This is a genomic window from Duganella sp. GW821-FHT01E12, assembly GCF_059422325.1.
Genome location: NZ_JBWKWR010000001.1, coordinates 844,362 through 957,715, shown reverse-complemented (window position 1 = coordinate 957,715; position 113,354 = coordinate 844,362). Strand labels below are relative to the sequence as shown.

At 64.9% G+C, this 113,354-nt stretch carries 105 protein-coding genes and 1 pseudogene (2 of these 106 cut by a window edge); 22 read left to right on the top strand and 84 right to left on the bottom strand.

The window, feature by feature from the left end; translation table 11 throughout:
- A protein-coding gene (locus AC07WS_RS04120; RefSeq protein WP_494727812.1) for a penicillin-binding protein 1A crosses the window boundary here: on the top strand, window positions 1–2,258 show its 3' portion. Its footprint begins 103 nt before the window's first position; only the last 2,258 of its 2,361 coding nucleotides appear in the window; its start codon lies beyond the left edge, outside the window; its stop codon occupies window positions 2,256–2,258.
- Between the two features lie 22 nt (window positions 2,259–2,280).
- Here AC07WS_RS04120 and AC07WS_RS04115 read toward each other — a convergent pair whose 3' ends face one another.
- Window positions 2,281–4,359: an acyltransferase family protein gene (locus AC07WS_RS04115; RefSeq protein ID WP_494727811.1), complete on the bottom strand. Its 2,079-nt coding sequence runs from the start codon at window positions 4,357–4,359 to the stop codon at window positions 2,281–2,283.
- Window positions 4,360–4,434: 75 nt separating this feature from the next.
- On the bottom strand, window positions 4,435–4,764 hold the full coding sequence (gene cyaY, locus AC07WS_RS04110) for an iron donor protein CyaY (protein ID WP_494727810.1): 330 nt from the start codon (window positions 4,762–4,764) through the stop codon (window positions 4,435–4,437).
- Between the two features lie 39 nt (window positions 4,765–4,803).
- On the opposite strand from cyaY, the gene lptM reads away from it, so the two are divergent.
- Together lptM and lysA are read left to right on the top strand one after the other, a co-directional pair.
- Window positions 4,804–4,986 carry an LPS translocon maturation chaperone LptM gene (lptM, locus tag AC07WS_RS04105; RefSeq protein WP_494727809.1) on the top strand — a complete coding sequence of 61 codons (183 nt, stop codon included), beginning with the start codon at window positions 4,804–4,806 and terminating at the stop codon, window positions 4,984–4,986.
- Window positions 4,987–4,991: 5 nt separating this feature from the next.
- Entirely contained in the window at window positions 4,992–6,269 is a 1,278-nt protein-coding gene (gene lysA, locus AC07WS_RS04100; protein ID WP_494727808.1) for a diaminopimelate decarboxylase, read from the top strand.
- 51 nt (window positions 6,270–6,320) lie between these two features.
- On the opposite strand, the gene AC07WS_RS04095 is transcribed toward lysA, so the two are convergent.
- The 6 genes from AC07WS_RS04095 to AC07WS_RS04070 all read right to left on the bottom strand — a co-directional run bounded on the left by AC07WS_RS04095 (window position 6,321) and on the right by AC07WS_RS04070 (window position 13,104).
- Window positions 6,321–7,271: an Rpn family recombination-promoting nuclease/putative transposase gene (locus tag AC07WS_RS04095; RefSeq protein ID WP_494727807.1), complete on the bottom strand. Its 951-nt coding sequence runs from the start codon at window positions 7,269–7,271 to the stop codon at window positions 6,321–6,323.
- A 54-nt stretch (window positions 7,272–7,325) separates the two neighbouring features.
- On the bottom strand, window positions 7,326–7,952 hold the full coding sequence (gene msrQ, locus AC07WS_RS04090; protein ID WP_494727806.1) for a protein-methionine-sulfoxide reductase heme-binding subunit MsrQ: 627 nt from the start codon (window positions 7,950–7,952) through the stop codon (window positions 7,326–7,328).
- Between the two features lie 4 nt (window positions 7,953–7,956).
- Window positions 7,957–8,934 (bottom strand): protein-methionine-sulfoxide reductase catalytic subunit MsrP, encoded by a 978-nt coding sequence (gene msrP, locus AC07WS_RS04085; protein WP_494727805.1) that lies wholly within the window; start codon window positions 8,932–8,934, stop codon window positions 7,957–7,959.
- A 92-nt stretch (window positions 8,935–9,026) separates the two neighbouring features.
- Window positions 9,027–10,181 (bottom strand): c-type cytochrome biogenesis protein CcsB, encoded by a 1,155-nt coding sequence (gene ccsB / locus AC07WS_RS04080; RefSeq protein ID WP_494727804.1) that lies wholly within the window; start codon window positions 10,179–10,181, stop codon window positions 9,027–9,029.
- A gap of 25 nt (window positions 10,182–10,206) precedes the next feature.
- A complete protein-coding gene (locus AC07WS_RS04075; RefSeq protein WP_494727803.1) occupies window positions 10,207–12,300 on the bottom strand; it encodes a cytochrome c biogenesis protein ResB in 2,094 nt (697 codons plus the stop codon).
- A 123-nt stretch (window positions 12,301–12,423) separates the two neighbouring features.
- Window positions 12,424–13,104 (bottom strand): c-type cytochrome, encoded by a 681-nt coding sequence (locus AC07WS_RS04070; RefSeq protein WP_494727802.1) that lies wholly within the window; start codon window positions 13,102–13,104, stop codon window positions 12,424–12,426.
- Window positions 13,105–13,240: 136 nt separating this feature from the next.
- Here AC07WS_RS04070 and yihA point away from each other — a divergent pair, with 136 nt between their 5' ends.
- Together yihA and hemB are read left to right on the top strand one after the other, a co-directional pair.
- Window positions 13,241–13,969: a ribosome biogenesis GTP-binding protein YihA/YsxC gene (yihA, locus tag AC07WS_RS04065; protein WP_494727801.1), complete on the top strand. Its 729-nt coding sequence runs from the start codon at window positions 13,241–13,243 to the stop codon at window positions 13,967–13,969.
- Window positions 13,970–13,995: 26 nt separating this feature from the next.
- A complete protein-coding gene (gene hemB / locus AC07WS_RS04060; RefSeq protein ID WP_494727800.1) occupies window positions 13,996–15,012 on the top strand; it encodes a porphobilinogen synthase in 1,017 nt (338 codons plus the stop codon).
- A gap of 99 nt (window positions 15,013–15,111) precedes the next feature.
- Here the strand turns inward: hemB and AC07WS_RS04055 are convergent, their stop codons facing one another.
- The 12 genes from AC07WS_RS04055 to AC07WS_RS04000 all read right to left on the bottom strand — a co-directional run bounded on the left by AC07WS_RS04055 (window position 15,112) and on the right by AC07WS_RS04000 (window position 34,455).
- Window positions 15,112–16,344 carry an ABC transporter permease gene (locus tag AC07WS_RS04055; protein WP_494727799.1) on the bottom strand — a complete coding sequence of 411 codons (1,233 nt, stop codon included), beginning with the start codon at window positions 16,342–16,344 and terminating at the stop codon, window positions 15,112–15,114.
- The gene (locus AC07WS_RS04050) at window positions 16,341–17,543 is read right to left on the bottom strand and encodes an efflux RND transporter periplasmic adaptor subunit (protein WP_494727798.1); all 1,203 of its coding nucleotides are present in this window, start codon (window positions 17,541–17,543) and stop codon (window positions 16,341–16,343) included. The genes AC07WS_RS04055 and AC07WS_RS04050 overlap by 4 nt, the downstream gene beginning before the upstream one ends.
- Complete coding sequence (locus AC07WS_RS04045) at window positions 17,540–19,543, bottom strand: HlyD family secretion protein (RefSeq protein ID WP_494727797.1); 2,004 nt, start codon at window positions 19,541–19,543, stop codon at window positions 17,540–17,542. Before AC07WS_RS04045 ends, AC07WS_RS04050 begins: the two co-directional genes overlap by 4 nt.
- On the bottom strand, window positions 19,540–20,211 hold the full coding sequence (locus AC07WS_RS04040; RefSeq protein WP_494727796.1) for an ABC transporter ATP-binding protein: 672 nt from the start codon (window positions 20,209–20,211) through the stop codon (window positions 19,540–19,542). The genes AC07WS_RS04045 and AC07WS_RS04040 overlap by 4 nt, the downstream gene beginning before the upstream one ends.
- A 75-nt stretch (window positions 20,212–20,286) precedes the next feature.
- The gene (locus AC07WS_RS04035; RefSeq protein ID WP_494727795.1) at window positions 20,287–23,871 is read right to left on the bottom strand and encodes a M1 family aminopeptidase; all 3,585 of its coding nucleotides are present in this window, start codon (window positions 23,869–23,871) and stop codon (window positions 20,287–20,289) included.
- Between the two features lie 10 nt (window positions 23,872–23,881).
- Window positions 23,882–24,772: an ABC transporter ATP-binding protein gene (locus AC07WS_RS04030; protein WP_494727794.1), complete on the bottom strand. Its 891-nt coding sequence runs from the start codon at window positions 24,770–24,772 to the stop codon at window positions 23,882–23,884.
- Window positions 24,773–24,902: 130 nt separating this feature from the next.
- Window positions 24,903–25,745 carry a hypothetical protein gene (locus tag AC07WS_RS04025; protein WP_494727793.1) on the bottom strand — a complete coding sequence of 281 codons (843 nt, stop codon included), beginning with the start codon at window positions 25,743–25,745 and terminating at the stop codon, window positions 24,903–24,905.
- A gap of 242 nt (window positions 25,746–25,987) precedes the next feature.
- Window positions 25,988–27,907 (bottom strand): FAD/NAD(P)-binding protein, encoded by a 1,920-nt coding sequence (locus tag AC07WS_RS04020; RefSeq protein ID WP_494727792.1) that lies wholly within the window; start codon window positions 27,905–27,907, stop codon window positions 25,988–25,990.
- A gap of 71 nt (window positions 27,908–27,978) precedes the next feature.
- Window positions 27,979–31,125, bottom strand: a complete 3,147-nt coding sequence (locus AC07WS_RS04015; RefSeq protein ID WP_494727791.1) for an efflux RND transporter permease subunit — start codon at window positions 31,123–31,125, stop codon at window positions 27,979–27,981.
- 3 nt (window positions 31,126–31,128) lie between these two features.
- A complete protein-coding gene (locus AC07WS_RS04010) occupies window positions 31,129–32,271 on the bottom strand; it encodes an efflux RND transporter periplasmic adaptor subunit (protein ID WP_494727790.1) in 1,143 nt (380 codons plus the stop codon).
- 100 nt (window positions 32,272–32,371) lie between these two features.
- Window positions 32,372–33,730 carry an ATP-binding protein gene (locus tag AC07WS_RS04005; RefSeq protein WP_494727789.1) on the bottom strand — a complete coding sequence of 453 codons (1,359 nt, stop codon included), beginning with the start codon at window positions 33,728–33,730 and terminating at the stop codon, window positions 32,372–32,374.
- Window positions 33,727–34,455 (bottom strand): response regulator, encoded by a 729-nt coding sequence (locus AC07WS_RS04000; RefSeq protein ID WP_494727788.1) that lies wholly within the window; start codon window positions 34,453–34,455, stop codon window positions 33,727–33,729. Before AC07WS_RS04000 ends, AC07WS_RS04005 begins: the two co-directional genes overlap by 4 nt.
- Window positions 34,456–34,652: 197 nt before the next feature.
- Here AC07WS_RS04000 and AC07WS_RS03995 point away from each other — a divergent pair, with 197 nt between their 5' ends.
- Complete coding sequence (locus AC07WS_RS03995) at window positions 34,653–35,150, top strand: Spy/CpxP family protein refolding chaperone (protein WP_494727787.1); 498 nt, start codon at window positions 34,653–34,655, stop codon at window positions 35,148–35,150.
- 5 nt (window positions 35,151–35,155) lie between these two features.
- Here AC07WS_RS03995 and dsbD read toward each other — a convergent pair whose 3' ends face one another.
- The 29 genes from dsbD to rplC all read right to left on the bottom strand — a co-directional run bounded on the left by dsbD (window position 35,156) and on the right by rplC (window position 51,394).
- Window positions 35,156–37,117, bottom strand: a complete 1,962-nt coding sequence (dsbD, locus tag AC07WS_RS03990) for a protein-disulfide reductase DsbD (protein ID WP_494727786.1) — start codon at window positions 37,115–37,117, stop codon at window positions 35,156–35,158.
- A 137-nt stretch (window positions 37,118–37,254) separates the two neighbouring features.
- Complete coding sequence (gene rplQ / locus AC07WS_RS03985) at window positions 37,255–37,653, bottom strand: 50S ribosomal protein L17 (protein WP_008444345.1); 399 nt, start codon at window positions 37,651–37,653, stop codon at window positions 37,255–37,257.
- Between the two features lie 176 nt (window positions 37,654–37,829).
- Window positions 37,830–38,807: a DNA-directed RNA polymerase subunit alpha gene (locus AC07WS_RS03980; RefSeq protein WP_008444343.1), complete on the bottom strand. Its 978-nt coding sequence runs from the start codon at window positions 38,805–38,807 to the stop codon at window positions 37,830–37,832.
- Window positions 38,808–38,918: 111 nt separating this feature from the next.
- Complete coding sequence (gene rpsD, locus AC07WS_RS03975; protein WP_117014455.1) at window positions 38,919–39,542, bottom strand: 30S ribosomal protein S4; 624 nt, start codon at window positions 39,540–39,542, stop codon at window positions 38,919–38,921.
- A 223-nt stretch (window positions 39,543–39,765) separates the two neighbouring features.
- Window positions 39,766–40,170 (bottom strand): 30S ribosomal protein S11, encoded by a 405-nt coding sequence (gene rpsK / locus AC07WS_RS03970; RefSeq protein ID WP_008444339.1) that lies wholly within the window; start codon window positions 40,168–40,170, stop codon window positions 39,766–39,768.
- Window positions 40,171–40,184: 14 nt separating this feature from the next.
- The gene (gene rpsM, locus AC07WS_RS03965) at window positions 40,185–40,550 is read right to left on the bottom strand and encodes a 30S ribosomal protein S13 (RefSeq protein ID WP_019923475.1); all 366 of its coding nucleotides are present in this window, start codon (window positions 40,548–40,550) and stop codon (window positions 40,185–40,187) included.
- A gap of 27 nt (window positions 40,551–40,577) precedes the next feature.
- On the bottom strand, window positions 40,578–40,691 hold the full coding sequence (rpmJ, locus tag AC07WS_RS03960) for a 50S ribosomal protein L36 (protein WP_005663407.1): 114 nt from the start codon (window positions 40,689–40,691) through the stop codon (window positions 40,578–40,580).
- 33 nt (window positions 40,692–40,724) lie between these two features.
- Complete coding sequence (gene infA, locus AC07WS_RS03955; protein ID WP_005663428.1) at window positions 40,725–40,943, bottom strand: translation initiation factor IF-1; 219 nt, start codon at window positions 40,941–40,943, stop codon at window positions 40,725–40,727.
- An 18-nt stretch (window positions 40,944–40,961) separates the two neighbouring features.
- Window positions 40,962–42,296: a preprotein translocase subunit SecY gene (gene secY / locus AC07WS_RS03950; protein WP_494727785.1), complete on the bottom strand. Its 1,335-nt coding sequence runs from the start codon at window positions 42,294–42,296 to the stop codon at window positions 40,962–40,964.
- A 32-nt stretch (window positions 42,297–42,328) separates the two neighbouring features.
- Window positions 42,329–42,760, bottom strand: coding sequence for a 50S ribosomal protein L15 (rplO, locus tag AC07WS_RS03945; RefSeq protein ID WP_008444334.1), 432 nt, complete (start codon window positions 42,758–42,760; stop codon window positions 42,329–42,331).
- A 27-nt stretch (window positions 42,761–42,787) separates the two neighbouring features.
- A complete protein-coding gene (rpmD, locus tag AC07WS_RS03940; protein ID WP_090325890.1) occupies window positions 42,788–42,970 on the bottom strand; it encodes a 50S ribosomal protein L30 in 183 nt (60 codons plus the stop codon).
- A gap of 10 nt (window positions 42,971–42,980) precedes the next feature.
- Window positions 42,981–43,499, bottom strand: a complete 519-nt coding sequence (rpsE, locus tag AC07WS_RS03935; protein ID WP_008444331.1) for a 30S ribosomal protein S5 — start codon at window positions 43,497–43,499, stop codon at window positions 42,981–42,983.
- Window positions 43,500–43,508: 9 nt separating this feature from the next.
- Window positions 43,509–43,871 (bottom strand): 50S ribosomal protein L18, encoded by a 363-nt coding sequence (gene rplR / locus AC07WS_RS03930; protein ID WP_090325886.1) that lies wholly within the window; start codon window positions 43,869–43,871, stop codon window positions 43,509–43,511.
- 13 nt (window positions 43,872–43,884) lie between these two features.
- Window positions 43,885–44,418: a 50S ribosomal protein L6 gene (gene rplF / locus AC07WS_RS03925; protein ID WP_494727784.1), complete on the bottom strand. Its 534-nt coding sequence runs from the start codon at window positions 44,416–44,418 to the stop codon at window positions 43,885–43,887.
- Between the two features lie 10 nt (window positions 44,419–44,428).
- A complete protein-coding gene (gene rpsH / locus AC07WS_RS03920) occupies window positions 44,429–44,824 on the bottom strand; it encodes a 30S ribosomal protein S8 (protein WP_008444325.1) in 396 nt (131 codons plus the stop codon).
- Between the two features lie 14 nt (window positions 44,825–44,838).
- On the bottom strand, window positions 44,839–45,144 hold the full coding sequence (rpsN, locus tag AC07WS_RS03915) for a 30S ribosomal protein S14 (protein ID WP_008444324.1): 306 nt from the start codon (window positions 45,142–45,144) through the stop codon (window positions 44,839–44,841).
- A 7-nt stretch (window positions 45,145–45,151) separates the two neighbouring features.
- Entirely contained in the window at window positions 45,152–45,691 is a 540-nt protein-coding gene (gene rplE / locus AC07WS_RS03910) for a 50S ribosomal protein L5 (protein ID WP_008444321.1), read from the bottom strand.
- Window positions 45,692–45,697: 6 nt separating this feature from the next.
- Window positions 45,698–46,012 (bottom strand): 50S ribosomal protein L24, encoded by a 315-nt coding sequence (gene rplX, locus AC07WS_RS03905; protein ID WP_008444319.1) that lies wholly within the window; start codon window positions 46,010–46,012, stop codon window positions 45,698–45,700.
- A 9-nt stretch (window positions 46,013–46,021) separates the two neighbouring features.
- Complete coding sequence (gene rplN, locus AC07WS_RS03900) at window positions 46,022–46,390, bottom strand: 50S ribosomal protein L14 (protein WP_008444317.1); 369 nt, start codon at window positions 46,388–46,390, stop codon at window positions 46,022–46,024.
- Window positions 46,391–46,654: 264 nt separating this feature from the next.
- Window positions 46,655–46,924, bottom strand: a complete 270-nt coding sequence (rpsQ, locus tag AC07WS_RS03895) for a 30S ribosomal protein S17 (protein WP_008444314.1) — start codon at window positions 46,922–46,924, stop codon at window positions 46,655–46,657.
- On the bottom strand, window positions 46,921–47,112 hold the full coding sequence (gene rpmC / locus AC07WS_RS03890; protein ID WP_019923486.1) for a 50S ribosomal protein L29: 192 nt from the start codon (window positions 47,110–47,112) through the stop codon (window positions 46,921–46,923). The genes rpsQ and rpmC overlap by 4 nt, the downstream gene beginning before the upstream one ends.
- Window positions 47,113–47,124: 12 nt before the next feature.
- Window positions 47,125–47,544, bottom strand: coding sequence for a 50S ribosomal protein L16 (gene rplP, locus AC07WS_RS03885; RefSeq protein ID WP_008444302.1), 420 nt, complete (start codon window positions 47,542–47,544; stop codon window positions 47,125–47,127).
- Between the two features lie 2 nt (window positions 47,545–47,546).
- Window positions 47,547–48,350: a 30S ribosomal protein S3 gene (gene rpsC, locus AC07WS_RS03880; protein WP_008444300.1), complete on the bottom strand. Its 804-nt coding sequence runs from the start codon at window positions 48,348–48,350 to the stop codon at window positions 47,547–47,549.
- A 10-nt stretch (window positions 48,351–48,360) separates the two neighbouring features.
- A complete protein-coding gene (gene rplV, locus AC07WS_RS03875; protein ID WP_176362469.1) occupies window positions 48,361–48,693 on the bottom strand; it encodes a 50S ribosomal protein L22 in 333 nt (110 codons plus the stop codon).
- Window positions 48,690–48,965, bottom strand: coding sequence for a 30S ribosomal protein S19 (gene rpsS, locus AC07WS_RS03870; RefSeq protein ID WP_008444295.1), 276 nt, complete (start codon window positions 48,963–48,965; stop codon window positions 48,690–48,692). The genes rplV and rpsS overlap by 4 nt, the downstream gene beginning before the upstream one ends.
- Before the next feature lie 10 nt (window positions 48,966–48,975).
- Entirely contained in the window at window positions 48,976–49,803 is an 828-nt protein-coding gene (gene rplB, locus AC07WS_RS03865) for a 50S ribosomal protein L2 (RefSeq protein ID WP_008444293.1), read from the bottom strand.
- Complete coding sequence (gene rplW / locus AC07WS_RS03860) at window positions 49,803–50,117, bottom strand: 50S ribosomal protein L23 (RefSeq protein WP_090325850.1); 315 nt, start codon at window positions 50,115–50,117, stop codon at window positions 49,803–49,805. The genes rplB and rplW overlap by 1 nt, the downstream gene beginning before the upstream one ends.
- Window positions 50,114–50,734 carry a 50S ribosomal protein L4 gene (rplD, locus tag AC07WS_RS03855; protein ID WP_117014458.1) on the bottom strand — a complete coding sequence of 207 codons (621 nt, stop codon included), beginning with the start codon at window positions 50,732–50,734 and terminating at the stop codon, window positions 50,114–50,116. Before rplD ends, rplW begins: the two co-directional genes overlap by 4 nt.
- A 3-nt stretch (window positions 50,735–50,737) precedes the next feature.
- Window positions 50,738–51,394 (bottom strand): 50S ribosomal protein L3, encoded by a 657-nt coding sequence (gene rplC, locus AC07WS_RS03850; protein ID WP_020704370.1) that lies wholly within the window; start codon window positions 51,392–51,394, stop codon window positions 50,738–50,740.
- 313 nt (window positions 51,395–51,707) lie between these two features.
- On the opposite strand from rplC, the gene AC07WS_RS03845 reads away from it, so the two are divergent.
- Both AC07WS_RS03845 and AC07WS_RS03840 read left to right on the top strand, forming a co-directional pair.
- Entirely contained in the window at window positions 51,708–52,433 is a 726-nt protein-coding gene (locus tag AC07WS_RS03845) for a PEP-CTERM sorting domain-containing protein (protein ID WP_494727783.1), read from the top strand.
- A gap of 24 nt (window positions 52,434–52,457) precedes the next feature.
- On the top strand, window positions 52,458–53,243 hold the full coding sequence (locus AC07WS_RS03840) for a PEP-CTERM sorting domain-containing protein (protein ID WP_494727782.1): 786 nt from the start codon (window positions 52,458–52,460) through the stop codon (window positions 53,241–53,243).
- A gap of 152 nt (window positions 53,244–53,395) precedes the next feature.
- Here the strand turns inward: AC07WS_RS03840 and AC07WS_RS03835 are convergent.
- From AC07WS_RS03835 to rpsL, 7 genes and pseudogenes are all read right to left on the bottom strand, one after another.
- Window positions 53,396–54,232: pseudogene (locus AC07WS_RS03835) on the bottom strand (DUF817 domain-containing protein); the annotation flags it as partial.
- A gap of 123 nt (window positions 54,233–54,355) precedes the next feature.
- The gene (locus AC07WS_RS03830; protein ID WP_494727781.1) at window positions 54,356–57,145 is read right to left on the bottom strand and encodes a TonB-dependent receptor plug domain-containing protein; all 2,790 of its coding nucleotides are present in this window, start codon (window positions 57,143–57,145) and stop codon (window positions 54,356–54,358) included.
- A 347-nt stretch (window positions 57,146–57,492) separates the two neighbouring features.
- A complete protein-coding gene (rpsJ, locus tag AC07WS_RS03825; protein WP_117014469.1) occupies window positions 57,493–57,810 on the bottom strand; it encodes a 30S ribosomal protein S10 in 318 nt (105 codons plus the stop codon).
- Window positions 57,811–57,936: 126 nt separating this feature from the next.
- Complete coding sequence (gene tuf, locus AC07WS_RS03820; RefSeq protein WP_117012690.1) at window positions 57,937–59,127, bottom strand: elongation factor Tu; 1,191 nt, start codon at window positions 59,125–59,127, stop codon at window positions 57,937–57,939.
- Between the two features lie 69 nt (window positions 59,128–59,196).
- Window positions 59,197–61,302, bottom strand: coding sequence for an elongation factor G (gene fusA, locus AC07WS_RS03815; protein WP_161099789.1), 2,106 nt, complete (start codon window positions 61,300–61,302; stop codon window positions 59,197–59,199).
- Between the two features lie 114 nt (window positions 61,303–61,416).
- On the bottom strand, window positions 61,417–61,887 hold the full coding sequence (gene rpsG, locus AC07WS_RS03810; RefSeq protein ID WP_008444271.1) for a 30S ribosomal protein S7: 471 nt from the start codon (window positions 61,885–61,887) through the stop codon (window positions 61,417–61,419).
- A gap of 148 nt (window positions 61,888–62,035) precedes the next feature.
- Window positions 62,036–62,419 (bottom strand): 30S ribosomal protein S12, encoded by a 384-nt coding sequence (gene rpsL / locus AC07WS_RS03805; RefSeq protein WP_008444270.1) that lies wholly within the window; start codon window positions 62,417–62,419, stop codon window positions 62,036–62,038.
- A gap of 291 nt (window positions 62,420–62,710) precedes the next feature.
- Here rpsL and AC07WS_RS03800 point away from each other — a divergent pair, with 291 nt between their 5' ends.
- Together AC07WS_RS03800 and AC07WS_RS03795 are read left to right on the top strand one after the other, a co-directional pair.
- Window positions 62,711–64,696 (top strand): phosphoethanolamine transferase, encoded by a 1,986-nt coding sequence (locus AC07WS_RS03800; protein ID WP_494727780.1) that lies wholly within the window; start codon window positions 62,711–62,713, stop codon window positions 64,694–64,696.
- 148 nt (window positions 64,697–64,844) lie between these two features.
- On the top strand, window positions 64,845–66,965 hold the full coding sequence (locus AC07WS_RS03795; protein ID WP_494727779.1) for a response regulator: 2,121 nt from the start codon (window positions 64,845–64,847) through the stop codon (window positions 66,963–66,965).
- On the opposite strand, the gene AC07WS_RS03790 is transcribed toward AC07WS_RS03795, so the two are convergent.
- From AC07WS_RS03790 to AC07WS_RS03755, 8 genes are all read right to left on the bottom strand, one after another.
- On the bottom strand, window positions 66,962–67,426 hold the full coding sequence (locus tag AC07WS_RS03790; RefSeq protein ID WP_494727778.1) for a DUF2269 family protein: 465 nt from the start codon (window positions 67,424–67,426) through the stop codon (window positions 66,962–66,964). The genes AC07WS_RS03795 and AC07WS_RS03790 overlap by 4 nt on opposite strands.
- Window positions 67,426–68,691 carry an SDR family oxidoreductase gene (locus tag AC07WS_RS03785; protein ID WP_494727777.1) on the bottom strand — a complete coding sequence of 422 codons (1,266 nt, stop codon included), beginning with the start codon at window positions 68,689–68,691 and terminating at the stop codon, window positions 67,426–67,428. The genes AC07WS_RS03790 and AC07WS_RS03785 overlap by 1 nt, the downstream gene beginning before the upstream one ends.
- A 14-nt stretch (window positions 68,692–68,705) precedes the next feature.
- Window positions 68,706–70,154 carry a TIGR01777 family oxidoreductase gene (locus tag AC07WS_RS03780; protein ID WP_494727776.1) on the bottom strand — a complete coding sequence of 483 codons (1,449 nt, stop codon included), beginning with the start codon at window positions 70,152–70,154 and terminating at the stop codon, window positions 68,706–68,708.
- Window positions 70,151–70,771: a DUF4166 domain-containing protein gene (locus AC07WS_RS03775; protein WP_494727775.1), complete on the bottom strand. Its 621-nt coding sequence runs from the start codon at window positions 70,769–70,771 to the stop codon at window positions 70,151–70,153. The genes AC07WS_RS03780 and AC07WS_RS03775 overlap by 4 nt, the downstream gene beginning before the upstream one ends.
- Window positions 70,772–70,827: 56 nt before the next feature.
- Window positions 70,828–71,355, bottom strand: coding sequence for a GbsR/MarR family transcriptional regulator (locus AC07WS_RS03770; RefSeq protein WP_494727774.1), 528 nt, complete (start codon window positions 71,353–71,355; stop codon window positions 70,828–70,830).
- 106 nt (window positions 71,356–71,461) lie between these two features.
- Window positions 71,462–71,902 carry a DUF4214 domain-containing protein gene (locus tag AC07WS_RS03765; RefSeq protein WP_494727773.1) on the bottom strand — a complete coding sequence of 147 codons (441 nt, stop codon included), beginning with the start codon at window positions 71,900–71,902 and terminating at the stop codon, window positions 71,462–71,464.
- 93 nt (window positions 71,903–71,995) lie between these two features.
- Window positions 71,996–72,436: a DUF4214 domain-containing protein gene (locus tag AC07WS_RS03760; RefSeq protein ID WP_494727772.1), complete on the bottom strand. Its 441-nt coding sequence runs from the start codon at window positions 72,434–72,436 to the stop codon at window positions 71,996–71,998.
- Window positions 72,437–72,556: 120 nt separating this feature from the next.
- Entirely contained in the window at window positions 72,557–74,140 is a 1,584-nt protein-coding gene (locus AC07WS_RS03755) for a MutS-related protein (RefSeq protein WP_494727771.1), read from the bottom strand.
- Window positions 74,141–74,333: 193 nt separating this feature from the next.
- Between AC07WS_RS03755 and AC07WS_RS03750 the strand changes: the two genes are divergently transcribed.
- The 9 genes from AC07WS_RS03750 (at window position 74,334) to AC07WS_RS03710 (ending at window position 85,896) form a co-directional block, all read left to right on the top strand.
- Complete coding sequence (locus AC07WS_RS03750) at window positions 74,334–75,608, top strand: efflux RND transporter periplasmic adaptor subunit (protein WP_494727770.1); 1,275 nt, start codon at window positions 74,334–74,336, stop codon at window positions 75,606–75,608.
- A gap of 20 nt (window positions 75,609–75,628) precedes the next feature.
- On the top strand, window positions 75,629–76,363 hold the full coding sequence (locus AC07WS_RS03745) for an ABC transporter ATP-binding protein (RefSeq protein ID WP_494727769.1): 735 nt from the start codon (window positions 75,629–75,631) through the stop codon (window positions 76,361–76,363).
- 10 nt (window positions 76,364–76,373) lie between these two features.
- A complete protein-coding gene (locus AC07WS_RS03740) occupies window positions 76,374–77,690 on the top strand; it encodes an ABC transporter permease (RefSeq protein WP_494728046.1) in 1,317 nt (438 codons plus the stop codon).
- A gap of 12 nt (window positions 77,691–77,702) precedes the next feature.
- The gene (locus tag AC07WS_RS03735) at window positions 77,703–78,938 is read left to right on the top strand and encodes an ABC transporter permease (protein ID WP_494727768.1); all 1,236 of its coding nucleotides are present in this window, start codon (window positions 77,703–77,705) and stop codon (window positions 78,936–78,938) included.
- Between the two features lie 47 nt (window positions 78,939–78,985).
- Window positions 78,986–80,335, top strand: a complete 1,350-nt coding sequence (locus tag AC07WS_RS03730; RefSeq protein WP_494727767.1) for a sigma-54-dependent transcriptional regulator — start codon at window positions 78,986–78,988, stop codon at window positions 80,333–80,335.
- 20 nt (window positions 80,336–80,355) lie between these two features.
- Window positions 80,356–81,687 carry a sensor histidine kinase gene (locus AC07WS_RS03725; protein ID WP_494727766.1) on the top strand — a complete coding sequence of 444 codons (1,332 nt, stop codon included), beginning with the start codon at window positions 80,356–80,358 and terminating at the stop codon, window positions 81,685–81,687.
- A 214-nt stretch (window positions 81,688–81,901) separates the two neighbouring features.
- Window positions 81,902–82,405 carry an FxDxF family PEP-CTERM protein gene (locus AC07WS_RS03720; protein WP_494727765.1) on the top strand — a complete coding sequence of 168 codons (504 nt, stop codon included), beginning with the start codon at window positions 81,902–81,904 and terminating at the stop codon, window positions 82,403–82,405.
- 67 nt (window positions 82,406–82,472) lie between these two features.
- The gene (locus AC07WS_RS03715) at window positions 82,473–83,246 is read left to right on the top strand and encodes a spermine/spermidine synthase domain-containing protein (protein WP_494727764.1); all 774 of its coding nucleotides are present in this window, start codon (window positions 82,473–82,475) and stop codon (window positions 83,244–83,246) included.
- A gap of 217 nt (window positions 83,247–83,463) precedes the next feature.
- Window positions 83,464–85,896, top strand: coding sequence for a TonB-dependent receptor plug domain-containing protein (locus AC07WS_RS03710; protein ID WP_494727763.1), 2,433 nt, complete (start codon window positions 83,464–83,466; stop codon window positions 85,894–85,896).
- Here AC07WS_RS03710 and pdxR read toward each other — a convergent pair.
- A complete protein-coding gene (gene pdxR, locus AC07WS_RS03705; RefSeq protein ID WP_494727762.1) occupies window positions 85,893–87,380 on the bottom strand; it encodes a MocR-like pyridoxine biosynthesis transcription factor PdxR in 1,488 nt (495 codons plus the stop codon). The two genes, AC07WS_RS03710 and pdxR, sit on opposite strands and share 4 nt — an antisense overlap.
- A gap of 81 nt (window positions 87,381–87,461) precedes the next feature.
- On the opposite strand from pdxR, the gene AC07WS_RS03700 reads away from it, so the two are divergent.
- Both AC07WS_RS03700 and AC07WS_RS03695 read left to right on the top strand, forming a co-directional pair.
- Window positions 87,462–88,127: a pyridoxamine 5'-phosphate oxidase family protein gene (locus AC07WS_RS03700; protein ID WP_494727761.1), complete on the top strand. Its 666-nt coding sequence runs from the start codon at window positions 87,462–87,464 to the stop codon at window positions 88,125–88,127.
- Between the two features lie 67 nt (window positions 88,128–88,194).
- Window positions 88,195–89,217: an alpha/beta hydrolase gene (locus AC07WS_RS03695; protein ID WP_494727760.1), complete on the top strand. Its 1,023-nt coding sequence runs from the start codon at window positions 88,195–88,197 to the stop codon at window positions 89,215–89,217.
- A 13-nt stretch (window positions 89,218–89,230) separates the two neighbouring features.
- On the opposite strand, the gene AC07WS_RS03690 is transcribed toward AC07WS_RS03695, so the two are convergent.
- From AC07WS_RS03690 to AC07WS_RS03645, 10 genes are read right to left on the bottom strand one after another with little or no spacing between them, the layout of a single operon-like run.
- Complete coding sequence (locus AC07WS_RS03690; RefSeq protein WP_494727759.1) at window positions 89,231–90,883, bottom strand: hypothetical protein; 1,653 nt, start codon at window positions 90,881–90,883, stop codon at window positions 89,231–89,233.
- Window positions 90,880–92,916 (bottom strand): hypothetical protein, encoded by a 2,037-nt coding sequence (locus AC07WS_RS03685; protein WP_494727758.1) that lies wholly within the window; start codon window positions 92,914–92,916, stop codon window positions 90,880–90,882. The genes AC07WS_RS03690 and AC07WS_RS03685 overlap by 4 nt, the downstream gene beginning before the upstream one ends.
- Window positions 92,900–94,036 carry a BatA domain-containing protein gene (locus AC07WS_RS03680; RefSeq protein WP_494727757.1) on the bottom strand — a complete coding sequence of 379 codons (1,137 nt, stop codon included), beginning with the start codon at window positions 94,034–94,036 and terminating at the stop codon, window positions 92,900–92,902. Before AC07WS_RS03680 ends, AC07WS_RS03685 begins: the two co-directional genes overlap by 17 nt.
- Entirely contained in the window at window positions 94,033–94,968 is a 936-nt protein-coding gene (locus AC07WS_RS03675) for a DUF58 domain-containing protein (RefSeq protein ID WP_494727756.1), read from the bottom strand. The genes AC07WS_RS03680 and AC07WS_RS03675 overlap by 4 nt, the downstream gene beginning before the upstream one ends.
- A gap of 6 nt (window positions 94,969–94,974) precedes the next feature.
- On the bottom strand, window positions 94,975–95,973 hold the full coding sequence (locus tag AC07WS_RS03670; protein ID WP_494727755.1) for an AAA family ATPase: 999 nt from the start codon (window positions 95,971–95,973) through the stop codon (window positions 94,975–94,977).
- Between the two features lie 2 nt (window positions 95,974–95,975).
- Complete coding sequence (locus AC07WS_RS03665; protein ID WP_161099398.1) at window positions 95,976–96,596, bottom strand: DUF4159 domain-containing protein; 621 nt, start codon at window positions 96,594–96,596, stop codon at window positions 95,976–95,978.
- 9 nt (window positions 96,597–96,605) lie between these two features.
- Window positions 96,606–97,943, bottom strand: coding sequence for a TldD/PmbA family protein (locus AC07WS_RS03660; protein ID WP_494727754.1), 1,338 nt, complete (start codon window positions 97,941–97,943; stop codon window positions 96,606–96,608).
- 3 nt (window positions 97,944–97,946) lie between these two features.
- The gene (locus AC07WS_RS03655) at window positions 97,947–99,584 is read right to left on the bottom strand and encodes a TldD/PmbA family protein (protein WP_494727753.1); all 1,638 of its coding nucleotides are present in this window, start codon (window positions 99,582–99,584) and stop codon (window positions 97,947–97,949) included.
- 54 nt (window positions 99,585–99,638) lie between these two features.
- Window positions 99,639–100,976: a TldD/PmbA family protein gene (locus AC07WS_RS03650; RefSeq protein ID WP_494727752.1), complete on the bottom strand. Its 1,338-nt coding sequence runs from the start codon at window positions 100,974–100,976 to the stop codon at window positions 99,639–99,641.
- 17 nt (window positions 100,977–100,993) lie between these two features.
- On the bottom strand, window positions 100,994–102,631 hold the full coding sequence (locus AC07WS_RS03645) for a TldD/PmbA family protein (protein WP_494727751.1): 1,638 nt from the start codon (window positions 102,629–102,631) through the stop codon (window positions 100,994–100,996).
- Window positions 102,632–103,109: 478 nt separating this feature from the next.
- Between AC07WS_RS03645 and AC07WS_RS03640 the strand changes: the two genes are divergently transcribed.
- On the top strand, window positions 103,110–103,925 hold the full coding sequence (locus tag AC07WS_RS03640) for a class I SAM-dependent methyltransferase (protein WP_494727750.1): 816 nt from the start codon (window positions 103,110–103,112) through the stop codon (window positions 103,923–103,925).
- A gap of 1 nt (window position 103,926) precedes the next feature.
- Here AC07WS_RS03640 and AC07WS_RS03635 read toward each other — a convergent pair whose 3' ends face one another.
- From AC07WS_RS03635 to AC07WS_RS03595, 9 genes are all read right to left on the bottom strand, one after another.
- Window positions 103,927–105,414 (bottom strand): methyl-accepting chemotaxis protein, encoded by a 1,488-nt coding sequence (locus tag AC07WS_RS03635; protein ID WP_494727749.1) that lies wholly within the window; start codon window positions 105,412–105,414, stop codon window positions 103,927–103,929.
- A 118-nt stretch (window positions 105,415–105,532) separates the two neighbouring features.
- On the bottom strand, window positions 105,533–106,060 hold the full coding sequence (locus AC07WS_RS03630; protein WP_494727748.1) for a chemotaxis protein CheW: 528 nt from the start codon (window positions 106,058–106,060) through the stop codon (window positions 105,533–105,535).
- An 11-nt stretch (window positions 106,061–106,071) separates the two neighbouring features.
- Window positions 106,072–107,772 carry a methyl-accepting chemotaxis protein gene (locus AC07WS_RS03625; protein ID WP_494727747.1) on the bottom strand — a complete coding sequence of 567 codons (1,701 nt, stop codon included), beginning with the start codon at window positions 107,770–107,772 and terminating at the stop codon, window positions 106,072–106,074.
- 40 nt (window positions 107,773–107,812) lie between these two features.
- Window positions 107,813–109,081, bottom strand: coding sequence for an EAL domain-containing response regulator (locus AC07WS_RS03620; protein WP_494727746.1), 1,269 nt, complete (start codon window positions 109,079–109,081; stop codon window positions 107,813–107,815).
- A 17-nt stretch (window positions 109,082–109,098) separates the two neighbouring features.
- The gene (locus tag AC07WS_RS03615) at window positions 109,099–110,172 is read right to left on the bottom strand and encodes a protein-glutamate methylesterase/protein-glutamine glutaminase (protein WP_494727745.1); all 1,074 of its coding nucleotides are present in this window, start codon (window positions 110,170–110,172) and stop codon (window positions 109,099–109,101) included.
- On the bottom strand, window positions 110,169–110,702 hold the full coding sequence (locus tag AC07WS_RS03610; RefSeq protein WP_494727744.1) for a chemotaxis protein CheD: 534 nt from the start codon (window positions 110,700–110,702) through the stop codon (window positions 110,169–110,171). The genes AC07WS_RS03615 and AC07WS_RS03610 overlap by 4 nt, the downstream gene beginning before the upstream one ends.
- Entirely contained in the window at window positions 110,699–111,505 is an 807-nt protein-coding gene (locus tag AC07WS_RS03605) for a CheR family methyltransferase (RefSeq protein ID WP_494727743.1), read from the bottom strand. The genes AC07WS_RS03610 and AC07WS_RS03605 overlap by 4 nt, the downstream gene beginning before the upstream one ends.
- A gap of 13 nt (window positions 111,506–111,518) precedes the next feature.
- A complete protein-coding gene (locus AC07WS_RS03600) occupies window positions 111,519–112,082 on the bottom strand; it encodes a chemotaxis protein CheW (protein WP_494727742.1) in 564 nt (187 codons plus the stop codon).
- 16 nt (window positions 112,083–112,098) lie between these two features.
- Window positions 112,099–113,354, bottom strand: the 3' portion of a protein-coding gene (locus tag AC07WS_RS03595; protein ID WP_494727741.1) for a chemotaxis protein CheA. It continues 928 nt past the right edge of the window; only the last 1,256 of its 2,184 coding nucleotides appear in the window; its start codon lies off the right edge, out of view; it ends in the stop codon at window positions 112,099–112,101.

Genomic DNA, 113,354 nt, shown 5'->3' with positions numbered 1-113,354 from the left:
TGTCCGTGGTCGGCCTCGGGCTGGTGGGCCTGCTGCTGGTGGTGTTCGGCCTGGCGATGGCCTACCCCAACCTGCCCGAGCTCGACACGCTGACCGACTACCGTCCGAAGATGCCGCTGCGTATCTTCTCGGCCGACAACGTGCTGATCGGCGAGTTCGGCGAGGAGCGCCGCAACCTGGTGCGCATCAAGGACATCCCCGACGTGATGAAGAAGGCCGTGCTGGCCATCGAGGACGACCGCTTCTACGAGCACGGCGGCGTCGACTACACCGGCATCCTGCGCGCGGCCGTGCACAACGCCACCGGCGGCGCCAAGCAGGGCGCGTCCACCATCACCCAGCAGGTGGCGCGCAACTTCTTCCTGTCGAGCGAACAGACGCTCAAGCGCAAGGCCTACGAGGTGCTGCTGGCCTGGAAGATCGAGAAAAACCTCAGCAAGGACCAGATCCTCGAGGTGTATATGAACCAGATCTACCTGGGCCAGCGCGCCTATGGTTTCTCGTCGGCCGCACAAATCTATTTCGGCAAGAACCTGAAAGACATTAGCGTGGCCGAGGCGGCCATGCTGGCCGGCCTGCCGAAGGCGCCGTCCGCCTACAACCCGGTGGTCAATCCCAAGCGCGCGCGCACCCGCCAGCAGTACATCCTGCAGCGCATGCACGAGCTCGGCTACATCACCGACAAGCAGTTCGAGGAGGCCAAGGCCGAGCCGCTGAAGGTCAAGACCGACAGCAGCGAGTTCGGCGTGCACGCCGAGTACGTGGCCGAGATGGCGCGCCAGCTGGTGTACGAGCAGTTCAAGGAGGACACCTACACGCGCGGCCTGAACGTGTTCACCACCATCACCAAGGCCGACCAGGACGCCGCCTACCTGGCGCTGCGCAAGGGCGTGATGGACTACGAGAAGCGCCACGCCTATCGCGGCCCGGAAGCCTACATCGACATCCCGCAGAACAAGGAGGAGGCGGACGACGCCATCGAGACCGAGCTGGCCGACCATCCGGACAGCGACGACATCGTGGCCGCCATGGTGCTGGCCGCCACGCCGCAGCTGATCACCGCCGTCACCGCCACCGGCGAGGAAATCAAGATCAGCGGGCCGGGGCTGGAGATGGGCCGCTCGTGGCTGTCCGACAAGGCCGCGCCGAACAAGCGCATCCGCCGCGGCGCGGTGATCCGCGTCATGCAGGAGGGTAAGGACTGGCAAGTGACGCAGCTGCCGGAAATCGAATCGGCGTTTGTCGCGGCCGACACCCACGACGGCGCCATCAAGGCCATGGTGGGCGGCTTCGACTACAACCGCAGCAAGTTCAACCACGTGACCCAGGCCTGGCGCCAGCCGGGCTCGTCGTTCAAGCCCTTCATCTACTCGGCCTCGCTCGAGCGCGGGCTGTCGCCGGCCACCATCATCAACGACGCGCCGATCTCGTTCGACGCCGGCCAGACCGGCGGCCAGGCCTGGGAGCCGAAGAACTACGACGGCAAGTACGAAGGCCCGATGACCATGCGGCGCGGCCTGACCAAGTCCAAGAACATGATCTCGATCCGCATCCTGCACAAGATCGGCGCCAAGTACGGCCAGGAGTACACCACCCGCTTCGGCTTCGACGCCGACAAGAACCCGCCCTACCTGACGCTGGCGCTGGGCGCGGGCAACGTCACGCCGCTGCAGATGGCCGGCGCCTACGCGGTGTTCGCCAACGGCGGCTACAAGGTCAGCCCCTACCTGATCTCCAAGGTGACCGACGCCGACGGCAAGATCCTGTCGCAGGCCAATCCGGACAAGGCCGGCGACGAGAAGAACCGCGTCATCGACGAGCGCAACGCCTTCCTGATGGACAGCATGCTGAAGGACGTGGTGCGCTTCGGCACGGCGACCAAGGCGCTGGTGCTCAAGCGGCCCGACCTGTCGGGCAAGACCGGCACCACCAACGATTCGATCGACGCCTGGTTCGCCGGCTACCAGCCGCACCTGGTGGGCATCGCCTGGATCGGCTACGACCAGCCCAAGAACCTGGGCAACCGCGAAACCGGCGGCGGCCTGGCGCTGCCGATCTGGATCGGCTACATGCAGAAGGCGCTGAAGAATATCCCGATCGAGGAAAGGGCGGTGCCGGAAGGCGTGATGCTGGTGGGCGACGAGTACTACTATGCGGAGAATCCGCCGGGCACCGGCGTGCACAATATCGACGGCGCCTCGCACGGCACGCCGGCGGAAGAGAAAGCCAAGGACGCCGTCAAGAACGAACTGTTCTGACGACGGCGCCCGGCCGGCGGCATCAGGGCTTGATGTCGCCGGTGATCACCTTGGCCAGCAGCTGCTTGCCGAGCAGGTCGGAGGCCTGCGGCATCAGGTGGCCGTAGTCGTAGCTGGTGATGCCGGTCATCGGATCATCGCCCAGATAGGTCATGCAGCCGTCCTGGTTGCAGAAGAAATCCATCAGATTGACGAACACCGCGTGCTCGCTCTGCGGGAAGCCGGCCTGCAGCGCCGCGTTCTTCGCCATCAGCTCGCGGTCGATGCCGTGGAAGGTGCGGCGCGGCTTGGTCAGCCACAGGTCGGTCATCATCAGCTTGGGCAGGTTTTCGGTCCAGTGCGGATCGGGGCCGGTGAACACCACCTTGGGCACGCCCATGGCCTGCAGGCGGTCGGCGATCCGCTTCATGCCCTCCAGCGTGTGGCCGAGGTTTTGCGCCACCACCACCACGTCGGGATGGGTGTCGGCGATGGTCTTGAGCGCGAACCAGCTGTTCTGCGTGCACTGGTCGACGCCCGAGGGCTCGGTCGCGTCCAGGGTCGGCACGCAGCCGGAGCTGGCCACCTGCAGCACCTGCCAGTCGGCCGGCAGGTTGTTGCGGATGCCGAAGGACAGCTGCTCGGCGTGCGAATCGCCCCACAGCAGCACCGCCTTGGGCTTGGACGGATCGCGCCGGTAGCAGCGCTCGTCGATGGCCGGACGCGGCACCGAATCGATGCGGCCGGCGCGGTACTTGGCGATGTCGAAGAATTCGCATTCGACGTGGTACTTGTCGGGGATGCCGACGCGGAAGAAGAAACGCCACTCGGCCGGGTTGTTTTCAAAATACGCGGCATACGCCTGGCGGTCCTTCATGCGGAAGCCCAGGCCGTCGCGCTGATAGGTCTTGTAGCCGACGCCGGCCACGGCCAGCATCAGCACCACCAGCACCACGGTCTTGACGCGCTGGCGCCCGCCGGCGCGGATCGGCCGCTCCAGCAGGCGATAGCTGAGCCAGGCCAGCGCGATGGCGGCCGCCACGGCGCCGGCGCGCAGCGCGGCCGACGGCGCGGCACGCTCGACCATGCGGGCAAACACCAGCAGCGGCCAGTGCCACAAGTACAGCGGGAAGCTGATCAGGCCGAACCACACCAGCACGCGGCTGCCCAGCACCACGCGGTTGAACCAGGCGCGGCTGCCGGCGGCGATGATCATGGCCGCGCCCAGCGTCGGCAGCAGCGCCCACCAGCCGGGGAAGGCGCGCTCCTGCGTGATGCGCAGCAGGCCAACCAGGATCAGGCCGGCACCCAGCAGCGACTGCACGTCGCGCCAGACGGTGCCGTCGCGCGGCTGCGCTTGGGCATAGATCACTTTGCCCAGCCAGCCGTCCAGCGCCGGCTGCCAGCGGCCCAGCAAGGTGTGGCCGCGCAGGGTCAGCGCCGCCAGCGCCGAGCCGGTCAGCATCTGCCAGAAGCGCGTCTGCGGCGAGTAGAAGGCGCGCACGGCGTCGCCATGCACGGCGGCCACGTTCAGGCCGAAGGAAAGCAGGCCCAGCACGATGGAGGCGGTGAGCAGGTTGAAGCCGCGCCGCGCCGCGAACCACAGCAGCGCCGGCCAGACGATGTAAAACTGCTCCTCCACGCCGAGCGACCACAGGTGCAACAGCGGCTTGGTGTGGGCGGCGTTGTCGAAATAGCCGCTTTCGCCCCACAGCACGTAGTTGGCGACGAAACCGGCGCCGCCGGCCATGTGCTTGCCCAGCTGCTTGTATTCGTCGGCCAGCAGCACGAACCAGCCGGCCACGAAGCAGGCCGCCAGCACCAGCAGCAGCACCGGGAAAATGCGGCGCACGCGGCGGCCGTAGAAGTCGGCAAAGCTGAAGCTGCCACGCTCGAGGTTGCTGATGATGATGGTGCTGATCAGGAAGCCGGAGATGACAAAAAAGATGTCGACGCCGATGAAACCGCCCTTGAGCGCATCGGGGAAGGCGTGGAAGATGACCACGCACAGCACGGCGACGGCGCGCAGGCCGTCAATGTCCGGGCGGTACTTGGGGTGGACCGGCGCGCCGCCGTGCAACGCGGCGGCCTCGTGGTGGACTTGCTTTTGAAAGTGATTCATTAACAGTGGGCAGAATGGACTGGATAGCAATTTTACTATAGCCCTGCCGCACCACCGTCCTGCGGGCGCCGCCGGTCAGCCCAGCACGACCGGGCTGCCGCCCTGCGCGCTGACCATCTCGGACAGCGAGTAGAACAGCTCGGAACCGTCGCGGGTGTTGAGCCACTTGCCGTCCTTCTGCTTGTAATGATAGCCGCCCGAACGGGAGGCCACCCACAGCTCCTGCATCGCTGCCTGGCTGTTTACGATGATCTTGGAACCATTGTCGATAAACTCGATTTCCAGCACGTTGCCGCTGCGGCTGCACTCGACGTCGACCATGTCCTCGTCGTTCAGACGGTCCAACGCGGCCTCGATGGCGCTAAGGGTGGCTTCTGCCTGCGCCAGGAATTCTGATTCGCCCATGCTACACTCCAGTATCTATAGTCAATCCGTGATTTTATCGTGAAGTCCACATTCCGTTTATTTATCGGCACCGTTTGCGGCACAACCGCCCTGTGCCTGACCGTCTTGTTGAGCGGCTGCGGCCAACCCGGCCCGTTGTACCTGCCCAAGGCTCCACCGGCCAAGCCTGCCAAGAGCACTGAAGCTGCCCCGGTTCCATCCACTCCAGTACCTCAACAATAATCCTTATGTCGCAATTTTCCTATGTAAATGGCGTGCTGCACGCCGAGGGCGCCTCGCTGGCCGCCATCGCCGCGCAGTTCGGCACCCCGACCTATGTGTACTCGAAGGCGCAGCTGCTGGCCAATTTCGCCTCCTACGCCGACGCCTGCGCCGGCCGCGACGCGCTGGTCTGCTACGCCATGAAGGCCAACTCCAACCTGGCCATCCTGGACCTGCTGGCGCGCCAGGGGGCCGGTTTCGACATCGTCTCCGGCGGCGAGCTGCTGCGCGTGCTGGCGGCCGGCGGCGATCCGCGCAAGGTGATCTTCTCCGGCGTCGGCAAGAGCGTCGACGAAATGCGCCTGGCGCTGTCGCACGACATCCTGTGTTTCAACGTCGAATCGATCCCCGAGCTGCACCGCCTCAACGAAGTGGCCGGCGCCATGGGCAAGACCGCGCGCGTGTCGCTGCGCGTGAACCCCAACGTGGACGCCAAGACCCATCCCTACATCGCGACCGGCCTGAAGGCCAACAAGTTCGGCGTGGCCTTCGACGACGCGCTGGACACCTACCGCGCCGCGGCCAAGCTGCCGCACCTGGAAGTGGCCGGCATCGACTGCCACATCGGCTCGCAGCTGCTGGACGACGCGCCGCTGCTGGAGGCGCTGGACCGCCTGATCGAGCTGATCGACAAGCTGGGCGACGAAGGCATCGTGCTGCACCATCTGGACATCGGCGGCGGCATCGGCATCAACTACGGCGAGGCGGGCGAGGCGCCGCCGGTGCCGGTGGGCGACTACCTGGGCCGCCTGTTCGCCCGCGTCGACGCCTGGCGCGCGGCGCGCTACGACGGCAAGCCGATCAAGGTGATCTTCGAGCCGGGCCGCTCGATCGTCGGCGACACCGGCGTGCTGCTGACCAAGGTGGAATTCATCAAGCACGGCGAGGAAAAGAATTTCTGCGTGGTCGATGCGGCCATGAACGACATGGCGCGTCCGGCGCTGTACCACGCGTGGATGGACATGCAGCCTGTGGTACAGGGCAAGGCTGGCGCGCTGGCCTACGACGTGGTGGGGCCGATCTGCGAATCGGGCGACTGGCTGGCGCGCGACCGCGAACTGGCGGTGGAAGCGGGCGACCTGCTGGTGATGCACAGCGCGGGCGCGTATGGCATGACGATGGCGTCGAACTACAACACGCGTGGCCGGGCGGCGGAGATCATCGTCGACGGCGAGGTGTGCCATGTGGTGCGCCAGCGCGAGAATCCGGCCGACCTGTACGCGCTGGAATCGCTGATCAAGTAAGCCGGTCAGCCAGCAAACCAAAGCCGCCCGCCTCGCCGCCGGCGGCTTTTTTCATGCGGGCTGAGGGTCGGCAAAGATATCCTGAATGCTATGGGCATCAAAAATACGATCAAACCAACGATCCAGGTCGTCTATTTCGGCCCATTCAATGCGCTTATTCAGTTTTCGCGGCAGCGTGCCAAACCGCTTAACAAGCAGCTTTTTCAAGCACTCGCGCTGCACATAGAGTTCAGCCTCATAACGCCATGCATCCGCAAAACTCTTGATTTCAGGAACAGCCATAGCCCGCCCCTCCATGACGATGCGATCAAATTCGATAATACGCTCACGCGCAAGGCCCTGCAAACGACGCGCGGCCCAGCGGCTTAACAGCGGCAAAATTTGCGGGCTCGACTTAAATTCCGACAGACCTGACCACCGCTCGATTTCTTCGATAACATCCGCTCCAGTTTGCATGCGCTCAACGCGGAATGCCATGGCGGCAAAATTCTTGATGGCCGCCAGAGCGACATCGGGCAATCGCGATTGGTCTATCAGCAGATATCGCTGAAATGCTTGCAGCGGCTGAAGATCGGACGGCACCGCAACAATCAACTCTGCCAAACTCAGGTTGGCTCGCCAAGGTTTGGCGCCGTTGTACAGCACCAAGGGAAACACTGGAGGCAGTCTTCCCGGTTGAGGCAACTCGTGGCGCTTGATCAGGTCTTGATAAAGCAAGCCGATATAGACCTGCATGCGCAGCGCCATCCAGTGATCGGAGCGGGATTGGAATTCGAGCAGCAGGTAAATGTAAATCCACTCGCCGGCCAGGCGCACACGCCAAACCATGTCGCTGTGGCGGTGGTGACCGCCGTCGCTGACGTAGCTGCCGTTGACGCGCTCGAAGCTGTCGAGGTCCAGCTGCCGCACCCACTCGCCCGGCACGAAGCCCAGCAGCAGGTCGCGCACCATCTCTGGATACGCGAACAGTTGCTTGTATGCGGTATCGTCCTCGCTGGCCATCGGCCCAGTGTAGCGAGGCGCAGCGCGCCGCTGTTGGGCGCGCTCAAAGGGGCGCTAGCGTGCCGCCGCGGCCGACAGCGCCTTGCCGCGCGCCCAGTACACCCGCATCAGCAGCAGCGCCCCGAGGATCAGGCCGAAGATGATGGGCTGCGTGAAATTGTGCTTGCCCGCCTTCATCCACCAGAAGTGCAGGATGGCCAGCGGCGCGATCACATAGATCAGCCGGTGCAGCCACTGCCAGCGCTTGCTGCCCAGCCGTTTCACCATGCCGTTGGTGCTGGTCGCGGCAAGCGGTATCAGCAGCACGAAGGCGATGAAGCCCACCGTGATGAACGGCCGCTTCAGCACGTCCTTCCACATCTCCTGCACGTCGAAGAAATGGTCGAACCACAGGAAGGTCATGAAGTGCAGCAGACCGTAGAAGAACATGTACAGCCCCATCATGCGGCGCAGCTTGATCAGCCAGTTCCATTTGCTCAGCTTGCGCAGCGGCGTCACCGCCAGCGTGAAGCACAGAAAGTACAGGGTCCAGTCGCCGGTGCCGCGCGTGATGAATTCCAGCGGCTCGACCAGTTGCCCGGTCACCGTCAGATACACCATGCGCGCCAGGGGCACCAGCGCCAGCACGAAAAGCGCAGCCTTGATCAGCCCGGTCTGCCGGGCGGTGGGATTGAACGCCATACGCTTAGAAGAACTTCTTCAGGTCCATGCCCGCGTACAGCGGCGCGACGTCGGCATAGCCGTTGAACATCAGCGTCTTGCGCTTGCGGGCCAGGAAGCCGTCCTCGCCGATGCGGCGCTCGGACGCCTGCGACCAGCGCGGATGGTCCACGTCCGGATTGACGTTCGAATAGAAACCGTACTCGTTCGGCGCCGACAGATTCCACGACGTGCGCGGCTGCTCCTTGAGGAAGCGGATCTTGACGATGGACTTGGCCGACTTGAAGCCGTACTTCCATGGCAGCGCCATGCGCACCGGCGCGCCGTTCTGGTTGGCCAGCGTTTCGCCGTACATGCCCAGCGTCAGCAAGGCCAGCGGATGGTTGGCCTCGTCGATGCGCAAGCCTTCGGTGTACGGCCATTGCAGCACGCGGCTGCCTACGCCCGGCATCTGCTTCTTGTCGGCCAGCGAGACGAACTCCACATACTTGGCGTTGCCGGTCGGCTCGACCTTCTTGATGATCTCGGAGAACGAATAGCCGATCCACGGAATGACCATCGACCAACCCTCGACGCAGCGCAGGCGGTAGACGCGCTCCTCCAGCGGCGCCAGCTTGAGCAGCGCGTCGATGTCCAAGGTCATCGGCTTGTTCACCTCGCCCTCGATGGACACCGTCCACGGACGGGTCTTGAGCGTGCCGGCGTACATGGCCGGTTCGCTCTTGTCGGTGCCGAATTCGTAGAAGTTGTTGTAGCTGGTGGCGTCCTTGTACGGCGTGTGCTTGTCGAGCGCCGAATAGGAGGGATTGAGCTTGGCCGCCAGCTTGGGATTGACGCCTTGCGCGAATGCTTCGCGGTTGGCCATCTCCAGCAGCGCGGCGCCGCCGAGCGCGCCGGTGGCGATCTGCTTCATGAAGCTGCGGCGCGATTCGTACACCTCGCGCGGCGTGATTTCTGATGAAAACGGCAACTCGATGCCGTTGGGGCTACGCTTGATCAGCATGCTGACTCCAAAGATTGTGCAAGGTTGAGACTTGGTCGCGGCTATAGCCTGAACCTTACACCAATCTGGGCCAGCAAAAGTTCACATCGCGTTTACAACTTGCCGTAGGAGTGCAGGCCGGACAGGAACATGTTCACGCCCAGGAAGGCGAAGGTGGTCACCAGCAGGCCCACCAGCGCCCACCAGGCCGCCGGACGGCCGCGCAGGCCCGTCATCAGGCGCATGTGCAGCCAGGCCGCGTAGTTGAGCCAGACGATCAGCGCCCAGGTTTCCTTCGGATCCCACGACCAGTAGCCGCCCCACGCCTCGGCCGCCCACAGCGCGCCGAGGATGGTGGCGATGGTGAAGAAGGCGAAGCCGGCCGAGATGGCCTTGTACATGACGTCGTCCAGCACCTCCTCCGACGGCAGGCGGTCCACCAGCCGGCCCGAGGTCTTCAGCAGATAGGCCGCCGCCACCATCGCGGCCAGCGCGAAATTGCCGTAGCCGATGAAGTTGGCCGGCACGTGGATCTTCATCCACCAGCTTTGCAGCGCCGGCAGCAGCGGCTGGATGTCGGCGGCGTCGCGCGAGGTGGTGTACCAGAACAGGAAGCCGATCGCGGCAGTGATGACCAGCGTGACGAAGGCGCCCAGCTGGCGGGTGGCGTAGCGCTGCTCGAAGTACAGGTAGAACATCGCGGTGATCAGCGAAAACAGGATAAACACTTCATACAGATTCGACACCGGAATGTGGCCGACGTCGGCGCCGATCAGGTAGGACTCGTACCAGCGCACCATCATGCCGGTCAGGCCCAGCACCACGGCGGCCCAGCACAGTTTGGAGCCGATGCTGAAGGCCGATTCGGAACGGGCCGCCGAGCCGATCACGTAGAACAAGGTCGACAGGCAGAACATCACGCTCATCCACAGGATCGCGGACTGGCTCGACAGCATCATGCGCAGCCAGAATTTCTTGGTGCCGTTGTCGAGCTCGCCGGCGTACATGGCGATCGCGCCCAGCGCCAGCAGGGCCACCAGCGGCATCAGCCAGCGCGCCGGCTTCCAGTGCCAGCCCAGCGCGGCGAACGCCGGCGCGGCGGCCAGCAGGATGCCCTTCTCGTAGACGTCCATGTAGTGACCGTAGCGGTTCAGGCCGAACAGCGAGCCCGCCAGCAGCGCCAGCGCGAACACCCAGTCGAACGCGGTCAGGCGCTTGAAGTAGCCGGGCGCCTGGGTATAGGTTTGGGTCGATTGCGTCAGTTCCATCATTTCTCTCCGTGGCCGCTACAGCTTACGCCGATTGCGGCAGCTTTTCTTTCAAAGTTTCAAACTCGCGTTCGAAGTCCAGCGTCTTGCGCTGGGTGCTCATGGCCATCAGCGCCTCGGCGCCGGCGCCGTCGTCCTTGATCCACACCCACAGGCGGCGTTCGCGGATATAAAACATCGAGAATACACCCAGCACCAGGAATACGCAGCCCAGGTAGACCACCTTCTTGCCCGGCGAGCGCGTGACCTGGAACACCGAGGCCTGGATCTGTGTGAAGTCGTCCAGCTGCAGGTAGACCGGCGCGCCGTAGAAGTAGGCGTCCGACAGGGCGTTGGTGGACAGTTGCAGGAAGCGGGCGTGGGCCTCGTCGGCGCTGACCGGCTCCAGGCCGTCCTTGGCGCGGGCGGCCTGCCACAGGTCCCACAGGCTGCCGTTGAGGATCTTCATGAACACGTCGGCGGCCTTTTCCTGCTCGGCGGCCGGGATCTTCTCCAGGAAGCGCGAGATGGCGACGAAGCCGGCCGCCTTGTCGTTGCCGGCGAAGATGGTCAGGCTCTTCTCGGCCGAGGCTTGCAACTGGCCGCGCAGCGCGTCGCCGTTGGGCGACTGCGGCGTGGCGCGCTCGGCGTAGCGCTTGGCGGCGGCGGCGCGCAGGGCCGGGTCGCTGAGGGCGGCGCGCAGGCGCATCCATTCGGTCACGCTGTGGGCGTCGTCGGCGGGAATGCGCAGGAAGCTGAACGGGTCCGACGGGTTGACGCGCATGCCGGCCAGGAAGACGGTCGCGCCGTCCACCGTCACCGGTTGCATATAGTTCTGGTATTCGCGCGCCTGGCCGGTCTTGTCGCGCAGCTTGTAGGTCACGCTGGGGCCGACGTTCTTCAAGTCCTTGTTGTGGGCGTTGCGGCCGGCCGAGCCGGTGTGCTTGTCGAGGCTGTTGGCGAACTGCTCCTCCAGGCTCTTGCCCTTGGTGACGGCGCGCGCGTCCTGCGAGGCGGCCAGGTTCTCGACGTTGAACGGACGGAAGCCCGACCATTCGACGGTGTAGGCGTCGCCCATGGCGGTGCTGCCGCCGACCTCGCCGGCGATGTCGAACTTGGCGGTGCTGCCGCCCACCATCGGGTAGCCGCTCAGCTTGAGCTTGCTGCCGCCGTCGTCAAAGCTGGACTGGTAGATCGCCAGGCCCTTGTACAGCAGCGGCTTATTGACCTCGATGACGGCCTTGACCACCTCGCCGCTGGCGTGGTCGCGCACCTCGACCTCGCTGGCGAACAGCTTGGGCATGCCGGTGGTGTAAAAATCAATATTGAATTTTTTCAGCTTGATGGTGAACGGCAGGTCCTGGATCAGCACGCCGTCGGGACGGGTGATGATGGCGCTGTCGCTGGTCGAGCCTTCCGGGATCATGGTGTTGCCGCGGAAGGTGGGATTGCCCAGGCCCAGGCGGCTCTGCGCCGGCACCGCCGAGATCAAGCCGCTGCCGTTGAACGGTACTTTGCCGAGGAACCATTCCTGCAGGCGGATCGGCACGTCCGAATCGAGCAGGCCGCCGATGCAGATGACCACGATGGCGGTGTGCGCGAAGATGTAGCCGAACTTGTTGGCCGCGCCCTGCTTGGCCGCCACCAGCGTGCCGTTGTCCTTGTCGACCAGCTTGACCTTGTAGCCGGTGTCGGCCAGGCGGGCGGCGGTCTGCTGCGCCAGCGCGGCGCGCGCCAGCGACGAGCGCCACTGCATCTTGTGGTGGAAATTCAGCAGCGAATTCTCGCGCACGTTCTCGCGCCAGCTGCGCATGTCCTTGAGCATCTTGGGCGCGTTGCGGATGATGCACAGCGAGGTCGACGTCACCAGCGTGGTCATCAGCAGCAGGAACCACCAGGCCGAGTACACGGTGTACAGGCCCAGCTTGCCGAACACCTCGAACCAGAACGGCCCGAACTGGTTGATGTAGTTGTTGGTGGCCTCGCCCTGCTTCATCACGGTGCCGACGATGGCGGCGATGGCGATCATCGCCAGCAGCGCGATGGCGAAGCGCATGGAGGAAATCAGTTCGACCAGTTCGCCGACGAGGGGGCGGCGGGTCTTCAGTTCGATGCCGGTGGTGCTGGGGCTGCTGCTCATGCTGGAACGATCTCAAAAAAATATGCTGGGGGCAGCATAACAACAAAAAGGGCAGCCCGCTTACGCTGCCGCCCTCTATGCACTATCAGTTGCACCGCAACCCAAGGGCGCGGCCAGCTGTTCTTATTTCAAGCCGGCGACGTAATCGGCCACGGCTTTCATTTCCTCATCCGACATGCGCTTGGCGATGGTGGTCATCTGCGCGCTGTTCTTGCGGCCGTTGGCCTTGAACAGGCCCAGCTGGGCCACCGTGTAGTCCTGGTGCTGGCCGGCGATGCGTGGATATTGCACCGGGATGCCGGCGCCGGTGGCGCCATGGCAGCTTGCGCAGGCCGGGACGTTTTTCTCGGCGATGCCGCCGCGATAAATCTTCTTGCCCATCTCAACCGTTTCCTTGTTCTTCGCGGCACCCGGCTTTTGCGCCTGGGTGGCCAGCCAGGCCGAGATGTTGTGCTTTTCCTCGTCGGTCAGCATCTTGGCGAAGCCGGTCATGACCGGTTGATTCCGCTCATCGCCGGAAAAGTTCACCAACTGCTTGTAAATGTAGCCTTCGTGCTGGCCGGCCAGTTTGGGATTGACGGTGATGGTGGAGTTGCCGCCCGCGCCGTGGCAGGAGACGCAGGCCGGCAGGCCGCGCGCGGTGTCGCCGTTTTCAAACAGGGTGCCGCCTTTGGCCGCATCGACTTTGGGCGCTGCCGCTTCGGCGTGGGCCGGTTTTTTTTCTTCGGCGGCGGATGCGGTGCCGGCAACGGCCAGCAGGGCTACCAACAGGGATTTTACAAACGGTGAAAACGCACGATTCATTCAAGCACCCTCAAAAAAGTTTGTCGAACGTATGCCGCAGGCTAGTAGCTATCGGCTATGGCAACACTTCGTAACCACTCATTGTACAATAGCTTTCCAGCATATTTGCTCCCTTTTGTTGCATTTCCCCCATCTCATGTCCAAACTCTGGCAAGCCCGCTTCTTTACGACCGTCAACCAATTGCGCGATCTGCCCGACACCACGGTGCCGGAAATCGCCTTTGCAGGTCGCTCCAACGCCGGCAAATCGACCGCCATCAACATCCTGTGCAACCAGAAAGGGCTGGCGTTCGCGTCCAAGACCCCTGGCCGCACCCAGCACATCAACTACTTCTCGATCGGCGGCGCCCACGTGGCGCAGCACCGCAAGGACCCGACCATCGTCGACGAGATCGAATGCCTGCTGGTCGACCTGCCGGGCTACGGCTACGCGGAGGTGTCCGGCTCGGCCAAGCTGCACTGGCAGCGCCTGCTGGGCGACTATGTCCAGCGCCGCGAGCAACTGGCGGCCTTGATCTTGATCATGGATTCGCGCCGCCCGTTCACCGAGCTGGACATCCAGATGCTGGAATGGTTCGCCCCGACCGGCAAGCCGATCCATTGCATCCTTACCAAGGTTGACAAATTGAACCGCAACGAATCCGTCAACGTGCTGCGCCAGGCCAAGGCCAAGCTCGACAGCTACGTCGACGAAGACGGCGAAGGTTTCCCCTTCACCGTGCAACTGTTCTCCGCGCTCAAGCGCATCGGCATCGAAGAAGCCAACGACAAGATCCTGGAACTGGCCGGCGTCACCGATGACGAAGCCGCCGCCCAGGTCGATCTGATCGAAATGGAAGACGACGCCGAGCCCGACGAGCAATAACCCCACAGCATAGGAAAGTTTTAGCGATGCACAATCCACACGTTTCCGCCCAATTCCCCGCCATCCGCATGCGCCGCATGCGCCGCGACCCGTTCTCGCGCGCCCTGATGCGCGAAAACAACGTCACCGCCGCGGACTTGATCTACCCGGTGTTTATCCTGGAAGGCACGCAGCAGCGCGAGCCGGTGGCGTCGATGCCGGGCGTGGAGCGGGTGTCGGTGGACTTGCTGCTGAAGGTGGCGCAGGAATGCGTGGAGCTGGGCATTCCGGTGCTGGCGCTGTTCCCGGTGATCGACGCGTCGAAGAAGACGCCGGACGGCATCGAAGCGACCAACCCGGACGGGCTGGTGCCGCGCGCCGTGCGCACCTTGAAGCAAGCCTTCCCCGAGCTGGGCATCCTGACCGACGTCGCGCTGGACCCGTACACCAGCCACGGCCAGGACGGCCTGATCGATGAGAACGGTTATGTGATCAACGACCTGACCACCGACATGCTGGTGCGCCAGGCCCTGTGCCAGGCCGATGCGGGCGTGGACGTGGTGGCGCCATCGGACATGATGGACGGGCGCATCGGTGCGGTGCGGGCGGCGCTGGAGGCCAAGGGGCACATCCACACGCGCATCATGGCGTACTCGGCCAAGTACGCGTCGGCGTTCTACGGCCCGTTCCGCGACGCGGTCGGCTCGGCCAAGAATTTGGGCAAGAGCGACAAGAACACCTACCAGATGGACCCGGCCAACAGCGACGAGGCCCTGCGCGAAGTCGGGCTGGACCTGGCCGAAGGCGCGGACATGGTGATGGTCAAGCCTGGCATGCCGTACCTGGATATTGTGCGCAGGGTCAAGGACGAGTTCAAGGTACCGACTTTTGCGTACCAGGTCAGTGGCGAATACGCGATGATCAAGGCGGCCGCGCAAAACGGCTGGTTGGACCACGACAAGGTGATGATGGAATCGATGCTGGCCTTCAAGCGCGCCGGCGCCGACGCCGTGCTGACCTACTTCGCGCTGGACGTCGCCCGCCTGCTCAAAGCATCAAAATAACCCCTGGGGTCAAGTCTGACATTCGGACACGAGCTCTGCACTAGGCACGCGCCTACTGCAGAGCTCGTGTCCGAATGTCAGACTTGACCCCAATTTTATTTAGTCGCTGCGCAGGGCGGCGATGGGATCGAGGGCGGCGGCCTGGCGGGCAGGGAAGACGCCGAAGGCCAACCCGACGCCGACACATAGCAACACCGCTACGATCAAACTCAACGGCGACCAGGCGACCGACCAGCCGGCCAGCGCGGCGATGCTGTAGGCGGCGATCGCGCCCAGCGCCACGCCCAGCAGGGCGCCGCTGACGGCGATCACCAGCGCCTCGGCCAGGAACTGCTCGATCACGTCCCGCCGCCGCGCGCCCAGCGCCCGCTTCAAGCCCACTTCACGCCGCCGCTCCAGCACGTTGGCCAGCATGATGTTCATGATGCCGATGCCGCCCACCAGCAACGATACCGCCGCGATCGAACTCATGACGATGGTGAAGATCCGCTGCGTCTGCTGGTTCTGGCGATACAGGCCCATCGGTACGATCAGGTTGGTGTCGTCGGCGACGCCGTGGCGCTGCGTGATCAATGCCTGCAGCACGCGGGCGGCGCTGTCGGGCGCGACGCCGCCGCCCAGGCGCACGCTGATGCCGTCCACCTCGTCCTCGATGCGCTTGAAACTGAAGCGCGCGCGCCCCGTCTCCCACGCCACGAACAGGCGCTCGTCATCCAGTCCCAGCTTGACGCCTTCGAAGTCGGACTTGCTTTGCGCGCGGTCGGCCAGCACGCCGACCACTTCCAGCCACACATGGTTGAGCTTGACCCGCTGGCCGACCGCAGCGCCATCGCCGAACAGGGTGCGCGCCAGCCGCGCGCCGACCACGCATACCGGCGCCAGCGTGGCGCCATCCTGCGCCGCCAGCCAGCGGCCGCTGGCCACCTGCAGGCCGCCGTGCGCCGCGTACGACGGCGACACCGCATAGGCGCGCCCCGCCACCACCTTGTCCCCCAGCACCAGCTGGTCGACCTTGATCTCCTTTTTCAGCGCCACCGTCTGCGCGCCCGGCACCACCGACAGCGCGGCCTCGGCGTCGGCGGCGGACAGGCCCAGCGAACGCGTGCGGATTTCCTTCAGCTGCTCGGGCTCGATGGCCTTGCTTTCGATGAGCACGTTGTCCAGGCCCAGCTCGGCCACCAGCCGCAGCGCCTCGCGCTTGCTGCCCTCGCCCACCGCCAGCATGGCGACGATGGCGGCCACGCCGAAGATCATGCCCAGCAGTGTGAGCCCGGTGCGCAGCTTGCGCCGCAACAGTTCGGTCACGGCCTCCCGTATCAATGGCAGGTTCATGATTTCTCCGTGGACGACGGCGGCAGCAGCACGATGCGCGCGCCGGCCGTCAATCCGCTTTTGAGTTCGCTGCGCACCGGGCCGCGCTGGCCCAGCTCGATCTTGTGCCGCACCGGCTTGCCCTGCTCGTCCGTGTACACCGCGTAGCCCGCGCCATCCTGCACCAGCGCCAGGTTGGGCACGGTCAGCGCGGCCGGCCGTGTCACCAGCTGCACGGTGCCGCGCAGCGCCTGGCCGGGCTTGAGGCCCAGCTTGACCGCGGCGTCGTTGGGGATGGCGGCGTCGAAGTCGCTGTACTTGACGGGCGACTCGGTGGAGGTGGTGCTGGCGCTGTTGCCGACGCGGGTCACGGTCAATGTCAGCGCGGTGCCGGTGCCGGCCAGGCGCACCTGCACCGGCAGCCCGGCCTTCAGGCCGAAGGCCCGGCCCTCGGCCACGGTGAAGTGCGCCACCAGCTGGCGCAGGTCCGGCAAGGTGCCGAACTCCTGCCCGGCCGACTGGCTGGCGCCGATCTCCGGCTTGGCGCCGTCCCAGCGCGGCACCAGCAGGAACACGCCGTCGTGCGGCGCCACCAGTTCCAGCGCGTCCAGGCTGTCGCGGTTGCGCTTGGCCGTCTGCGCCACGCTGTCGCGCTGCGAGTGCAGCACCGCGTCCTGCGCGGCCGTGCGCGCCTTGGCCTGGCCGCCCTTCCAGTCCAGGTAGCCGCGCTTGGTGCTGAGGAAGCCGACGTCGGCCAGCGCGTCGAGGATGGTGTTGCGGGCGAAGATGGTCAGATCGACCTTGGCGTAGCGCTGGCTCAGGCCGAGGTCGTCCTCGACCTTGGCGCGCTCGCCGGCCAGCGTGCTGCGCTCGACGGAGGCGTTGCCCGCGTTGCCGGCTTCGGCGATGGTCTTGCGCAGCAGTTCCATCTCGGCCTGCGACAGTTCCATGCGCGCCTGCGGCGCGTCGAAGCGCGCCACCACGTCGCCCTTGCGCACGGCGCTGCCGTCGGCCACCATGTCCACCAGCACGCGGCTGCTCCATCCGCTGCCGGGCACGGTCAGCGCGGTGCTGGCGGCGGCCTTGATTTCGCCGTCCACCGTCAGCGTTTCGGCCCACGGCCGCGCGGCCAGGGTTTCGACGGCGCCGGGCGCGGTCGAGGCCTCGCCGCCGCAGCCGGCCAGCGCCAGCAGCATCAATGCCATGCAGGGTTTGTTCATTGCTTGTGTTCCTTGCCGCGCGCGTCGGCCACCAGCACCGCCTGCACGGCGGCGCCCGGTTTGAGCCCGGCGGGCGCGCCGTCAAACTGCAGTTCGAGATCGCGCACGATGGTCGATTGCGCGGTGGATTTGCCGTGGAAGGCGCGGCCCAGCGCCACCACGTGCGCGCTCAACGCCTGGTTGGCGCCCGGCACGGTCACGCGCGCCCGCTGGCCGATGCGCACGTTCGACGCCTGCGCCTCCGGCACGGTGGCGTTGATGTACAGCTGGTCCGGGTCGGCCAGCGTGGCCACCGACAAGCCCATCCACACCTGGCTGCCGACGGTGACCTTCTCGCCCGAGAAGGTGGTGCGGTACATCACCAGTCCCTTGCGCGGCGCCAGCACCGTCATCGCCGCCTGGCCCTTGGTCAGCGCGGCCAGTTGCCGCTGCAGGTCCGCCACTTCCGCCTGCAGGCCGGTGAGCTCGGCCCGGCGCGCGCGGATCTGCACGGCGCGCTGCTCCACCGCCAGCCTGGCCAGCGCCAGCTTCTCCGTGCGTTCGATGACCAGCTTGTCGTAGTCGACGCGGCGTATCAATTCCTTCGGCTGCGTGGCCTTGCGCTCGGCCTTCTCGGCGTTGCTTTGCGCCTCGGCCACGGCCAGCTCGCCGGCGCGGTCGGCCTCGGCCTGGTCGAGTTGCAGCTTTTCCAGCGCGCGCTGCTTTTCGCGCAGCTGGCCTTGCTGCTGCATCAGCTGGGTGGTCACCTCGCCCGATTCGAATTGCGCGATCGGCTGGCCGGCGTTGACCAGCGAGCCCTCGGGCGCGATGCTGGCCAGCTTGTACTGCCACACATACGGGATGGTCGGCGGCGACACCGGCAGCGCCTGGCGCGAGGCGATCTCGCCCTCGATGGCCGGCGGCTCGGCGGCGATGGCCGGCTGGTGCGCGGCGTTCGCAACTGCCCCGGCGGCGCGCGGTTCGGCGAAGACGCTCATGCCCGCCACCAGCGGCAGGCCGTGCCCTTCCGGCAGGCCGATCTTGACGCGGAAGTAGCGTCCGCTGCCCCAGCTGGCGCGCGCTTCCGGCGCGCTGGTGATCGACTTGATCGTGCCGGTCAGCGCGGCGCCGGGCAGCGCATCGAAGCGCAGGCTGAGGTCCTGGCCTTCGCTCAGGTAGGGACGGTCGGCCTCCAGCACCCAGGCCGTGACCGCCATCTGGCCGCCGCCCTGCACCACGCCGGCGGCGTTGCCCGGCCAGGCCGACGAGCCTTCCTCGAAGCGTTCGCCCTTCCACGGGCTGTAGCCGTGCACCACCACGCCGTCGCGCGCGGCGCGCACTTCGGACTGCTTGAGCTGGACGGTCTGGAAGGCCAGGTTGATCTGCATTTTCTTCACTTCCAGCTCGCCGTCCTCGCGCCGGCGCAGCACCGACTGCCGGTAGTTGTCGCGCGCTTCGAGCTTGATCGCCAGGTCGCGGGTGGCGCGGTCCAGCTCGGCCTGGTAGCGGTCGTAGTTCAGCGCGGTGATCTGTAGCTTGGGCAGCGCGGCATCCACCTTGGCCTTGGCCAGCGCGGCCTCAGCGCTGATCAGCGCTTTCTCGGTGTCGATGGCGCCCGCTTCGAGGGTGGCGGTGTCGCGCTCGACCCGGGCGATGGCGCGGTCCAGCTCGGTCTTCAGGCGGTCGATGTTGGCGGCGCCGCCGGTCTCGATGCGCAGCACCAGGTCGCCGGCCTTGACCTGCGTGCCCTCGGCCACGAAGTTGCGCAGCACCAGCGGCGACGAATTCGATGGCGGCACCACGATGGTCTGCGTGTCCAGCGCTTCGACTTCGCCGGTCAGCAGCACGGGGCGCGCGGCCGGGGTCTGCACGGCGCCGGCTTCACCCGGCGTGGCGCGGCCAGACGCGGCGCTGGTGGACGAGGCGGCGCCAGCGATGCCGTGCGATGAGACGGCGGCGGCGATGCCGGCCGCCAGCAGCGGCACGGCGCACAGCACGGCGATGGAGGAGCCCGGCTTCATGCGGCCACCTCGTCGATGCGGCCGTCGCGCAGGTGGATGGTGCGCTGGGCGCCGGCGGCGATGGCCGGATCGTGCGTGACCAGCACCAGCGTCTGGCCGCCGGCGTGCAGCTCCTTCAGCAGCGCCAGCACGTCGGCGGCGCTTTTGGAATCGAGATTGCCGGTGGGTTCGTCGGCCAGCAGCAACGCCGGGCGGTTGAGCAGCGCGCGGGCGATCGCGGCGCGTTGCAGCTGGCCGCCGGACAGCTGGCCCGGCAGGTGGCCGGTGCGCTCGCCCAGGCCGATGCGCTCCAGCAGCGCGACCGCGCGGGCGGCCGCCTCCGGATCGGCGGCGCGGGCGTAGCGCTGCGGCAGCAGCACGTTTTCCAGCACCGTCAGGCGCGGCAGCAGGTGGAAGGACTGGAACACGAAGCCGATGCGGCGGTTGCGCACCTCGGAGGCGGCGTCGTCGTCGAGGGCGCTGATCTCGTGGTCGGCCAGGCGGTAGCGGCCGCTGTCGGGACGGTCCAGCGCGCCGAGCACGTTGAGCAAGGTGGATTTGCCGGAGCCGGACGGCCCCATGATGGCGACGAACTCGCCGGGCGCGATGTGCAGGTCGATGCCGTCGAGGGCACGGATGTCGTTGCCGCCCTGGCGGTAGGTCTTGCGGATCTCGCGGAGTTCTATCATCGGGGAAGTATCTCCGCCGATGATAGTTTTGTCAATTCACTAATTTGTCTTTTAGTGTAACAATTTTTGCCACGCTTAGTCGAGCGTGACCTCCATGCGGTTGTCGCGCGAGACGCGGTCGATCATCTTGTTGTACGGGTCGACGCCGACCTCGAACGGCTGTTCCTTGACCGTGACCGTCACCACCGGATCGCTGCCCTGCAGCACGCGCTTGTCGGTGTACAGCACGCGCTCGTCGCGCTCCTTGGCGCCCTTGGCGCGCGCGAACACGGCGATCTCCACCGGCTCGTCGTAGACGCGCGGCGTCTCCTTGCCCTTGCCGTCGGCCTCCATCTTGGCCAGGTGCAGCGTCATGGTCACGTCCCACTGGCCGTCGGCGCGCTTGCGGGCCTTGGCCTCGGTCACGCGGTTGTCGTAGAAGACGATCTTCTCGAACAGGTCGGTGATCAGCGCCTGCTTGTCCTGCGGCGCCTCGGCGCGGATGTAGGACAGCAACTCGCGGCTGGTGGTGTACGGCGGCTGCTGATAGGCCTTGTCGTTCAGGAAGCGCTTGAGCGCGCGGTTGAGCGCTTCCTCGCCGATCTCGTCGCGCAGGCGGTAGAACACCAGGCTGCCCTTGCGGTAGTGGATGTACTGCTGGTTCTCCACGCGCAGCAGCGGCTGCTCCTCGACCAGCTCGCCGCCACGGTCGCGCAGGTAGTGGTCCAGCTCGAAGCGCAGGAAGCGGCGCAGCTTGTCGCGGCCGTAGGCCTTCTCCATCACCATCATCGCCGAATATTGCGCCAGCGATTCGATCAGCATGGTCGAGCCCTGCATGTTGGCGCTGACCGCCTGGTGGCCCCACCACTGGTGCGCCATCTCGTGCGCGGTGACGTAGTAGACGTAGTCGATGTCGTCCTTGTCGCGCAGGTCGGCGATGAAGCCTATCGACTCCGAATACGGGATGGTGTTGGCGAACGATTGCGCGAAGCCCTGGTAGTTCGGGAACTCCAGCACCCGCACCTGCTTGTGCTGGTAGGGCGTGAAGTTGGCCTCGAAGTAGTCGAGCGATTTCTGCGCCGAGGTGATCATGCGGTCGACGTTGTAGGCGTGCTTGCTGTCGTAGTAGATCTCGATCGGCAGGCCGTGCCACTCGCCCTTGCGCACTTCCCAGCGGGCCGACAGGTAGGCGAAGAACGGCACCATCGGCCGGTCCATCTTGTAGTGGAAGTAGCGGCGGCCGTTCTGCTCCCAGCGCTTCTGCAAATAGCCGGGGGCGATGGCGATCTGGTCGGCGCTGGTGGAGACGGTGGTCTCGAAGTTGATCCAGTCCGCCTCGTCGCTGAAGATGGCGTTGCCGCGCGCCTTCTCGTCCTCCAGCTTGGCCATGCGCACCGGCTCGCCCAGGCCGCGCTTGCGGCGTTCGTTGCGGTCGGTCAGCTCGCCCTGGTGGTTGTAGCCGAAGTGCGGGAAGAACGTGAAGTTGTCGAAGAAGGTGCCGTTCAGGTTGACCCGGTCGGCCGCGCCGCTGTTGGTGAAGCCCTGGTTGCGCACGTCGACGTGGAAGGCCAGGTCAAGCTTGGCGCCGGGCGCCAGCGGCTGCGCTAGCTTGACGATGCTGAAGCCGGCCTCCTTGTCGTCCAGCTCCACCTTGTGCGGCGGCAGGTTGTCGAAGCGCGTTTCAAGGTCGGGATTGACCTGGATGCGCAGCACGTCGAGCGGCGCGCCGGTCTTGTTCTCCATCTGGTAGCGGCCGCGGATCGCCACCCGGCGCTCGGCCGGGTAGATGTCGACGTCGGCGCTGATGTCGGTCACGCGCGGCTGCGGCAGGTCGATATAGCGGCGGTACAGCTTTTCGTAGCGGGCCTGCTTGTCCATCGCCACATCGGACGCCTCGTACTTGTTGAGCACGTTGGTGTTGTAGAAGATCCAGGCGCCGCTGCCCGCGAAGCCGGCCAGCAGCGTGGCCAGCGCGACGCCGGACGGCCCCTTCAGGCGCGCCGCCGCCAGTTGCACGCGCTGGCGCCACGGACGCGCCAGTCCGCGCACCCAGAAGGCCTGCGCCAGCACCAGCAGCGCCAGCGTGAACAAGCCCCAGTAGACGCCGAACCACGACCAGCCCTTGAGGAAGTGGCCGTAGCCGTTCATGTCCGAATAGCGCAGGCCGGGCAGCGAGGCGAAGTTGTACAGGTTGTGGTCGAAGTGCATGACGCCCAGCACGATCTGCGACACCATCAGCACGATCACCAGCAGATAGCCGAGGAACTTGTTGTTGGTCAGCACCTGCAGCACCAGCGCCATCAGGCCCATCAGCACGAAGAACGCCGATTCCAGCAGCACGCCTTTCAGGTACAGGCCCACTTCGATCGGCGTGCCGCCCTTGACCAGCTGGAAGCACGCGGCCGCCACCACGCCGGTCAGCAGGAAACCGAAGATGACGCCCATCAGCGCGATGCTCTTGGCCAGCAGCGGCGCCCAATCCGGCACCGGCATGGCGTCGCTAACGTCGGCGATTTTGGCCTGGCGTTCCTTGAAGATCAACTCGCCCGCGTAGAAGGTCAGCACGATGATCAGCATGAAGTTGAAGGTGCCGGCCAGCGTGCGCAGCATCAGCCCGGTGACCGGATACACGGTGGTGCCGAAATTGGCCCCGGCCTGGCTGCCGGCGCCGATAAAGTTAAGCACACCGAACAGCAGCATCACCAGGAAGGGCACGCTCTTGAACACGCCCACCGCGTCGAAGCGCAGGATGTGCCAGCACTGGCGCCAGCCGGTCGAGGCGCTGAAGCGCGCGACCGTGCGCGGCAGCGCCACGTTGGACGGCGTCGGCGCGGCCACCGCCGCGGCGGCCTTGGCCTTGCCGAACAGGCGGCGGCCGGTGCCGGCGCGCTGCGGCTTGAACAGCGCCAGCGTGGCGCCGAAGAACACCAGCGCCACCGCCAGCCACAGCGCGCGGTTGGCCAGCAGGAAGCCGCTGAACGGCGGCAGGCTGGCGTTCGAATCGGCGGTCGAGAAGTAGCGGGTGGCGCGGCCGAAGGCGCGCACGCCGAACGGGTCGAGCAGCACGGCGGTCCATTCGTTGTTGATGTCGCGGGTGAACACGCCGGCCACGATCCACAGCACGAAGAAGCCCAGCACGCCGACATAGACCAACATCATCGAGCGGGTGGTGGCCGCCAGCAGCATCAGCAAGGCGCCGACGAACACCAGGTTGGGAATGACGAAGAAGCCGAAACCCCACAGGTAGGCGAACAGCGGCTGCGGCCCGATGCGGGCGGTGTCGACCCACGGCATGACCGAACCGAGCAGCATGCCGGCGGCGATCAGCACGAAGATGCTCACGCAGGCCGTCAGGCCGGCCAGGAAGCGCCCGGCCAGGTACTGGTACTTGCGCATCGGCGTGGCGAACAGCATGTCGGAGATGCCGACCTCGCTGTCGCGCAGCACGGTGCCGGCGATGAAGACGGTGACGATGAAAGTGGCCACCACGGTGAACGAGCCCAGCATCTGAGCCACGACCACCGGCGCGTTGCGGTGCACATTGCCGATGGCGCCGCCGACCTGGATGGCGTCGCTGGTGGCGGCGCCGAAGGCCAGCAGGCCCAGGATCAGGCCGGTAACCCACAGCAGCGGCTGGCGCAACTGGAAGCGTAAATCGAATTTAAAGAATTCCATCAACATGGCGCGCCCCTCAGACCGTGGCGGCCGCGTTGGCGGCGGCGCCGCGCACGTGCAGGAAGTAGACGTCCTCCAGGTCCGGCTCGACCTGGATGAAGCCGTCGTCCGGCTGGCCGTCGGCGTACACATTGATCTGCGGCTTGCCGCCGACCAGGCGGGTGTGCAGCACGCTCATGCGCTGCTGGTATTCCGGCAGCGCCTCGGCGCTGACGCTGCGGCGCCAGACCTTGCCGCGCAGCGTGTCGATGGTGGCCTGCGGCTCGCCCTGCAGCCGCACCTCGCCCTTGACGATCAGCGCCATGCGCGGGCACAGGTCGGTGACGTCGGCCACGATGTGGGTCGACAGGATCACCACCACCTGCTCGCCGATCTTGGCCAGCAGGTTGAGGAAGCGGTTGCGTTCGTCGGGGTCGAGGCCGGCGGTGGGCTCATCGACGATCACCAGGCGCGGCGCGCCGAGCAGCGCCTGGGCGATGCCGAAGCGCTGGCGCATGCCGCCCGAGTAGGTGCCCAGGCCGCGCTTGCGCGCTTCCCACAGATTGGTCTGTTGCAGCAGCGCCTCGACCGCCTCCTTGCGCTCGCCGCGCGCGGTCAGGCCCTTGAGCACGGCGAAGTGGTTCAGCAGCACCTCGGCCGTGACCTTGGGGTAGACGCCGAAGTCCTGCGGCAGGTAGCCGAGCTGGCGGCGCAGTGCCTCGGGCTGGGCCAGCACGTCGAGGCCGTCGAAATGGATGGAGCCGCTATCGGGGTCCTGCAGCGTGGCGATGGTGCGCATCAGCGACGATTTGCCGGCGCCGTTGGGGCCGAGCAGGCCGAACATGCCGTTCGGGATGTCGAGCGTGACGTCGTTGATGGCCTTGACGCCGTTGGCGTAGGTCTTACTCAGCTGTTTGATCGATAGCATGGAACACATTCTCCTGATAGGGGACGGACACAGTCCGCGACAACTTTACTTTAAGGTAAAGTTGTCAAGCTATCAGGGATTTGCGACCGACTGCGGAATTCGGGGAATGAAACGTAGTTTTTTGGCAAAATCAGCGGCCGGCGCCGCGCGTGTATTCGGGGAACATTTCCTTGAGCAGGAAGGCGATCAATTCCTTCTCGTCCTCCTTGCGCGCGCTCAGCGTCACGACCTTGCCCAGGCGGCGCGAATCCCACTCGAAGTCGCCCGGCTTTTCCTTGCGGATGATCTTGACCATTTCCTTGGCCACGGCGGTTTCGATGTCCTGCTCGGCGCCCTGCTCGACGTGGATCTGCTGCAGCCAGCGGCGCTTGAAGTTGGTGTTCCAGCCGCGGAACTTGACGTCGGCGCTGTGGTAGCTCTTGTCGACCGAGAAGATGCCGCCGGTGTCGTCCTTGTCGGCGCCGCTGGTGCGGCCCTGCGCGCCGGCGATGTTGGCCTTGGCGATGCGCAGCGAACGTTCGCTGTCGCTCTCGGCCGGGGCCGGCGGCGCCGGTTGCGGGTTGTTGGCCTCGCGCGCGGCGCGGCGCTTGGCGATCATCTCGGACATGTCCTGCTCGGGCGGCGGCGTCATGGTCGCCTGCACCGGCGGCACATAGGTTTCCAGCTTGGGGCGGATAGCGGCCGGCGCGTCCTTGGAGGCGACCTGCTTGCGCGGCGGCGGCGGCTTGACGGCCTTGGCCACCTCGGTCTTCTTGGGCTCGGGCTTGGGCTTCTTGGCCGCCTTGTCCGGCAACGGCGCGATGTAGACCATCACCCCGCCCTTGGGCGGCGCGGCATGGGTGTTCTTGGGCGTGGGCGACAGGAAGTAGTACAGCACGCCCAGCAGGTGCAGCGCGATCGAGATGCCGACGCCGATGCGGTTGGACTGCGATTTGCGATCCCATGCGGCGTACCGCTCCCCGGCCTCAGGCAAACGCTGGCCGCACGTTTCGCAATATTCGGAATTTGCAGAAAGTATATGGGAATCGTGATGCAAAATAGCAAACCTTGAATGGAACGACGTCGACAAAATGCGGCCATAGTGCCAGAGTCCCGCATTTTTGGGAACCGCTGTGCAAGGCCATGATAACGCGCCGGACGGCGGCGCGTGCGCTCCAGGGAATTTAACAGGAATAGCTTACAAGTTCCGCGTCTTGACGGGTGTTACCGTATGTATCAAGGGTCTTGCAAAGTGACGTGCGGCAACACCGTGGAGGAGGATGCGGCGATGGTCTGGCGGGTGCCGGGCTGGGCGGCGGCGTCCATGCGGGCCAGCATGGCGTGCACGCAGCGGTCGGCGTCCAGCACCTGGCGCGAGCGCATCTGCGGCCTTGGCAGGGCGTGCGTGTAGTAGTGCGCGCCCTCGACCAGATAGCCCAGCGCCCACAGGTCGCGCGACGGCTGGCCGAAGTCGTCGCGCGGCTGGCCGGCGCTGTCGATGTCGAGCCCGCCGGGGTGGTAGGCGCCGTTGTAATACGGCCGCACCAGCCCCCGCTTCAGCACATTACGGATGAGTAAGGAATCGTCGAGTTCGGGCAAAAAGGCGTCCAGGCGGGCGATCACCAGCACATCGGCCTGGTGTTGGACCACCTTTTCGCCGAAGGTGGTGCTCAGCACGTAGCGCGCGTTCTGCCCGTCGAGCCCGATGGTGCAGCCGGGTCCGGCGGCGATGTCGATCACGCCCGCGTCCAGCAGCGCCAGCAGCTCCTGGTTGCGCCGCAGCGGCGGCCCGAAGGCGATGCGGTTGATGGCCGGGTGGTAGACGTCGAGGAAGCGGCGGTGCGAGGCCGGCGTCAGGCCGCCGTGCTCGACCGCCGCCTGCAGGGTGGCGCGGGCGTCGCGCAGCACGTCGGTGGCGGCCTTGACGGCGCTGCCGACGTTGCCCAGCCTGGCCTCGGCCAGGTCGTCGCGCAGCCAGCCGCAGAAGAACTGGCGGAACTCGTCCAGCGAGCCGAACTCGCGTCCGTGCAGCGGGAACAGCAGCTGGTCGATCAGCGCGCTGTCTTCCGCCGTCAGCAGGTATTTGGCGGGATCGATGGCGGCGCCGTCCGGCGCTGCCGTGGCCAGCGTGCTGCGGTAGACCCACCCCATCTCGCGCTTGAGCAAGGGCAGCAGTTCGCGTTCGAAGTCCAGCTGGCGGCTGCCGCGCGCGGCCAGCGCCAGGCGGCGCAGCGCGTCCACCGCGTCCGGCGTGAAGTAGTGCGGCTGGTGGCGGCCGTCCAGCCCCTTCTGGTTGACGCCGCGCGCGGCGGCCGGCAGGCAGTTGCGCGAGCACAGCGTCAGGCGCGGCTCGGCGCCCGAGGGTTGGTAGCGCAGGCCGTCCTCGCCCTGCACGAAGGCGCCGCCCCGCCCCACCGTCAGCTCGGCGATGATGTCGTGCGCGCTCAGGCCCAGGCCCTGGATGGCGACCCGGGTGCCGGCGCCGATGCCGTCGAGCTGGGTCAGCGGATAGGCGTGGCGCACGAAGGCCAGCCGGCTGTTGTGGCGCGCGTGCTCCTGCGCGAAGCCGGCCAGCTTCGCGTCCAGCTCGCTGGGCTGGTTGCGGCCGTGGCCGGTGGTCAGCACGACGAAGTCGCTGTGCACCAGGTAGCCGGTTTCCAGCTCGACGGTGTGGCGGCCGTCGGCCTGGCGCCACAGGTCGGTGGCGCGCAGGCGGTGGTGGCTCAGGCGCACGCTGGACGGCAGCGCGGCGGCGATCTGGCGGTAGGCCCAGGCCAGGTATTCGCCCAGCAGGCTGCGCGGCAGGTAGTCGGCCTCGGTGATCTCGGCGCCGCCGTGCTCGCCCAGCAGGTAGTAGCGCTCGCCGACGCGGCGGTAGCCGGCCTGGCGCGCCCACGCGGTCAGCGAGGGCGTGGCGCACACCGGCGCGTGCTGCACCGCGCTGGGGGCGGGAAACAGCGTGACCTGGCTGGCGATGGTGTTGATCAGCAGATGCTGCGGCTGGCGCGTGCTGTGCACGCCGGGGCCGCAATCGCCGGGCTCGATCAGGTTGATGTCGAGCGGCAGCTGGCGGCTGACGGCGGCCGCTGCCAGGCGTTCAAAAGCGCTGAGCCCGCGCGGGCCCATGCCGACGATGGTGACACTGTAGCGTTTCATCTTCAACCGTCCTTTATCGTGGTCAACTTGCCCATGATAAAGAGACGGTCTTCAGATCAACTTGTCACCGCTCAATGCTTGACGGTGTTCACGGCCTTCAGTGGCACGGCGTGCACACCTTGGGCGGCCGGCGCATCGCCGGCGACCAGTTCGGCGTCGCTCATCGGGCCGGTGCCGCTGTACTTGTCGAGGAACAGGTAGATGACCGGCGTGATGTACAGCGTGATCACCTGCGAGAAGATCAGGCCGCCCACCACGGCCAGGCCCAGCGGCTGGCGCAGCTCGGCGCCGGCGCCCAGGCCCAGCGCGATCGGCAAGGCGCCCATCAGCGCGGCCATGGTGGTCATCATGATCGGGCGGAAGCGCAGCACGCAGGCTTCGCGGATCGCCTCGGCCGGCGTGCGGCCCTCGTTGCGCTGCACGTGCAGCGCGAAGTCGATCATCATGATGGCGTTCTTCTTGACGATACCGATCAGCATCAGGATGCCGATGATGGCGATCATCGTCAGGTCCAGGTTGAACAGGCGCAGGGTCAGCAAGGCGCCCACGGCGGCCGACGGCAGGCCGGCCAGGATGGTCAGCGGGTGGATGTAGCTCTCGTACAGCACGCCCAGCAGCACGTAGATCACGCCCAGCGCGGCGATGATCAGGATCAGCTGGCTGCCCTGCGAACTCTGGAACACGGCCGCGTCGCCGCCGTAGTTGGTGATGATGGACGGCGGCAGGTGCATGTCGGCCCCCATCTGGTCGATCTTGGCGGTGGCCTTGCCCAGCGGGACGTCCGGCGCCAGGTTGAACGACAGCGTGATCGCCTGCAGCTGGCCCTGGTGGTTGACGGCGGTCGGGCCGATGGTGCGCTCGACCGTGGCAAAGCTGGACAGCTGCACCAGGTTGCCGCTCTTGTTGCGCACCGAGATGCGGGTCAGCGCGTCGTCGAACTGGCGGTCGGCGGTGGCCGCCTCCAGGATCACGTAGTAGCTGGCGGCCGGCGAGTAGATGGTCGACACTTGCCGCTCGCCGAAGGCCAGGTAGAGCGCGGTGCGGACGTCGCCGATGGCCACGCCGAGGTTGTTGGCCTTGTCGCGGTCGATCTTCAGCGAGGCCTGCAAGCCCTTGTTCTGCGAATCGCTGGTGACGTCGCGGAAGTCGGGATCGGCGCGCAGCTTGTCGAGGTATTTCTGCGCCCAGTCGTTGAGCGCGCCGGGGCTGACCGATTGCAGCGTGTACTGGTAGCGGCTCTTGGACTGGCGCCCGCCCAACTGCAGGTTCTGCACCGGGCTCAGGTAGACGGAGATGCCGGCCACGGACTTGGTGGCCTTGCGCAGGCTGTCTAGCACCTGCGGCATCTTCTGGCGCTGGTCGCGCGGCTTGAGCACCAGGAACATGCGGCCGCTGTTGCCGCCGCCGACAAACGAGGTCACGTCCTGCACATTGGGGTCGGCCTTGATGACGGCCGCCACGCGCTCCTGCAAGTCCATCAGCGAGGACGAGGAGATGTCCTCCGAGGCCTCGGTGTTGACGCGGATCTGGCCCAGGTCCTCCTCGGGGAAGAAGCCTTTCGGGATGGTCACGTACAGCACCGCCGTCAGCGCGAAGGTGCCGACCGCTGCCAGCAGCACGATGTAGCGGTGGTGCAGCGCGATGTCGAGCGTGCGGACATAGCCGTTGCGCAGCGCGGTGAAGCCGGTCTCGAACCAGCGGCCGATGAAGCCGCCCTTGTCGTGCTCGGGATCGATGGCGTCGGCCGGCAGCAGGCGGCTGGCCAGCATCGGCACCAGCATCAGCGACACCGCCGCCGACACCAGCACCGACAGCGCCACCACCACGGCGAATTCATGGAACATCAGCCCGATCACGCCGGGCATGAAGAAGATCGGGATGAACACGGCCACCAGCGAGACCGAGATCGAGACGATGGTGAAGCCCATCTCCTTGGCGCCCACCAGCGAGGCCTGCAGCGGCTTCTTGCCGAGCTCGATGTGGCGCACGATGTTCTCCAGCACCACGATGGCGTCGTCCACCACCAGGCCGACCGCCAGCGTGATGCCGAGCAGGGAGACGTTGTCGAGGCTGTAGCCGAAGGCGTACAACAAGGCCAGCGCGCCCAGCAGCGAGATCGGCATCGTGATGGCCGGGATGAAGGTGGCGGCCGCGCGGCGCAGGAACAGGAAGATCACCAGCACCACCAGGAAGATGGTCAGCAGCAGGGTCAGATTGACGTCGTGGATGGCTTCGCGGATCGACACCGAGCGGTCGTTGACCAGGTTGATGTTGATCGACGCCGGCAGCTGGTTCTTGAAGCGCGGCAGCAGCCGGCGCACGCCGTCGACCACCTGCACGGTGTTGGCGTCCGGCTGGCGCTGCACCAGCAGCACGATGGAGCGCTCGCCGTTGTAGCTGCCGGCGGTCTTGACCGACTGGAAGCTGTCCTCGACGGTCGCCACGTCCTTCAGGCGCACCGGCTGGCCGTTGCGCTGGGCGACGATGAGCTCGGCGAATTCGGACGCCTTCATCAGCTGGGCGTTGCCCTGGATGGTCAGCGTCTGGCTCGGGCCGTCGAGGATGCCCAGCGGCGTGTTGGCGTTGGCCGACTTGATCGCCTGCTGCAATTCATCGAGCGTCAGGTTGCGGGCGTTCATCAGCTCGGACTTGGCGCGCACGCGCACGGCGAAACGCTTCTGGCCGTTGACGCTGACCTGGGCCACGCCGGGCAGGGTCGACAGGCTGGGGGCGATCAGGTTCTCGGCGTAGTCGTTCAGCTCGGCCAGCGTCAGCGACGGCGAGTTCATCGTCATGAACAGCACCGGCGCGTCGGCCGGGTTGACCTTGCGGTAGGACGGCAGGTCGGTCATCTCGATCGGCAACTGGCGCTGGGCGCGCAGCAGCGCCGCCTGCACGTCCACCGCCGCCTCGTTGACGTTGACGCTGGGGTCGAACTCCAGGGTCAGCGAGGAATTGCCCAGCGTGTTGGTGGAGGTGATCAGCGACAGGCCGGCGATGGTGGAGAACTGCTTCTCCAGCGGCAGCGCGACGGACGAGGCCATTGTGTCCGGCGCGGCGCCCGGCAGGTCGGCCGAGACGTTGATGACCGGCGTGTTGTAGCTCGGCAGCGCGGCCACCGGAATGTAGAAGTACGACAGCACGCCGGCCAGGATCAGGGTCAGCGACAGCAGCACCACCATCACCGGCCGGCGGATGCACAACTCGGAGAGGTTCATCGCTCAGCCTTTCTGCTTGGTCGTGTCGGCGGGCTTGTCGGCGCCGGCGACGCGCACCTTGCCGCCCGGCCGCAGGTTCTGCTTGCCGTCGACGATGACCTGCTCGCTGCCGCTCAGGCCGGACACGGCGGCGTTCTCGCCGAACGAATACAGGCGCTTGATGTTGACCACCTTGGCGGCGTGCTCGGCGTCGACCGCGTAGATGAAGGTGCCGCGCGTGTTGCTGATGATGGCGTTCTGCGGGATCACCATCGCGTCCTTCAACACCTGCGAGACCAGTTTGGTGTTGACGTACTGGCCCGGCCACAGTTTGGTGTCCTTGTTGTCGAACTGGGCCTTCACGCGGATCACGCCGGCGACCGGGTCGACCGTGTTGTCGATGAAGCTGAGCGCGCCGCTGATCTCCTGGCCGCCGCCCTGCACCACCGTGACCGGTACCGCGCCCTCACGCTGCGCCTGCAGCAGGCCGGACAGCGCCGACTCCGGCAGCGTGAAGGAGACGTTGATCGGATCGAGCTGGGTGACGGTGGTGAGCGACGTGGCCAGCTGCACCAGGCTGCCCGGATAGACGTTGATGGCGCCGACGCGGCCGTTCATCGGCGAGCGGATCGCGGTGTAGCTGGCGTCCACGCCCACCGAGCGGGCGGCGGCGACGTCGGCCTGCAGCAGCGCGCGCGCCGAGTCGACCTGGCTCTTCAGGGTGTCGACCGCGCCCTGGGCGATGAAGCTCTTGGCCAGCAGTTCCTGGGCGCGCTTGTACTGGCGCTCGTAGTCGGCCAGCGCGGCCTGGTCGCGCGCGACCTGGGCCTGCGCCTTGTCGAGGTTGGCGCGCTCGCTGCGGTCGTCCAGCGTGAACATCAGCTCGCCCGATTTGACGAACTGCCCTTCCTTGATGTGCACCTTGGCGATGGTGCTGGTGGTTTGCGGATGCAGGTCCACCGTGCTGATCGGCGTGACGGTGCCGTTGGCCTGCAGCACCACGGGCACATCCTGGCGCACCGGCGCGATCACGCTGACGGTGGTCGGGCCCTGCTGGCCCTGGCCCTGCCCTTTCGGCGCGTCAGCCGTTTGATGCGTCGCGTACCAGACGCCACCGCCGACCACGGCAATGGCGCCGACCAGAAAAGCTAAGGAAGATTTTTTCATTATTTTTTAAACTAGGTTTACTGTCGAAAAACATTGCCGCCGTGCATAAGGCGGAATATTGTCGCACAGTATTTACTGGAAAAACCGCGCCTTGCGGCGATCAGGCGCCGGCGTAGTATTCCGGCACGATCAGCGTCACCTCCAGGCCACCCTCGGCGTGGTTGGCCAGCATGACGTTGGCGCCGTGTTGTTCGGCGATGTTGCGGGCGATGGTCAGCCCCAGGCCGGTGCCGCCGGACTCGCGCGAGCGCGAGGTTTCGATGCGGTAGAACGGTTCGAACACGCGCGCCATCTGGTCCTGGTCGATGCCGGGGCCGCCGTCGCGGATGCGGATGCGCGCCGCGCCCACCATGCGTTCGACGCTGACGTTGGCGTAGTGGCCGTACTTGACGGCGTTGTCGATCAGGTTGACCAGGCAGCGGCGTATCGCCAGCGGCCGGCCCATCAGCGCCATCGCCGCGCGCCCGCGCAGTTCGACCTGCTGGCCGCCGTCGGTGGCGTCGCTGCAGACGCTGTCGAGCAGCGCGTCCAGGTCGAGCGCCTGCATGGTCTCGGTGGTGTCCATGCTGCGCGCCAGGTCCAGGCCTTCCTTGACCATCTGCTGCATGGCCGACAGGTCGTCGATCAGGCGCTGCTGCAGCTCCTGGTCGCTGACTTTTTCCAGCCGCAGGCGCAGGCGGGTCAGCGGCGTCTGCAGGTCGTGGGTGATGGCGGCCAGCATCTGCGTGCGCTGCATGATGTGCTGGCGGATGCGCGCCTGCATGGCGTTGAAGGCGGCGCTGGCCTGGCGGATCTCGACCGCGCCGCTCAGCGCGACCGGCGCGTGGTTGATGTCGTTGCCCAGGTCCTTGGCGGCCTGCGCCAGCCGCTTGAGCGGACGCACCGTCATGCGCGTGACCAGGTAGGCCAGCGCGGCGATGCAGAACAGGAAGGGCAGGATGGCCAGCAGTTCGCTATGGCCGGACGGCGGCGGCGCGCGCGGCGGCAGCACCGACAGCTTGAGCACCTGGCCGTCGTGCAGGCGCACGTTCATGGTCTCGCAGGTGCCGCGCCATTGGCTGGGCGCGAAGATGTTGCTGCTCTTGCGCGGCAGGTCGCACGCGGCCGGGTGCTCGGCCAGCGGGGCCAGCTTGTAGCCGTCGCCCAGGCGCTGCTGCAAGGTGGCGGAGAATTCGGACGGCGGCAAGGCGGCGGCGGCCCATGGCGCATCGGTGGCCTGCAGCTTGACGGTGCCGCGGGTGGCCATGCGCAGGTAGGTCGGGCGCGAGGCCTCGGGCAGCACGTCGGCGGTGGTGATCAATTGTTCGGCGCGCTCGAGCGCGTGGAAGTCGCGGTAGCGCTCCAGCGCGCGCACGCGCTCGCCCACCGCCAGCCACTGGGTCAGCGCCGCCGAGGCGACAATGCCGAGCAGCAGGATCAGGAACACGCGCCCTGTCATCGAGCCGAAAAAAGCTTTCACGCCTGCGGCTCCACGGTGACGGTGCCGGCCAGCACGTAGCCGCCGTTGCGCACGGTCTTGATGATTTGCGGCAGGCGCGCGTCCTCGCCCAGCTTCTGGCGCAGGCGGCTGATCTGGATGTCGATCGAGCGGTCGAAGGGATCGGCGTCGCGGCCCTGGGTCAGGTTGAGCAGCTGGTCGCGGTTGAGCACGCGGTTCGGATGCTCGAGGAAGACCTTGAGCAGACGGAACTCGGCGCCCGACAGCATGATGACGATGCCGTCCGGGTTGAGCAGGTGGCGCGCGGTCAGGTCCAGCGTCCAGCCGGAGAAGCGCATCTGCTGCGCCTTCTCGGCGCCGCTGCCGACCGGCATGGCGTTGCTGCGCCGCAGGACGCTGCGGATGCGCGCCAGCAGCTCGCGCGGCTCGAACGGTTTGGGCAGGTAGTCGTCGGCGCCCATTTCCAGGCCGAGGATGCGGTCCAGCGGCTCGTTGCGGGCGGTGAGCATGATGACCGGCAGCGTGGAGTGGGCGCGCAGTTTGCGGCACAGGGTCAGGCCGTCGTCGCCGGGCAGGTTGAGGTCGAGCACGACCAGTTCGGGCCGGCCTTCGTCCAGCAGCTTCCACATGGCGGCGCCGTCGGCCGCGCACAGGGCGCGGTAGCCGTTCGATTCGAGGTAGTCGGCCAGCAGGGTGCGGATGTCGCGATCGTCGTCGACGATCAAGATAGTTGATGTGGGTTCCATGCGCTAATTATCCCCAGTTAGCCGGTGCGTGACCAATCACCAATTGTATCGTCTTGTATATCCCCCCAGTGGCGAAACATCTGGATACAAAATCCGCAAACTGCGAAACTTGGTGGCAACCTTGCGCTGCCACTATGGGGTCAAGCGCGCTGCCGGCGGCATCGCGATATTCAACTTTCAACAATAGAGGAACGACCATGAACGTCTTACGCAAAAGCATATTGATCGGTTTTACCGTTCTGGGCATGGCGGCCACGCAGGCGCAAGCGCAGGCCGACAACGCGGCGCCTCCGGCCGGCCGCCACGGCGCCGCCGTCAACCGCGAGCAGATGCAGGCGAAGATGGCGGAGATGTTCGCCAAGCGCCAGGCCAAGCTGCATGACCTGCTGAAGCTGACGGCGCAGCAGGAGTCGGCATGGGCCACCTATCAGGCCGCCATCGCGCCGGCCGCGACCGGCGGCATGCTGCCGGATCGCGAGGCCATCGCCAAGATGTCGGCGCCTGACCGGCTGGCCAAGATGCTCGACCTGAGCAAGCAGCGCCAGGCCAAAATGGAAGCACACCTGGCCGCGCTGACGGCCTTCTACAGCCAGCTGACGGCCGAGCAGAAAGCCATCTTCGACGACCATACGCGGGGCGGCGCGCATGGCGGCCAAGCGGGTCCGCGCGGCGGCTGGCACAGCCACCAGGGCTGAGCCGATCAGTTCAGCCGCGCCAGCGATGCGCTGAACCTGGCCGCATCCTGGAAGCCGATGACGCGGGCGCCGTCGATTTCCCTGCCCTGCTGGTCGAACAGGATGATGCCCGGCGGGCCGAACAGGCCGAAGCGCTTCAGCATGGCCTTGTCGTCGGCGTCGTTGGCGGTCACGTCCACCTGCAGCAGCAGGCTGTTGGCCAGCTTGGCGCGCACCTGCGGATCGACGAAGGTCAGCTTTTCCATTTCCTTGCAGGACACGCACCAGTCGGCATAGAAGTCCAGCATGACGGTGCGGCCGTTGGTCTGCGCCAGCAGCGTATCGAGCTGCTGCACGGTCTTGATGCGCTGGAACGGCAGCGTTTCATGCTTGCCGCGCAGGTGAGCCAGCGGCGCCAGCGGATCGCGTCCGCCGCTGGCCACGCCCACCAGCTGCATCAGGCCCAGCACGGCGGCGATGACGCCAACCGACTTGGCCATCCACTTGCCGCGGTGCGCCAGCAGGTAGACGCCGTAGCCGGTCAGCAGCACCACCCAGCCCATCATCTGCACGGCGGGCGGCAGCACCGGCGAAACCAGCCACCAGCCCATCGCCAGCATCAGCACGCCGAAGAAGCGCTTGACGGCGTCCATCCACATGCCGGCGCGCGGCAGCAAGGTACCGGCCGACACGCCGACCAGCATCAGGGGCACGCTCATGCCGACCGCCATCGCGAACAGCGCGCTGCCGCCGATGACGACGTCGCGGCTTTGGCTGATGTACAGCAGCGCGGCGGCCAGCGGCGCGGCCACGCACGGGCCGACGATCAGCGCGGAGATCGCGCCCATCACGAACACGCCGGCCAGCTTGCCGGAAGCCTGGCGGTTCGACACGGTGCTCAGTTTCGATTGCAGCGCGGCCGGCACCTGCAGCTCGTAGTAGCCGAACATCGACAGCGACAGCCCGCCCATCAGCAAGGCGAAGGCGCCCAGCACCCAGGCGTTCTGCAGCGCGGCGGCCAGGCCTGCGCCCGCCAGGCCGGCGCCCACGCCCAGCGCGGTGTAGACGATGGCCATGCCGAGCGAGTACGCCACCGACAGCAGCAGCCCGCGCCCGCGGCTGGTGTTGGCCCCTTCGCCGACGATGATGGACGACAGGATGGGCACCATCGGCAGCACGCATGGGGTGAACGACAGACCCAGGCCCAGCAGGGCGAACAGCGGCAGGATCAGCAACAGCCGGCCGGACTTGAGCGCCGCTTCAAGGCGGCCGGCATCGTCGGCCGGCGCCGCGGCGGCGGGCGGCGGATTCAGCGGCGGCAGGATGGTGGTGGCCGGCACGGGAATGGCGCGGATGGTGACGCCCGGCGTCAGCGGCGCGGGTTTGCCCTCGCCGACCGCCACGGTCGCTGCGGGGCTTGCGCTGACGGCCGGCGCAGCCGGAGCCGCTGCGGCGGCCACGGCCGCTGGCGCGTTGACGGCGGGGCTGGCGGTAGTCGCGGCAGCCGGCGCGGCAGACTTGGCGGCTGCCGGCGCGGTGGGCGCTGCGGGCAGCGGCACCGATCCGCTGCCGACCAGCGAGGCCTTGTAATCCTGGGGCGCGTAGCACAAGCCCTTGTCCGAGCAGCCCTGGCCGACGGCCATCAGCGTGAACGGTCCATCGGCCTCGACCGGCATGGTCATGGTGACGGTCTTGCGGTAGGTTTCCACGTTCTTCTGGAACGTCTCGTCGAAGTGCACGGTGCCGGCCGGGATGGACAGCGCGCCCAGCCTGGCGCCGGCGGCGCTGAACTTGAAGCGCTCGCGGTACATATAGTAGCCGTCGGCGATCTGGAAGCTGACCGACAGCGTGTGGCCGTCGACCATGCGGGCCGAGAAGCGGAAGGCGGCATCGGGCTCCAGGAAGCCGTCGTCGGCCAGCGCGGGGCGCGCCATCAACAGGGCGATCAGCGACAGCAAGGGCATGAGTAGGCGGGCAATACGCAGCATGGGTTTTCTTTCGACGAAACGAGCACCAGCATAGTACACCTGGCTTAGTTTTTGCGCCTGAGGGCCGCCTTAAGCCCGGCCATAAAAAAAGCCAGGCAGAGCCTGGCTTCTTCGTAACGCGGTGACAACTGCGAAGATTACTCTTCTGCGGTTGGTGCTGCGTCGATGTCGGTGACTTCTGGACGGTCCATCAGCTCAACGTAAGCCATAGGAGCGTTGTCGCCAACACGGAAACCCATTTTCAGGATGCGCAGGTAGCCGCCGTTGCGGTTTGCGTAGCGTGGGCCCAGTTCTGCGAACAGCTTCAGAACCATTTCACGATCGCGCAGGCGGGAGAATGCCAGACGCTTGTTAGCCAGGGTGTCGGTCTTGCCCAGGGTCAGGATAGGCTCGACTACGCGGCGCAGTTCTTTAGCTTTTGGCAGCGTGGTCTTGATGGCTTCATGACGCAGCAGGGAAACGGTCATGTTGCGCAGCATTGCCAGACGGTGGGACGAGGTACGATTCAGTTTACGGAGGCCGTGACGGTGACGCATGGTACTTCCTTTCAGGTGTTTAAATCCGAGTTCTTCGATCGCTCACGTTTGACGGCGAGCGCGGACCGGTTCTAGGGATATACGCCCGCTACGACATGTAGCGGGCGGGTACAGCAAATCAGTTGGCAACAGGGCAGAACATCGCTGCGCGATGTCCAGCACTGTCGCCCAATCTGTTATTTTTCCAGACCAGCAGGCGGCCAGTTTTCCAGCTTCATGCCCAGGGTCAGGCCGCGGGAAGCCAGCACTTCCTTGATTTCGTTCAGGGACTTGCGGCCCAGGTTCGGCGTCTTCAGCAGTTCGTTTTCCGAACGCTGGATCAGGTCGCCGATGTAGTAGATGTTTTCCGCTTTCAGGCAGTTGGCCGAACGCACGGTCAGTTCCAGGTCGTCCACTGGACGCAGCAGGATAGGATCGACCAGCGGTGCGCGCGAAGGCGCTTCGGCGGCGGCTTCGGTGCCTTCCAGGGCGGCGAACACGTTCAGTTGATCGACCAGCACGCGGGCCGATTGACGGATCGCTTCTTCCGGCGAGATGACGCCGTTGGTTTCGATGTTGATGATCAGCTTGTCCAGGTCGGTACGCTGTTCCACGCGAGCGGACTCGACGAAGTAGGAAACGCGGCGCACCGGCGAGAACGACGCATCCAGAATGATGCGGCCGATGGTCTTGTTGGTGTCTTCGGACAGGCGGCGAACGTTACCTGGCACATAGCCACGGCCTTTTTCGACTTTGATCTGCATGTCCAGCTTGCCGCCGGCGGTCAGGTGGGCGATCACGTGGTCCGGGTTGATCAGTTCCACGTCGTGTGGCAGATCGATGTCCGAAGCCAGGATGGCGCCTTCGCCTTCCTTTTTCAGGGTCAGGGTGACGGAGTCACGGTTGTGGACTTTGAAGACCACGCCCTTCAGGTTCAGCAGCAGGTCAACGACGTCTTCCTGGACGCCGTCGAGCGACGAGTATTCGTGTACAACGCCCGCGATCGTCACTTCGGTCGGCGCGTAGCCCACCATCGACGACAGCAGCACGCGGCGCAGCGCATTACCCAATGTATGGCCATAGCCGCGTTCGAACGGCTCCATCACTACTTTAGCGTGGCCGGCGCCCAGCGCCTCTACATCGATAATACGTGGCTTCAACAGACTGTTTTGCATGTAAATGTCCTTTTCAATACCCTCGGCGCGTTAGGCCGATAAGGCTGATGGCATTAGTGAAAACGCCCGCTGGTCACAGCGGGCGGGTTTTGGTGCTACTTAGACTACAGATTAACGCGAGTACAGTTCGACGATCAGCGATTCGTTGACGTCGTTGGCGATCTCGTTGCGCTCTGGCAGGGACTTGAAGGTGCCTTCCATTTTCTTGGCATCGACCGACACCCAAGCTGGCATGCCAACTTGTTCAGCCAGCGACAGCGCTTCCAGGATACGCACTTGCTTCTTCGACTTTTCGCGCACGGCGATGACGTCGCCAACCTTAACGGCGTACGAAGCGATGTTCACGACCTGGCCGTTCACGGTGAAGGCCTTGTGCGATACCAGCTGACGCGCTTCAGCGCGGGTCGAGCCGAAGCCCATGCGGTATGCAACGTTGTCCAGGCGGGTTTCCAGCAGCTTCAGCAGGGTTTCGCCGGTGTTGCCCTTGCGGCGGTCGGCTTCTGCGAAGTAGCGACGGAACTGACGTTCCAGCACGCCGTACATACGCTTGACTTTTTGCTTTTCGCGCAGCTGGTTGCCGTAGTCCGAGGTGCGGGCACCCGACTTGACGCCGTGCTGGCCTGGCTTGACGTCCAGTTTGCACTTGCTGTCCAGCGAGCGGCGTGCGCTCTTCAGGAACAGGTCAGTACCTTCACGGCGGGAGAGTTTTGCTTTAGGTCCGATATAACGTGCCACGATGCTTCCTTTTTTTAAATAATAACGCCCCAGCCACGGTGACATGGTTAGGCGCTAGTCTGATCCTCAGGGTGGGCCAGACGGTGGCTAAAATGCGAATAACCCGCCGAACTGCGTTCGACAGGCGACAACAGCCGGGCAGTATAACCGTTTCCGGTCTCCTGCTCCAGCGATTTCTGCAAGTCGGAAGGAGGCGAAGCAAGCTTCGCCGCCGACCGGACTCTTAGATACGACGACGTTTTGGAGGACGGCAGCCGTTGTGCGGAACTGGGGTAACGTCCTGGATCTCGGTGATCTTGATGCCCAGGTTGTTCAGTGCGCGCACTGCGGATTCACGACCAGGACCAGGGCCCTTGATACGCACTTCCAGGTTCTTCACGCCGCATTCGACTGCGACTTTACCAGCTGCTTCGGCCGCAACCTGCGCTGCGAACGGGGTCGATTTACGCGAACCCTTGAAGCCAGCACCACCGGAGGTCGCCCACGACAGAGCGTTGCCCTGACGGTCGGTGATGGTAATGATGGTGTTGTTGAAGGAAGCGTGAACGTGCGCGATACCTTCGGCAACGTTCTTCTTGACCTTCTTGCGTACGCGCGCTGCTGCTGCGCTGCTTTGTTGCTTAGCCATGTGATTTCCCTAGATTATTTCTTGAGCGATTGAGCGGCTTTGCGCGGGCCCTTGCGGGTACGTGCATTGGTGCGGGTGCGTTGGCCGCGGACCGGCAGGCCCTTACGGTGACGCATACCGCGGTAGCAACCCAGATCCATCAAACGCTTGATGTTCATGGACAGCTCACGACGCAGATCGCCTTCGACGATGAATTTAGCTACTTCATCGCGCAGTTTTTCCAGTTCGCTGTCGTCCAGATCTTTGACCTTTTTATCGGTCGCAATACCCGTCGCGGCGCAGATGAACTTTGCGCGTGGACGGCCTACACCGTAGATGGCCGTCAGGCCGATAACGGTGTGCTGATGATTTGGGATATTAACCCCTGCAATACGTGCCATTCGTTATTCCTCGATAAATAACGGTTATTAACCTTGACGCTGCTTGTGACGTGGTTCGACGCAGATTACGCGAACAACGCCCTTGCGCTTGATGATCTTGCAGTTGCGGCAGATCCGCTTGACTGAGGCGTTAACTTTCATTTTGCTCTCTCTTCTTGGTTCGATTATCTATAGTTACTTGGTCCGGAACACGATGCGTGCGCGGCTCAGGTCGTAAGGTGTCAGCTCTACCGTCACCTTGTCGCCAGGAAGAATGCGGATATAGTTCATCCGCATTTTACCCGAAATATGCCCGAGCACCACGTGTCCGTTTTCCAGCTTCACTCGAAATGTTGCATTCGGGAGATTCTCAAGAATCTCGCCCTGCATCTGTATGACGTCGTCTTTTGCCATTCGGTATGTTTACCGCGCTTATCGCGTCGGAATTCCGCCCTTGAAATTTGCTTTGCGCAGCAGCGATTCATATTGCTGCGACATCACGTAGTTTTGCACTTGCGCCATGAAATCCATGGTAACAACCACAATAATCAACAGAGAAGTGCCGCCGAAATAGAACGGTACTTTCCACTCGGCTTGCATGAATTCCGGCAACAAACACACCAAAGTGATGTAGATGGCGCCAGCCAGTGTCAAACGTGTCAGGATCTTGTCGATGTAGCGGGCAGTCTGCTCACCGGGACGTATCCCTGGCACAAAGGCCCCGCTCTTCTTCAAGTTGTCCGCTGTTTCCTTGCTGTTGAAGACCAGCGCTGTATAGAAGAAACAGAAAAACACGATCGCAATGGCGTACAACAGTGCGTGGATGGGCTCGCCTGGCCCCATCGATGCAGCCAAATCTTTCAGGAACCGGACCACCGGGTTGGCCGTATCGGCGCCCGCCGTAAACCAGCCCACGATCGTGGCCGGGAACAAGATAATCGACGAAGCGAAGATCGGTGGGATCACGCCGGCCATATTCAACTTCAATGGCAGGTGCGACGTTTGTCCACCGTAAATCTTGTTACCCACCTGGCGTTTCGCGTAGTTCACCAGAATCTTGCGTTGGCCACGTTCGACAAACACTACGAAGAACGTCACCGCCACAACCAGGATCATGATGATGATCGCGGACAAGGCACCGATCGAACCGTTGCTCACCGACGAGGCCAGGCCTCCCAGCGCGCCCGGCAGACCGGCGGCGATACCCGCGAAGATGATGATCGAGATGCCGTTACCGAGACCGCGCTCGGTAATCTGCTCGCCCAACCACATCACGAACATGGTTCCGGTCAACAGCGTAACGACCGTCACGAAACGGAATGCATAGCCTGGATCCAGCACCAGACCTGCTTGCGACTCCAGTGCGACTGCAATGCCCAGCGCTTGGAACGTTGCCAGCACCACCGTGAAATACCGGGTGTACTGGGTGATCTTGCGACGGCCTGCTTCGCCTTCTTTTTTGAGCGCTTCCATCTGCGGCGAGACGATCGACACCAGTTGCATGATGATCGAGGCCGAGATGTAAGGCGTGATACCCAGCGCAAAGACTGTGAAGCGCGCCAGAGCGCCACCGCTGAACATGTTCAACATGCCCAGGATGCCGCCCTCTTGCGACTTGAACAGCGAGGCCAATTGTACCGGATCGATCCCGGGAACCGGGATGTGAGCGCCGATACGATAAACCACCAATGCGCCAAGCAAGAACCAGAGCCGGCCCCAAGGGAAACCAGCTGCTGCACTTTTAGCCAATTGTGGATTAGTCGCCAATTTTCGCTCCGATCAAGCTGTTAGCGGTCAACTCAGGCTACCGAGCCGCCGGCTGCTTCGATGGCGGCTTTCGCGCCAGCGGTCACTTTCAGGCCTTTGAGGTTCACCGCTTTGGTGATCTCGCCGGACAGAATGACGCGCACGTCGCGTGCCAGCACGCTCAGTACGCCAGCTTGCTTGAGCACCAGGATGTCGACATCGCCGACGGCCAGGTTGTTCAGGTCGGACAGGCGCACTTCAGCTTTGAAGGTGGCGTTGAGCGACTTGAAACCGCGCTTAGGCAGACGGCGTTGCAGAGGCATCTGACCGCCTTCGAAACCGACTTTGTGGAAGCCGCCCGAACGCGATTTTTGACCCTTGTGACCACGGCCCGAGGTTTTACCCAGACCGGAGCCGATACCGCGGCCGACGCGACGCTTGTAGTGCTTGGCGCCATCGGCTGGTTGTATGGTATTCAGTTCCATGATTTCTCCGTGTGTAAGCCCGAGGGCTTACGCAACTACTTTAACGAGGTACGAGACTTTGTTGATCATGCCGCGCACGGACGGGGTGTCTTGCAGCTCGGAGACCGAGTTGACGCGACGCAGGCCCAGACCGCGAACGGTGGCACGGTGGTCTTCACGCGTGCCGATCAAGCCCTTGACCAATTGTACTTTGACGGTTTTAGTTGTCATAATGTCCACCTTAGCCCAGGATCTCTTCTACCGACTTGCCGCGCTTGGCAGCAATCTCAGCAGGAGTACTCATTTTTGCCAGACCATCCAGCGTGGCGCGCACCAGGTTGTAAGGGTTGCTCGAGCCGGTGGATTTCGCCACGACGTCGGTCACGCCCATTACTTCGAAGATCGCCCGCATTGCGCCGCCAGCGATGACGCCGGTACCTGGTTTCGCAGGCGACATCATCACTTTCGATGCGCCGTGACGGCCGGTAACGGTGTGCTGCAGGGTGCCGTTCTTCAGGGAGACCTTGATCAGGTTGCGGCGGGCTTCTTCCATTGCCTTCTGCACACCCACTGGGACTTCCTTCGACTTGCCCTTGCCCATGCCGATGCGGCCATCGCCGTCACCAACTACGGTCAGCGCGGCGAAACCCATGATACGACCACCCTTGACCACTTTGGTCACGCGGTTGATCGCGATCATTTTTTCGCGCATGCCGTCATCCGGCTTGTCGCTTGCCATTTTTGCTTGCATTTTTGCCATGATCGTTCCTTAGAACTTCAGACCGGCTTCGCGCGCGGCTTCTGCCAGCGCCTTCACACGGCCGTGGTAACGGAAACCGGAGCGGTCGAACGCGACTTCGGTAATCCCTGCTTTCAGTGCTTTCTCTGCGACGCGCTTGCCGACGATCGCGGCAGCAGCGGCGTTGCCGCCCTTGCCCGATTTGCCAGCCAGTTCGTTGCGCACTTCGACTTCTGCCGTGGAGGCCGATACCAGTACTTTGGCATCCGGCGAGATCAGGTTCGCGTAGATATGCAGATTGGTGCGGTGTACCGACAGGCGGTTCACTTTCTGTTGCGCGATCTTGATCCGGGTTTGGCGTCCGCGGCGCAGACGTGATTCTTTCTTGTCCATCGTCAGCCCCTAGTTACTTCTTCTTGGTTTCTTTAATCTTAACCACTTCGTCCGAATAACGGACGCCCTTGCCCTTGTAAGGCTCAGGGGAGCGGTAAGCGCGAACTTCAGCAGCCACTTGGCCCACTTGCTGACGGTCGATCCCTTTGATGATGATCTCCGTCGGCGTTGCGGTAGCGCAGGTGACGCCGGCTGGCATGGCGTGCACGACAGGGTGCGAGAAGCCCAGCGACAGATTCAGCTTGTCGCCTTGCGCTTGCGCCTTGTAACCCACACCGACCAGGTTCAGCTTTTTCTCGAAACCCTTGGTGACGCCGGTAACCATGTTGTTGACCAGGGCGCGCAGCGTGCCGGACATGGCATTGGCTTCGCGGCTGTCGTTAGCCGGTTCGAAATTCAGGGTTCCTGCATTGTTTTCCACCTTGACCAGGCCGTTCAGGGCCTGGGTCAGGACGCCCAGCGGGCCCTTGACGGTGATCGCTTGCGCGGAGATGGCGACATCAGCGCCAGCTGGCACAGCGATTGGCATTTTAGCTACACGAGACATGTCTAACTCCTTATGCGACGTAGCAAATAACTTCGCCGCCGACACCGGTAGCGCGTGCTTTGCGGTCAGTCATGACGCCTTGCGGAGTCGACACGATCGCCACACCCAAGCCATTCATCACAGTAGGGATCTCGTCTTTGCCCTTGTACACGCGCAGGCCCGGACGGGACACGCGCTCAAGGCGCTCAATGACGGGACGGCCAACATAATACTTCAAACCGATTTTCAGTTCCGCTTTGCCACCAGCTTCGGCTACGGCGAAATCTTCAATGTAACCCTCGTCCTTGAGGACGTTGGCAATCGCAATTTTAACTTTCGACGATGGCATGGCCACGGTCGTCTTTTGCACGCCTTGGGCGTTACGAATGCGGGTCAGCATATCGGCGATAGGATCGCTCATACTCATTGCATATTCTCCTATTACCAGCTTGCTTTAGTCATACCCGGGATCTCACCACGCATGGCGAATTCACGGAGCTTGATACGGCCCAGACCGAATTTACGGAAGGTGCCGCGTGGACGACCGGTGACGGCGCAGCGGTTACGCTGGCGGGTCGGAGCCGAGTTACGTGGCAGCGCTTGCAGCTTCAGGCGCGCTTCGTAACGTTCTTCTTCCGACTTCGACTGGTCATCAATGATGGCCTTCAGCGAGGCGCGCTTGGCGGCAAACTTGTTTGCCAGGTCGACGCGTTTCTGCTCACGGTTAATCAGTGCGAGTTTTGCCATGATCTTCTTAGTTCCTGAACGGGAATTTAAAGGCGGCGAGCAGAGCTTTCGCTTCGTCGTCGGTCTTGGCGGTGGTGGTGATCGAAATGTTCATACCACGCAGCGCATCGATCTTGTCGTACTCGATTTCCGGGAAGATGATCTGCTCTTTCACGCCGATGTTGTAGTTACCACGACCATCGAACGAACGGCCATTGACACCACGGAAATCGCGCACGCGCGGCAGAGCCACGGTGATGAAGCGATCCAGGAACTCGTACATGCGAGCGCCGCGCAGGGTCACCATGGTACCGATCGGGTAGCCTTCACGGATCTTGAAACCCGCGATAGCTTTGCGCGACTTGGTGGTCACTGGCTTCTGGCCGGCGATCTTGGTCAGATCGCCAACAGCGTGCTCAAGGACTTTCTTGTCCGCGATGGCCTCACCCACACCCATGTTCAGGGTGATCTTGGTCAGACGTGGAACTTCCATCACCGACTTGTAACCGAATTTCGCGGTCAGGTCGGCGACGACTTTTTCTTTATAGAATTCTTGGAGACGTGCCATGATTTCTTAAGCCTTCACTACTTCGCCGGACGATTTGAAGACGCGGACTTTTTTGCCATCCACTTCTTTGAAACCGACACGGTCTGCCTTGCCAGTCGCTGCATTGAACAATGCAACGTTGGACACGTGAATCGGCATAGTCTTATCGACGATACCACCTTGTACGCCAGTCATTGGGTTAGGCTTGGTCGCTTTTTTAGCGACGTTGACGCCTTCAACCACGACGTGCTCAGCATCGATACGCTGCTGAACGACGCCACGCTTGCCCTTGTCTTTCCCGGTCAGAACGATGACTTCGTCGTTTTTACGAATCTTATCCATTACGACTCCTTACAGGACTTCCGGTGCCAGGGACACGATCTTCATGAACTTTTCAGTGCGCAGCTCGCGCGTCACTGGTCCAAAAATACGGGTACCGATCGGTTCCAGCTTGGCGTTCAACAGAACGGCGGCATTGCCGTCGAACTTCACCAGGGAACCGTCTTGGCGGCGAACACCTTTAGCGGTGCGCACTACCACGGCGTTATAAATTTCACCTTTTTTGACACGACCACGTGGGGCAGCAACCTTAACGGTTACCTTGATCACGTCGCCGATGCCAGCATAACGGCGCTTGGAGCCGCCCAATACCTTGATGCACATGACTTCTTTGGCACCGGTATTGTCAGCCACTTCGAGCCGGCTTTCAGTTTGAATCATAGTATTCTCTTTCCCAACTTAAGCCGAAGAATCCACACAATGCGGACCCGCGGTCAGTCTTGGTCCCGCCAGAACGCTCAAGCAGAGCGCACTGTTTGGGTGCTTGACCTTCGTACTGCTACTGACCGCACGGTTCTGCGTCTGTGGCCAGACACTTTGCGGCGTTACATGAACGAAGCCCGCAAGTATTACATACAACTCGCGGGCTTGCAAGAACTAATTGAAAATCGCCCCCGGCCCGGGGACCGGAGGCGACGACTTCAATTAAACGATTTGCGCGGCTTGCACCACGCGCGTCACGGTCCATGCCTTCGTTTTGGAGATCGGACGACCTTCCACGATTTCCACCGTGTCACCGGCTTTCACCTGGTTGGTCTCGTCGTGCGCGTGATACTTGTTCGAGCGGACGATGATCTTGCCGTACAAAGGATGTTTCACGTGACGTTCGATCAGAACGGTAACGGTCTTGTCCATCTTGTCGGACACCACTTTACCGATCAGGGTGCGCTTGAGCGACTTTACTGGTTCGGTCATTTGGCTTCCTTCGTGTTCATTACCGTTTTTACACGTGCGATATCGCGACGTACCTTCTTGAGCTGCGAAGTGTTGCTCAGCTGTTGCGTAGCGATTTGCATACGCAGGCCGAACTGTGCCTTCAACAGGTCATTCAGCTCTTTTTGCAGAGCTACCTGGTCTTTGCCGCGGAGTTCAGATGCTTTCATAGTTCACTCCTGTTATTGGCCGACTTGACGGACCACGAAGGTGGTCGCCAGTGGCAGTTTGGCAGCGGCCAGGCGGAATGCTTCGCGCGCCAGTTCTTCTGCGACGCCATCCATTTCGTACAGGACTTTGCCCGGACGGATTTCAGCGACGTAGTACTCCGGATTACCTTTACCGTTACCCATACGGACTTCGGCAGGCTTGTTCGAGATCGGTTTGTCCGGGAACACGCGAATCCAGATACGGCCGCCACGTTTGATGTGACGGGTCATGGCGCGACGTGCTGCCTCGATCTGGCGTGCCGTGATACGACCACGGGCAACGGCCTTCAGACCGAACTCGCCGAACGACACCGAAGTGCCGGCGGTGTGCGAAATGCCGGTGTTACGGCCTTTCTGCTCTTTACGATACTTTCTGCGTGCTGGTTGCAGCATGATTATTCTCCTGCTTTCTCGGCCGGCTTGGCGGCAGTGCGTACACGAGCGCCTGGAGCGGCTGGCTTGGCGCCGGCGCCGGCTGGGCGCGGACGGCCAGCTGGTTTGCCGTCGTCACGACGTGGGCCACGTGGCTTCTTCTCGTCCGGTGGGGTATCGATGACTGGTGCGTCGCCGTTCGGCGCGCGGTCACCCTTGTAGACCCACACCTTGACACCGATGATGCCGTAGGTGGTCGAAGCTTCGCTGGTGCCGTAGTCGATATCGGCGCGCAGGGTGTGCAGTGGCACACGGCCTTCGCGATACCACTCTTTACGAGCGATTTCGATACCGTTCAGACGACCCGACGACATGATCTTGATGCCCAGGGCACCCAGACGCATGGCGTTTTGCATCGCACGCTTCATCGCGCGGCGGAACATGATGCGCTTTTCCAGCTGCTGGGCGATCGAATCGGCGATCAGCTGCGAGTCGATTTCCGGCTTGCGGATTTCTTCGATGTTCACGTGGACAGGCACGCCCATGATCTTGGTCAGCGCCGACTTCAGAACTTCGATGTCTTCGCCTTTCTTACCAATGACCACGCCCGGACGCGAGCTGTAGATCGTGAAGCGCGCGTTCTTGGCAGGACGCTCGATGACGATGCGGCCGACCGAAGCGTTCTTCAGCTTGGTCTTCAGGTAGGCGCGCGCCTTCAGATCTTCGTTCAGCATCGAAGCGAAGTTGCTGTTGCCAGCGTACCAACGCGATGCCCAGTTACGGGTAACCGACAGGCGGAAGCCGGTTGGGTGAATTTTTTGACCCATTTTTAGCTCCTTAGTTGCCGACGGTCACGTAGATGTGACACGATTGTTTCGAGATACGATCGCCCCGGCCTTTAGCGCGTGCAGTGAAGCGCTTCAGGATCGGGCCCTTTTCGACGTAGATCGTTTTCACGAACAGCTCGTCGATGTCGGCGCCATCATTGTGCTCGGCGTTGGCGATAGCCGACTCCAGCACTTTCTTGATGATGGTCGCGCCCTTTTTAGGGCTGAATTGCAGAATGTTGAGTGCAGCGTCAACTTTCTTGCCGCGGATCTGGTCAGCCACGAGGCGACCTTTTTGATCCGACAAGCGCACACCCTTGAGGATAGCTTTGGTTTCCATTATTTCTTCGCCTTCTTGTCAGCGGCATGGCCCTTGAACGTGCGGGTCAGCGCGAATTCACCGAGCTTGTGACCAACCATGTTCTCGGAAACGTACACAGGCACGTGCAGCTTGCCATTGTGGACGGCGATCGTCAGGCCGATGAAGTCAGGCATGATGGTCGAACGACGGGACCAGGTTTTGATTGGCTTCTTGTCTTTGGCAGCTTGCGCGGCTTCGACTTTTTTCACCAGGTGGGCGTCACAGAACGGCCCTTTTTTCAATGAACGAGTCATGTGCTACCCCTTATTTCTTGCCGCGGCGCGAGACGATCATGGAAGAAGTACGCTTGTTGCTGCGGGTCTTCTTACCCTTAGTCTGTTGGCCCCAAGGCGACACTGGATGACGACCAGCTGCAGTTTTACCTTCACCACCACCGTGCGGGTGATCGACCGGGTTCATGACCACACCGCGAACGGTAGGACGAACACCGCGCCAGCGCATCGCACCGGCCTTACCGATTTTACGCAGGCTGTGCTCGGCGTTGCCGACTTCACCCACGGTTGCACGGCACTCGATGTGCACGCGACGCACTTCGCCCGAGCGCAGACGCACTTGAGCGTAGGTGCCTTCGCGGGCCATCAGGACCACGCCGGCGCCGGCGGTACGGGCCATCTGGGCACCCTTACCTGGCAGCATTTCGACGCAGTGCATGACGGTACCGACCGGAATGTTGCGGATCGGCAGGCAGTTGCCCGACTTGATCGGCGCTTCCGAACCGTTCATCACGGTGTCGCCAACGCTCATGCCTTTGGTGGCGATGATGTACTGGCGCTCGCCGTCGGCGTAGCACAGCAGGGCGATATTCGCGGTGCGGTTAGGATCGTATTCGATACGTTCCACTTTCGCTGGAATGCCATCCTTCTGACGCTTGAAGTCGATCAGGCGATAGTGCTGCTTGTGGCCACCGCCGATGTGGCGGGTGGTGATGTGACCGTTGTTGTTACGGCCAGCGGTTTTCGATTTTTTCTCAACCAGGGCTGCGAACGGACGGCCTTTGTACAGGTCCGGGTTCACAACTTTCACCATGCCGCGACGGCCTGGGGAGGTTGGCTTCATCTTAACGAGTGCCATTATTTAGCCTCCTCGGAGAAATTGATTTCCTGGCCAGGTTTCAGGCACACGAAAGCACGCTTGGTATGGTTGCGGCGGCCGGTGTGGGCACCGGAACGCTTCTGCTTACCTTCGCGGTTGACGGTCTGCACCGATTCCACTTCCACTTTGAACAGCAGTTCAACAGCGGCCTTGATTTCTGGCTTGGTCGCGTCGGTGGTGACGCGGAACACGATCTGCTCGTTCTTTTCCGCGACCATGGTGGCCTTCTCGGAAATGACCGGAGCCACCAGCACCTTCATCAGGCGCTCTTCGCTAAATTTCAATGCGCTCATGCCAGCATCTCCTCAATCTTAGCCAGTGCAGCTTTGGTGACCAGGATCTTCTTGTAGAACACCAGGGACATTGGATCTGCGTGACGTGGTTCAACAACCAGTACGTTAGGCAGGTTGCGCGATGCCAGTTCCAGGTTTTCGTTGGCGACGTCGGTGATGATCAGAACCGAGTCAAAGCCCATGCCGGTCAGCTTTTGCGACAGCAGCTTGGTCTTTGGCGCTTCGATCGTCAGGTCTTCGATAACCGTCAGACGGTCTTCGCGGGCCAGCTGGGACAGGATCGAGCAGATACCTGCGCGATACATCTTCTTGTTCACTTTGTGGGTGAAGTTCTCGTCAGGCGAGTTCGGGAAGATGCGACCACCGCCGCGCCACAGTGGCGACGACGACATACCAGCACGAGCGCGGCCGGTGCCTTTTTGGCGCCATGGCTTCTTGGTCGTGTGGTGGACTTCTTCACGGTCTTTTTGTTTACGGTTGCCGCTGCGAGCATTGGCTTGGTAAGCAACGACGACTTGGTGGATCAGGGCTTCGTTGTAGTCACGGCCGAAAATGGTATCGGCGGCGGCAACGTTAGAGGCGGCTTGACCTTGAGCGTTCAAGAGCTTGAGTTCCATCGTTTAAGCTCCCTTCTTTGCTTTAACTTTGACAGCAGGCGACACCACAACCTGGCCGTTTTTCGCGCCTGGGATCGCGCCTTTGACCAGCAGCAGCTGACGGTCGGCGTCGATACGGGCGATTTCGAGGTTCTGCACAGTGCGGGTGACGTCACCGAGGTGACCGGTCATGCGCTTACCTGGGAACACGCGGCCTGGATCTTGCGCCATACCGATGGAACCTGGAACATTGTGCGAACGGGAGTTACCGTGGGTAGCACGGCCCGAAGCAAAGTGGTGACGCTTGATGGTACCGGCGTAGCCTTTACCGATCGTGACGCCTTGAACGTCGATCTTCTGACCGACTTCGAACAGGGAAGCGGCAACTACGTCGCCAGCTTTCAGTTCAGCAGCTTTGGCTGCGTCAACGCGGAACTCTTTCAGCAGAGTACCAGCTTCGACACCGGCTTTAGCGTGGTGACCAGCAACAGCCTTCGTTACGCGGGAAGCGCGACGTTGACCGAATGCGACCTGAACCGCGGTGTAACCATCGGTTTCAGGAGTTTTGATTTGCGCAACACGGTTGTTCGATACGTCCAACACGGTGACTGGGATCGAATCCCCGTCATCGGTGAAGATGCGCATCATACCAACCTTGCGACCGAGAAGGCCAAGGCTCATTTTTTCTCCAATTCCCACCTACGATTGGGCGGGGATATGTTGAACTACTAAAATTAGTATGGACCAATAAAAAGGCGAATCCATACCGAAGCCGGCTAGTGTAGCGCGAAAAGACCCTTGACGCAACAACTTAATACGAGGTATGTCGGGTTTGTGGGCCACTGAATTTCTCCGCCGCGACGGGCGCTTACAGCAGGCACGGCGAAGCATTGTTCAGTTGAGTATATTTTCTTTTTTATAATTCAAATATGATAACATTGCTGAGCGCTGGCATGAAAGGCGCGCCCCTCCGCTTCCCCCTAGAAAGGACACCATGCATCCCCTCTCACGCTTGACCAGGCCATTGCTGGCCAGCGCATTATTGCTGTGCTGCTTCAGCGCGTCCGCCAACAACGCCAGTGCCAGCGGCACTGCCGCATTCAGCCACTTGCAACTGGGCGTCATCGACCTCACGCCTCACGACAGCCAGGCCGCCCAGTACACCCTGACATCGACCGATACCTGGCTGGCCGGCGCCACTGTCAGCGCCAACGCCGACGGCATACTGGACGCCATCAAGGTCCAGGGTGGCCAGGCTTCCAGCGAACCGCCGGGCCAGAACGTCAGCTACGGCAGCATCTTCTATCATGTGAACCTGAGCGCGCATTCGGCGCTGACGCTGGGCGGCCATGTGCTGACTTCCGATAGCCGCTTCGGCGACCCCGATCCCGACCGCATCTACGGCACGGTCAGCGCCGACGTCTTCATCAGCCCTGCCGGCGGGCCGCCATACCCGCATTATCTGTTCGAGCAGTACAGCTCTGCGTGGGGCGGCAACACCGTGGCCAGCAAGGAGCGCGACTTTATGGTGGCGTTCGCCAATACCGGCGACGGCGCCCAGGATCTGATAGTGGAAGTGCGCGGCTACACCTACTATCAACACGCGCTGCAGGTTCCCGAGCCACACACCTATGCGCTCCTCCTGGCCGGACTGATGGCAGTGCCGCTGGTGCGCCGCCGCCAAGCCCGGCGCCAGGCCCAAGGCCAGAGCCCGACCTAATCCCCGACTGATCCAAAGGACACCATGAAAGCCATACGACTCGCCATATCCGGCGCGCTGCTGACGCTGACCGCGCTCCACGCCGCCGCAACACCCAGCGCCGCCGCCGGCGCCAGCTTCACCAATATCGCGGTTGACGTGATCGACCTCACCCCCTCCGACGGCGTCGCTGCCTGGTACCAGAGCAGCTTCATGTCTGCCAACGCTCGTGGCGGCATCTACAGCGCCACCTTCAACCAGACCAGCTGGAAATCCATCAAACAAGCGGGAGCGGTCACGGCGGCGGTCAGCCACGGCGCCGACAGCGCCTCCGCCCAAGTGGGCCTGCTGGGCGAGATGGCCGCGCAGTCCGACCTCCATAGCGACCTGGGACCGCGCGCCGAGGCCTATGCTTCTGCGGGCCAGTGGTATGTCATCACCGTCGGCGCCCACTCGATGTTCACCGTCAGCGGTCAGGCAGCTGCCTGGTCCAGCAAGTCCGCCGACGCCGACGCGCTGTTCAAAGCATCCAGCCGCGCCTCCGTCGAGCTCACTGACGACCGCTTGTGGAGCGGCTATCACCTGGACTCCGGCTTCGACGGCGCCGCCCCCGCCAACAGCAGCAGCCTGCCTTTCTGGCTCGCTTACGCCAACGTCAGCGATACCGCAATGACGGTCAATCTGAGATTTGACATCAACGGCGGCTCCACTGTCATCGACACGGCGCCGCCACTACCGGTCCCGGAACCGGCCAGCTACGCCATGCTGGGCGCTGGACTGGCATTGATCGGATTGATGGCCCGGCGTCGCCAGGCCCGGCGCCAAGGCTGAGGACCAGACCGGGATTCCGGCTGCGGCACCGCTGCAGCCCCTACCCGTCCGTCAAGCACGTGCAGTTTCACGTGGCTGCCCTCCCGCCGGCGATGGCCACTCCTGTGCCGAACCCGGAGGGTTATGCGATGCTGGCGACGGCCCTGCTGCTCGGGCACGTGGACGCTGGCCTTGATGTGCTTGAGGTGGGCGACGATGGTGAAGGTCATCACCACCAGCAGCGACCAGGAGCTCCATTTGTTCACGTGCACCGCCGACCACGCGCCCAGCTGGTTGGGATAGCGCCACACGCCCCAGAAGGTGCTGAGGTTCTCGGCCAGCCAGATGAAGAAGCCGATCAGCACGAAGGCCAGCAGCATCGGCATGCGGCGCTCGCGGTCCAGCGGCCGGAACACCACCGTGGTGCGGGCGTACAGCCCCAGCGCGCAGGCCGCCAGGTACCAGCGGTAGTCGCCGATATAATGGTGGGTGAAGAAGTTCACGTAGATCAGCACCGCGATCAGCACCGCCATCCAGCACGGCGGATGATGGCGGATGCGCAGGTCGAACAGGCGCCACGCCTGGATGATGTAGCTGCCCACCGCCGCATACATGAAGCCGGAAAACAGCGGTACGCCCCACAGCTTGGTGTAGGCGAAGTCGGGATAGCTCCACGACTGGATCGCCCCGGACACCTTGAACACTTCCAGCCCGAAGCCGACCGCGTGGAACAGGCTGACCGCCTTGAGCTCGTCCCAGGTCTCCAGCCCGGCCCACACCATCCCCAGCTGGATGGCCAGCGCCGCCACCAGCAGCAGGTCGTAGCGGGGCAAGCCCAGCACGCCGGCGCGCGGCACCAGCAGCACCGCACTGAAGAACAGCGCGACGAACAGGCAGGCCCTCGCCTCCTTCACACCGAAGTACAGGAATTCGCGCACCAGGCGCGGCCAGCCGCGCAAGCCGGGACGGGCGGAGTGGTCGAGCAGGTGGTGGTCCAGCGCAGCGAGCATGGTGATTACGGTTGAGTTTTTGGCAAGCGACTCTACCGCTGCGGCGCAGCGCTGTCCAGCCGCCACGGACGAAAAAAAACCAGGCACGGATGCCTGGTTTTTCACACTACAGGTTCTAAGCGATTAGAACGTGTAGGAAGCGCTCGCGCCGAAGGTGCGGAACAGCGGCAGCGGATTGCCCGCAACAGCGTAGCCGTCGCGATAGTTGATCGGCGAATCCTGGTTCAGCAAGTTGTTGATGAACAGGCTCAGCTTCACGTTCTTGATGCCGGTGTAAGCCAGGTTGTAGTCCACGGTGGTGGTGCTACGCACGCGGCTGCAAGCAGCCATGTTCTCCGGCGCCACCTTGTTGGCGGCGCAGTAGTCCGGCGTATCGTCGCTGTTCAGGCTGTAGCCGCCGGAGTAGTTCAGCGTAGCGCCGTGGTCGAACTGCCCCAATTTCATCGATGCACGCAGCTTGGTGCGCAGACGTGGGCCGCCGGTACCGCCGCCGGAGTCATAGTTGCCCGCCGCATTCATGCCGTAGGCGTTGTCGGCCACCAAGAAGGACTTGTAGCTCAGCGCGTAGGTGCCGTCCAGCTTCAGGCGCAGATCGCCCACGTTCGGGATCTTCACTTTACCGGACATGTCGAAGTCGAAGCCCGATGCCTTGGTCTTGCCACTGTTGACGTACGGGTTGTAGACCAGGCCCAGCTTGCCGATGCCCTGGAAGTTGGTGGTGTTGCCCGGCACGTATTTCTTGACCAGGGCCAGGAACTCGCTGTCGGCAGCGGTGTTATCCGTGCGCAGCAGCTGGCCGGCTGGCAGCGAAGCTTCGCCTTTCAGAATGTCGCCGGTGGTACGGGTGCCGATTTCGTCCTTGCGCTCGATATTGTAGTAATCGAGTGCCAGGGTCCAGTTCTTGACCGGCTCGAACACCATGCCCAGCGTGTACGAACGCGAGGTTTCAGGCTTCAGGTCGGGATTCGACTTCACGAAGCTCGGCAGCGCTGCCTTGCAATCGTTATTCAGGAAGGTGTTGGCGATCGCCTTGTCTGAAGTGGTCGCGGTCGGCGAATTCTGGACCAGATTGTTCAGCGTGGTGGCGATCGGGCAGCGACGCAGGTCGTTGACGTTGGTGGCGACCGAGCTGCGGCCAAGGCCGTTACCGGATTCGACGATATTCGGCGCGCGGAAGCCACCCGATGCCGTAGCGCGCAGCAGCAGGGTTTCGGTCGGGTTGAACTTCAGGCCGACCTTGGGCGAAACGTGCGCGTCCGAGCCGCTGTTCTTGTCGGCGCGCAGCGCGGCGCTCAGTTCCAGCTTCTTGACGACCGGGACGGTCGCTTCGGTGAAGACCGCGTAATGGCTGATGGTGTCCTTGACCTGCAGGCCGAAGACGCCAACCACATCGCCGTGCAGGACGTTGTCCGAGCTCGACATCTCATACGACTCGCGGCGCAGGTCGGTACCCACGGCCAGGCTCAGCGGACCAGCCGGCAGCTGAGCGACCGAACCGGACACGGTGGCGTCGAAGAACGAGATCTTCGATTTACCCTTGGTGGTACGAACCGGGAACATCGATTCCAGCAGCGCCGTATCGTTCTTCTGGCCAAACTTGTAGGTGTTGTTGAGGATCGCGTTGGTGTAGCCGTCCTTGCTCACCGCACGGGTGGACTTGGTAGCCGACGAGGTCATGTAACCGGCCGCCGATTTCCAGTCGAAGTCGCCGACGCTGCCGGTCAGTGCCAGCATGACGCGGGTCTGGTCGGACTCGGTGCGGTTGAAGTTGAAGCCGTCGCCGGTGTCCATCAGGCGCGCGCGCAGTTCAGTCGGCTGCGAGTTGATATTGCCGTTGTTACCGACTGGCAGTTTCGGATAGAAGTATGGACCGACCATCTTGCCGTCGATCGCGTTATACCAGACATTGGACGTGCTGGTCGCCACGCCATTGCTGACGCTCAGCGGCGCAACGATGTAGTCGTTGGTGGCACCGGCGTTGGTGATTTCGAAGTTGGCGTCGATGTTGGCGCCGATCTTGAAATGGGTGTTGCTGACCGCGGCATAACGCTTGGCATTGGTCGCCAGGCCGGAATACGGCAGCGCGTCCCATTTGCACAGTTTGTCGGTCGGGTCGATCTGGTCGGCCGGGCAGCCAGGCGCGGCGACGATCTTGGCGCTGTTGAAGAAGTAGTTGCCGGTCGGCGAGTAGGTGCTCTTGGCATCCCAGGTCGAGCGGCCGGGAGTCTGACGGTGCCAGGCAGGAACCTTGTCGCGCAGTTCGCCGAGCGTGAAGCCATCGCTCTTGTAACCTTCGAAGGTCAGGTAGGTGTTGAAGCCCTGCTTGTCGATGTCGCCGTAGCCGTAGATCGCCGAAGCGCTGCGGTTGCGGTTGTCCTGGAAGCCGTCGGCGGTGTCGTAGTTGACCGTGACTTTGCCGCCTTCGTAGTCTTTGCGCAGAATGATGTTGATCACACCGGCGACCGCGTCGGAGCCGTAGATCGCGGACGCGCCGTCCTTCAGGATCTCGATGCGTTCGATGGCTTCGGTGGCGATCGCGTCCAGGTTGGTGAAGTTTTCCTGCGCGCCGTCGGCCAGGCCGTACTGGGCGATGCGGCGGCCGTTAACCAGGATCAGCGTCGATGCCTTGCCCAGGCCGCGCATGCTGACGCCGGACGAACCGGTGGCGAAGCTGCCCGAGCTGCTCGTTGCCGAGCTGATGCTGGTGTTGGTGGCGGAGGCGGAGCGCAGCAGGCCCAGCGCGGTGTGCTCGCCGGTGCGCTCGATGTCGTCGCGGCTCATGATCTGCACCGAGCCGGCCGCTTCTAGCGTGGTCCGCTTGATGCTGGAACCGGTGATCTCGACGCGTTGGAGTTTAGGTTCGGCTTCAGCGGCTTGCTGAGCGTAGGCGTGCTGTGAGTAAGCGACGGTCAATGCGAGTGCGATCGCACTTTTTTTAAAAAGTGTGTTTTTCAAGAACTGCTCCCAGATGTGGTGTATTTAATCTGCGCGTTCGCTATCGCTCATCGGGGGTGGAGATGAACCTAGCTTTTCACGTCTGGCGTAAATTTCGCACATCATTGGTGCATGCACAAGCGATACAGAACGTTACATTACCGTTTAGTTAGTTTATTGCTGGGTTTGTTGTTTTTCGGAACAGTTGCCGCGCGAATGGTGGCATAAACGACAATGGGGCCGGGCGCGCTCGCGATTGCGAACAGGCCCGGCCCCATCATCAGCTGGCGGCGGAAAAACAGCTCCGCCGGCCGGCTTGAAAGCGATTATTGCAGCTTGATTTCGACGTCGACGCCAGCTGGCAGGTCCAGCTTCATCAGTGCGTCAACGGTCTTGTCGGTTGGGTCGACGATGTCCATCAGGCGCTGGTGGGTGCGGATTTCGAACTGGTCGCGCGAGGTCTTGTTGACGTGTGGCGAACGCAGAACGTCGAAACGCTGGATGCGGGTTGGCAGTGGGACTGGGCCCTTGACCACGGCGCCGGTGCGCTTGGCGGTGTCAACGATTTCCAGTGCGGACTGGTCGATCAGCTTGTAGTCGAAAGCCTTCAGGCGGATACGGATTTTTTGATTGGTAACGGACATGATATTTCCTCGAAAGAGCGAACTGACAACTATGTAGCGTCAGCAATATTTAAAAGAACGGTTTTCGTACAACAGGGCCGACATGGTATCACACCATGCCGGCCCTGTTTCAATCACGCTTAAAAATTAAGCGATGATCTTGGCTACAACGCCAGCACCAACGGTACGGCCGCCTTCGCGGATTGCGAAGCGCAGACCTTCTTCCATCGCGATCGGGTTGATCAGCTTGACGGTGATCGACACGTTATCGCCTGGCATAACCATTTCTTTGTCCGCTGGCAGTTCGATCGAACCGGTCACGTCAGTCGTACGGAAGTAGAACTGTGGACGATAGTTGTTGAAGAACGGGGTGTGACGACCGCCTTCGTCTTTCGACAGAACATAGATCTCGCCGGTGAAGTGGTTGTGCGGCTTGATCGAGCCTGGCTTGGCCAGAACTTGACCACGTTCCACGTCTTCACGCTTGGTGCCGCGCAGCAGCAGACCAACGTTGTCGCCAGCTTGACCCTGGTCCAGCAGCTTGCGGAACATTTCCACGCCGGTGCAGGTGGTCTTGACGGTGTCTTTGATGCCGACGATTTCGATCTCTTCGCCGACCTTGATGATGCCGCGCTCGATACGACCGGTCACCACAGTGCCGCGACCCGAGATCGAGAACACGTCTTCCACTGGCATCAGGAAGGCGCCGTCCACTGCGCGCTCTGGCGTAGGGATGTAGCTGTCCAGTGCTTCGGCCAGAGCCATGATGGCCTGCTCGCCCATTGGGCCGGTGTCGCCGTCCAGCGCCATACGGGCCGAACCTTTAACGATAGGCAGGTCGTCGCCTGGGAAGTCGTACTTCGACAGCAACTCGCGCACTTCCATTTCAACCAGTTCCAGCAGCTCTGCGTCGTCGACCAGGTCGCACTTGTTCAGGAACACGATGATGTATGGAACGCCAACCTGACGGGCCAGCAGGATGTGCTCGCGGGTCTGTGGCATTGGGCCGTCGGCTGCGGAGCAAACCAGGATCGCGCCGTCCATCTGTGCCGCGCCGGTGATCATGTTTTTGATGTAGTCGGCGTGGCCTGGGCAGTCAACGTGAGCGTAGTGACGGCCAGCGGTTTCGTACTCGACGTGTGCGGTGTTGATGGTGATGCCGCGTGCTTTTTCTTCTGGAGCAGCGTCGATCTGGTCGTAGGCTTTAGCTTCGCCGCCGAATTTCTTCGACAGAACGGTTGCGATCGCAGCGGTCAGGGTGGTCTTGCCGTGGTCGACGTGGCCGATGGTGCCGACGTTGACGTGCGGCTTGGTCCGTTCGAATTTCTCTTTTGCCATTTTATTCTTCCTTAGAACAATGTTTTAAATTTGCCGCCGGAGGATCTCCCCGGCGGCAATAGATACCAATTACTTAGCTTTAGCGGTAACGATCGCGTCGATAACGTGCTTAGGCGCTTCCGAGTAGTGCTTGAATTCCATCGTGTAGGTCGCACGGCCTTGCGTTGCGGAACGCAGGGTGGTCGAGTAACCGAACATTTCCGACAGAGGCACTTCAGCTTTGATGATCTTGCCACCGCCGCCTGGGATTTCGTCCATGCCCTGCACCATACCGCGGCGGGACGACAGGTCGCCCATCACGGTACCGGCGTAGTCTTCCGGCGTTTCCACTTCCACAGCCATCATCGGCTCCAGAATGACTGGCGACGCTTTGCGGCAGCCTTCTTTGAATGCCATCGAAGCGGCCATCTGGAACGCGTTTTCGTTCGAGTCCACGTCGTGGTACGAACCGAAGAACAGCGTGACCTTGACGTCGACCACTGGGTAGCCAGCCAGAACGCCGGTGTTCAGGGTGCCGCGCACGCCTTTTTCCACCGCAGGGATGTATTCGCGAGGAACGGTACCGCCCTTGATCGCGTCAACGAATTCGAAGCCCTTGCCTGGTTCTTGCGGTTCGATCTTCAGAACCACGTGACCGTATTGACCACGACCACCCGACTGCTTGACGAACTTGCCTTCGGATTCTTCGCAGGTCTTGCGGATCGTTTCGCGGTACGCAACCTGTGGCTTGCCGACGGTCGCTTCCACGCCAAATTCGCGCTTCATGCGGTCGACGATAATTTCCAGGTGCAGCTCGCCCATACCACCGATGATGGTCTGGCCCGACTCTTCGTCGGTCTTGACGCGGAACGAAGGATCTTCCTGAGCCAGACGGTTCAGTGCCAGACCCATTTTTTCCTGGTCAGCCTTGGTTTTTGGTTCCACAGCCTGTTGAATCACTGGCTCTGGGAAGACCATTTTTTCCAGGGTGATGATCGAGGTCGGATCGCACAGGGTTTCGCCGGTGGTCACGTCTTTCAGACCAACCGCGGCGGCGATGTCGCCGGCGCGCACTTCTTTGATCTCTTCGCGCTGGTTGGCGTGCATCTGCAGAATACGACCCAGACGCTCTTTACGGCCTTTGACCGAGTTGTACACGGTGTCGCCCGAGTTGATCATGCCGGAGTACACGCGGAAGAAGGCCAGCTGGCCAACGAACGGGTCGGTCATGATCTTGAACGCCAGCGCCGAGAATTTCTCCTCGTCGGAAGCTTTACGGGTGGCAGGCTCGTCGTGCTCGTCGGTACCCTTGACGTCGTCGATGTCCAGCGGCGATGGCAGGAACTCGATGACCGCGTCCAGCATGGCCTGTACGCCCTTGTTCTTGAAAGCGGTACCGCACATCATCGGCACGATCTCGGAAGCGATGGTGCGGTCGCGCAGCGCTTTCTTGATTTCGGCTTCGGACAGGTCGCCCTCTTCCAGGTACTTGTTCATCAGGTCTTCGTTCGCTTCAGCAGCGGCTTCAACCATCTTCTCGCGCCACTCGGCGGCCGAATCGGCCAGCTCTGCAGGGATATCGACGTAGTCGAACTTCATGCCCTGGGAAGCGTCGTCCCAGATGATGGCTTTCATCTTGACCAGGTCGATCACGCCCTTGAAGTTTTCTTCAGCGCCGATCGGGATCTGGATCAGAACCGGGTTGGCCTTCAGGCGAGCGCGCATCTGCTCGTAGACCTTGAAGAAGTTGGCGCCGGTACGGTCCATCTTGTTGACGAAGGCCAGACGTGGCACCTTGTACTTGTTGGCCTGACGCCATACGGTTTCCGACTGAGGCTGTACACCGCCCACTGCGCAGTAAACCATGCAAGCGCCATCCAGCACGCGCATCGAGCGTTCAACTTCAATGGTGAAGTCAACGTGGCCCGGGGTGTCGATGATGTTGATGTGGTGCTCAGGGAAGTTGTTAGCCATACCCTTCCAGAAGCAGGTGGTCGCTGCCGAGGTAATGGTAATGCCGCGCTCTTGTTCCTGCTCCATCCAGTCCATGGTGGCGGCGCCATCGTGAACTTCACCGATCTTGTGGTTCACGCCCGTGTAGAACAGAACGCGCTCGGTGGTGGTGGTCTTACCTGCATCGATGTGAGCGGAGATACCGATATTGCGGTAGCGCTCGATGGGGGTCTTGCGGGCCATAATTAATCCTAAATCGTTTAATGGACAAAACCGAGCGCCATTTTTGCTGACAAAAATGAGCCCGGCCTCGAACAACGGATAACAGCCAGGCCACGACGGGCCTGGCCGATTTTATTAGAAGCGGAAGTGCGAGAACGCCTTGTTCGCTTCAGCCATGCGGTGAACTTCGTCACGCTTCTTCATTGCACCGCCACGGCCTTCGGCCGCTTCCATCAGCTCACCGCCGAGGCGTTGTGGCATGGATTTTTCGCTGCGCTTGTTGGCAGCTTCACGCAGCCAGCGCATGGACAGGGCCATACGACGCACTGGGCGCACTTCGACCGGCACCTGGTAGTTTGCACCACCGACGCGACGGGATTTGACTTCAACCAGTGGCTTGGCGTTGTTGATCGCGGTAGCGAACACTTCCAGCGGGTCTTTGCCCGACTTGGCGGCGATGTGCTCGAAGGCACCGTAGATGATGTTTTCTGCGACCGATTTTTTACCGGACAGCATCAGAACGTTCACGAACTTGGCGACATCCGTGTTGCCGAATTTTGGATCCGGCAGAATCTCGCGCTTGGGTACTTCACGACGACGTGGCATATCAATTCCTTTCAATCTTCAGTTGAGGTGCGCAGATATGGGATTCGCACTCTCGCGGAGGGCCATCATAGCCATCCACTTACTCGACCACTGCGGTCGATTACATTCACTTAGTTAGCTGCCACTGAGCGAAAACTTTTAATGCAGATTACTTCTTGGCTTGCTTGGCACGCTTGGTACCGTACTTCGAGCGAGCTTGCTTACGGTCTTTAACGCCCTGGGTATCCAGTGCACCGCGAACCATGTGGTAACGCACACCTGGCAAGTCTTTTACACGACCGCCGCGCAGCAGAACAACGCTGTGCTCTTGCAGGTTGTGGCCTTCACCGCCGATGTACGAAATGACTTCGAAACCGTTGGTCAGACGCACTTTGGCCACTTTACGCAGAGCCGAGTTAGGCTTCTTAGGAGTGGTGGTGTACACACGGGTGCAAACACCGCGCTTTTGCGGGCTGTTTTCCAGCGCCGGCGATTTGCTTTTCACGGTCAGGGCGACGCGTGGATTGCGAATCAGTTGATTGATGGTTGGCATCGTTATAAACCCAACAAAATTACAACATTAATAACCCGGACAGCTGTCCGGCGACTAAAACCTCGTCCCGATCTACGGGCACAACGGAGGCGCGAATAGCCACTCGCAAGGAGCGGCCTGAAACAGCGTATACGATGTGCAGAATAAATTGAGAACTCGCGAGTATAGACGTGGTTGGGACACCAGTCAATCTATTTCGCGGCGGAATGCGGCCTCGGCAGGCATGCAAACACTAGCTGAAAGGTCGGGAAACACTTGATAATAGCAGACTGTCTCTCATTATTCTTCCCTATGCGATCTTTGCTGCGCCCCGCCCCGCTGTTTGTCCTTGCCAGTTATCTGCTGCTGTCGCTGGTGCCCTGCGTGCCGCTGCTGCTGGGACGGCAGGTGCCGGAACTGGGCCACATCCTGCTGGTCGAGCTGCTGGCCTGGGTCGCGGTGTGGGGCGTGCTGCAGCGCCCGGCCTGGTTCCACTGGCTGCTGATCCCGGCCTTCCTGGCGCTGCCCACCGAGATCTACCTGTTCATCTACTACGGCCAGGGCATCTCCACCCACCACCTGGGCATCATCGCCGAGACCAGCCCCAGGGAGGCGATGGAATTCCTCGGCCGCAAAGTGTGGCTGATGGGCGCGGTGATGCTGGCCGTGATCGCCTGGTGGATCGCGGTGCAGGTGGCCGCGCGCCGCAGCCCCATGCTGGCCTGGCGCGGCAAGTCGCGCTGGATCGCGCTGCTGATCTTGGCGGCCATCACCGCGCTGTGGCTCTACGGCTGGGAGTTCGGCGTGCGCGCCAAGCCGGCGCAGAAGGCCGTCCCCGCTGGCGCGTCCAAGCCGGCCAGCGCCGGGCCGGCCGGCTCGGCGCCGGGTTCGGCCATCGGTTCGGCGACCGGCTCGGCGCCCAGCCAGGCCGGCGTCACCGCCTCGGTTGACGCCAGCGATGCCCCGGGCAGCGACGACGCCTCCGCCGAGGAAGAGGAAGACGCCGAAGAGGACAGCTCGCCCGAGCACGCCGCCATTGCCGGCGCCGGCCGCAGCGGCTGGACGCTGGCGCAGCTGCCCTGGTGGATGCGCTCGCCGCTGGGCTTCGACGACTTCGCCTCGTCGTGGCCGTTCGGCCTGAGCGCGCGCGGCGTCGACTTTTACAAGGAGCGCGCATACCTGGCCGACCTGGGCCGGCGCAGCAGCAGCTTCACCTTCAAGGCGCACCAGCCGCAAAAGAACGACACGCCGGAAATCGTCATCATGGTGATCGGCGAATCGTCGCGCTACGACCGCTGGGGCATCAACGGCTACGCGCGCGACACCACCCCGCTGCTCAAGCAGGAAGCCAACCTGGTCACGCTGCCGGACGTGATCACGGCGGTGTCGGCCACGCGGCTGTCGGTGCCGGTGATCATCTCGCGCAAGCCTTCGATGCAGAGCCTGAAGGACGGCTTCTCGGAAAAGTCCTTCCTGACCGCCTATAAGGAAGCCGGCTTCAAGACCTGGTGGCTGTCCAACCAGATCTCGTTCGGCCAGTTCGACACGCCGGTGTCGGTGTTCGCCAAGGAGGCGGACGTAATCCAGTTCATGAACCTGGGCGGCTTCACCAACAACTCCAACTTCGACCAGATCCTGTTGGAGCCGCTGCAGCACGCCATCGCCGACCCGGCGCCGAAAAAGCTGATCGTGCTGCACACGCTGGGCAACCACTGGAACTACAGCCAGCGCTACCCGAAGGCCTTCGACAAATGGCAGCCGTCGCTGTTCGGCGTCGACAAGCCGGTCTACACCGACACCAAGATCAAGCCGCAGCTCAACAACAGCTACGACAACTCCATACTCTACACCGACTGGTTCCTGTCGCAGGTGATCCGCCAGCTGAAGGACACGCAGCAGCTGGGCGCCATGGTCTACGTGGCCGACCACGGCCAGACGCTGTACGACAACAGCTGCAACCTCGCCTTCCACGGCCACAACACGCAGTTCGAATTCCACGTGCCGGCGATGGTGTGGTACTCGGACGAATACAAGGACCGCTACCCCGAGAAGGTCAAGCAGCTGGTGCGCCACCGCAAGGCGCGGCTGGCGACGGAGAACATCTTCCACACGCTGCTGGACCTGGGCGACATCGCGTACGACGACGAGCGGCTGGAGTGGAGCTTCGTCAACAAACAGTTCAAGCAGCACAAGCGCTACGTCGACAGCTACGGCTGGAGCAACTACGACAACGCCAGCTTCAAGGGCGACTGCCGCGAGGTGATCGACAAGGGCAAGCCGCTGAAGCAGGAGAAGTGATGGGCCGGCGCCGGCCTGATCATCGCGGGCGATGAAAAAACCGGCGCGGACGTGGCGTGCCGGTTGAAATTCAAGAGCCCCCACGCGTGGTAACTCAGAATTGACCTGACAAGCGTTGTTAGATGGGTTACAGTTTTCTCCAAGGTGCATGGCCCCGGAACCAGGGAAGATATCTTGTTTGGCGCTGCTGGATGATCGACTTATGGAACAGACAGTTCAAAGTGAAGAGTTCATCAGGTTGAATTTTCCCAGGCTGGCCGCTGCGTTGGAATACATGCCGGTCGGGGTCACCATCGTCGACAGCGACTTGACCATCCGCTTTTGGAATCCCGCCTTCTGTCAATTGCAGGGGTTTCCGGTCGAGGTGATGCATCCCGGCGTCACCATGGCCGAAGTGTTCCGTTACATCGCCCTGCGCGGTGACTATGGCCCGGACGATGTCGACCAGCTGGTGGCCGCCCGGGTGGAACTGTGCCTGAAGTTCCAGCCCCACAATTTCACCCGGGCCAGGGTCGATGGCGTGGTGCTGAACATCATCGGCCGCCCCATCTTTGGCGTGGACGGCGCGATCAGCGGTTTCGTCACTATCTATCACGATGTCACCTCCGAACGGCACTACGAGGAACAGCTCGAGGCCAAGAACAAGGAACTGCAGCAGGCCAAGCAACTGGCCGAGGCGGCCAGCATGGCCAAGGGGCAGTTCCTGTCGAATATGAGCCACGAAATCCGCACGCCGCTGAACTGCGTCATCGGCATGGCCCACCTGGCGCTGAAGACCGAGCTGGACCCGCGCCAGCGCGACTACCTGGAAAAAATCCGCTTCGCCGGCGAGCACCTGCTGGGCATCGTCGACGACATCCTCGACATCTCCAAGATCGAAGCCGGCAAGATGGATATCCAGCACGTCGCCTTCTCGCTCGACCAAGTGGTGCAAACGCTGACCACGGTGGTGGCGCCGAAGGCGGCCACCCGCAACCTGGAACTGGTGTTCGACCTCGACCCCACCCTGCCGCCGGTGCTGGTGGGCGATCCGCTGCGGCTGGGGCAGGTGCTGATCAACTACGCCAACAACGCCATCAAGTTCAGCGAGCAAGGCCGGATCGAGATCCGCGTGCGCAAGATGGTCGGCGACGCCAACGATTGCCTGGTGCGTTTCGAAGTGAGCGACCAGGGCATCGGCCTGTCCAAAGCGGAAATGGCCAAGTTATTTGTCTCGTTCCAGCAAGCCGACACCTCGACCACGCGCGAATTCGGCGGCACCGGCCTCGGCTTGGCCATCTGCAAGGAACTGGCCCAGCTGATGGGCGGCGATGTCGGCGTCCACAGCCAGCCAGGGGTGGGCAGCACCTTCTGGTTCACCGCCCTGCTCGGCGTGTCGTACCAGACCGTGCCCGCGCTCATCAGCCAGATCGGCGACGCCGCCGGCGAGCTGCTGGCCAGCGCCCACACCTCGGCCCTGATGGCGACGCTGAGGGCGGCCCGCATCCTGCTAGTCGAGGACAATATCTTCAACCAGCAGATCGCCCAGGAAATGCTGGAGGAGGCCGGCGTCACGGTCAGCCTCGCCAGCAACGGCGCCGACGCGCTGGAACAGATGCGCAAGTCCGAATTCGACTGCGTTTTGATGGACTTGCAAATGCCGCTCATGGATGGGCTGGAAGCGACCCGCCTGATCCGCGCCGATCCGCAACTGACCCATATCCCGGTGTTGGCGATGACCGCCACCGCCACCACCGAAGCACGGATGCGCTGCATCGACGCCGGCATGAACGGCTTCATTTCCAAGCCGGTCCAGCCGGCCCTGATGTACCAGACCGTGGCCAACTGGCTGCCGCCGCGCGCGGCGACGGGCGAGCCGCGGCGGCCGCCGTTGCCGCAGCCGGCCTTCGCGCCCACGGCCGGCGCCGACCCGGCCGTGCTGGACTTGTCGGTGCTGGCCACGCTGCTCGGCTACGATCCGCTGAAGGTGCGCAAATTCGCCTTTAAATTCCTGCTCAGTTCGCAGGAGGGGGTGCGCGACATCGAGGCTGCGCTGGCGCGCGGCGAGGTGCAGCGGGTGCGCGAACTGGGCCACCGCATCAAATCGGCGGCGCGCAGTGTCGGCGCTTTCCGCATGGCCGACCTGTGCCAGGATCTGGAGCACCTGGCGCAGGCCGAGGCGGCCAGCGAGGTGGCGGACGCCCTCCCCATCGTCGCGCAGCTGAAAGACGTGTTGCAACAAGTGTCGCAGCAAGTCATGTTGAACACCGTCTGTGCCGCCGGCGATTAAGCCGGTTTGTGCACCATCAGCCAATAAACCACCAGCAAACCGGCGAAGGCCGGGAAGCCCAGCGCGGTCCAGATTTTCTCGTAGCGCCAGTAGCGCGCCGGCAGCGCCTCGCCGCTGTGGGCGGCGGCCAGCGCCATGTCGCGCATCCGCAATTGCAACCAGACCACCGGCAGCCAGCAGGCGCCGGCCAAAACGTACAACGCTATCGACCAGACTATCCATGTCGAGGCAAACGGGAAACCTGCCAGGTGTATCATCCACAGGCCCGACAGCGGCTGAATAATGACGGCCGGCGTGGTGAACCACCAGTCGGCTTTGGCCACCAGCCGCGTCACCACCGCCATGGCCTGCACATTGCCGCTGCGATTAACAAAAAACATGTAGAACGCCGTGCCGAAGCCGGTGCCGAACATCAGCGTGGCCGACAGGATGTGCAGCCATTTGATCGCCAGGTAGTCCATTATTTACTCACTCTCCACATCAGGAACATCAACGCCAGCAAGGGCAAGTTCTTGCTCAGCGGGCCGAACGGATGCAGCCAGAACCGCGGCAGGCAAACGCTCATGATGACGGTGTAGCCGCCGGCCAGCGCCAGCTGCGCCGCCCATAGCCAGCGGCGCGGACACAGCAACAGCAGCACGCCCATGCCCGCATCCATGGCGCTGGCCGCCAGCAGCATCGGCTCCTGCAAGCCGGCCGGCACGCCGCAGGCCGCCAGCCACGCCCGGCTGTCGGCATGCGGCCAGCCGAACCACGAGACCCATGCGGTGATCAGCCACAGCAGGGCAACCACGCACGTCAGCAGCGGCTCGGCCCACGACCACGCGGCGGCAATGCGCAGCGCCGGCCGCGTGAAGCGCACCGGATCGCGCAGCGCGCGGCCCAGCATGCCGCCAACGGGACCGGCATCCGCGGTGTTGCCGCCGTCGGCGCTCAGCTCCAGCATCCGCAGCGATTCCGGCGTCAACGCGCTCGATGGCATCCGCGCCGCCAAGCGCGCGGCCAGGCGCGCCATCGGCAGCGGCAGGTCCAGCACCAGCGACGGCGGCGCCCGCATGCCCGTGCGCAGCGCATCGAGATAGCCGGCCATCGTCATCGCGCGCGGGCCGACCGCCGCCAGCTCGCGCGGCACCGCTCCCGCCGTCGTCACCAGCTGGCATACCGCCTCCGCCAGGTCGTCAACGTGGATCGGCTGCACCTTGGCCTCGTGCGCCATCGGCAGCAGCAACGCCGGCAGCGTGGCCAGCATGCGGAACATCACGCTGCTGGCGCCCTCCTCGCCATACACCAGCGACGGCCGGACGACGGTGGCGCTGAGCGCACGCGCCAGCAGATCGGCATCCGCCGCTCCCTTGCTGCGCCAGTAGGCGGTGGCCGCGTCGGGATGGCTGCCGAGCGCCGACACCTGCACCACGCGCCGCACGCCGGCACGCTCGCAAGCCGCGAACAGCGCCACCGGCGCGGCGCGGTGCAGGCGATCGAAATCGCCGGCGTCCACTTCGCGGATGATGCCGACGCAATTAACCACCGCATCCACACCGGCCAGCAACGGCAACCAGTCGTCTTCATCGACCATGCGGCCGAAGTCCATTTCGATCCAGTCTTCGCGGCGCTCATCGGCCGGACGGCGGCGGCTGGCGCCGATCACGGTACAGCCGGCGGCGCGCAAGGCCTGCAGGACATGGCTGCCAATCAGTCCTGTCGCTCCCGGTATCAATATTTTCATGTGTGTTCCGTCGCTCATACGAGGCTGCGCAGCGCGCCTTCCAGTTGCGGATGGCGGAACGCGTAGCCGCCGGCCAGCAGCCGCGCGGGTGCGACCCGCTGGCCTTCCAGCAGCAAGTCCGCTTGTTCGCCCAGCATCAGCCGCATCGGCCAGCCCGGCGTGGGGAAGCCGTACGGGCGGCGCAGCACACCCGCCGCCACGCGGTTGAACTGCGCCTGCGTAAGGTTCTCCGGCGCGGTGAAGTTGAAGGCGCCCGACTCGCCCGAGCGGCACAGGTGGGCGATGCCGCCGATCACGTCGTCGACATGGATCCACGACAGCCATTGCGTGCCGCCACCCAGCGGCCCGCCCAGCCCCAGCTTGATCGGCAACAGCATCATCGGCAGCGCGCCCTGCGTGCCCAGCACCAGCCCGAAACGCGTGCACGCCACGCGCACGCCGTGAGCCGCCGCGCCTTGCGCCGCCTGCTCCCATTCGCGGCACAGGTCGGACATGAACATGGGCTGCGGGCCGTCGCCCTCCATCAGCACGGTGGCGTCGCCGCGCCGCTGCGTGCCGTAGTAGCCGACGGCGGAGGCCGATATCAACTGCGCCGGCTTGTGCTCGGCCGCAGCGATCCAGGCCACCAGATTATTCGTCAGCGCCACACGGCTGGCGCGCAGCGCGGCGCGGCGGGCGGCGGTCCAGCGCCAGCCCAGGATGCGCGCTCCGGCCAGGTTGATCACGACATCGATGCGGCGCGACGCCGGCAGGTTCGTCATGCTGTCCACGCAATCGACGCGGCCGTCGAACAGCCATGCGGCTTGCCGCGGCTGGCGGGTCAGCACCGTCACGCGATGGCCGTCGCGCAGCAGGGCGCGCACCAGGCGCTGGCCGATAAAGCCGGTGGCGCCGGTCACCAGGAAGCTGCGCTGCGGCGCGCCGAAACCCGGTTCCGGCGCGCCGCCGTCGCGCTGCGCCAGCTTGCCGATGGCCCGCGCGGCAAAGGCGTCGCGCACGCCGGACAAGCCCACGCCCACGCCGCACAGCGCCAGGAACACGCTCAAGCCGCCGTGCGGTTGCCAGGCCAGCGCGGTCGGCATGGCCCACCATGCGGGCGTGTTCAGCGCCAGCAGCGCGATGAAGGCGCCGCCGTTCATCGCCAGCACCGTGTGGGTGACGCGCTCGGTCGCCGGCAGCAGGCGGGTGCGGTCCTCCACCACGAAGTCCCACAAGGTCAGCACGATCTCGACCGAGAACACGGCCAGCAGCAGCGGCGCCCACGCGCCGTGAAACGCCCAGCCGGCAAGGCCGATGAACAGGGCGCTGTAGATCAGCGCGCGCACGGCGTGAATGGACAGCTCGCGCCGGGCCGAGGCGCGGCCGGGCAGCGCCTCGGTCAGCTCGTGGTGGTACAGGGTGTCGAACGCGCCGAGGCAGCCCTGGAAGGCCATCAACTGCAAGGCCAGCAGGTGGGTGTTCATGCCGCCACCTCGCGGAACACGCCGGCCTGCGTGAAGGTGGTGCCGAACAGCGCGTGCCGGATCTCGATGCGGATGTCGAACTGGTTGGCGCTGTTGTTGCGGTGGCAGAGGAAGGTCTTGCCCGGCGTGAGCACGTCCGGCAGCGGTATGCGCACGCCCAGCACTTGCCAGAAATAGCCGTCGCTTTCGAAGTGCAGGTTGCCGTCGCGGACGTCCAGCAACAGCTTCATGCCCAGGCCCATGCCGACGTATTCGAGCACTTCGCCTTTGCTGCTCTCGGCCATGAAGGAGGTGAACATGACCGGCTTGCGGCCATTGAGCCGGTAGATGCGCTGCTTGAAGATCGCCGCGCAATCGGGCTTGGAATAGACCTGGATATCGACCGGGAAATCGGCGTCGTTGTAGGGCATCAGCGCGCCCTGGATCAGCGGCATGGTCAGGTAGCCCAGCAGCCGGCCAATCCGCGAGCAGGTCAGCTCCGACAGGCTGCCGCGGTAGTTGAGCGGCTTGCCCGGCAGCGGATTCTTGTCGAAGCGTGCCTGGATGTCGGGATGCAGCCGGCGCCATTCCGGCCCCAGGATTTTCTTGAACAGTTCACCTTCGGAAGGGATCTTCATGGCACAGCCTTGTCAGTGTTTTCTGCAAAGACAGAAATATCGCGTGAAAAAAAAGGTCAGTCTCCGCCCAGCAGCCGCGCCACTTTGCCGCCCATCTTCAGGAAGCGCTGCATGGTGGCGGGCGGCAGGTGCTTGTAGTCGCCGTAGGTGGCGGTCAGCATTTCGAGGAAGTCCAGCACCTGGTCCATCTTGACCTTGGTGGCCTGCTCCAGCGCCGCATCGTTTTCAGCCTCGGCCGCGCATTCGCGCAGCACGGCCAGCGTGGGGTCGATCTCGCGCTTCTTGCGCTCCTCGACGATGACGCGGAAGATTTCCCACACGTCCTGCAGGGCGACGAAGTGGTCGCGGCGGTCGCCGGCCACATGGCTGATGCGCACCAGTCCCCAGCTCTGCAACTCCTTCAGGCTGTTGCTGACGTTGGAGCGCGCCACGCCCAGCGTGTCGGCGATCTCCTCGGCCGGCAGCGGCCGGTTGGACAGGAACAGCAGCGCGTGGATCTGCGCCACCGTGCGGTTGACGCCCCAGCGCGTGCCCATCTCCCCCCAGTGCAGGATGTATTTCTGGATGGTCGGCGCGAGTGTCATGGAATTTCCTTAATTTCTGTCATTACAGAAATCATAGGCCAAATTTTCTAAGAAATCAACTCCGTGGCCGGCTTACCTGGGCCCGGCCACGGATGACATCCTCTGCTTAGGCGAGGACGATGTGCTGCACTTCGTGGGACTGCACGCCGACCAGTTGAACCGGCAGGGCGTCCGTGACTTTTTGCATCAGGTGCTGCAGATCGGCGCCGGTGGCGGCATCGCCGATTTGCATGATCACGTCCGAGGTCGGGGTGTGCTCCACCAGGGCGCCGTAGAATTTCACGCCCCAGTTGGTCAGCTCCGCTGCGGTGGCATGGCGGTCAAACATGTTCATGAAGGCGTGGTCGACGCTGGTCGGAACACCGCTGCTCCAGGTCTGGGTGAAGGCGGCCTTGTACTCAGCCGAGTTCTCCATGCTGTGAGCGATCTGGGTAATGGTGGCGCCGTTATTGGCTATGTTGCTCCAGAACTGCAGGCCGGCTGTCTCGGCGGGACGATTAAAGAATTCAATGTACAGCTTCTCGATTTCGAAAGTCGTGGACGACATCTTATTGCTCCAAAAAGTGCGGTGGAATTTAATTCTTGAAAATCAACTCCGTGGCCGGCTTATCAGGACCCGGCCACGGATGCCAGCCTCTGCTTAGGCGAGGACGACGTGTTGTACGTCGTGGGACTGCACGCCGACCAGTTGAACCGGCAGGGCGTTGGTGACTTTTTGCATCAGGTGCTGCAGATCGGCGCCGGTGGCGGCATCGGCGATTTGCATGATCACGTCCGAGGTCGGGGTGTGATTGACCAGGGCGTCCATGAATTTGTAGCCCCAGGCATCCAGCTGTTGCATGCTGGCGTGGTGGTCAAACATGTTCATGAAAGCGTTATCGACGCTGGCATCCACCCCGTAGGACCACTGGTTCGTGAAGTGCGTTTGGTACTCGACCGAGTTTTCCATCGCATGCGCGATCTGGGTGATGGTGGCGCCGTTATTGGCCGCGTTGCTCCAGAACTGCAGCCCGCCTGCGTCAGCAGGACGATTAAAGAATTCAATGTACAGCTTTTCAATTTCAAAAGTCGTAGACGACATCGTATTGCCCTCAAAAAGTGTGGTTGAGTTTAAATGGCACTGCATACATCAGCATCTTCTCAAGATGCTAATTTTTACTTATATGCAATTCAAATATACTAACCTTACTTTTTATTTAACTCAACAAAAATGTTGCATGGGGTCATCTGCCCATAGAACGCTGGCGGCGGGCTGCCGCAGCTGCGGGCTGTGCGCCTGCGCGCTCAGCCAGTCGAACACGCGGCCGGCCTTCAGCGAGATGGCGTGGTCGAATCCGCGCGCCGCCAGCAGGGCGATGCCATTCGTATCGGCCAGCACGCCCGGCGCCACCCGCAGGCCCTCGCCCACGCGGCTGACGCACCACGGCGTCAGGCGATCCGCCAGCAGCGGCGCCAGCACCAGGTTGTGCGAGGAGACGATCACCGTGCCCTGCTGCGACAGCGTGTGCAGCACCGCCGCCGCCGCCGAGATCGATTCCAGGTGGTTGGTGCCGCGGAAGATCTCGTCGATGATGAACACGGCCGGCGCGCATTCGGCCAGCGCCAGCAGCTCGCGCGCCCGGCGCAGCTCGGCGATGTACAGGCTCTCGCCGCCCTCGAGCGCGTCCTCGCTCTGCATGCTGGAGTACACCGGCAGCTGCGGCGTGACCGCCCGCTCGGCGTAGCAGAAGCCGAAGGCGCGCGCGACGATCAGGTTCAGGCCCACCGTGCGCAGCAGCGTGCTCTTGCCGATGCCGTTCTGCCCCGAGATGAAGGCGCCCTGCCCCGCCAGCGTGAACGACAGCGGCTCGGCCCGTTCCAGCAGCGGATGCACCACCCGCTCCAGCGCGACGTCGCCGCCCTGCTGCGCCCAGCAGTGGCGCGGGGTCTGCGCCAGGTGCCGCGCCAGCGCCAGGTCGGCCTCCAGCGCCGCCACGCGCTGGAAGCTGGCGCGCAGGAACTCCAGCCGGGCGCGCACCGCGTCGCGGCTGGCGAAGTAGTGGCGCACGTTCATCAGCCACAGCCAGTCGCGGTACTCGCGCACGCCGGGCAGGTTGCCGGCCGCCGACTGGCTGAGCTGGCGATTGAGCTTGCCTGCCTGCGCGGCGTCGTCGCGCAGGCAGGCCGTCAGCGGATCGTCCAGCGCGGCCAGCAGGCTGTGGCTGCGCAGCAGCTGCTGCAGCGTGGCGCGGACGCGGTCCCATTCCTCGATCGCCTCGTGGTAGCGCACCTGCACCGCCATCAGCGCCAGCCACAGCGTCACGACCACGCCCCACAGCGCCACCACGCCGGTGGCCAGCGCCAGCACCACCGTCAGCAACAGCGCCGGCGGCAGCCACGGCAGCAGCGCCACCCAGCGCGGCGATGGCGCCGGCGCGGCGCCGAACAGGGTGGCGCTGACCTCGCGGTCGGCGCGGCGCAGGCCGGTGCAAGCCGTGTGCAGGCGCTGCCGCTGTCCGGCGTCCTGCGCCAGTGTCCGCACCCGGACGGCGGACGCCGCCCCGCCGCCGCCGTCCGCGTGCAGGCGCCGGTGCAGCTCCTGCTGGCCGAAGATGCTGGTCTCGCGCGCCAGTTGCGCGCTGTATTGCGGCAGCAGCATGTCGTCCCAGGTCTGGTCGTCCAGCACGCTGGCGTCGGCGTGGGCGGTGCGCCGGTACAGCGCGACGTCGCTGGCGACAAAGGGGTAATCGGCTACCGGCGCTTCGGCGGGCAGCAGGATGCGGCTCAGGCGGTCAAACAGGGTCATGTGGAACTCGGTTGGGGGCGACAGCGCCACACATGGTCACGCTTGCCGTTTTATCAAGCGCGGCCGGACACGGCGGACGACCGGACAGGCGGGCGGACAGCGGACGGCGTGCGACATTGTCAATCAAATCAATCACTTAACCACTGGCACGGTTTCTGCATAACGTTGCCTGTCTCTACACTTTTACACGATCATGATACGCGACACCTCCAATCAAGACGCCGTCATCGCCGCCCCCAAGGGGCAAGCCACCAAGCGCCGCCTGCTGATCGCGGTCGGCGCCGTGGCCGTGGCGGCGGCGGCCTATTCCGTGCTCCACGCGTGGCGCGGCAGCGACCACTCGGTCAATATGTCGCGCCTGCGCATCGCCGAGGTGGGCCGCGGCACGCTGATCCGCGACGCCGCCGTCAACGGCCGCATCGTCGCCGCCATCAGCCCGACGCTGTACTCGGCCTCGCCGGCCACGGTGACGCTGAAGGCGGCCGCCGGCGACACGGTCAAGAAGGGCGACATCCTGGCGGTGCTGGAATCGCCCGACCTGACCGACGCGCTCAAGCGCGAGCAGTCCAGCTATCTGCAACTGGAGGCCGAGGTGGCGCGCCAGCAGATCCTGGCCCGCAAGCAGAAGCTGCTGGCCCGGCGCGACGCCGACACCGCCGAGATCGAGCGCGTCTCCGCGCTGCGCACGCTGGAGCGCTACAACGCCGTCTCCAACGAGGGCATCATCGCCAAGATCGAATACCAGAAGGCCAAGGACGCGCTGAACTCGGCCGAGATCCGCGCCAAGCACGCCGGCCAGGCGGCCGAGCTGGAAAGCGACAACGTGGCGCTGGAACTGAAGACCAAGATCAACGAGCTGGACCGCCAACGCCTGTCGCTGGCCAACGCCCAGCGCCGCGTCGACGAGCTCACCGTGCGCGCGCCGGTGGACGGCTTCATCGGCACGCTGTCGGTGGCCAACCGCAGCGTGGTGCCGGCCAACGCGCCCTTGATGACGCTGGTCGACCTGTCGCGCCTGGAGGTCGAGCTGGAGGTGCCGGAGACCTATGTGTCCGACATCGGCCTGGGCATGAACGCCGAGGTCAACTTCGGCACCGGCACCGGCACCGCCAACGCCAAGCTGTCGGCGCTGTCGCCGGAGGTGGTCAAGAACCAGGTGCTGGCGCGGGTGCGCTTCACCGCCGCCCAGCCGGCCGGCCTGCGCCAGAACCAGCGCGTCACCGCCCGCCTGCTGATCGACGAAAAACCCAACACGCTGATGCTGCAGCGCGGCCCGTTCGTCGAGTCCGAGGGCGGCCGCTACGCTTATGTCGTCCGCGACGGCATCGCCATCCGCACCCCGATCAAGATGGGCGCCACCAGCGTCTCCGCGGTGGAAGTCCTGGGCGGTTTGAAACAGGGCGACAAGGTCGTCATCTCCGGCACCGAAACCTTCGAGAACGCCGAGCGCGTCTCGATCAATCCCTAATTTTTCTGAAGAGGCCCTCCATGCTGCGCATGCAAAACCTGAGCAAAGTCTACCGCACCCACATGATCGAAACCCACGCGCTGCGCGGCTTCGAGATCAACGTCAAGCAGGGCGAGTTCGTCACCGTGACCGGCCCCTCCGGCTCCGGCAAGACCAGCTTCCTCAACATCGCCGGCCTGCTCGAGGAGTTCACCGACGGCGAGTACATCCTCGACGGCATCAACGTCAAGGGCATGGACGACAACGCCCGCTCGCGCCTGCGCAACGAGAAGCTGGGCTTCATCTTCCAGGGCTTCAACCTGATCCCCGACCTGTCGCTGTTCGACAATGTCGATGTGCCGCTGCGCTACCGCGGCTTCAACGCGGCCGAGCGCAAGGAGCGCATCGAGGACGCGCTGTCCAAGGTCGGGCTGGCCTCGCGCATGAAGCACTATCCGGCCGAGCTGTCGGGCGGGCAACAGCAGCGGGTGGCGATCGCGCGCGCGCTGGCCGGCTCGCCCAAGCTGCTGCTGGCCGACGAGCCGACCGGCAACCTCGACACCCAGATGGCGCGCGGCGTGATGGAGCTGCTGGAGGAGATCAACGCCCAGGGCACGACCATCCTGATGGTGACCCACGACCCGGAGCTGGCGGTGCGCTCGCAGCGCAACGTCCACATCATCGACGGCCAGGTGTCGGACCTGGTGCGCAAGGCGCCGACCTTGTTCGATGCGAACTCCCACGCCAACGCCGACGGCAAAACCCATGTCGCATAAGGAGCGCCGCATGTTCCACTACTACTTCCTGCTGGGCCTGCGCAGCCTGCGCCGCAACCCGGCCCTGACCGCGCTGATGGTGCTGACCCTGGCCGTCGGCGTGGCCGCCAGCGTGGCCACGCTGACCATCCTGCACGTGATGTCGGGCGACCCGATCCCGTCCAAGAGCGACCGCCTGTTCGTGCCGCTGGTCGACAACGGCCCGGTCGAAGGCTACAAGCCGGGCGACGCGCCCGGCGACCGCCAGCTCAGCTACCGCGACGCCGTCAACCTGGTCAACAGCAAGGTCGGCGAGCGCCGCACCGCGATCTACGGCATCGCCGTGCCGGTCGAGCCGCAGCGCAAGGATGTCGGCGTGTTCACCGCGCACGGCCTGGCGCCGTACGGCGACTTCTTCAACATGTTCGAGGCGCCCTTCCTGCACGGCCAGGGCTGGAGCCCGGCCGACGACAAGGCCGGCGCCGACGTCGTCGTACTGAGCCGCAGGCTGGCGGAAAAACTGTACGGCAGCACCGACCCGGTCGGCCAGCGCATGACGCTGGCCGGCCTGCAGTACCAGATCGTCGGCGTGCTCGACGCCTGGAACGTGGTGCCGCGCTTCCACCGCATCCTCGGCAGCCCGGACGGCGCCTTCAGCGAGGAGGACGAGCTGTACATTCCGTTCACCAGCGCCATCCGCCACGAGATGCAGCGCAACGGCAGCACCACCTGCAACGAGGACGTGGCGCCCGGCTTCCAGGCCTTCATCGACTCGGAGTGCACCTGGATCCAGGGCTGGATCGAGACCCGCGGCGCCGGCGACCGCGCCGAGCTGCAGAGCTTCCTCGACAGCTACGCCATCGAGCAGCGCAAGCTGGGCCGGCTCAAGCGCAATGCCCCCAACAAGCTGTACGACGTGCGCGAGTGGCTGGACTACATGAAGGTGGTCGGCAACGACAACAAGCTGTCGGCCTGGCTGGCGTTCGGCTTCCTGGTGCTGTGCCTGGTCAACACGATAGGCCTGCTGCTGGCCAAGTTCTCGGTGCGCGCCGCCGAGGTCGGCATCCGCCGCGCGCTGGGCGCCTCGCGCCGCGAGATCTTCCACCAGTTCCTGATCGAGACCACGGTGGTCGGCCTGGTCGGCGGCGCGCTCGGTCTGGTGCTGGCCTTCGGCGCGCTGGCGCTGATCGCCATGCAGTCGAAGGCGCTGACGGTGGTGGCCCACATGGACTGGATCATGCTGGTGACCACCTTCGCGCTGGCGGTGCTGGCGGCCGTGCTGGCCGGCCTGCTGCCGACCTGGCGCGCCTGCCAGGTCACGCCGGCGCTGCAACTCAAATCTCAATAACGGAGCCGCACCATGGAAATCCGCCCCATCCTTTCCGCGCTGTTGCGCAACAAGACCGGCCCGGTGCTGGTCGCCGTCCAGGTCGCGCTGAGCCTGGCGATCCTGGCCAACGCGCTGCACATCGTGCAGGTGCGCCAGGCCGTGTCGGCCCGCACCAGCGGCCTGGAACGCGAGCAGGACGTGTTCGCCCTGCAGATCCGCCACCTGAAGAACGGCGGCCACCAGGACCAGCTGGCGGTGCAGCACCGCGAGACGGCGCTGATGCGCGCCGTGCCTGGCGTGCTGTCGGTGGCCATGGTCTCGCAGATGCCGCTGTCGCGCTCGGGCAACTACACCGGCCTGGCCCTGGACCGCAAGCAGGTCAAATCGACCGTGCAATCGACCACCTACTACGGTCCCGATTCGCTGATACAGACCTGGGGCTTGCACCTGGTCGAGGGGCGCGATTTCCTGCCGGGCGAAATCCCGGAGATCGACCAGAACACCAGCGATGAAATGCCCAAGGTGGTCATCGTCAGCCGCAAGCTGGCCGAGAAGATGTGGCCGGGCCAGGCCAGCGTGATCGGCAAGACCGTCTACTTCGGCACCGGCGAGAAGGCCAAGGACGCGCGCGTGGTCGGCGTGGTCGACCAGTTGCAGACACCCAGCGCCCAGATCGACGAAACCGGCGAGTTCTCCACGCTGGTGCCGGTGCGCCTGACCGGCGACGACGCCGACGGCTACACGCTGCGCGCCGAGCCGGGCCAGCTGGACCGCGTGATCAAGGAGGCCGAGGCGGCGCTGCGCGCCGCCTCGCCGACCCCAATCATCGTCAGGACCCGCACCATGGTCGACATGCGCACCAACCGCTACCGCGCCGACAAGGCGCTGGCCTGGATGCTGGTGACGGTCAGCGTGCTGCTGCTGCTGATCACCGCCAGCGGCATCGTCGGCATGGCCAGCCTGTGGGTCACGCAGCGGCGCAAGCAGATCGGCGTGCGGCGCGCGCTGGGGGCGCGCCGGCTCGACATCCTGCGCTACTTCGTCACCGAGAACTTCATGATCACCAGCGTCGGCGTGGCGGCCGGCGTGCTGCTGGCGCTGGGCCTGAACCAGCTGCTGGTGAGCCAGCTGGAGATGGCGCGCCTGCCGGCCGGCTACCTGGTCGCCGGCGCCGCCGTGTTCTGGGCGCTGGGCGTGATCGCCGTGTACGGCCCGGCCTGGCGTGCGGCCAGCATCTCGCCGGCCACCGCCACCCGCAGCGCCTGACGATGTTGGCCGCACCGGGCATGCCGCGACAATGTTATGCTTACGGCATGCCTACCGTATTGATCATCGACGACAACGCCGCCGTCGCCATCGCGCTTGAAGTGCTGTTCTCGCTGCACGACATCGACGCGCTGCGCGCGGCCTCCCCCGAAGCCGGCCTGGCGCTGCTGGAACAGCACAGCGTCGACCTGGTGCTGCAGGACATGAACTTCTCGGCCGACACCACCTCGGGCGAGGAGGGCACGGCGCTGTTCCGCGCCATCCGCGAGCGCCATCCCGAGCTGCCGGTGATCCTGCTGACCGCCTGGACCCACCTGGACGCGGCGGTCGACCTGGTCAAGGCCGGCGCGGCCGACTACCTGGCCAAGCCGTGGGACGACAACCGCCTGATCGCCACGGTGCACAATCTGATCGAGCTGGGCCAGGCCAAGCGGGCCCTGCAGCAGCGCCTGCAGACCGAGCTGCGCCAGCGGCGCGAGCTCGAACGCGGCTACGACCTGCGCGGCATGGTGTGGCAGGACCCGGCCACCGAGCGCGTGGTGCACCTGGCCTGCCAGGTGGCGCGCGCCGACGTCCCGGTCCTGATCTCCGGGCCGAACGGCACCGGCAAGGAGCGCATCGCCGAGATCATACAGGCCAACTCCGCCGTGCGCGACGGCCCCTTCGTGGTGTTGAATTGCGGCGCGCTGCCGGCCGAGCTGATCGAGGCCGAGCTGTTCGGCGCCGACGCCGGCGCCTACACCGGCGCGTCCAAGGCGCGCGAGGGCAAGTTCGAGGCTGCCGACGGCGGCACGCTGTTCCTCGACGAGATCGGCAACCTGCCGCTGGCCGGACAGATGAAGCTGCTGCGGGTGCTGGAGACCGGCCGCTTCGAGCGGCTCGGCTCGAACCGCGAGCGCCAGGTCAAGGTGCGCGTGGTCAGCGCCACCAACGCCGACCTGCAGGCCATGATACGGGCCGGCAGCTTCCGCGAGGACCTGTTCTACCGCCTCAACGTGATCGAGCTGCGGCTGCCGCCGCTGGCCGGGCGGCCGGCCGACATCCTGCCGCTGGCCCGGCACTTCCTCGGCGCCCACCAGCAGCTGCAGCTGCACCCGTCGGCGCAGGCCGCGCTGCTGGCCCACCCGTGGCCGGGCAATGTGCGCGAACTGAAGAACGTGATGGCGCGCGCCGGCCTGCTGGCCACGGGCGACGTCATCAAGGCCGCCGACCTGGGCCTGCCGGCGGCCGCCGCCAGCGCCCTCGCCGAGGACGGCGCGCGCGAGCCCGACCGCGACACCATCGGCCTGGCGCTGAGCCGCGCCGGCGGCGTGGTGGCGCAGGCCGCCGCCGAGCTGGGCCTGTCGCGCCAGGCGCTGTACCGCCGCATGGAGCGGCTGGGCATCGCCCGCCCCTGATGCGCGCCGCCGGCCAGGGCATGCGCCTTTCGCTGCTCACGCGCTGGACCGCGCTGGTCGGCACGCTGCTGACGGTCGGCATCCTGATCGCGCTGACGCTGACCCATTTCTTCCCCAGCCATCCGGGCCTGGTGCTGGCGGTGTGCCTGCTGTGCGTGCTGCCGATCTCCATCATCACCATCCGCGCCCAGCTGGAGTACATGCTGTCGCTGTTCCGCGCGCTGACCGGCACCGTGACCAGCTACCAGGACGGCGACTTTTCGTTCAGCCTGCACTGGCCGCAGAACGACGAGCTGAGCGACCTGGTGGCGGCCCACAACGCGCTGGGCGACGTGCTGCGCCAGCAGCGCCTGGACCTGGTGCAGCGCGAGCTGCTGCTCGACACCATGGTGCAGAACACGCCGGTGGCGATGCTGCTGGTGAGCGAGGCCGGCCCCATCGTGTACGCCAACGTGGCGGCGCGCCAGCTGCTCCACCAGGGCCGCAAGCTGGAGGGCCACCGGCTCGACGACATCCTGGCGCACGCCTCGCCGGCGCTGCTGGAGGCGCTGGCGCGCGGCGGCGACGGCCTGTTCACCACCCGCGAGGCCGGCGCCGAGGGGGACGAGGAGGAGGTCTACCACCTGGCGCGCCGCAGCTTCAACCTCAACGGCCGCAAGCACGAGCTGCTGCTGCTGCGCCAGCTGACCATGGAGCTGCGCCGGCAGGAGGTGCAGACCTGGAAAAAAGTCATCCGCGTGATCAGCCACGAACTGAACAATTCGCTCGCCCCGCTGACCTCGCTGGCCCACTCCGGCGCCGAGCTGGTGCGGCGCGGCCAGACCGAGCGCCTGCCGCAAATCCTCGCCACCATCGAGGAGCGCACCCGCCACCTGGAAAGCTTCATCCTCGGCTATGCGCGCTTCGCCAAGCTGCCGACGCCGCGGCTGGAGCTGCAGGCCTGGCCGGCCTTCCTGGCCCAGCTGGCGGCCCAGGTCGATTTCACGGTGAGCGGCACGCCGCCCGAGGAGGCGTGCGCCTTCGATCCCTCGCAGCTGGAGCAGGCGCTGCTGAACCTGCTCAAGAACGCCCACGAGTCCGGCTCGCCGGCCGCCGACGTCAGCCTGGAGGTGCGGCGCCTGCACGGCGCGGTGCGCATCGACGTGCACGACCGCGGCCCCGGCATGAGCGACACGGTGCTGACCAACGCGCTGGTGCCGTTCTACTCGACCAAACGCAGCGGCACCGGCCTGGGCTTGGCGCTGGCGCGCGAGATCGCCGAGGCGCACGGCGGCCGCATCACGCTGGCCAACCGCGACGGCGGCGGCCTGAGCGTGACCTTGATCCTGCCGGTGTCGTCAGCCAACAACTAATCCATCATTACAAATTTGAAATTGTGTTGATAATTTGCATAACAGAAATTGATTAGTAGAAATTATTTATTGTCCAGCCCGTGTGGTAGGAAAGCGCTATCGGAGCTCGCAGCACGATCAGAAAATAGCCAATTGACATCGAAAATTGCCGGGCGTACTTTGCATGGGTAGCACCGGGTTTCATGTATTTAGTCTGATATTTCGCGGGGATAATATGAAATTAAAATCAATATTGGCAGCCGGGATCATGGCCGCAGCGGCAGGAGGCGCTCTGGCCAACAACTATACGCCGGCAGTCGTTGCCATGGCGGGCGGGCCGAGCGACTGGAGCATCTCGTTCGGCACCACGCACAAGGATGGACTGGCGTTCACCGACACCTATACGTTCTCGTACTCCGGCTTGCCGGGCACGGCGCAGGGCTTCTTTGCCAACTTCGTCAACTTCTCGGCCTCGCCGCCGACCATGTTGAACTTCACCGGGGCCGATATCAACGGCAACCCGCTGACCGTCACCAACGGCTTTGTCTCGGGCAGCGCCTTCTTCGGCGTGCCGGTGAGCGGCCTGATCACGCTGACCATCAAGGGCATGGATTTCGGCACGGCCAGCTATGCCGGCACGCTGGACGTCACCTCGGCGGTGCCGGAGCCGGCCACCTACGGCATGCTGCTGGGCGGCCTCGCGCTGATGGGCCTGGTGGCGCGCCGGCGCCGATCCTGATTCCCCTCCCCTCAAAAAGACGCTGCGGCGTCTTTTTTTTATCCCGCGCGGGCTGGTAAACTATGCCATGTCCAAGATCCCCGCCTCCGCCGCCCGCTTCGACGCGCCCGGCCACCCTCCCGCCACCATCACCGAATACCAGGGCGTGCGCAGCCTGCACCTGGGCACCTCCTGGGTGCAGGGCGCCATGCGCCTGGCCAAGCCGGACAACATCGAGCTCGAATACGTGCAGATGATGATGATGTGGCTGCTCTTCAACGACCAGCCGCGCCACATCGTGCAGCTGGGCCTGGGCAGCGCCGCGCTGACCAAGTTCTGCTACCGCCGCCTGCCCGGCGCGCGCGTGACGGCGGTCGAGCTCAACCCCAACGTGATCGCCATCTGCCACGCGCAGTTCGGCCTGCCGCCCAACGACGAGCGCCTGAACGTGCTGGAAATGAACGCCATGGATTTCGTGCTCGACCCGGCCAACCACGGCAGCGTCGACATCCTGCAGGTGGACTTGTACGACGAGGAGGCGCGCGGCCCGGTGCTCGACACGCCCGAGTTCTACCAGGCCTGCTTCGACTGCCTGCGCGACGGCGGCATGATGACCACCAATGTGTTCGGCGACTTCGCCAACTACGACAAGAACCTGCAGGCGATGGAACTGGTGTTCGACGCCGTGGTCTGGCTGCCCGAGGTGCACGACGCCAACATCGTGGTGATCGCCTTCAAGCACTCGCCGGTGCTGGACTTCAGCGTGCTGTACGAGCGCGCCGGCGCCATCAAGAAGAGCCTGAACCTGCCGGCCAAGTCCTGGGTCAACGGCTTGAAGGGCTGGATGCTGGACCAGCAGTAAAGCACCATAATGATGCACCCGCGCCACAGTTTGGCGCGCTTTTGCCGTGGCCCGTCGGTCAGATTACGACAAGTTGTCAGATAACGCACGCAATATTGTCGAATGTGCAGAATTTGCAACATGATGGTGCATGCCGCGTTGCCGCTCAGTTCGCCGCCACGCTAGTATTTTTCTCGCCCGTGCTATCCGCGCGCGTCCACAACAACGAGAGAGATACATGACAAGAGCACCGCACTTCAAACGAACACTGGTCGCCAGCGCGATCCTGCTGCTGGCCGCAGGCCAGGGCAGCGCCCAAACCGCCTCCGCCGACACCGCGGCGGCCCCCGAACAAACCGTGGTTGTGCTGGGCTCGCGCTCGGTCGCCAAGACCGCGCTCGACACCTCGGCCCCGGTCGGCCTGATCAGCCTGAAGGACATGCAGACCGCCGGCCCGCTGGAGCTGGGCAAGCTGCTGCAGACGCTGGACCCGTCGTTCAACTTCTCCAGCACCTTCATCAGCGACGGCACCGACTCGATCCGCCCCGCCACGCTGCGCTCGCTCGGCCCCGACCAGGTCCTGGTGCTGGTCAACGGCAAGCGCCGCCACCAGCAGGCGCTGGTTAACGTGCAGCAGACCATCGGCCGCGGCTCGGCCGGCACCGACATCAACGCCATCCCGCTGGGCGCCATCCACCACATCGAGGTGCTGCGCGACGGCGCCGCCGCCCAGTACGGCTCGGACGCGATCGCCGGCGTGATCAACATCGTGCTCAAGTCGCAGGTCAACGAGACCCAGCTGAGCGGCAGCTACGGCACCACCTCCGAAGGCGACGGCGACCTGTACTCGGGCACCGCCAACACCGGCTTCGCGCTGGGCCAGGACGGCGGCTTCATCAACCTGACCGCCGAGGCGCGCAAGCGCGGCGAGACCAACCGCGCCGGCCCGGATTCGCTGCGCGTCAATCCGCCGCGCGTGACCCAGCACATCGGCGACAGCAACACCAAGGACGGCTACCTGTGGTGGAACGCCGGCCTGCCGATCGACAAGGCCAGCGAGTTCTACGCCTTCGGCGGCGTCTCCAAGCGCAAGAGCGATTCGTACGGCTTCTTCCGCTCGGCCGGCGACGACCGCACCATCCCGTCGATCGCGCCGAACGGCTACCTGCCGGCCATCCACACCGACATCAAGGACGCCTCGTTCGCCTTCGGCTACCGCCGCGACCTGGCCAACGACTGGAAGGCCGACGTCAGCATCAACTACGGCGCCAGCGAGCTCGGTTTCCACGAGTCGGACAGCGTCAACGTCAGCTACTGGTGGGAGAAGAAGGCCGACGGCAGCATCTACGGCGAATCGCCGCGCGACGCCAACACCGGCACGCTGAAGTTCAACCAGCTGACCTTCAACGCCGACGTCAAGGGCCCGGTCAAGGTCGGCGACGGCAGCATCTTCCTGGCCACCGGCTTCGAATACCGCGCCGACAACTACCAGATCGTCGCCGGCGACCCGGTCTCCTACCAGTACGGCCGCACCAACAACCCGGCCATCGTCATCAAGACCCCGAGCGGCGCCACGGCCGCCTCCGGCATCCAGGGCTTCCCCGGCTACACGCCGGCCACCGCGGTCGACTCGGGCCGCCACAACATCGCGCTGTTCCTGGACGCCGAACACAAGCCGGTCGACAACCTGACCCTGGCCGGCGCCGTGCGCTACGAAAAATACTCGGACTTCGGCAGCACCGTCACCGGCAAGCTGAGCGCCCGTTTCGACCCGACCAAGCAAATCGGCTTCCGCGGCAGCCTGTCGACCGGCTTCCGCGCGCCGAGCGTGCAGCAGGAGTTCTACAGCTCCGTGTCGACCAACCTGAACAACGGCGTGCTGACCGAAACCCTGACCGCGCGCCAGGGCAGCGCCGTCACCCGGGCTTTCGGCATCGCGCCGCTGAAAGAGGAGACCTCGACCAGCGGCAGCGTCGGCATGGTGCTGCGTCCGGCGAAGAACATGTCGCTGACCGCCGACCTGTACGAGATCAAGATCAAGGACCGCATCGTGTTCTCGAGCGAGATCGCACCTGAGGCCAACGGCGGCCCGATCGCCAACATCCTCAAGCCGCTGGGCGTGGGCCAGGCGCAGTTCTTCACCAACGCGGTCGACACCCGCACGCGCGGCCTGGACATCGTGGCCGAGCACACCTCGAAGTTCGCGGCGTCGACCCTGGTGCTGTCCGGCCAGCTGGGCTTCAACAAGACCGAAGTCACCAAGCGTCATTCGACGTCGTCGGTGCTGACCGGCGAGCAGCTGTTCGACAAGTCGCAGGTGACCCTGATCGAACACGGCCAGCCGCGCAAGCACCACGTGGTGGCGGCCGACTACACCGCCGGCCAGTGGAACCTGAACACCCGCGCCAACTACTACGGCGAGGTGGAAGCGGAGAACTTCAGCCCCCTGCAGAAGTGGGACGCCAAGTGGCTGGTGGACGCCTCGGTGCGCTACGCCTACACCAAGCGCACCTTCTTCAGCATCGGCGTGAACAATATGTTCAACCAGCTGCCGTCCGAGTGGACCAACGGCGGCAACTTCCCGAAACTGGGCTTCACCCGCTGCTGGGAAACCTGCCCGATCGGCGTGAACGGCCGCTCGATGTACGTGCGCGCCGACACCGCGTTCTAATGTCGTCCTGAACGGTTGGCGGCGAAGGCCGCCAGGTGCAGTATCGCCGCCAACTGTTTGACCAGTCCCTCCATTTGCTCGGCCGGCACTTGTGCGTAGCCGAGCATCAGGCCCCTCCAGCCCGACGTTCCCTGCGTGTCCTTGCCGCTCAGCGCCTCGGCCACGATGCCGTGCTCCAGCGCCTGCGCGCTGATCGCGTGGTCGTCCAGGTGCGCCTGCGTGAAGCGCAGCGCCAGGTGCATGCCGGCCGAACCGCCGTGCACCGTCGCCACCGATCCCAGATGCCGCTCCAGCGCCGCCACCAGCGCGTCGCGCCGCTGCCGGTACAGCCGCCGCATGCGGCGCAGGTGCAGCGCGAACTGGCCGCTGCGCAGGAACTCCGCCAGCGCCAGCTGCTCGGCCACACGCCCGCGCGCGGACGACTGCGCGCGCATGCGGGCGAAGTCGTCGGCCAGCCACGGCGGCACCACCACGAAGCCGATCCGCAGCGACGGGAACATGGTCTTGCTGAAGGTGCCCAGGTAGACCACCGGCGCGTCCGGCGCCAGGCCCTGCATGGCCGACAGCGGCGCGCCGTCGTGGCGGAATTCGCTGTCGTAGTCGTCCTCGATGATCAGGGCGCCGGCGTCGCGCGCGGCGGCGATCAGCGCCATGCGGCGGCGCAGACTGAGCACGCTGCCCACCGGGTACTGGTGCGACGGCGTGGTGTAGACCAGGCGCGGTGGCCGCAGCAGCCAGTCGGCGGCGGTGGGCGCGATGCCCTCGTCGTCGACCTCGATGCCGGCCACGTTCAGGCTGGCCGCGCGCGCCGCCGCCAGCGCGCCGCCGTAGCCGGGGCTCTCGATCCAGATGGTGTCGCCGACGTCGGCCAGCGCGCGCACGCACAGATCCAGGCTGCTCTGGGTGCCGTCGGTGATGAACACCTGCGCCGCCTCGCACACCACGCCGCGCGCGGCGCGCAGATGGTCGGCGATGGCTTCGCGCAGCTGCGGCTCGCCGGCCGGGTCGCCGTAGTTGAGCTGCTCCACGGTCAGCGCGCGCCATGCGCGTTCCAGCATGCGGCGCCACAGCGTCAGCGGAAAATGGTCGAGCGCCGGCACGCCGGGCACGAAGGCGCCCATCATCTCGGCCGGTCCCTGCGGCGGGCGCAGGGACCGCGCCCGCTGCGACAGGCCGGCTTGCGGCGCGGCCGCCTGCCGCTGCGCGGCGGGCTTGCGGTCGGGCGCCACGGCGGCCACCACGGTGCCGCGCCGGTCGGTGGTGACGAAGCCTTCGCTGGCCAGCTGCTCGTAGGCGTACAGCACGGTGTTGCGGGCCAGGCCCAGCTCCTCGGCCAGCGCGCGCGACGCGGCCAGCCGCGTGCCCGCCGCCAGCGTGCCGTTGCGGATCGCCGCGCGCAGGCATTCGTGCAGCATGCGCTGGCGCGGCCAGCCGCGATGGCGGTTCTGCGCGGCGTAGCCGTCGATCAGCAAGGCAAAGTCCATTCGTGGCTCCATGAAAATGATGGTTGCTGGACCTGTTTAAGGAGCCAGCCAGCCATTATATTGCGGCTTCAACCTTTTTGGATGGAGATCATGACCGAACCAGCAAGCCACGCCGCACCGAGCGAACGCACCCGCGTCCGCCGCATTCCGACCAACGCGCATTACGACACCGCGACCCTGCACGCGATCATCGACGACGCCTACCTGTGCCACATCGCCTTCGCCGACGACAAGGGTGCGCACTGCATTCCAACCGCCTGCTGGCGCGAGGGGAACCACCTGTACATCCACGGTTCCAACGGCAGCCGCATGCTCAAGCGATTGACGGAGAGCGAGACCTGCGTGACCATCACGCACCTCGACGGCCTGGTGCTGGCGCGTTCGGCGTTCAACCATTCGATGAACTACCGCTCGGCGATGGTCTACGGCCGCTTCGAGGTCGTGGCGGACGAGGGCGAGCGTCGCCGCACGATGGAAGCGTTCATGGAGAAGCTGGCGCCGGGCCGCCAGGCCGATATCCGCCCGGGGTCGGACAAGGAATACGCGGCCACCACCATCATGCGCGTCGCGCTCGACGAGGCGGCCTGCAAGATGCGCGCCGGCGGCCCGGAGGACGACGAGGAGGACATGAGCTGGCCGGTGTGGGCGGGCGTGCTGCCGTTCGAGCGCGTGGCGATGAAGCCTATCGCCGATCCAGCCTGCGGCCATGCGGCGCCGGCCTATGTGGTGGGCTGGCAGAAGTGGTAACGAAATCTGTTTGACTCTAACGTGACGTGATACTTCAGTCTTGGTGCTTTACCAGGAAAGGATCATCATGCGTAAGCTCCAACAGATTGCGAAGGCCGCCCTCGCCGGTGCGCTCGCCATGTCCATCGTCGCGCCGGCCGCCGGTGCCGGCGCTGCGTCGCTGCGCGAGCGGGACGAAGTCGTCACCGTCGCCGGCGTGGAAATCGTCTGCCGCCTCACCTTCCCGGCCGGGAAGGCACAGGGCGCGGTGCTTTTGCTGCCGGGTTCACTTTTCAGCGACGTGGACGGCAACTACCCCACCATGAACATCAAGCCGCATCTGTATGCGGACCTGGCGGCGCAACTGAGCCAGCGCGGCTTCGCGGTGCTGAGGATGGCGAAGATCGGGCCGGGCACCGGCTCGCGCACGGTGGACCCGCAGGCCGCCGCCCGCCATGCGGACTTCGCGACCCGCACCGACGTGGCGGCGGCCGGCCTGGTGTTGCTGCGCAGGGCCGCGCCGGCGCATCCCGTCATCGTGGCCGGCCACAGCGAGGGCGCGCTGGTGGCGTCCATGCTGGCCAGCGGGCCGGATGGACAGGCCATCGACGGCGTGGTGATGCTGTCCGGACCTTCCTCGCCCATCTTCGATCTGATGCGCGAACAGCTGGTGGCGATGACGCCTGCTGGAGCCGGCGCCGACATGACCATGTACGACCAGACCATCGCTGCCATCCGCGCCGGCGAGCCGCTGCCGACCGGCGCGCAAACGAATCCGCAAACGGCCATGCTGGCGTCCATGCCCACTTTCAGCGTGGCCTACCTGCGCAGCACGGATCGCGTCGATCCGGCGGCCGAGCTGGCGCGCGTGCGCCAGCCGGTGCTGATCGTCCAGGGCGGAAGGGATGCGTCGGTGTCGCCGGTGCACGCGGATCGCCTGTACGCGGCGCGCGGCGCCGCGCCGACCGAGCTGGCGCGCTTCCCCGAGCTGACCCACTTCTACAAAGTCGCGCCGCCCGGCATGCCGCCGATGCAGTCGATGGCGCTCGACACCGTCAGCGATCCGGCTGTCGCCGAGCGCATCGTGCAGTGGGCGCACCGGCTGCGGTGAGGAACGGCTTGCGTCAGCTGCGCTGCTCGCGCCACCAGAGTCCCAGCATGGAAAGCGCGAACAAGATCGCGAACGGCGCGGCCGGCAGCGGACGGCCCGGCGTATCGGCCGCTGCGCCGGCGGTGGCGCCGGCGGCGCGCGCGGCGTAAAGCGTCGTGGCTTCGCGGCGCAGCGCCTTCTGCCAGTCAGGCCAGTCGGAACGGCTGTAGACGTACTCCCTGCCCTGTTCCGGCATCCCGGCCGCCGTGAACGTCATCCAGCCGGCCTTCTGCGGCCACACGCCGGCGCATGCCGCTTCCGCCTTGTCGGCACGCGCCTGCAACTGCAGCTGCGCGGCTCCCGCTACATCCAACGCCGCGCCGGGCTTCACGCCCTGCGCGCAGATCTCGTTGCGCAAGCCGGGCAGCGGCATCGGATCGGTTATCTGCCAGCCGGCCTTCTGCACGCTGGCCAGCGCGATCTTGTCCATCGCGCCCTGCCACCACAAGGCCAGCGCTTGCGGCGCGGCGATGGCATAACGGTGCCAATCCGATACGCCTATCCACACCACGCGGCCTTGCTGCAAATCGCGCTGCCAGAGCCAGGGCTGCTTCCTGCTGTCGCGTGCGGCGACGGACCATGGCGCGGCGGCATTATCGTCGGGATTCAAGGCGGCCGGCGGCATCGCCAGCACGGCGCCGGCGATGGTGAACTGGCGCGTGTCCTCCTTCTCCGTGGTGGGCGATTGCGGATGCAGGCGCAGGCCGAACTCGCGCTGCCACATGCCGGCATCGGCGGCGTTCGCGCCCAGCACCACCAGCGGTATGCCTTGCCGGGTCTGCGCCAGCAGCGCGCCGCGCGCGGAAGGATTCATGTGTTCCACGTAGGCGGCATCGACAAACACCGCGCTCGGCGCCGTCAATGGCGCGCGCGCGGTTTCGCTGCGTGCCACGGCCTTGCCCAGCGTGACGCTCCAGTCCAGCACCGCGTTTCCGTCGGCCAGCAGCTGGTTCAGTGCGCGCGCGTCGAACGATGGTGCGTCGAAGCGGCCCTGTATCTGCAAAGGTGTCGGCTCTTTTACCTGCAATGGTATCGGACCTTGGGCGATGACCTTGCCGGCGGCGTCCAGCAGGCGCGCCTGCAACACCATGGCTTCCGTCACGGGCGGCAGCCATTGCACGCTTAGTGACGACGTGTTCACGCCGGAGAGATTGGAATCCGCCAGCACCTGCTTGTTCTCGGCCAGCAGCTGCAAGCGCCATCCCGCCTGCGCCTGTGCGCGGCGCACCGTCAATGTGAAGACGCGGCCCAGCGATATCGAACGAGGGAAGTCCAGCCAGAGCAGGTCCGCTGCGGCTGGGGTCCACTGCACGCGGCGCGCTGGCAGGTCGCGCCACTCCGCATCGCGCAGGCCGTCGCCGCTCAGGGCGATGGTGTGGGCGCGTGTGATCGCCAACAGCGATGCTTCGCTGATGCCGCCGGATGCGTCGGTCGTCACCTTCGCGATATTCTCGCCAGACTCCGGCAAACGGATGTCGGCCAATGCGACCGCCAGCGACGACGATGCCACCACCACCAGCGCGGCATTGATCCACTTGCGCTTGCGGCCATACAGCACGGCGCTGACTGCGCCGGCGATCAGCGACGCCGCAGGTACGGCGATGGCCGTCAACTCCATGTTCATCATTTCGACGGCTCCTTACCGCTCCAGGCCTGACGGAACGGCGTGTCCGTCGATGGCCGCGCTTGCAGCAGCACCGGGGCGTCCGTCAGCGTGCCGCGCAGCCATGCGCGCAATTCGCCGCGACAGGCGGCGCAGCCATCCTGCACGTCCTGCACCGCGCGTTGTGCGCTCAGTTTCTGTTCCGGGTCGGCGATGCGGGTGGCGATGGTGTCGCGCGCGGTCTTGCTCCACAGGGCCGGCAGCGCGCCGTCCTGCGACAGGGCTTGCACCAGTTCGCGCACTTCGGCCGGCACCGTGTCGCCGGCGGTGCCCTGTGCGCGCTTGTAGCTCAACACGCCGACGATGTCGCCGCTCATGCGTTTCTCTTCCTTCAGCGCCGGCGGAACGAAGGCGGTGCGGTGCAGGTAGATGCGCTCCGCTGCCTGCAATTCCTTGATCGCGTCCAGCGCCTTGTACTCGGGCGGCAGCGCGGGCTTGGGCGATATCGCCCGCAGCGACTTTTCCGCGTCCCACATGGCGGACAGTGCGCGTTTCAGTATCGCCTTGGTTTTGGGATCGAAGATGGTGGCGTTGTCCTCCTGATCGTGCGCGTGGCCGTACTCCTTCAGCACCGACATCTCGCTGCCGAAGGCCGCCTTGCCGCCGTGGTGTTCTTCGCCTTCGTGGTCGTGCTCATCGCCGAACAGGCTGGATTCTTCGCCGAGGAACTGACCGTAACGCAGGCGCAGGCTGGCCTGATCCGACGCGATGGATTCGCTGCGCGCGCGCACCGTGGCCGCCGGCATGTTGGGGTGGGCCTGCATGTCGGCCACCAGCTGTTCGGTGTCGATGATGATCTGGCGCTGGCTGCGCAGGTTTTCCGGTTTGGCCAGCGATGGCAGCGCTGTGGCATCCAGGCTTTCCGCTTCCGGCGCGGGCAGGCGCAGCGTGTAGGTCGGCGATTGGGTGGTATGCGGGTTGTCCGGCGAGTTGTCGGTGGCGCGCACGAAGAAATACAGTTCATCGCCCGGCTCCATGCCCAGCTCCGACAGCGTCCATTGTTTTTTCCAGTTGCGGATTTTCGGATCGACCGATTGCGGCAGCGGCACTTCGCGGTCGCTGAAGCGGATGTTCTCGCCGCTGCCGCGCGCCAGCGTCATATGCAGGCTGGCGCGGACGATGGCGTAATCGTCGCGGGCGTTGACGGAGATTTGCACGGCCTTCGCATCCTTGGAGAGGATGTGTATCAATTCGTTCGGCTCGACGATGGTCACTTGCGGCGCCTGGTCGGGCGTGACGCGGACGTTGTAGCGAGCGCCGTTCTTGCCGCGTGCGCGCCAGAACAGCGATTCTTCCACGCGCTTCATCGCGCAAGCTTCGGTGACGGGCAGGCTGACGCCGTCGCCCAGTTCCACCGCCGGTTGCGCGCCGCTGGGGTTGCGCACGCACCAGCGCACCTCGGAAAATTGCGGCACCTGGATGTCGCGGGCGGCGGTTTCAAATGTCTTGGCGCCGGTGTAGGCCGGCGGCGTTACGCGCAGGTAGATTTCACCGTCGACGATGGGTTTTGCGGCCTGGCTGGCTGCGGCGGGCACGCTGGCGGCGGTCTGCTTGCCGTGGTAGCCCCATGCGGCGCCTGCTGCGGCAAGGCTGAGCAGGATGGGCAGGAAGCCGATGCGCACGCGCTTGCGGGCGATGCGGCGGTAGTCTTCGTCGCCCAGCACGGAGGCGAGGCGGGCTTGCAGGCGTTGCTGCTGCAGCCTGGCGATAGGGGTGGTGGCGTCGGCGGCCAGCAAAGTGCTGCTGTCTTCCAGTGCGGGGATGGCGGCGTTCAGCCAGGAGGCCCATTCGCGCTTGATGCGCTGGCGCCAGCGGTAGATGTCGACGGCCAGCCAGACAGCCCACGGCAGCAGGGCCGCGATTACCAGCGGGCGGGCTGCATGCAGCAGGAGCAGTGCGGCGGCCAGCGGCGCCAGTGTCGCCAGCCATTGGGGGGCGCGGCGGCGCAGGATGGCGGCCCACAAGTGGCGGCGCAGGGTGTCAGCTTCGCCGTGCATGGCTCAGTATCCGTTCGAGTAAAAACAGCGCCAGCAAGGCAAGCGCGAGCCAGGCGGCGGGCTTGGCGTCGGTAATGGCGGGCAGCGCGCTGCGGGCGACGCCCAGTGTTTGCGATGGCATCGGGTAGGCCGGCGCGGGGGCTGGGCTTAGCTGCTGCCAGGCTTCGTAGAGGGCGCGCGCGGTATCGGCGTCGCGTGGAGGGAAGGCGTCGGAGGTCCACAGGCGGCCACGCGGGGAGTCGGCGTATTTCAGTGTGAGGCCGTTGATGGTCAGTGTGGAGGCGTTTGCCAGTTCGGGGAACGCGGCGCTTGGCGCAGTGAGCCACCAGTGCGGGGTGTGCCAGCCGGCGGGCGGCGCGGCTGGGGATTCCCATACGATCAGCTCTGTCGTGGCGGTTGGTTCAGCGGCGAGCGTGTAGCGATCGGCGCCATCGCCGGCGCGATCAAAGGCGGCGAACAACGAGCGCCAGGCGGCGCCCTGCTCCTGCGCGCCGGCCAGCACGATGTGGCGCCCGGCCCGCAGCGGCACAACAGGTGCGGCCGGCGCGGCGGTGGCGACGGCGGAGGTATCTGGCGCGGAGGCTGCGGCGGTGGAGGCGCCCGGCGTGACTGTGGCCATGACCGCAGGCGACAGCTTGGTGCGCAGGTCGATCTGGTGGCTGAACGGCGGCACGCGCGCAGGCATCGCCACCTGCCCGTCACGGGCAACGATCAGCAAGCGCGCGCCAGGGCGCCAATCGCGCTCGTGCTGGCGCAGCCATTGCAGGCCGTTCTGCGGCAGTTCTATGCGCTGCGCGGCGCTCATGCCGGCGGCGGCGATCTGCTGCTCTGCCCAGGCCTTGTCGGCGCCGGCGTCCAGCAGCACGGTGTCGCCGCGCCAGGGGAAGATGGTCGCGGCCAGCCAGGCGATAAGCGCCACCAACATCAGACAGCGCACCAGCAGCAACAAGCGGTCGCGCCATCTCCAGACGCGTAGCTGCTCCGGCGCGGCCGGTGGCAGGAAGCGCGCCGTCGCCAGCGGCTCCGCCTTCAAACGCTGGCGCTTCTGCCGATGCCACCACACCGGCAGCAGCAGCACCGGCAACGCCAGCCACCACAAGGGATAAGAACTCAGCATCATCTTGCGCGTGCTCCGGCCAGCTGCAACCAGCTGCGCAGCACGCCGCCCAGAGGCTGCTCGATGCGCGCCTCGTAGTGGACGATATTGTTTTGACGGCAGCTGGTCGCCACCGCGTCGAAATGCGCGCGGCTCTGCTGCCTGTAGCTTTCGCGATCGGCGTTCGTCATGCGGTGCAGGCCATCGCTCCGCTCCGGATCGCGGTAGGCCGCGCCGGCCTTGAAGCTGGCATCGACTTCCGCCTGCGTGCGCAAGGTCAGCAGCCGCACGTCATGCCGCAGCCTGCGCAGGCGCAGCAGCGCTTCGCTCAGCGGCGATGGCCAGTCGAGGAAATCGCTGGCGGCGAAAATCAGACTTGGCGCACGGGCGAAGTGCAGGTTCGCCTTCAGCACCTCGGCGCTGGGCAGGCCGCCTTCAGGCCTGGCCTTGGCCAGCTGCGCCAGCACGCGCTGCAACTGGCGCGGCCCGCGCGAGGCTTGCGTGAATTCGACCTTGCCGCCGCTGCACACCACCAGTCCGAAGGCATCGCCCTGCCGCTGCGCGATGGCCGCCACACAGGCCAGCACCGTGCGCGCGAACCACAGCTTGTCGACACCGTTGATCTCGCGGCTGGGCTCCGCCATCGACGCGCTGGCATCCAGCCACAACCAGGTGGCGACGTGGCTGTCGCGCTCCGCCTCGCGGACGAAGTAGCGGTCGGCCCGCGCCAGCAGTTTCCAGTCGACGCGGCGCCACTCGTCGCCCGGCGCATAGGCGCGGTACTCGGAGAACTCGACGCCGGCGCCGCGCTCGCGGCCCGCGTGCAGGCCGTGGCCCAGCCCCGCCAGCACGTGGCGGATCACCAGGTCCAGGTCCTTGGTCTGCGCCATCATCGCCGTCATGGCGGCGGCAGGTGAGGACGTCCCCGGCGCGGACGGTTTGAAAGTCGATTGCATCGCGGCTTAATCGGGGCGGATATGCTCGCGCAGCGCCAGCAGGATGTCGGCGATCGCCACGCCGTCCGCCTCTGCCTCGAAGTTGCGGATCACGCGATGCGCCAGCACCGGCAGCAGCATCTCGCCGATGTCCTCGCGCGTAACCGCCAGGCGGTTGTGCATCAGCGCGCGCGCCTTGGAGGCCAGCACCAGCGCCTGCCCCGCGCGCGGTCCCGCGCCCCAGCCCACATGCTTCTTCACCGCTGGCACCGTCGTCAATGCAGGCCGCGTGGCGCGCACCAAGCGCGTGGCGTAGGCCAGCAGGTGGTCGCCGATTTCGATGTCGCGCACCAGCTGCTGCAGGCGCAGAAGCGTCGCCACGTCCATCACCGGGTCCGCGTCTTTGAGGCCGGCGTGGGTGGTGGCGGAGACCATCGCGATCTCCTCTTCCTCGGTCGGATACACCACGTCGATGCGCAGCAGGAAGCGGTCCAGCTGCGCTTCCGGCAGCGGATAGGTGCCGGCCTGCTCGATTGGATTCTGCGTCGCCAGCACGAAGAAAGGCTTGGGCAGCCTGTGCGTCTGGCCGGCGAAGGTCACGCTGCGTTCCTGCATCGCCTCCAGCAGCGCCGATTGCGTCTTCGGCGGTGCGCGGTTGATCTCGTCGGCCAGCAGCACCTGCGTGAACACCGGCCCTTGCTGGAAGCGGAATTCGCGCTTGCGCGTGGCATGGTCCTCTTCCAATATCTCGGTGCCGACGATATCGGACGGCATCAGGTCCGGCGTGAACTGCACGCGATGGAAGTCCATGTCGGTCGCCTGCGACAGCGATTTGACCAGCAGCGTCTTGCCCAATCCCGGCACGCCTTCCACCAGCGCGTGGCCGCCGGCCAGCAGGCAAATGATCAGCGAATCGATCACGTTTTCCTGGCCGATGATCACACGGGACATGCTCGCCTTCAGCGCCGCCACCTTGGCGCTCAACGCGCCGATTTCATTTTCGCTCCAGGCGATTGCACTATCCAAGATCAGGCTCCCAACGCATATTGAATGATATTGACCGCGAAGCGGGTGTTGTCGACCACCAGCCAGCGCTTGTTGCGGAAGTCGTAGTCCCACTCGCAGCCGTAGTCCTTGTTACTGTACAAAAGCCGCACGCGGCCACCGACTTCCACCGCCTTCAGGTAGTCGTGCACCAGATCGTCGCCCCAGCCGTTGAGCTCCACACTGGTGTTGGGCGGGCCGTCGAAATGAAAGAAGCTCGAATACACCGGATGCGTATTCGGGATCTTGTGCAGCGCCTTCGGCCCGAAGATGCGGGCGATTTCGGCCTCGAACGATTTGGCGAACAGGCCGTCGATGTCGTGGTTGCAGTCGTCCACGAACAGGAAGCCGCCGCCTTTGATGTAGCGCTCCAGATTCTTGCGCTCGGCCGGCGTGAACTGCACCAGCTTGTGGCCGGCGAAGTAGCAAAACGGCGCCTCCAGCATCTTCGCGTCCGACAGCGCGACGATGCGCTCGACGGGATCGACCCGCAAGGTCGTGTATTCGACCAGCGAGTTAAGCACGTTGCTCGGCATGCGGATATCGACATCCCAGTCGCCCGACTCGTAGGTCAGGCGGGTGAAGTAGAAATCGTAGTTGGCCACGGCCCTGCCTTACACCGCGTCCGACAGGGAGGTGAAGTTAAAGTCGCGCACCTTCATCGGCGGGATCAGCATCTGGAACCGCACCTCGTCGCCGCCGATCACCACCGGCTTGCCCAGTTCATCGATATTGTTCAGCATCGACACCGGGCTTTCGTTGAAGCGGAAGTTCTTGATCGGATGCTTGATCTTGCCGTTCTCGATGTAGAAGGTGCCGTCGCGCGTGAGGCCCGTCAGCAGCAGCGACTGCGGATCGACCATGCGGATGTACCAGGTGCGCGTGACCAGCACGCCCTTCTTGGTCGACGCGATCAGTTCCTCGGTCGACTTGCCGCCGCCGGCCATGATCATGTTACCGTGGCGGCCCGACGCGCGCTGGCCTTGTTTCTCGGCCCAGTAGCGCGTGTAGTCGAGCGACGCCACCTTGCCGCCCTTGATCACGTCCGTACGCTCGCGCGCCAGCATCGAGGCGTCGTCCCACGCCAGCACCGGCACGTCCTTGTCCCACGGGTCGGCCCATACGTTGACCTGCTCGTCGAACAGCTTCTCACCCAGGCGGTTGCCGCCGCCCTTCTTCGACAGGAAGCTGCGGCCCTCATCGGCGCGGCGCGCGTCGAAGGCGCCGAACATGCGGCCGATGATTTCCGACGTCGCCGCCGGCTCCAGGATCACCGTGTAGCGGCCCGGCTCCAGCGCCTTGGCCTCCACCGATTTCAGCGCCTTCTCGATCGCGATCTCGGACGCTTCGCGGGCGTCGAATTTCCTGGCATCGGTGGCCGAGCGTGTGGCCCAGCCGGAACCGCGGCCGTCCTCGGTGCGGGTGGTCACGGTGAAGCCAAGATTGCTCAAGGTCTGGTAGCCGAACACGCCGTTCGAGTTGGCCACCGTTTCAAAGCCGGTGGTGTCGCTGAAGAAGCCCGCCGCCACCAGCCCCTGCTTGCGGCAGGCGTTGATGCTGACGGCCGCCACTTCGGCGCGGTACTCCGGATCGATGGCGGCGGTGGCCTCGTTGTAGGTGGCCGATGACTTGTACTCCTGCTTCTTGATCGCCGGCAGAAATTCGGGATTCTCCGGCGCCAGGCGGGCCACGTCCTCGGCGCGGCGCACGGCGCGCTCCAGCGCCTTGTCGTCGAACTCATTGATCGAGGCCGTGCCCTGGCGCTTGCCGAAGGCGACGCTGACGGTCAGCTGCGTGTTCTCGGTCAGGCCGGCGGTCGACACAGCGTTGCGCGCGTAGCGGATATTGCCATTGCGGCTGCCGCTGAGCTGCACGCGGCACTCGTCGGCCTTGGACAGCGACATCACCTTGTCGCAAATGCGTTTTGCTTCTTCCTGATTCAGCATCTTCATTGTTTATCCTATCTTGCGAGCGGTGTTGATGACGTTGATGCCGTTGAAGCGCGTGGTCGGCGACCCGTGCGACACGGCGCTGACTTGCGAAGGCTGCCCCTTCCCGTCGAAGAAGGAACCACCCATGCGCCAGTCGCGTTCATCGCACAGCGCCGAGCAGGCGGTCCAGAACTCCTGGGTGTTCGACTGGTAGGCCACGTCCTCCAGCTGGTTGGTGATTTTGCCGTTCTTGATTTCGAAATACAGCTGGCCGCCGAACTGGAAGTTGTAGCGCTGCTGGTCGATCGAGTACGAGCCGCGACCCAGGATGTAGATGCCCTTCTTGATGTCCTTGACCATCTCGTCCGGCGTGAGCGGCTTCTTGCCCGCCTCCAGCGACACGTTGGGCATGCGCTGGAACTGCACGCTGCTCCAGCTGTCCGCGTACGAGCAGCCGTGCGATGCCTTCTCGCCGATGATGGCCGCCTGGTCGCGCGTGGCCTGGTAGTTGACCAGGATGCCGTTGCGGATCAGGTCCCAGCGCTTCGACGCCACGCCTTCGTCGTCGTAGCCCACGCAGCCCAGCGAGCCTGGCGTGGTCTTGTCGGCGACGATGTTGACCAGCTCCGAGCCGTACTTGAAGTTCTTGCTCTTCCACTTGTCCAGCGTGGCGAAGCTGGTGCCGGCGTAATTGGCCTCGTAGCCCAGCACGCGATCGAGTTCGGTGGCGTGGCCAACCGATTCGTGGATGGTCAGGAACAGGTGTTCCGGCGACAGCACCAGATCGTACTTGCCCGGTTCGACGGTTTTCGCGCTCAGCTTCTCGCGGGCCTGGCGGCCGGCGGCGCGCGCGTCCTCGATCAAATCGTAGGCGCCCTTGTACAGCGTGGTGACGTTGCCGGCGGCCTTGATCTTGTTGGCTCCAGACGCGTCGAAGAATTCGTAGCCCATGCTGGCCGGCGACGACAGCCCGTCGCGCGTGCGGAAGCGGTTGGTGGCCTTGTCGACGGCGGTGGCGGTCAGCGGCGCCCACAGGCGATGGATGTCCTGGTCGATGTAGGAGCCGTCGGTGGAGGCGAAGTACTTCTGCTGGTTCACCTGGAACAGGTTGGACGACATGAAGCTGGCGCCGGCGTCCAGGCCGGCCTTGTTGGCGGCGATCAGCATCTCGGCCTTTTCCTTGACCGGCACGGTGCGCCAGTCCTTTTTGAACTGCGTGGCCCACGCCACTTCGCCCACGCCCTTGACGGGGGCCAGTACCACAGGCTCGGTTTGCAGCTTGGCGTTGGCACGCGCGATGGCGACCGCCTGGCGCGCGGCGGCGGCCACCGAGTCCGGCGTCATGACGTTGGTCGAGCAGAAGCCGTAGGCGCCGTTGGCGATCACGCGCACGCCGACGCCGGACGATTCGGTGTTGACGATGTTTTCCACGTTCAGGTCGCGCGTGGTGACGAACTGGTTCAGGTAGCGGCCGATGCGCACGTCGCAGTAGCTGGCGCCGGCCTGGGTGGCGGCGTTCATCGCGGCGTCGGCCAGCGATTTCTTGAACTGCACGGCCACGGGGTTGAGCAGCTCTTCGGCCGCGATGGCGTTGCCGAAGACCGGTATCAGCAGGCTGCCGCCTGCCGCCGCGCTAATTTTTAGAAATGAACGTCGTTCCACTTTGACTCCCTGATGTATGTAACAGGGCCGGAATCCCTTCCGGCCCCTGATGCCTTACACCGCGTCCGACAACGAGGTGAAGTTGAAGTCGCGCACCCGCATCGCTGGGATCAGCAGCTGGTACTGCGACTCGTCACCCGACAATATCTCCGGCCGGCCCAGTTCCTCGATGTTGTTCAACATCGTCACCGGGCTTTCGTTGAAGCGGAAGTTCTTGATCGGATGCTTGATCTTGCCGTTCTCGATGTAGAAGGTGCCGTCGCGCGTCAAGCCGGTCAGCAGCACCGACTGCGGATCGACCATGCGGATGTACCAGGTGCGCGTGACCAGCACGCCCTTCTTGGTGTTGGCGATCAGCTCCTCGGTCGACTTGTTGGTGCCGGCCATGATGATGTTGCCCGGCGAGCCCACGGCGCGCTTGCCCTGCTTCTTGGCCCAATAGGTCGAGTAATCGAGGTTGGCGATCTTGCCGCCCTTGATGATGTCCTGGCGCTCGCGGGCCAGCATGTTCTGGCCGTCCCACGGCAGCACCGCCACGTCCTTGTCCCACGGGTCGGCCCAGACGTTGACCTGCTCGTCGAACAGCTTCTCGCCCATGCGGTTGCCGCCGCCCTTCTTCGACAGGAAGCTACGGCCCTCGTCGGCCTGGCGCGCGTCGAAGCCGTTGAACATGTAGGCCAGCAGGTCCGAAGTGGCCGCCGGCTCCAGGATCACGGTGTAGCGGCCCGGCTCCAGCGCCTTGGCCTCCACCGATTTCAACGCCTTCTCGATCGCCACGTTGGACGCTTCGCGCGCGTCGAACTTGCTGACGTCGCCCACGCTGCGCTTGACCCAGCCCGAACCACGGCCATCCTCGGTGCGCACGGTGACGGTGAAGTCCAGCCCCGTGTCCTGCTGGTAGCCGAACACGCCGTTGGAGTTGGCGATGGTGGTGAACTGCGAGCTGTCGCTGAAGAAGCCGGCAGCCACCAGCTTGTTCTTCCTGCTGTTCTCGATACTGTAGGCCGCGACCTGCGCGCGGAATTCGGGATCGATGTCGGCGGTCTTCTGGAAGAAGGTCTGGCTGGCCTTGTATTCCTGCTTGGTCGGCGTCGGCATGAACTCCGGGTTTTCCGGCGCCAGGCGTGCCAGGTCTTCCGCGCGGCGCACCACTTTTTCCAGCGACTTGTCGTCAAACTCGTTGATGGTGGCCGTGCCCTGCTTCTTGCCGAAGGCGACCGACACGCTCAGCTGCGTGTCTTCGATCAAACCGGCGGTCGACACGGCGTTGCGGGCGTAGCGGATATTGCCCTTGCGGCTGCCGGTGATGTTCACTTCGCACTGGTCGCCCTTGGAAAAGGACAGGACCTTGTCGCTGATGCGTTTTGCTTCGTCTTGACTCAAATTCTTCATCTTGTGGTCTCCAGGGCTTAGCCGATTTTGCGTGCGGTGTTGATGACGTTGATGCCGTTGAAGCGCGCCGTACTGGCGCCGTGCGACACCACCGACACCTGCGAAGGCTGCCCTTTGCCGTCGAAGAAGGAGCCGCCCATGCGCCAGTCGCGCTCGTCGCACAAACCTGCGCAGGCGTTCCAGAACTCCTGGGTGTTCGATTGATAGGCCACGTCCTCCAGCATCTCGCCGATCTTGCCGTTCTTGATTTCGTAGAACAGCTGGCCGCCGAACTGGAAGTTGTAGCGCTGCTGGTCGATCGAGAAGGAACCGTCGCCGACGATGTAGATGCCCTTCTTGACGTCCTTGACCATCTCGTCCGGGGTCATCTTCTTCTTGCCCGCTTGCAGCGAGACGTTGGGCATGCGCTGGAACTGCACGCTGCTCCAGTTGTCCGCGTATGAGCAGCCGTGCGATTCCTTCTCGCCGATGATGTGGGCCTGGTCGCGCGTGGCCTGGTAGTTGACCAGGATGCCGTCCTTGATGAGGTCCCAGCGCTTGCACTGCACGCCCTCGTCGTCGTAGCCGACGTTGGCCAGCGAGCCCGGCGTGGTCTTGTCGGCCACGATGTTGACCAGCTCCGAACCGTACTTGAATTTCTTCGACTGCCATTTGTCCAGCGTGGCGAAGCTGGTGCCGGCGAAGTTGGCCTCGTAGCCCAGCACGCGATCGAGCTCGGTCGGGTGGCCGACCGATTCGTGGATGGTCAGCCACAGGTGTTCCGGCGACAGCACCAGGTCGTACTTGCCCGGCTCGACCGACTTGGCGGTCAGCTTCTGCTTGGCCTGCTTGCCGGCCGCGCGCGCGTCCTCGATCAGGTCGTAGGACTTGGTGTACAGCGTGGTCACGCCGCCGGCCGCCTTGATCTTGTGCTCGGGGCGCGCGTCCAGGTATTCGTAGCCCATGCCGACCGGCGCCGACAGGCCCTGGCGCGAGCGGAACTTGTTGGTCTTCTGGTCGACGGCGGTGGCGAACACCGGCATCCACAGGCGGTGCATGTCCTGGTCGATGTAGGAGCCGTCGGTGGAGGCGAAGTACTTCTGTTGGTTCACCTGGAACAGCAGCGACTGCATGAAGCTGGCGCCGCCCTCCATGCCGGCCTTGTTGGCGGCGATCAGCAGCTCGGCCTTGTCCTTGATGGCGACGGTGCGCCAGTCCTTGACGATGGGCGTGGCCCACGCCACCTCGCCCACGCCCTTGACCGGGGCCAGGATCACCGGCTCGGTCTGCAGCTTGGCGTTGGCCTTGGCGATGGCGACCGCCTGGCGCGCCGCGGCGGCCACGCCGTCAGGGGTCATGTCGTTGGTGGCGGCGAAGCCGTAGGCGCCGCCGGCGATCACGCGCACGCCGACGCCGGCCGATTCGGTGTTGACCACGTTTTCGACGTTCAGGTCGCGGGTGGTGATGAACTGGTTCAGATAGCGTCCCACCCGCACGTCGCAGTAGGAGGCGCCGGCCTGGGTCGCCGCGGTCATCGCGGTGTCGGCCAGCATTTTCTTGAATTGAAGGGCGACTGGCTTGAGCAGCTCTTCCGCCGCGATTGCGCGGCCGAAGGCGGGCAGCAGCATCGTGCCCAGGGCCAGACTACTAATATTGAGGAATGCACGTCGTTCCATCGTATCTCCAAAAACGTAACAGCAAGGATTAGATTGCGGGCCGGTCGCCCGGGGTTCTGCTTTTTATTTGCTCTTCCAGCTGGAACTACTTCGTTACCGCTCGTTGCTTCGCACTACACCTGAATATCCGCCGCCGTTTCCGCGGGTTTTGCAATATTAGCGCCGGATGAAGGAAGGAGATAGGCAAAATGTGTGCCACGGGTTCTCATGTTGCAAGTTGGTGCATTTGCCATGTTTGCCGCGCCCAGGGTGTCCGCCGGACTGTCCGTTCGGCTGTCCGCGAGTGTCCGCGAGTGTCCGGCCGCTGTCCGGTGGCGGCGCACGATCGCATGCTGCACTGCGGCAGTGCGGCGGTGGCGATCACAGCCGGACGGAGCGCCGCCCCGATTCGCTTGACCTGCCCGTCCGCGTGGCCGATGATCGCGCTGGGCGAGCGGCTGCGCATCGCCCCCCACCACGATTCCTCTGGAGACTTTGCATGAAACGAAACGTACTTGCCGTCCTCGCCGCCACCATGCTGATCGCCGGCGGCGCCCACGCCGCCGACGACGCCGCGCTCAAGGCCGCCATCGCGGCGCCGTCGCGCACGCCGGCCAATGTGGAGCGCGACGTCTACCGCCATCCGTATGAAACGCTGAGCTTTTTCGGCATCAAGCCGGGCATGACGGTGGTCGAGCTGGCGCCGGGCGGCGGCTGGTACACCGAGATCCTGGCGCCCTATCTGCGCGACCACGGCAAGCTGATCGCCGCAGGCAACGAGCTGGCCTCGCCCAACGCCAACGAGCGCAAGGCGGCCGAGCGCTTCATCGCGTACCTGAACACCAAGCCCGAGGTGTACAACAAGGTGGCGCTGGGCGTGTTCTCGCCGCCGCGCAACAAGTACGAGTTCGCGCCGGCCGGCAGCGTCGATCTGGTGCTCACCTTCCGCAACATCCACAACTGGATGGCGGGCGGGCCGGACACGCTGAAGCCGCTGTTCGCCAGCGTCTACACCAGCCTGAAGAAGGGCGGCGTGTTCGGCGTGGTGGAGCACCGACTGCCGGCCTCGAAGACGCAGGACAAGGAAGCCAGCACCGGCTACATGCATGAGCAGTATGTGATCGGCCTGGCCGAGGCGGCCGGCTTCAAGCTGGCGGCGAAGTCCGAGATCAACGCCAACGCCAAGGACAACGCCGAGCACAAGGGCGGTGTCTGGGCGCTGCCGCCGACCTACGCCAACAAGGACGAGGACCGCGCCATGTACCAGGCCATCGGCGAGAGCGACCGCATGACGCTGAAGTTCGTCAAGCCGTAGTTCAGAAGCGCGTGAACTTGGTCTCGTCCGGCGCGCCCTCGGCCACCAGGTCGAGCTTGCGGGACGGACGCGCCGGCGCCGGCTTGGCGCCCGGCTTGAGCACGGCGGTGCGCCGCGCCGCACTGCGCGGCGCGGCGGGGTTGACCGCGTACTGCTTGAACACCGCCATCAGCAGGCCGAGCTGCTCGGCCTGCGCGCTCATCTCCTCCGACGTGGCCGCCAGTTCCTCCGAGCTGGCCGCGTTGACCTGGGTGGTCTGGCTCAGCTGACTCACCGCGCTGTTAATCTGCCGCACGCCCGAGCTCTGCTCCTCCGATGCCGCCGCGATCTCCTGCACCAGCTCGGACGTCTTGCGGATGTTGGGCGCCAGCGCGTCGAACATCTGGCCGGCCTGCTCGGCCAGCTCCACGCTGTCGGCCGCCACCTTGCCGATCTCCTGCGCCGCCACCTGGCTGCGCTCGGCCAGCTTGCGCACCTCGGCCGCCACCACGGCGAAACCCTTGCCGTGCTCGTGCGCGCGCGCCGCCTCGATGGCCGCGTTCAGCGCCAGCAGGTTGGTCTGGTAGGCGATGTCGTCGATGATGCCGATCTTGCTGGCGATCTGTTTCATCGCCATCGCCGTGGCCTTGACCACCTCGCCGCCGCGCGCCGCGTCCACCGCCGCCTGCGTGGCGATGCCGTCGGTGACCTTGGCGTTCTCGGTGTTCTGCGCGATCGACGCCGTCATCTGCTCGATCGAGGCGCTGGTCTCTTCCACGCCGGCCGCCTGCTCGCTGGCCGCCTGCGACAGCGATTGCGCGGTCGAACGCACCTCCTCGGAGGCGCTGGCCAGGCTGCCCACCACCATCTGCACCTCGCGCACGATGGCCGACAGGCTGCGCGCCAGCCACACCGCCAGCACGCAGCCCAGCAGCGAGATCGCGATGTCCATGCCCAGTATCAGCCGCTTGGCCGAGTCGGTCACTTCCGTCATGGCGGCCGATTCGCCCTGGGTCTCGCTGTCGTTGACCTTGAGGAGCTTGCGGAAGGCGGTGGAGATGGCCTCGTCCGCGCCCTTGATGGCCTTGTCCATCTCCTGCGCCGACTGGCCTTTCTCGTGCATGGCCTCCAGCTGGGTCATGCTGTCGCTGTAGCTGCGGGTGGCGGCCACGATGTCGCCCAGCAGCGTCTGCTCCTCGGAGGTGAGGCTCCCGGCCGCCTTGTAGCCGGCCATGTGCTTGTCGATGTCGGCCAGGTCGGCGCGGAACTTGCTGTTGTTGTCGCCACCGCGCAGGATGTAATTCTTGAAATGGTGCACCGCCTGGCCGTGCGCGATGACGCCTTCCAGCACGGCGTTCTTGCGCGCCAGCGTCACGGTCTCGAACTCGTCCCAGCGCTGATGCAGCGTGCTGAGCTTGGCGAAGGCGATCACGCCCATCAGCACCACCAGCAGCACGATGCCGCCAACGCCGGCATGCAGCCGGGTCTCCATTTTCATCTGTTTGAACATGAGCGGTTTCTCCAGTCGGCAGGCAGGGTCACGAGCCATTGTGAACCAATCCGCCGCTGCAAATCTCACCAATATTCACATGTGGCATACTCCCCACGCGGACTGCCGGACGGGCTCGCTAGTTGGCCAGCGGCAGCGCGCCGCCCTCGGCCAGCGCGGCCAGTTCGCTGGCCGCCACCACGTGCTGCACGTTGAGCAGCAGCACGAAACGCCCGTGCACCTTGCCTATGCCCTGCAGCATCTCGGCGCGCACCTGGGCGCCGAAGCTGGGCGCCGGCTCGATCTCGGACGGCGGGATGTCGAGCACGGCATTGACGGCGTCGACCAGGATGCCGATCACGAAGGCGCCGTCCTCGCCGCTGTCGACCTCCACCACGATGATGCAGGTGCGCTTGCCGATCGGCGACGGCGCGCGCTCGAGCCGGCGCGCCAGGTCCAGCACCGGCACCGCCGTGCCGCGCAGGTTGATCACGCCGCTGATGCAGGCCGGCATCTGCGGCACCGGCGTCACGCCGGCGTATTCGAGGATCTCGCGCACCGCCAGGATGCCGATGGCGAACATGTCCTGGCCCAGCATGAAGCTGAGGAATTGCGCCGGCGTGGCGCCGGCCAGTTGCTTGGTATCCGCTACGCTCAAGGTATTCATCGCCGCCTCGCTCAGAATTTAACAAAATGCGATTCGTCCGGTTCGCTCATTTCCGCCATGCGGTGGTTGCCGCCCAGGCCGCCGCGCTGGCGCGCCGGCGGCTTGTTCGGCTGGCCGGGCTTGCCGGGCTTGCGCACCACGGCCGCGCGCACCGGCCGCGCGCCGCCGGCCAGCGTGAAGAAGGCCATGGTCTGCTGCAGCTGCTCGGCCTGGCCGCTCATCTCCTCGGCGGTGGCGGCCAGCTCCTCGGAACTGGAGGCGTTCTGCTGGGTGGTCTGGCTCAGCTGGGTGACGGCGGCGTTGATCTGGCCGACGCCGGCCGACTGCTCCTCGGACGCCGCCGTGATCTCCTGCACCAGGTTGGAGGTGCGGCGGATATTGGGCACCATCTCGCCGAGCAGGCGGCCGGCCTTCTCGGCCAGCTCCACGCTGCTGGACGCCACCTGCTCGATTTCCTGCGCCGCCACCTGGCTGCGCTCGGCCAGCTTGCGCACCTCGGCCGCCACCACCGCGAAGCCCTTGCCATGGTCGCCGGCGCGCGCCGCCTCGATGGCCGCGTTCAGCGCCAGCAGATTGGTCTGGTAGGCGATATCGTCGATGATGCTGATCTTCTTGGCGATCTGCTGCATCGCCGCCACCGTCGACTTGACCGCCTCGCCGCCCTCGGCCGCCTCCACCGCCGCCTTGCTGGCGATGCCGTCGGTGACCTTGGCGTTTTCCGTGTTCTGCGAGATCGACGCCGTCATCTGCTCGACCGAGGCGCTGGTCTCCTCGGTGCCGGCGGCCTGTTCGCTGGCCGCCTGCGACAGCGCCTGCGCGGTCGCGCTGACCTCCTCGGAGGCGCTGGCCAGCGCCTCGGCGCCGTTGTTCACCTCCTGCACCACGTGCGACAGTTTTTCTATCATGCCCTTCATCGCCGCCAGCAGGCTGGTGGTGTCGCCGTTCCTGAGCGCGACGTCGGCGCTGAGGTCGCCGTCGGCCACCTGGCGCACGATCTCGGCCGCGTAGGCGGGATCGCCGCCCAGCTGGCGCATGATGCCGTTCAGGATCAGCAGGCCGATCGCCACCAGCAGCGCCAGCGCCACGCCGCCGGTGCCGTACATCAGGTTGAGCGCGTGCGCGGACGAGGCGTCGGCCTGGCGCACCGCCGCGTCGCCGTAGCCGACGTTCAGCGCCACCAGCTTGTTCAGGCTTTCCTCGGCTTCGTGGAAGAAGGGACGGGCCTCGCCGACGGCCTTGTGCAGCGCCGCGAACAGCTCCTTGCGCTTGCCGGGGTCGGCCCGCACGATCTGCCCGGCCGCGTCGCTGATGACGGCGTCGCGCGCCTTCCAGGCATCCCACTGCTTGACGAACACCTTCCACAGCGCCTCCTCCTCGGGCTCCTGGGGCAGCGGCTCGTAGATCTTCCAGGCCTTGTCGATCTCGCTCCAGATTTCCTGCTTGCGCTTGATTTCGTGCGCGAAATTGCCGAAGTCCTCCGGGTAGGCCGCCACCGTGTCCATCGAGCGGTTGGCCGACCGTATCGCGGTCTGGCCCTCGCTCACCTGCAGCAGGCCCTGCACCGATGGCAGGCGGTTTCTGCCGACCTCGGCCAGCATGGCCGCTTCCTGCTTCAGCCCGAGGAAGGCGATGATGACCACCGCCGCCAGCGCCAACACCGCCACCGACAACAGCATGATGATCTTGGATCTGACCGTTAATGTAGACAGCATATGGACTCCCTGGTGGTAAAACTCATCAGACTACTTTCGACTACGGTTGTTCCGCCAGCGCGCGCAAGCGGCGACGTTCGTGGCGTATCCATCCCACCAATTCCTCGGCCGGCATCGGCTTGGCCAGCAAATAGCCCTGCGCCATGTTGCAGCCCAGCGCGCGCAGCAGCTTCCAGTCGGCCAGCGTCTCCACGCCCTCGGCCACGGTGGCCACGCCCAGGCTCTGGCCGAGGTCCAGCGCGCTCTTGAGCACCATGTGGCGGTTCGGCCACTGCCAGGCGCCGTTGACGAAGGCGCGGTCGATCTTCAGTTCGGTGAACGGGCAGCGGGCGAACTGCTGCATCGACGAATAGCCGATGCCGAAGTCGTCCATCGCCAGCCCGTAGCCCATCAGCCGCAAGCGTCCCATATTGGTCAGCGCCTGCGACAGCTGGCGCATCACGCTGGTCTCGGTCACCTCCCACACCAGCGCCGACGGCGGCACGCCCGACGCGCCCACCAGCGCCATCAGGCGGTCGATGAAGCCGCGCTCGGCCAGGTTGTCGGCCGACAGGTTGACCGACACCGTCAGCGGCGGCAGGCCGGCCTGCTTCCATTCCAGCAGCCGGTCCAGCACCTGGCGCACCATGCCCAGCGTGAACTCCTCCATCAGCGGCGTGCCTTCCAGCGCCTCGATGAAGCACAGCGGCGGCAGCAGGCCGCGGGTCGGATGCTGCCAGCGCGCCAGCGCTTCCAGGCCCTTCAGGTGGCCGTTCTGGATGGTCACCTTGGGCTGGAAGTGGGGCAGGAATTGCTGCCGTTCGATGGCGAGCGCCAGCTCGTCCACGCCCGGCAATTCCGGCTGCGCCTGGACCGGGCTGGCGATCGCCTTCTTGCCGGCGCGGTCGAGCAGCATGGCCAGCGCGTCCAGCTGCACCGGCTTGAGCAGGGTGCCCAGCAGGTCCAGGCAGGCGTCCTCGAAGTTCATGCTTTCGATGATCTCCAGCAGGCGCGGGTCGCGCGCACTGACCACGATCAGGTTCTGCGCCAGCTGCCGCTCGCGCAGCTGACAGGTCAGCTCGATGCCGTCCATGCCCGGCATCTCCAGGTCGGTCAGCACCAGGAACACGCCGTCGCCGCCCAGGCGCTCGAGCACCTGCAAGGCTTCGACGCCGTCGGCCGCCTCCAGCACCTCGCCGAAATCGAGCTGGCGCAGCAGGCCGACCAGGTAGCCGCGCTGCACCAGGCTGTCCTCCACCACCAGCACGCGCTGGCCGCTCCAGACATGGGCCGGCGCGGCGTGGCTGGCGGAGAGGATGGAGGTGCTCACGGTGGCCGCCTTCGGTATCAGTAGGAAAGCTGTTGCAGGATTTCGCGGTAGATCGCGTTCAGCGGCAGCGACCTCTCCACCCCGCCGCGCTTGACCGCTTCCTTGGGCATGCCGTACACCACGCAGCTGGCCTCGTCCTGGGCCACGGTGCGGGCACCGGCCTTGTGCATCTCCAGCATGCCGGCCGCGCCGTCGTCGCCCATGCCGGTCATGATCACGCCCAGCGCGTTGGCGCCGGCCGCGCGCGCGGCCGAGCGGAACAGCACGTCCACCGACGGCCGGTGGCGGTTCACCAGCGGCCCGTCCACCACCTCGACATAGTACTGGGCGCCGGTGCGGCGCAGCAGCATGTGCTTGCCGCCGGGCGCGATCAGCACCAGCCCCTGCAGCACGCGGTCGTTGTTGGCCGCCTCCTTGACCCGCACCTGGCACACGCTGTCCAGGCGCGCGGCGAAGGCGGCGGTGAACTTCTCCGGCATGTGCTGCACCACCACGATGCCGGGCGAGACCCGCGGCAGCGCCGTCAGCACCTCCTCCAGCGCCTGGGTGCCGCCGGTCGAGGTGCCGATCGCCACCACCCGCTCGGTGGTGGCGGTCATCGGCCGGTATTCGGACGGCGGCAGCACGGCGTCCGCGTTGAGTTTGGCGGTGACCGGCGGCGGCGCCGGGCGGTTGACCAGCTTGCCGACGCGGGCGCCGGCCGCCGCCCGCACCGCCGACACCAGCTCGTCGGCGGAATCATGCAGGAACTGCTTGAGGTCCAGGCGCGGCTTGGTGATGATGGCCACCGCGCCGGCCGACAGCGCCTCGACCGAGGTCTGGGCGCCCTTCTCGGTCAGCGTCGAGCAGATCACCACCGGGGTCGGCCGCTCGCTCATGATCTTGCGCAGGAAGGTGATGCCGTCCATCTTGGGCATCTCGACGTCGAGCACGATCACGTCCGGCCACTCGACCTTCATGCGCTCCATCGCCAGCAGCGGATTGGCCACCGCGTGGCCGACCTTGATGCCGGGCGCGGCGTTCAGCAGGCTGCTGAGCACCTGGCGCACCACGGCCGAATCGTCGACGATCATCACGTTAATCGCGCTCATGCCTTCTCCTTGTCCGGCCGCGCCGGGCCGCCGGCCAGCTCCGGCGGCACCTGCCGGCTCAATACCTCGCCGCTGCGGATGGTGAAGATCAGCTGCCGGTGGCCCTCGCCGAACAGGCTCTCGGACACCACCCGTATGCCCTGCTGCTGCAGCAGGCTGCGCGCGTAGTCGCCGTTCTGCAGGCCGATGTCGCGCACCTTGACGTTGCGCGGGAACATGGCGGCGCCGCCGAAGATCTTGCCCTGGCACTGGGCCAGCGGCACGCCGCGCCGCGCCATGCCGCGCAACAGCAGCTCCATGGCGTCGGCGCCGTACATGCCGGGCTTGTCGTGGCTTTTCCGGCGGCCGCTGCCCGGCAGCAGGAAGTGCGACATGGCGCCGATGCGCAGGCCCGGATGCCACAGCGTGACCGACACGCAGGACCCCAGCAGCGTGCGCACGCGGAACTGCTCGTCGCCGACGAAATAGTCGCCGGGCATCAGAAAAATATCGATGAGCTTGGAGTCGGGCATGGTCGGCGTCTCGATCATGGTTTGCGGTAGATCGAGGGCGCCACGGCGGCCAGGGTGTCGTTGATGTCGTTCAGCGTTTCCGAGTGGCCGATCAGGAAGTAGCCGCCCGGGCGCAGCAGCGTCAACAGGCGCGCCACCACCTGGCGCTTGGTCGCCAGGTTGAAGTAGATCATCACGTTGCGCAGGAAGATGACGTCGAAGCTGCCCAGCTTGGGCAGGGGTTCGTTCAGGTTCAGGTGGCGGAACTGCACCCGCTCGCGCAGCGGCCGCTCGATCAGCAGCGTGCCGGCCTCGCTGCCCTGGCCCTTGAGGCAGTAGCGCTTCAGATAGGGCAGCGGCATCTGGCTGGCGCGCTCGACCGGATAGTGGCCGCAGCGGGCGCGCTCCAGCACGCGGGTGCTGATGTCGGTGCCCAGCACTTCCCACGGTGCATCGTCCAGCACGTCGGCCAGCACCATGGCCACGCTGTAGGCCTCCTCGCCGCTGGAGCTGGCCGCGCTCCACACGCGCAGCGTGTGGCGCTTGTCGCGCGCCTGCTGCGCCAGCTCGCGCAGCAGCGCGAAGTGCTTGGGCTCGCGGAAGAAATACGTCTCGTTGGTGGTCAGCAGGTCGACCGCCACCTGCAGTTCGGCCGGCTGCACGCGGCTCTCCAGCAGGCGCAGATAGTCGCTATAGCTCTCCAGCTGGTAGTGGGCCAGGCGCTTGGCCAGCCGGCCGCTCACCAGCGCCTGCTTGCCGTTGGCCATGCAGATGCCCGCCGCCTCGTAGATGAAGCGCTGGAATTGCGAAAACTCGCGGTCGGTGATGGTGACGACTGCCATGGTGCGCGCCGTTTCAGCTGTGGTGCATGGCCACGGTGCCGCGCGCCAGCTCGACGATCTCCTCGCTCGACAGCACGCGCCCGATGTCGAGCAGGATCACGAACTTGCCGTTGACCTTGCCGATGCCGGCGATGAAGTCGGGCCGGATGCGGGTGCCGAAGGACGGCGCCGGCTCGATGTCGCCGGCGGCGATCTCCACCACCGCGTTGACCGCGTCGACCAGCATGCCCAGCACCTGCTTGCCGTCGCCGCTGTCGACCTCGACGATGACGATGCAGCTGCGCTTGCCGATCGCGCTGGGGCCGCGCTCGAAGCGCGCCGACAGGTCCATCACCGGCACCACCGCGCCGCGCAGGTTGATCACGCCGCGCACGCAGGGCGGCATCATTGGCACCGTGGCCAGCGCGCCGTATTCGATGATCTCCTTGATGTGCAGGATGCCAACCGCGTACGGGTCGTCGCCCAGCATGAAGGTCAGGAACTGGCTGGGCAGGGCGGCGCCGCTTTGCAGGGCCACGATCGCGCTGCTGCCGTAGGTGACCACGTGGTCGGCCCCGTTGTTCGCTGCTGTGTACATATCGTCCTCTCCGCGGTTAGGCTGCCAGCGCCGGCACGGCGCCCTTGCCGCTGACGGTGTGCATCAGCGCCGAGACGTCCAGGATCAGCGCCACCTCGCCGCTGCCCAGGATGGTGGAGCCGCTGATGCACTTGACTTCGCTGAACATCGGGCTGAGCGGCTTGATGACGGTCTGGAACTCGCCCAGCAGGGTGTCGACCACCAGCCCGGCGCGGTGGTTGCCCAGCTTGAGCACGACGATGCTCTCGCGCCGCGTGCAGGCGCCGTCGATGCGGAACAGCTCGCGCAGCCGCACGAAGGGCAGCACCTGGCCCCGCAGATTGCAGTAGTCCTGGCCCGGCTCGGTGGCGTACTCGATGCACTCCTCGATCATGTCGAGCGGGATCACGAACACCGAGCCGCCCACCTGCACCAGGAAGCCGTCGATGATGGCCAGGGTCAGCGGCAGGCGCACGGTGACGGTGGTGCCGGCGCCCTCGCGGCTGGAGACGTCGACGCTGCCGCGCAGCGCCGTGATGTTGCGCTTGACCACGTCCATGCCGACCCCGCGCCCGGACAGGTTGGTGATCTTTTCCGCGGTGGAGAAGCCGGCCTCGAAGATCAGGTTGTAGATCTCGCTGTCGCTGAGCTTGCGCTCGGGGTCGACCAGGCCGCGCTCGACCGCCTTGGCCAGGATCTTCTCCTTGCGCAGGCCGCCGCCGTCGTCGCTGACCTCGATGACGATGCTGCCCGACTCGTGGAAGGCGTTCAGCTTGATCATGCCCTTGGCCGGCTTGCCGGCCGCCACCCGCGCCTCGCCCGGCTCGATGCCGTGGTCCATGGCGTTGCGCACCAGGTGCATCAGCGGGTCGCCGATCTTTTCCACCACCGTCTTGTCCAGTTCGGCGTCCTCGCCGTCGACGATCAGGCCGATGTCCTTGCCCAGCTCGCGCGCGACGTCGTGCACCACGCGCTGGAAGCGGTTGAAGGTGGCGCCGATCTTGACCATGCGCAGCTCCAGCGCGGCGTCGCGCACCTCCTCCACCAGGCCCGACAGCGTGGAGGTGCATTCCTGCAGCTCGGTGTTCTGGATGTGCTGGCCGATCATGTCGGCGCGCGCGCCGGCGATGATGAGCTCGCCCACCAGGTCGATCAGGCGGTCGAGCTTGTCGGAATCGACGCGGATCGAGCGGCTCTCCTGCGCCTTCTGCTCGCTGACCTGCTTCTGCTTGGCCAGCGCGGCCTCCACCACCACCGGCGGCACGTTGCCGGCGCCCACCAGGATGCTGCCCA

What these genes read in the sequence shown, in the direction of transcription:
- AC07WS_RS03630 (WP_494727748.1), bottom strand. Translation starts at nt 106,060, where the DNA reads ATGAATACCTTGAGCGTAGCGGATACCAAGCAACTGGCCGGCGCCACG.
- rpsC (WP_008444300.1), bottom strand. Translation starts at nt 48,350, where the DNA reads ATGGGTCAAAAAATTCACCCAACCGGCTTCCGCCTGTCGGTTACCCGT.
- AC07WS_RS04030 (WP_494727794.1), bottom strand. Translation starts at nt 24,772, where the DNA reads ATGCTATCGATCAAACAGCTGAGTAAGACCTACGCCAACGGCGTCAAG.
- AC07WS_RS03685 (WP_494727758.1), bottom strand. Translation starts at nt 92,916, where the DNA reads ATGCACGGCGAAGCTGACACCCTGCGCCGCCACTTGTGGGCCGCCATC.
- AC07WS_RS03635 (WP_494727749.1), bottom strand. Translation starts at nt 105,414, where the DNA reads ATGTTCAAACAGATGAAAATGGAGACCCGGCTGCATGCCGGCGTTGGC.
- dsbD (WP_494727786.1), bottom strand. Translation starts at nt 37,117, where the DNA reads ATGCTGCGTATTGCCCGCCTACTCATGCCCTTGCTGTCGCTGATCGCC.
- AC07WS_RS04000 (WP_494727788.1), bottom strand. Translation starts at nt 34,455, where the DNA reads ATGGAACCCACATCAACTATCTTGATCGTCGACGACGATCGCGACATC.
- AC07WS_RS04035 (WP_494727795.1), bottom strand. Translation starts at nt 23,871, where the DNA reads ATGTTGATGGAATTCTTTAAATTCGATTTACGCTTCCAGTTGCGCCAG.
- AC07WS_RS04050 (WP_494727798.1), bottom strand. Translation starts at nt 17,543, where the DNA reads ATGAACAAACCCTGCATGGCATTGATGCTGCTGGCGCTGGCCGGCTGC.
- AC07WS_RS03730 (WP_494727767.1), top strand. Translation starts at nt 78,986, where the DNA reads ATGCCTACCGTATTGATCATCGACGACAACGCCGCCGTCGCCATCGCG.
- AC07WS_RS03695 (WP_494727760.1), top strand. Translation starts at nt 88,195, where the DNA reads ATGCGTAAGCTCCAACAGATTGCGAAGGCCGCCCTCGCCGGTGCGCTC.
- rplE (WP_008444321.1), bottom strand. Translation starts at nt 45,691, where the DNA reads ATGGCACGTCTCCAAGAATTCTATAAAGAAAAAGTCGTCGCCGACCTG.
- AC07WS_RS03625 (WP_494727747.1), bottom strand. Translation starts at nt 107,772, where the DNA reads ATGCTGTCTACATTAACGGTCAGATCCAAGATCATCATGCTGTTGTCG.
- AC07WS_RS03775 (WP_494727775.1), bottom strand. Translation starts at nt 70,771, where the DNA reads ATGAAGATCCCTTCCGAAGGTGAACTGTTCAAGAAAATCCTGGGGCCG.
- fusA (WP_161099789.1), bottom strand. Translation starts at nt 61,302, where the DNA reads ATGGCCCGCAAGACCCCCATCGAGCGCTACCGCAATATCGGTATCTCC.
- AC07WS_RS03605 (WP_494727743.1), bottom strand. Translation starts at nt 111,505, where the DNA reads ATGGCAGTCGTCACCATCACCGACCGCGAGTTTTCGCAATTCCAGCGC.
- AC07WS_RS03675 (WP_494727756.1), bottom strand. Translation starts at nt 94,968, where the DNA reads ATGCAATCGACTTTCAAACCGTCCGCGCCGGGGACGTCCTCACCTGCC.
- rplN (WP_008444317.1), bottom strand. Translation starts at nt 46,390, where the DNA reads ATGATTCAAACTGAAAGCCGGCTCGAAGTGGCTGACAATACCGGTGCC.
- AC07WS_RS03980 (WP_008444343.1), bottom strand. Translation starts at nt 38,807, where the DNA reads ATGCAAAACAGTCTGTTGAAGCCACGTATTATCGATGTAGAGGCGCTG.
- AC07WS_RS04010 (WP_494727790.1), bottom strand. Translation starts at nt 32,271, where the DNA reads ATGAAAAAATCTTCCTTAGCTTTTCTGGTCGGCGCCATTGCCGTGGTC.
- AC07WS_RS03740 (WP_494728046.1), top strand. Translation starts at nt 76,374, where the DNA reads ATGTTCCACTACTACTTCCTGCTGGGCCTGCGCAGCCTGCGCCGCAAC.
- AC07WS_RS03720 (WP_494727765.1), top strand. Translation starts at nt 81,902, where the DNA reads ATGAAATTAAAATCAATATTGGCAGCCGGGATCATGGCCGCAGCGGCA.
- AC07WS_RS03770 (WP_494727774.1), bottom strand. Translation starts at nt 71,355, where the DNA reads ATGACACTCGCGCCGACCATCCAGAAATACATCCTGCACTGGGGGGAG.
- rplD (WP_117014458.1), bottom strand. Translation starts at nt 50,734, where the DNA reads ATGGAACTCAAGCTCTTGAACGCTCAAGGTCAAGCCGCCTCTAACGTT.
- AC07WS_RS04045 (WP_494727797.1), bottom strand. Translation starts at nt 19,543, where the DNA reads ATGAAGCCGGGCTCCTCCATCGCCGTGCTGTGCGCCGTGCCGCTGCTG.
- rpsN (WP_008444324.1), bottom strand. Translation starts at nt 45,144, where the DNA reads ATGGCAAAACTCGCACTGATTAACCGTGAGCAGAAACGCGTCGACCTG.
- cyaY (WP_494727810.1), bottom strand. Translation starts at nt 4,764, where the DNA reads ATGGGCGAATCAGAATTCCTGGCGCAGGCAGAAGCCACCCTTAGCGCC.
- AC07WS_RS03800 (WP_494727780.1), top strand. Translation starts at nt 62,711, where the DNA reads ATGCGATCTTTGCTGCGCCCCGCCCCGCTGTTTGTCCTTGCCAGTTAT.
- AC07WS_RS03845 (WP_494727783.1), top strand. Translation starts at nt 51,708, where the DNA reads ATGCATCCCCTCTCACGCTTGACCAGGCCATTGCTGGCCAGCGCATTA.
- rplW (WP_090325850.1), bottom strand. Translation starts at nt 50,117, where the DNA reads ATGAGCGCATTGAAATTTAGCGAAGAGCGCCTGATGAAGGTGCTGGTG.
- AC07WS_RS03645 (WP_494727751.1), bottom strand. Translation starts at nt 102,631, where the DNA reads ATGGAACGACGTGCATTCCTCAATATTAGTAGTCTGGCCCTGGGCACG.
- AC07WS_RS03995 (WP_494727787.1), top strand. Translation starts at nt 34,653, where the DNA reads ATGAACGTCTTACGCAAAAGCATATTGATCGGTTTTACCGTTCTGGGC.
- AC07WS_RS03690 (WP_494727759.1), bottom strand. Translation starts at nt 90,883, where the DNA reads ATGATGAACATGGAGTTGACGGCCATCGCCGTACCTGCGGCGTCGCTG.
- AC07WS_RS04115 (WP_494727811.1), bottom strand. Translation starts at nt 4,359, where the DNA reads ATGAATCACTTTCAAAAGCAAGTCCACCACGAGGCCGCCGCGTTGCAC.
- AC07WS_RS03765 (WP_494727773.1), bottom strand. Translation starts at nt 71,902, where the DNA reads ATGTCGTCCACGACTTTCGAAATCGAGAAGCTGTACATTGAATTCTTT.
- rpsJ (WP_117014469.1), bottom strand. Translation starts at nt 57,810, where the DNA reads ATGTCCGTTACCAATCAAAAAATCCGTATCCGCCTGAAGGCTTTCGAC.
- rpsM (WP_019923475.1), bottom strand. Translation starts at nt 40,550, where the DNA reads ATGGCACGTATTGCAGGGGTTAATATCCCAAATCATCAGCACACCGTT.
- AC07WS_RS04095 (WP_494727807.1), bottom strand. Translation starts at nt 7,271, where the DNA reads ATGGCCAGCGAGGACGATACCGCATACAAGCAACTGTTCGCGTATCCA.
- AC07WS_RS04075 (WP_494727803.1), bottom strand. Translation starts at nt 12,300, where the DNA reads ATGAGCAGCAGCCCCAGCACCACCGGCATCGAACTGAAGACCCGCCGC.
- rpsQ (WP_008444314.1), bottom strand. Translation starts at nt 46,924, where the DNA reads ATGACCGAACCAGTAAAGTCGCTCAAGCGCACCCTGATCGGTAAAGTG.
- AC07WS_RS03700 (WP_494727761.1), top strand. Translation starts at nt 87,462, where the DNA reads ATGGAGATCATGACCGAACCAGCAAGCCACGCCGCACCGAGCGAACGC.
- AC07WS_RS03615 (WP_494727745.1), bottom strand. Translation starts at nt 110,172, where the DNA reads ATGAGCGCGATTAACGTGATGATCGTCGACGATTCGGCCGTGGTGCGC.
- AC07WS_RS03790 (WP_494727778.1), bottom strand. Translation starts at nt 67,426, where the DNA reads ATGGACTACCTGGCGATCAAATGGCTGCACATCCTGTCGGCCACGCTG.
- AC07WS_RS03840 (WP_494727782.1), top strand. Translation starts at nt 52,458, where the DNA reads ATGAAAGCCATACGACTCGCCATATCCGGCGCGCTGCTGACGCTGACC.
- AC07WS_RS03735 (WP_494727768.1), top strand. Translation starts at nt 77,703, where the DNA reads ATGGAAATCCGCCCCATCCTTTCCGCGCTGTTGCGCAACAAGACCGGC.
- AC07WS_RS03680 (WP_494727757.1), bottom strand. Translation starts at nt 94,036, where the DNA reads ATGATGCTGAGTTCTTATCCCTTGTGGTGGCTGGCGTTGCCGGTGCTG.
- AC07WS_RS03725 (WP_494727766.1), top strand. Translation starts at nt 80,356, where the DNA reads ATGCGCCTTTCGCTGCTCACGCGCTGGACCGCGCTGGTCGGCACGCTG.
- msrP (WP_494727805.1), bottom strand. Translation starts at nt 8,934, where the DNA reads ATGCTGATCAAGCGTAGCCCCAACGGCATCGAGTTGCCGTTTTCATCA.
- rplR (WP_090325886.1), bottom strand. Translation starts at nt 43,871, where the DNA reads ATGGACAAGAAAGAATCACGTCTGCGCCGCGGACGCCAAACCCGGATC.
- rplB (WP_008444293.1), bottom strand. Translation starts at nt 49,803, where the DNA reads ATGGCACTCGTTAAGATGAAGCCAACCTCCCCAGGCCGTCGCGGCATG.
- rpsK (WP_008444339.1), bottom strand. Translation starts at nt 40,170, where the DNA reads ATGGCTAAGCAACAAAGCAGCGCAGCAGCAGCGCGCGTACGCAAGAAG.
- AC07WS_RS04040 (WP_494727796.1), bottom strand. Translation starts at nt 20,211, where the DNA reads ATGATAGAACTCCGCGAGATCCGCAAGACCTACCGCCAGGGCGGCAAC.
- tuf (WP_117012690.1), bottom strand. Translation starts at nt 59,127, where the DNA reads ATGGCAAAAGAGAAATTCGAACGGACCAAGCCGCACGTCAACGTCGGC.
- AC07WS_RS03785 (WP_494727777.1), bottom strand. Translation starts at nt 68,691, where the DNA reads ATGAAAATATTGATACCGGGAGCGACAGGACTGATTGGCAGCCATGTC.
- rplF (WP_494727784.1), bottom strand. Translation starts at nt 44,418, where the DNA reads ATGTCTCGTGTAGCTAAAATGCCAATCGCTGTGCCAGCTGGCGCTGAT.
- AC07WS_RS03755 (WP_494727771.1), bottom strand. Translation starts at nt 74,140, where the DNA reads ATGACCCTGTTTGACCGCCTGAGCCGCATCCTGCTGCCCGCCGAAGCG.
- hemB (WP_494727800.1), top strand. Translation starts at nt 13,996, where the DNA reads ATGCACAATCCACACGTTTCCGCCCAATTCCCCGCCATCCGCATGCGC.
- AC07WS_RS03710 (WP_494727763.1), top strand. Translation starts at nt 83,464, where the DNA reads ATGACAAGAGCACCGCACTTCAAACGAACACTGGTCGCCAGCGCGATC.
- rplX (WP_008444319.1), bottom strand. Translation starts at nt 46,012, where the DNA reads ATGGATAAGATTCGTAAAAACGACGAAGTCATCGTTCTGACCGGGAAA.
- infA (WP_005663428.1), bottom strand. Translation starts at nt 40,943, where the DNA reads ATGGCAAAAGACGACGTCATACAGATGCAGGGCGAGATTCTTGAGAAT.
- pdxR (WP_494727762.1), bottom strand. Translation starts at nt 87,380, where the DNA reads ATGGACTTTGCCTTGCTGATCGACGGCTACGCCGCGCAGAACCGCCAT.
- rplP (WP_008444302.1), bottom strand. Translation starts at nt 47,544, where the DNA reads ATGCTGCAACCAGCACGCAGAAAGTATCGTAAAGAGCAGAAAGGCCGT.
- msrQ (WP_494727806.1), bottom strand. Translation starts at nt 7,952, where the DNA reads ATGGCGTTCAATCCCACCGCCCGGCAGACCGGGCTGATCAAGGCTGCG.
- AC07WS_RS03750 (WP_494727770.1), top strand. Translation starts at nt 74,334, where the DNA reads ATGATACGCGACACCTCCAATCAAGACGCCGTCATCGCCGCCCCCAAG.
- AC07WS_RS03600 (WP_494727742.1), bottom strand. Translation starts at nt 112,082, where the DNA reads ATGTACACAGCAGCGAACAACGGGGCCGACCACGTGGTCACCTACGGC.
- rplQ (WP_008444345.1), bottom strand. Translation starts at nt 37,653, where the DNA reads ATGCGTCACCGTCACGGCCTCCGTAAACTGAATCGTACCTCGTCCCAC.
- rpsE (WP_008444331.1), bottom strand. Translation starts at nt 43,499, where the DNA reads ATGGCAAAAATGCAAGCAAAAATGGCAAGCGACAAGCCGGATGACGGC.
- AC07WS_RS04015 (WP_494727791.1), bottom strand. Translation starts at nt 31,125, where the DNA reads ATGAACCTCTCCGAGTTGTGCATCCGCCGGCCGGTGATGGTGGTGCTG.
- rpmD (WP_090325890.1), bottom strand. Translation starts at nt 42,970, where the DNA reads ATGACAACTAAAACCGTCAAAGTACAATTGGTCAAGGGCTTGATCGGC.
- lysA (WP_494727808.1), top strand. Translation starts at nt 4,992, where the DNA reads ATGTCGCAATTTTCCTATGTAAATGGCGTGCTGCACGCCGAGGGCGCC.
- rpmJ (WP_005663407.1), bottom strand. Translation starts at nt 40,691, where the DNA reads ATGAAAGTTAACGCCTCAGTCAAGCGGATCTGCCGCAACTGCAAGATC.
- AC07WS_RS03795 (WP_494727779.1), top strand. Translation starts at nt 64,845, where the DNA reads ATGGCCCCGGAACCAGGGAAGATATCTTGTTTGGCGCTGCTGGATGAT.
- rplO (WP_008444334.1), bottom strand. Translation starts at nt 42,760, where the DNA reads ATGGAACTGAATACCATACAACCAGCCGATGGCGCCAAGCACTACAAG.
- AC07WS_RS04070 (WP_494727802.1), bottom strand. Translation starts at nt 13,104, where the DNA reads ATGAATCGTGCGTTTTCACCGTTTGTAAAATCCCTGTTGGTAGCCCTG.
- AC07WS_RS03610 (WP_494727744.1), bottom strand. Translation starts at nt 110,702, where the DNA reads ATGATCGAGACGCCGACCATGCCCGACTCCAAGCTCATCGATATTTTT.
- AC07WS_RS03660 (WP_494727754.1), bottom strand. Translation starts at nt 97,943, where the DNA reads ATGAAGATGCTGAATCAGGAAGAAGCAAAACGCATTTGCGACAAGGTG.
- AC07WS_RS03760 (WP_494727772.1), bottom strand. Translation starts at nt 72,436, where the DNA reads ATGTCGTCTACGACTTTTGAAATTGAAAAGCTGTACATTGAATTCTTT.
- rpmC (WP_019923486.1), bottom strand. Translation starts at nt 47,112, where the DNA reads ATGAAAGCATCTGAACTCCGCGGCAAAGACCAGGTAGCTCTGCAAAAA.
- rpsG (WP_008444271.1), bottom strand. Translation starts at nt 61,887, where the DNA reads ATGCCACGTCGTCGTGAAGTACCCAAGCGCGAGATTCTGCCGGATCCA.
- rpsH (WP_008444325.1), bottom strand. Translation starts at nt 44,824, where the DNA reads ATGAGTATGAGCGATCCTATCGCCGATATGCTGACCCGCATTCGTAAC.
- rpsS (WP_008444295.1), bottom strand. Translation starts at nt 48,965, where the DNA reads ATGACTCGTTCATTGAAAAAAGGGCCGTTCTGTGACGCCCACCTGGTG.
- yihA (WP_494727801.1), top strand. Translation starts at nt 13,241, where the DNA reads ATGTCCAAACTCTGGCAAGCCCGCTTCTTTACGACCGTCAACCAATTG.
- AC07WS_RS03715 (WP_494727764.1), top strand. Translation starts at nt 82,473, where the DNA reads ATGTCCAAGATCCCCGCCTCCGCCGCCCGCTTCGACGCGCCCGGCCAC.
- AC07WS_RS03640 (WP_494727750.1), top strand. Translation starts at nt 103,110, where the DNA reads ATGAAACGAAACGTACTTGCCGTCCTCGCCGCCACCATGCTGATCGCC.
- ccsB (WP_494727804.1), bottom strand. Translation starts at nt 10,181, where the DNA reads ATGGAACTGACGCAATCGACCCAAACCTATACCCAGGCGCCCGGCTAC.
- rplC (WP_020704370.1), bottom strand. Translation starts at nt 51,394, where the DNA reads ATGAGCCTTGGCCTTCTCGGTCGCAAGGTTGGTATGATGCGCATCTTC.
- AC07WS_RS04055 (WP_494727799.1), bottom strand. Translation starts at nt 16,344, where the DNA reads ATGAACCTGCCATTGATACGGGAGGCCGTGACCGAACTGTTGCGGCGC.
- AC07WS_RS03745 (WP_494727769.1), top strand. Translation starts at nt 75,629, where the DNA reads ATGCTGCGCATGCAAAACCTGAGCAAAGTCTACCGCACCCACATGATC.
- AC07WS_RS04020 (WP_494727792.1), bottom strand. Translation starts at nt 27,907, where the DNA reads ATGAAACGCTACAGTGTCACCATCGTCGGCATGGGCCCGCGCGGGCTC.
- AC07WS_RS03780 (WP_494727776.1), bottom strand. Translation starts at nt 70,154, where the DNA reads ATGAACACCCACCTGCTGGCCTTGCAGTTGATGGCCTTCCAGGGCTGC.
- rpsL (WP_008444270.1), bottom strand. Translation starts at nt 62,419, where the DNA reads ATGCCAACCATCAATCAACTGATTCGCAATCCACGCGTCGCCCTGACC.
- AC07WS_RS03650 (WP_494727752.1), bottom strand. Translation starts at nt 100,976, where the DNA reads ATGAAGAATTTGAGTCAAGACGAAGCAAAACGCATCAGCGACAAGGTC.